General features: G+C 54.3%; 112 protein-coding genes (2 of these 112 cut by a window edge). 77 read left to right on the top strand and 35 right to left on the bottom strand.

Translation table 11 applies throughout. From position 1 onward, the window contains the following. The 11 genes from ftsY to ffh all read left to right on the top strand — a co-directional run. Positions 1–1,305, top strand: the 3' portion of a protein-coding gene (gene ftsY / locus ACG98I_RS01855; protein ID WP_394717849.1) for a signal recognition particle-docking protein FtsY. The gene continues 519 nt to the left of window position 1, outside the view; only the last 1,305 of its 1,824 coding nucleotides appear in the window; its start codon lies beyond the left edge, outside the window; it ends in the stop codon at positions 1,303–1,305. 231 nt (positions 1,306–1,536) lie between these two features. Next, positions 1,537–4,434 (top strand): DUF4040 family protein, encoded by a 2,898-nt coding sequence (locus ACG98I_RS01850; RefSeq protein WP_394717847.1) that lies wholly within the window; start codon positions 1,537–1,539, stop codon positions 4,432–4,434. Then, positions 4,435–4,782 carry a sodium:proton antiporter gene (locus ACG98I_RS01845; protein ID WP_394717845.1) on the top strand — a complete coding sequence of 116 codons (348 nt, stop codon included), beginning with the start codon at positions 4,435–4,437 and terminating at the stop codon, positions 4,780–4,782. Beyond that, positions 4,782–6,419 (top strand): monovalent cation/H+ antiporter subunit D family protein, encoded by a 1,638-nt coding sequence (locus tag ACG98I_RS01840; protein WP_394717843.1) that lies wholly within the window; start codon positions 4,782–4,784, stop codon positions 6,417–6,419. Before ACG98I_RS01845 ends, ACG98I_RS01840 begins: the two co-directional genes overlap by 1 nt. Continuing rightward, positions 6,419–6,802: a Na+/H+ antiporter subunit E gene (locus tag ACG98I_RS01835; protein WP_394717841.1), complete on the top strand. Its 384-nt coding sequence runs from the start codon at positions 6,419–6,421 to the stop codon at positions 6,800–6,802. Before ACG98I_RS01840 ends, ACG98I_RS01835 begins: the two co-directional genes overlap by 1 nt. 3 nt (positions 6,803–6,805) lie before the next feature. Next, positions 6,806–7,060: a monovalent cation/H+ antiporter complex subunit F gene (locus tag ACG98I_RS01830; RefSeq protein WP_394717840.1), complete on the top strand. Its 255-nt coding sequence runs from the start codon at positions 6,806–6,808 to the stop codon at positions 7,058–7,060. Next, the gene (locus ACG98I_RS01825; protein ID WP_394717838.1) at positions 7,060–7,449 is read left to right on the top strand and encodes a cation:proton antiporter; all 390 of its coding nucleotides are present in this window, start codon (positions 7,060–7,062) and stop codon (positions 7,447–7,449) included. Before ACG98I_RS01830 ends, ACG98I_RS01825 begins: the two co-directional genes overlap by 1 nt. A 147-nt stretch (positions 7,450–7,596) precedes the next feature. Continuing rightward, the gene (locus tag ACG98I_RS01820) at positions 7,597–8,985 is read left to right on the top strand and encodes an ammonium transporter (protein ID WP_394717837.1); all 1,389 of its coding nucleotides are present in this window, start codon (positions 7,597–7,599) and stop codon (positions 8,983–8,985) included. A 6-nt stretch (positions 8,986–8,991) separates the two neighbouring features. Beyond that, positions 8,992–9,330 carry a P-II family nitrogen regulator gene (locus ACG98I_RS01815; RefSeq protein ID WP_394717835.1) on the top strand — a complete coding sequence of 113 codons (339 nt, stop codon included), beginning with the start codon at positions 8,992–8,994 and terminating at the stop codon, positions 9,328–9,330. Further along, a complete protein-coding gene (locus ACG98I_RS01810; RefSeq protein ID WP_394717833.1) occupies positions 9,293–11,422 on the top strand; it encodes a [protein-PII] uridylyltransferase in 2,130 nt (709 codons plus the stop codon). The genes ACG98I_RS01815 and ACG98I_RS01810 overlap by 38 nt, the downstream gene beginning before the upstream one ends. Positions 11,423–11,465: 43 nt before the next feature. After that, positions 11,466–13,100 (top strand): signal recognition particle protein, encoded by a 1,635-nt coding sequence (gene ffh, locus ACG98I_RS01805; RefSeq protein WP_394717831.1) that lies wholly within the window; start codon positions 11,466–11,468, stop codon positions 13,098–13,100. Positions 13,101–13,186: 86 nt separating this feature from the next. Here ffh and ACG98I_RS01800 read toward each other — a convergent pair whose 3' ends face one another. After that, complete coding sequence (locus ACG98I_RS01800) at positions 13,187–15,604, bottom strand: acyltransferase family protein (protein WP_394717829.1); 2,418 nt, start codon at positions 15,602–15,604, stop codon at positions 13,187–13,189. A 312-nt stretch (positions 15,605–15,916) separates the two neighbouring features. Here ACG98I_RS01800 and rpsP point away from each other — a divergent pair, with 312 nt between their 5' ends. From rpsP to ACG98I_RS01780, 4 genes are all read left to right on the top strand, one after another. Beyond that, a complete protein-coding gene (gene rpsP / locus ACG98I_RS01795; protein WP_394717827.1) occupies positions 15,917–16,396 on the top strand; it encodes a 30S ribosomal protein S16 in 480 nt (159 codons plus the stop codon). A 77-nt stretch (positions 16,397–16,473) separates the two neighbouring features. After that, positions 16,474–16,974, top strand: a complete 501-nt coding sequence (gene rimM / locus ACG98I_RS01790) for a ribosome maturation factor RimM (protein WP_394717825.1) — start codon at positions 16,474–16,476, stop codon at positions 16,972–16,974. Next, complete coding sequence (trmD, locus tag ACG98I_RS01785) at positions 16,971–17,822, top strand: tRNA (guanosine(37)-N1)-methyltransferase TrmD (RefSeq protein ID WP_394717823.1); 852 nt, start codon at positions 16,971–16,973, stop codon at positions 17,820–17,822. The genes rimM and trmD overlap by 4 nt, the downstream gene beginning before the upstream one ends. Next, the gene (locus ACG98I_RS01780; protein ID WP_394717821.1) at positions 17,807–18,166 is read left to right on the top strand and encodes a hypothetical protein; all 360 of its coding nucleotides are present in this window, start codon (positions 17,807–17,809) and stop codon (positions 18,164–18,166) included. The genes trmD and ACG98I_RS01780 overlap by 16 nt, the downstream gene beginning before the upstream one ends. Here the strand turns inward: ACG98I_RS01780 and ACG98I_RS01775 are convergent. Further along, positions 18,153–19,358, bottom strand: a complete 1,206-nt coding sequence (locus ACG98I_RS01775) for an RtcB family protein (RefSeq protein WP_394717819.1) — start codon at positions 19,356–19,358, stop codon at positions 18,153–18,155. The two genes, ACG98I_RS01780 and ACG98I_RS01775, sit on opposite strands and share 14 nt — an antisense overlap. A gap of 254 nt (positions 19,359–19,612) precedes the next feature. Here ACG98I_RS01775 and ACG98I_RS01770 point away from each other — a divergent pair, with 254 nt between their 5' ends. Continuing rightward, entirely contained in the window at positions 19,613–21,853 is a 2,241-nt protein-coding gene (locus ACG98I_RS01770) for a Tex family protein (protein ID WP_394717817.1), read from the top strand. Positions 21,854–21,972: 119 nt separating this feature from the next. Further along, positions 21,973–22,317: a 50S ribosomal protein L19 gene (gene rplS / locus ACG98I_RS01765; RefSeq protein ID WP_394717815.1), complete on the top strand. Its 345-nt coding sequence runs from the start codon at positions 21,973–21,975 to the stop codon at positions 22,315–22,317. A gap of 46 nt (positions 22,318–22,363) precedes the next feature. Here rplS and ACG98I_RS01760 read toward each other — a convergent pair whose 3' ends face one another. Next, positions 22,364–24,058 (bottom strand): ABC transporter ATP-binding protein, encoded by a 1,695-nt coding sequence (locus ACG98I_RS01760; RefSeq protein WP_394717814.1) that lies wholly within the window; start codon positions 24,056–24,058, stop codon positions 22,364–22,366. A gap of 52 nt (positions 24,059–24,110) precedes the next feature. On the opposite strand from ACG98I_RS01760, the gene lepB (ACG98I_RS01755) reads away from it, so the two are divergent. The 8 genes from lepB (ACG98I_RS01755) to ACG98I_RS01720 all read left to right on the top strand — a co-directional run bounded on the left by lepB (ACG98I_RS01755) (position 24,111) and on the right by ACG98I_RS01720 (position 30,473). Then, a complete protein-coding gene (gene lepB / locus ACG98I_RS01755) occupies positions 24,111–24,836 on the top strand; it encodes a signal peptidase I (RefSeq protein ID WP_394717812.1) in 726 nt (241 codons plus the stop codon). After that, positions 24,814–25,515, top strand: a complete 702-nt coding sequence (lepB, locus tag ACG98I_RS01750) for a signal peptidase I (RefSeq protein WP_394717810.1) — start codon at positions 24,814–24,816, stop codon at positions 25,513–25,515. Before lepB (ACG98I_RS01755) ends, lepB (ACG98I_RS01750) begins: the two co-directional genes overlap by 23 nt. Beyond that, complete coding sequence (locus ACG98I_RS01745) at positions 25,516–26,196, top strand: ribonuclease HII (RefSeq protein WP_394717808.1); 681 nt, start codon at positions 25,516–25,518, stop codon at positions 26,194–26,196. It abuts the gene before it with no gap. After that, the gene (locus ACG98I_RS01740; protein WP_003845360.1) at positions 26,186–26,491 is read left to right on the top strand and encodes a DUF2469 domain-containing protein; all 306 of its coding nucleotides are present in this window, start codon (positions 26,186–26,188) and stop codon (positions 26,489–26,491) included. Before ACG98I_RS01745 ends, ACG98I_RS01740 begins: the two co-directional genes overlap by 11 nt. A gap of 143 nt (positions 26,492–26,634) precedes the next feature. Next, positions 26,635–26,979, top strand: coding sequence for a YraN family protein (locus ACG98I_RS01735; protein ID WP_394717807.1), 345 nt, complete (start codon positions 26,635–26,637; stop codon positions 26,977–26,979). Next, positions 26,980–28,473, top strand: coding sequence for a YifB family Mg chelatase-like AAA ATPase (locus tag ACG98I_RS01730; protein ID WP_394717806.1), 1,494 nt, complete (start codon positions 26,980–26,982; stop codon positions 28,471–28,473). It begins immediately after the preceding gene. Next, the gene (gene dprA, locus ACG98I_RS01725; protein ID WP_394717805.1) at positions 28,460–29,623 is read left to right on the top strand and encodes a DNA-processing protein DprA; all 1,164 of its coding nucleotides are present in this window, start codon (positions 28,460–28,462) and stop codon (positions 29,621–29,623) included. Before ACG98I_RS01730 ends, dprA begins: the two co-directional genes overlap by 14 nt. Further along, positions 29,616–30,473, top strand: coding sequence for a tyrosine recombinase XerC (locus ACG98I_RS01720; protein WP_394717804.1), 858 nt, complete (start codon positions 29,616–29,618; stop codon positions 30,471–30,473). The genes dprA and ACG98I_RS01720 overlap by 8 nt, the downstream gene beginning before the upstream one ends. Here the strand turns inward: ACG98I_RS01720 and ACG98I_RS01715 are convergent. Beyond that, positions 30,448–30,900, bottom strand: coding sequence for a M23 family metallopeptidase (locus ACG98I_RS01715; protein WP_394717803.1), 453 nt, complete (start codon positions 30,898–30,900; stop codon positions 30,448–30,450). The two genes, ACG98I_RS01720 and ACG98I_RS01715, sit on opposite strands and share 26 nt — an antisense overlap. A 313-nt stretch (positions 30,901–31,213) precedes the next feature. Here ACG98I_RS01715 and rpsB point away from each other — a divergent pair, with 313 nt between their 5' ends. The 5 genes from rpsB to ACG98I_RS01690 all read left to right on the top strand — a co-directional run bounded on the left by rpsB (position 31,214) and on the right by ACG98I_RS01690 (position 35,273). Next, entirely contained in the window at positions 31,214–32,011 is a 798-nt protein-coding gene (rpsB, locus tag ACG98I_RS01710) for a 30S ribosomal protein S2 (RefSeq protein WP_394717802.1), read from the top strand. A 125-nt stretch (positions 32,012–32,136) separates the two neighbouring features. Beyond that, the gene (tsf, locus tag ACG98I_RS01705; RefSeq protein WP_394717801.1) at positions 32,137–32,949 is read left to right on the top strand and encodes a translation elongation factor Ts; all 813 of its coding nucleotides are present in this window, start codon (positions 32,137–32,139) and stop codon (positions 32,947–32,949) included. A 136-nt stretch (positions 32,950–33,085) separates the two neighbouring features. Then, positions 33,086–33,772, top strand: a complete 687-nt coding sequence (pyrH, locus tag ACG98I_RS01700) for a UMP kinase (RefSeq protein WP_394718061.1) — start codon at positions 33,086–33,088, stop codon at positions 33,770–33,772. 40 nt (positions 33,773–33,812) lie between these two features. Then, on the top strand, positions 33,813–34,370 hold the full coding sequence (gene frr / locus ACG98I_RS01695; RefSeq protein ID WP_394717800.1) for a ribosome recycling factor: 558 nt from the start codon (positions 33,813–33,815) through the stop codon (positions 34,368–34,370). Between the two features lie 60 nt (positions 34,371–34,430). Next, positions 34,431–35,273 carry a phosphatidate cytidylyltransferase gene (locus ACG98I_RS01690; RefSeq protein WP_394717799.1) on the top strand — a complete coding sequence of 281 codons (843 nt, stop codon included), beginning with the start codon at positions 34,431–34,433 and terminating at the stop codon, positions 35,271–35,273. Here the strand turns inward: ACG98I_RS01690 and ACG98I_RS01685 are convergent. Further along, positions 35,251–35,616: a lipopolysaccharide assembly LapA domain-containing protein gene (locus tag ACG98I_RS01685; RefSeq protein WP_394717798.1), complete on the bottom strand. Its 366-nt coding sequence runs from the start codon at positions 35,614–35,616 to the stop codon at positions 35,251–35,253. The genes ACG98I_RS01690 and ACG98I_RS01685 overlap by 23 nt on opposite strands. 91 nt (positions 35,617–35,707) lie before the next feature. Between ACG98I_RS01685 and rlmN the strand changes: the two genes are divergently transcribed. Genes rlmN through ACG98I_RS01670 form a run of 3 tightly spaced genes read left to right on the top strand, consistent with a single transcriptional unit; the run spans position 35,708 to position 39,005 of the window. Further along, positions 35,708–36,802 (top strand): 23S rRNA (adenine(2503)-C(2))-methyltransferase RlmN, encoded by a 1,095-nt coding sequence (gene rlmN, locus ACG98I_RS01680; protein ID WP_394717797.1) that lies wholly within the window; start codon positions 35,708–35,710, stop codon positions 36,800–36,802. Further along, positions 36,802–37,551, top strand: a complete 750-nt coding sequence (locus tag ACG98I_RS01675; RefSeq protein ID WP_394717796.1) for an ABC transporter ATP-binding protein — start codon at positions 36,802–36,804, stop codon at positions 37,549–37,551. Before rlmN ends, ACG98I_RS01675 begins: the two co-directional genes overlap by 1 nt. Then, on the top strand, positions 37,551–39,005 hold the full coding sequence (locus ACG98I_RS01670; RefSeq protein WP_394717795.1) for an ABC transporter permease: 1,455 nt from the start codon (positions 37,551–37,553) through the stop codon (positions 39,003–39,005). Before ACG98I_RS01675 ends, ACG98I_RS01670 begins: the two co-directional genes overlap by 1 nt. Here the strand turns inward: ACG98I_RS01670 and ACG98I_RS01665 are convergent. Both ACG98I_RS01665 and ACG98I_RS01660 read right to left on the bottom strand, forming a co-directional pair. Then, positions 39,002–40,300 carry an HNH endonuclease signature motif containing protein gene (locus ACG98I_RS01665; protein WP_394717794.1) on the bottom strand — a complete coding sequence of 433 codons (1,299 nt, stop codon included), beginning with the start codon at positions 40,298–40,300 and terminating at the stop codon, positions 39,002–39,004. The genes ACG98I_RS01670 and ACG98I_RS01665 overlap by 4 nt on opposite strands. A 154-nt stretch (positions 40,301–40,454) precedes the next feature. After that, positions 40,455–40,886: a DUF2631 domain-containing protein gene (locus ACG98I_RS01660; RefSeq protein ID WP_394717793.1), complete on the bottom strand. Its 432-nt coding sequence runs from the start codon at positions 40,884–40,886 to the stop codon at positions 40,455–40,457. A gap of 94 nt (positions 40,887–40,980) precedes the next feature. On the opposite strand from ACG98I_RS01660, the gene dxr reads away from it, so the two are divergent. Genes dxr through map form a run of 5 tightly spaced genes read left to right on the top strand, consistent with a single transcriptional unit; the run spans position 40,981 to position 47,312 of the window. Continuing rightward, complete coding sequence (gene dxr, locus ACG98I_RS01655; RefSeq protein WP_394717792.1) at positions 40,981–42,144, top strand: 1-deoxy-D-xylulose-5-phosphate reductoisomerase; 1,164 nt, start codon at positions 40,981–40,983, stop codon at positions 42,142–42,144. A 21-nt stretch (positions 42,145–42,165) separates the two neighbouring features. After that, positions 42,166–43,371: a M50 family metallopeptidase gene (locus ACG98I_RS01650; protein WP_394717791.1), complete on the top strand. Its 1,206-nt coding sequence runs from the start codon at positions 42,166–42,168 to the stop codon at positions 43,369–43,371. Positions 43,372–43,423: 52 nt separating this feature from the next. Continuing rightward, a complete protein-coding gene (gene ispG / locus ACG98I_RS01645) occupies positions 43,424–44,581 on the top strand; it encodes a flavodoxin-dependent (E)-4-hydroxy-3-methylbut-2-enyl-diphosphate synthase (protein ID WP_394717790.1) in 1,158 nt (385 codons plus the stop codon). Positions 44,582–44,613: 32 nt separating this feature from the next. Then, positions 44,614–46,416, top strand: a complete 1,803-nt coding sequence (locus tag ACG98I_RS01640; protein ID WP_394717789.1) for a penicillin-binding transpeptidase domain-containing protein — start codon at positions 44,614–44,616, stop codon at positions 46,414–46,416. A gap of 32 nt (positions 46,417–46,448) precedes the next feature. Further along, positions 46,449–47,312, top strand: coding sequence for a type I methionyl aminopeptidase (gene map, locus ACG98I_RS01635; RefSeq protein WP_394717788.1), 864 nt, complete (start codon positions 46,449–46,451; stop codon positions 47,310–47,312). A gap of 86 nt (positions 47,313–47,398) precedes the next feature. Here map and ACG98I_RS01630 read toward each other — a convergent pair whose 3' ends face one another. The 4 genes from ACG98I_RS01630 to ACG98I_RS01615 form a co-directional block, all read right to left on the bottom strand. Then, positions 47,399–47,827: a hypothetical protein gene (locus tag ACG98I_RS01630; RefSeq protein WP_394717787.1), complete on the bottom strand. Its 429-nt coding sequence runs from the start codon at positions 47,825–47,827 to the stop codon at positions 47,399–47,401. Between the two features lie 40 nt (positions 47,828–47,867). Continuing rightward, positions 47,868–48,260 carry a hypothetical protein gene (locus ACG98I_RS01625; protein WP_394717786.1) on the bottom strand — a complete coding sequence of 131 codons (393 nt, stop codon included), beginning with the start codon at positions 48,258–48,260 and terminating at the stop codon, positions 47,868–47,870. Positions 48,261–48,582: 322 nt separating this feature from the next. Then, positions 48,583–49,944: a mycothione reductase gene (mtr, locus tag ACG98I_RS01620; protein ID WP_394717785.1), complete on the bottom strand. Its 1,362-nt coding sequence runs from the start codon at positions 49,942–49,944 to the stop codon at positions 48,583–48,585. Between the two features lie 3 nt (positions 49,945–49,947). Then, positions 49,948–50,877 (bottom strand): alpha/beta hydrolase, encoded by a 930-nt coding sequence (locus ACG98I_RS01615; RefSeq protein WP_394717784.1) that lies wholly within the window; start codon positions 50,875–50,877, stop codon positions 49,948–49,950. Between the two features lie 157 nt (positions 50,878–51,034). Here ACG98I_RS01615 and mqo point away from each other — a divergent pair, with 157 nt between their 5' ends. After that, the gene (gene mqo / locus ACG98I_RS01610) at positions 51,035–52,543 is read left to right on the top strand and encodes a malate dehydrogenase (quinone) (protein ID WP_394717783.1); all 1,509 of its coding nucleotides are present in this window, start codon (positions 51,035–51,037) and stop codon (positions 52,541–52,543) included. On the opposite strand, the gene ACG98I_RS01605 is transcribed toward mqo, so the two are convergent. Then, positions 52,540–53,706: a protein adenylyltransferase SelO family protein gene (locus ACG98I_RS01605; protein ID WP_394717782.1), complete on the bottom strand. Its 1,167-nt coding sequence runs from the start codon at positions 53,704–53,706 to the stop codon at positions 52,540–52,542. The two genes, mqo and ACG98I_RS01605, sit on opposite strands and share 4 nt — an antisense overlap. Beyond that, positions 53,703–54,554, bottom strand: coding sequence for a PhzF family phenazine biosynthesis protein (locus ACG98I_RS01600; protein WP_394717781.1), 852 nt, complete (start codon positions 54,552–54,554; stop codon positions 53,703–53,705). Before ACG98I_RS01600 ends, ACG98I_RS01605 begins: the two co-directional genes overlap by 4 nt. A gap of 48 nt (positions 54,555–54,602) precedes the next feature. Here ACG98I_RS01600 and ACG98I_RS01595 point away from each other — a divergent pair, with 48 nt between their 5' ends. Continuing rightward, positions 54,603–55,712 carry a DUF4921 family protein gene (locus tag ACG98I_RS01595; protein ID WP_394718060.1) on the top strand — a complete coding sequence of 370 codons (1,110 nt, stop codon included), beginning with the start codon at positions 54,603–54,605 and terminating at the stop codon, positions 55,710–55,712. On the opposite strand, the gene yaaA is transcribed toward ACG98I_RS01595, so the two are convergent. After that, the gene (yaaA, locus tag ACG98I_RS01590; protein WP_394717780.1) at positions 55,696–56,385 is read right to left on the bottom strand and encodes a peroxide stress protein YaaA; all 690 of its coding nucleotides are present in this window, start codon (positions 56,383–56,385) and stop codon (positions 55,696–55,698) included. The genes ACG98I_RS01595 and yaaA overlap by 17 nt on opposite strands. Positions 56,386–56,415: 30 nt before the next feature. Here yaaA and ACG98I_RS01585 point away from each other — a divergent pair, with 30 nt between their 5' ends. Further along, a complete protein-coding gene (locus ACG98I_RS01585; protein ID WP_394717779.1) occupies positions 56,416–58,167 on the top strand; it encodes a proline--tRNA ligase in 1,752 nt (583 codons plus the stop codon). Here the strand turns inward: ACG98I_RS01585 and ACG98I_RS01580 are convergent. After that, positions 58,164–58,886 carry a hypothetical protein gene (locus ACG98I_RS01580; protein WP_394717778.1) on the bottom strand — a complete coding sequence of 241 codons (723 nt, stop codon included), beginning with the start codon at positions 58,884–58,886 and terminating at the stop codon, positions 58,164–58,166. The genes ACG98I_RS01585 and ACG98I_RS01580 overlap by 4 nt on opposite strands. Positions 58,887–58,924: 38 nt before the next feature. On the opposite strand from ACG98I_RS01580, the gene rimP reads away from it, so the two are divergent. The 9 genes from rimP (at position 58,925) to ACG98I_RS01535 (ending at position 68,222) form a co-directional block, all read left to right on the top strand. Beyond that, entirely contained in the window at positions 58,925–59,446 is a 522-nt protein-coding gene (gene rimP / locus ACG98I_RS01575) for a ribosome maturation factor RimP (RefSeq protein WP_394717777.1), read from the top strand. A gap of 42 nt (positions 59,447–59,488) precedes the next feature. Beyond that, positions 59,489–60,511 (top strand): transcription termination factor NusA, encoded by a 1,023-nt coding sequence (gene nusA, locus ACG98I_RS01570; RefSeq protein WP_394717776.1) that lies wholly within the window; start codon positions 59,489–59,491, stop codon positions 60,509–60,511. An 86-nt stretch (positions 60,512–60,597) separates the two neighbouring features. Further along, entirely contained in the window at positions 60,598–60,876 is a 279-nt protein-coding gene (locus ACG98I_RS01565) for a YlxR family protein (protein WP_394717775.1), read from the top strand. 90 nt (positions 60,877–60,966) lie between these two features. Beyond that, on the top strand, positions 60,967–63,771 hold the full coding sequence (infB, locus tag ACG98I_RS01560) for a translation initiation factor IF-2 (protein ID WP_394717774.1): 2,805 nt from the start codon (positions 60,967–60,969) through the stop codon (positions 63,769–63,771). 153 nt (positions 63,772–63,924) lie between these two features. Next, entirely contained in the window at positions 63,925–64,359 is a 435-nt protein-coding gene (gene rbfA / locus ACG98I_RS01555) for a 30S ribosome-binding factor RbfA (RefSeq protein WP_394717773.1), read from the top strand. A 9-nt stretch (positions 64,360–64,368) separates the two neighbouring features. Beyond that, positions 64,369–65,331 (top strand): bifunctional oligoribonuclease/PAP phosphatase NrnA, encoded by a 963-nt coding sequence (locus ACG98I_RS01550; RefSeq protein WP_394717772.1) that lies wholly within the window; start codon positions 64,369–64,371, stop codon positions 65,329–65,331. Further along, the gene (locus ACG98I_RS01545) at positions 65,312–66,616 is read left to right on the top strand and encodes an MATE family efflux transporter (RefSeq protein WP_394718059.1); all 1,305 of its coding nucleotides are present in this window, start codon (positions 65,312–65,314) and stop codon (positions 66,614–66,616) included. Before ACG98I_RS01550 ends, ACG98I_RS01545 begins: the two co-directional genes overlap by 20 nt. Positions 66,617–66,711: 95 nt before the next feature. Then, complete coding sequence (locus ACG98I_RS01540) at positions 66,712–67,533, top strand: metallophosphoesterase family protein (protein WP_394717771.1); 822 nt, start codon at positions 66,712–66,714, stop codon at positions 67,531–67,533. Positions 67,534–67,535: 2 nt separating this feature from the next. Beyond that, positions 67,536–68,222: a 4'-phosphopantetheinyl transferase gene (locus tag ACG98I_RS01535; RefSeq protein WP_394717770.1), complete on the top strand. Its 687-nt coding sequence runs from the start codon at positions 67,536–67,538 to the stop codon at positions 68,220–68,222. On the opposite strand, the gene truB is transcribed toward ACG98I_RS01535, so the two are convergent. Further along, positions 68,219–69,082: a tRNA pseudouridine(55) synthase TruB gene (gene truB / locus ACG98I_RS01530; protein ID WP_394717769.1), complete on the bottom strand. Its 864-nt coding sequence runs from the start codon at positions 69,080–69,082 to the stop codon at positions 68,219–68,221. The two genes, ACG98I_RS01535 and truB, sit on opposite strands and share 4 nt — an antisense overlap. 45 nt (positions 69,083–69,127) lie before the next feature. Here truB and ACG98I_RS01525 point away from each other — a divergent pair, with 45 nt between their 5' ends. The 4 genes from ACG98I_RS01525 to ACG98I_RS01510 all read left to right on the top strand — a co-directional run bounded on the left by ACG98I_RS01525 (position 69,128) and on the right by ACG98I_RS01510 (position 73,894). Continuing rightward, positions 69,128–70,138 carry a bifunctional riboflavin kinase/FAD synthetase gene (locus ACG98I_RS01525; protein WP_394717768.1) on the top strand — a complete coding sequence of 337 codons (1,011 nt, stop codon included), beginning with the start codon at positions 69,128–69,130 and terminating at the stop codon, positions 70,136–70,138. A 6-nt stretch (positions 70,139–70,144) separates the two neighbouring features. Next, positions 70,145–71,065 carry a nucleoside hydrolase gene (locus tag ACG98I_RS01520; RefSeq protein ID WP_394717767.1) on the top strand — a complete coding sequence of 307 codons (921 nt, stop codon included), beginning with the start codon at positions 70,145–70,147 and terminating at the stop codon, positions 71,063–71,065. 110 nt (positions 71,066–71,175) lie between these two features. Continuing rightward, complete coding sequence (gene rpsO / locus ACG98I_RS01515; RefSeq protein WP_394717766.1) at positions 71,176–71,445, top strand: 30S ribosomal protein S15; 270 nt, start codon at positions 71,176–71,178, stop codon at positions 71,443–71,445. A 184-nt stretch (positions 71,446–71,629) separates the two neighbouring features. After that, on the top strand, positions 71,630–73,894 hold the full coding sequence (locus ACG98I_RS01510) for a polyribonucleotide nucleotidyltransferase (protein WP_394717765.1): 2,265 nt from the start codon (positions 71,630–71,632) through the stop codon (positions 73,892–73,894). On the opposite strand, the gene ACG98I_RS01505 is transcribed toward ACG98I_RS01510, so the two are convergent. Both ACG98I_RS01505 and ACG98I_RS01500 read right to left on the bottom strand, forming a co-directional pair. Continuing rightward, the gene (locus ACG98I_RS01505; RefSeq protein WP_394717764.1) at positions 73,891–74,544 is read right to left on the bottom strand and encodes a hypothetical protein; all 654 of its coding nucleotides are present in this window, start codon (positions 74,542–74,544) and stop codon (positions 73,891–73,893) included. The genes ACG98I_RS01510 and ACG98I_RS01505 overlap by 4 nt on opposite strands. Positions 74,545–74,601: 57 nt before the next feature. Then, on the bottom strand, positions 74,602–74,985 hold the full coding sequence (locus ACG98I_RS01500) for a VOC family protein (RefSeq protein ID WP_394717763.1): 384 nt from the start codon (positions 74,983–74,985) through the stop codon (positions 74,602–74,604). A gap of 78 nt (positions 74,986–75,063) precedes the next feature. Between ACG98I_RS01500 and dapB the strand changes: the two genes are divergently transcribed. The 7 genes from dapB to ACG98I_RS01465 all read left to right on the top strand — a co-directional run bounded on the left by dapB (position 75,064) and on the right by ACG98I_RS01465 (position 84,828). Next, positions 75,064–75,810 carry a 4-hydroxy-tetrahydrodipicolinate reductase gene (dapB, locus tag ACG98I_RS01495; protein ID WP_394717762.1) on the top strand — a complete coding sequence of 249 codons (747 nt, stop codon included), beginning with the start codon at positions 75,064–75,066 and terminating at the stop codon, positions 75,808–75,810. Between the two features lies 1 nt (position 75,811). Beyond that, positions 75,812–76,561: an FAD-dependent thymidylate synthase gene (thyX, locus tag ACG98I_RS01490; protein WP_394717761.1), complete on the top strand. Its 750-nt coding sequence runs from the start codon at positions 75,812–75,814 to the stop codon at positions 76,559–76,561. A 63-nt stretch (positions 76,562–76,624) separates the two neighbouring features. Then, a complete protein-coding gene (gene dapA / locus ACG98I_RS01485) occupies positions 76,625–77,536 on the top strand; it encodes a 4-hydroxy-tetrahydrodipicolinate synthase (RefSeq protein WP_394717760.1) in 912 nt (303 codons plus the stop codon). Further along, positions 77,537–79,639, top strand: a complete 2,103-nt coding sequence (locus ACG98I_RS01480; protein ID WP_394717759.1) for a ribonuclease J — start codon at positions 77,537–77,539, stop codon at positions 79,637–79,639. Between the two features lie 59 nt (positions 79,640–79,698). After that, the gene (locus ACG98I_RS01475) at positions 79,699–80,310 is read left to right on the top strand and encodes a TIGR03085 family metal-binding protein (protein ID WP_394717758.1); all 612 of its coding nucleotides are present in this window, start codon (positions 79,699–79,701) and stop codon (positions 80,308–80,310) included. A 64-nt stretch (positions 80,311–80,374) separates the two neighbouring features. Continuing rightward, positions 80,375–83,473: a DNA translocase FtsK 4TM domain-containing protein gene (locus ACG98I_RS01470; RefSeq protein WP_394717757.1), complete on the top strand. Its 3,099-nt coding sequence runs from the start codon at positions 80,375–80,377 to the stop codon at positions 83,471–83,473. 230 nt (positions 83,474–83,703) lie between these two features. Beyond that, a complete protein-coding gene (locus ACG98I_RS01465; RefSeq protein WP_394717756.1) occupies positions 83,704–84,828 on the top strand; it encodes a TerC/Alx family metal homeostasis membrane protein in 1,125 nt (374 codons plus the stop codon). Between the two features lie 110 nt (positions 84,829–84,938). Here ACG98I_RS01465 and ACG98I_RS01460 read toward each other — a convergent pair whose 3' ends face one another. Beyond that, positions 84,939–85,232: a YciI family protein gene (locus ACG98I_RS01460; protein WP_394717755.1), complete on the bottom strand. Its 294-nt coding sequence runs from the start codon at positions 85,230–85,232 to the stop codon at positions 84,939–84,941. A 56-nt stretch (positions 85,233–85,288) separates the two neighbouring features. Between ACG98I_RS01460 and pgsA the strand changes: the two genes are divergently transcribed. From pgsA to ACG98I_RS01440, 4 genes are all read left to right on the top strand, one after another. Beyond that, complete coding sequence (gene pgsA, locus ACG98I_RS01455) at positions 85,289–85,867, top strand: CDP-diacylglycerol--glycerol-3-phosphate 3-phosphatidyltransferase (protein ID WP_394717754.1); 579 nt, start codon at positions 85,289–85,291, stop codon at positions 85,865–85,867. Next, entirely contained in the window at positions 85,868–86,356 is a 489-nt protein-coding gene (locus ACG98I_RS01450) for a CinA family protein (RefSeq protein WP_394717753.1), read from the top strand. 66 nt (positions 86,357–86,422) lie between these two features. Continuing rightward, positions 86,423–86,788: a helix-turn-helix domain-containing protein gene (locus ACG98I_RS01445; RefSeq protein ID WP_394717752.1), complete on the top strand. Its 366-nt coding sequence runs from the start codon at positions 86,423–86,425 to the stop codon at positions 86,786–86,788. Positions 86,789–86,961: 173 nt separating this feature from the next. Further along, a complete protein-coding gene (locus ACG98I_RS01440; protein ID WP_394717751.1) occupies positions 86,962–87,804 on the top strand; it encodes a PspA/IM30 family protein in 843 nt (280 codons plus the stop codon). 90 nt (positions 87,805–87,894) lie between these two features. Here the strand turns inward: ACG98I_RS01440 and ACG98I_RS01435 are convergent, their stop codons facing one another. From ACG98I_RS01435 to ACG98I_RS01420, 4 genes are read right to left on the bottom strand one after another with little or no spacing between them, the layout of a single operon-like run. Next, a complete protein-coding gene (locus tag ACG98I_RS01435; RefSeq protein ID WP_394717750.1) occupies positions 87,895–88,479 on the bottom strand; it encodes a biotin transporter BioY in 585 nt (194 codons plus the stop codon). Positions 88,480–88,492: 13 nt separating this feature from the next. Next, positions 88,493–89,050, bottom strand: coding sequence for an energy-coupling factor transporter transmembrane component T family protein (locus tag ACG98I_RS01430; RefSeq protein WP_394718057.1), 558 nt, complete (start codon positions 89,048–89,050; stop codon positions 88,493–88,495). Between the two features lie 56 nt (positions 89,051–89,106). Continuing rightward, entirely contained in the window at positions 89,107–89,802 is a 696-nt protein-coding gene (locus ACG98I_RS01425; protein WP_394717749.1) for an energy-coupling factor ABC transporter ATP-binding protein, read from the bottom strand. After that, positions 89,789–90,376 carry a biotin transporter BioY gene (locus tag ACG98I_RS01420; RefSeq protein WP_394717748.1) on the bottom strand — a complete coding sequence of 196 codons (588 nt, stop codon included), beginning with the start codon at positions 90,374–90,376 and terminating at the stop codon, positions 89,789–89,791. The genes ACG98I_RS01425 and ACG98I_RS01420 overlap by 14 nt, the downstream gene beginning before the upstream one ends. Positions 90,377–90,474: 98 nt before the next feature. Between ACG98I_RS01420 and ACG98I_RS01415 the strand changes: the two genes are divergently transcribed. From ACG98I_RS01415 to recX, 3 genes are all read left to right on the top strand, one after another. Then, positions 90,475–90,702 carry a DUF3046 domain-containing protein gene (locus tag ACG98I_RS01415; protein WP_394717747.1) on the top strand — a complete coding sequence of 76 codons (228 nt, stop codon included), beginning with the start codon at positions 90,475–90,477 and terminating at the stop codon, positions 90,700–90,702. Between the two features lie 196 nt (positions 90,703–90,898). After that, on the top strand, positions 90,899–92,041 hold the full coding sequence (recA, locus tag ACG98I_RS01410) for a recombinase RecA (RefSeq protein WP_394717746.1): 1,143 nt from the start codon (positions 90,899–90,901) through the stop codon (positions 92,039–92,041). Between the two features lie 70 nt (positions 92,042–92,111). Beyond that, entirely contained in the window at positions 92,112–92,723 is a 612-nt protein-coding gene (recX, locus tag ACG98I_RS01405) for a recombination regulator RecX (protein ID WP_394717745.1), read from the top strand. Positions 92,724–92,732: 9 nt separating this feature from the next. Here recX and ACG98I_RS01400 read toward each other — a convergent pair whose 3' ends face one another. The 4 genes from ACG98I_RS01400 to gluA form a co-directional block, all read right to left on the bottom strand. Continuing rightward, positions 92,733–93,671, bottom strand: a complete 939-nt coding sequence (locus ACG98I_RS01400; RefSeq protein ID WP_394717744.1) for an amino acid ABC transporter permease — start codon at positions 93,669–93,671, stop codon at positions 92,733–92,735. Next, on the bottom strand, positions 93,671–94,357 hold the full coding sequence (gluC, locus tag ACG98I_RS01395) for a glutamate ABC transporter permease GluC (protein WP_394717743.1): 687 nt from the start codon (positions 94,355–94,357) through the stop codon (positions 93,671–93,673). Before gluC ends, ACG98I_RS01400 begins: the two co-directional genes overlap by 1 nt. 107 nt (positions 94,358–94,464) lie before the next feature. Then, positions 94,465–95,340 (bottom strand): glutamate ABC transporter substrate-binding protein, encoded by an 876-nt coding sequence (locus ACG98I_RS01390; protein ID WP_394717742.1) that lies wholly within the window; start codon positions 95,338–95,340, stop codon positions 94,465–94,467. Between the two features lie 45 nt (positions 95,341–95,385). After that, positions 95,386–96,114 (bottom strand): glutamate ABC transporter ATP-binding protein GluA, encoded by a 729-nt coding sequence (gluA, locus tag ACG98I_RS01385; RefSeq protein WP_394718055.1) that lies wholly within the window; start codon positions 96,112–96,114, stop codon positions 95,386–95,388. Between the two features lie 354 nt (positions 96,115–96,468). Here gluA and miaB point away from each other — a divergent pair, with 354 nt between their 5' ends. Beyond that, complete coding sequence (gene miaB, locus ACG98I_RS01380; protein ID WP_394718053.1) at positions 96,469–97,998, top strand: tRNA (N6-isopentenyl adenosine(37)-C2)-methylthiotransferase MiaB; 1,530 nt, start codon at positions 96,469–96,471, stop codon at positions 97,996–97,998. A 32-nt stretch (positions 97,999–98,030) separates the two neighbouring features. Continuing rightward, positions 98,031–98,654 (top strand): hypothetical protein, encoded by a 624-nt coding sequence (locus ACG98I_RS01375; protein WP_394717741.1) that lies wholly within the window; start codon positions 98,031–98,033, stop codon positions 98,652–98,654. On the opposite strand, the gene ACG98I_RS01370 is transcribed toward ACG98I_RS01375, so the two are convergent. Continuing rightward, entirely contained in the window at positions 98,651–99,676 is a 1,026-nt protein-coding gene (locus ACG98I_RS01370; protein WP_394717740.1) for a GNAT family acetyltransferase, read from the bottom strand. The two genes, ACG98I_RS01375 and ACG98I_RS01370, sit on opposite strands and share 4 nt — an antisense overlap. 134 nt (positions 99,677–99,810) lie before the next feature. After that, positions 99,811–101,145 (bottom strand): DUF349 domain-containing protein, encoded by a 1,335-nt coding sequence (locus ACG98I_RS01365; protein WP_394717739.1) that lies wholly within the window; start codon positions 101,143–101,145, stop codon positions 99,811–99,813. Positions 101,146–101,326: 181 nt separating this feature from the next. Here ACG98I_RS01365 and ACG98I_RS01360 point away from each other — a divergent pair, with 181 nt between their 5' ends. Genes ACG98I_RS01360 through dapF form a run of 3 tightly spaced genes read left to right on the top strand, consistent with a single transcriptional unit; the run spans position 101,327 to position 103,762 of the window. Continuing rightward, on the top strand, positions 101,327–101,920 hold the full coding sequence (locus ACG98I_RS01360) for a hypothetical protein (RefSeq protein WP_394717738.1): 594 nt from the start codon (positions 101,327–101,329) through the stop codon (positions 101,918–101,920). Then, on the top strand, positions 101,921–102,832 hold the full coding sequence (gene miaA, locus ACG98I_RS01355; protein ID WP_394717737.1) for a tRNA (adenosine(37)-N6)-dimethylallyltransferase MiaA: 912 nt from the start codon (positions 101,921–101,923) through the stop codon (positions 102,830–102,832). Between the two features lie 42 nt (positions 102,833–102,874). Continuing rightward, entirely contained in the window at positions 102,875–103,762 is an 888-nt protein-coding gene (dapF, locus tag ACG98I_RS01350) for a diaminopimelate epimerase (protein ID WP_394717736.1), read from the top strand. On the opposite strand, the gene ACG98I_RS01345 is transcribed toward dapF, so the two are convergent. Together ACG98I_RS01345 and ACG98I_RS01340 are read right to left on the bottom strand one after the other, a co-directional pair. After that, the gene (locus ACG98I_RS01345; RefSeq protein WP_394717735.1) at positions 103,759–104,313 is read right to left on the bottom strand and encodes a hypothetical protein; all 555 of its coding nucleotides are present in this window, start codon (positions 104,311–104,313) and stop codon (positions 103,759–103,761) included. The two genes, dapF and ACG98I_RS01345, sit on opposite strands and share 4 nt — an antisense overlap. A gap of 2 nt (positions 104,314–104,315) precedes the next feature. After that, positions 104,316–105,089 (bottom strand): hypothetical protein, encoded by a 774-nt coding sequence (locus ACG98I_RS01340; RefSeq protein WP_394717734.1) that lies wholly within the window; start codon positions 105,087–105,089, stop codon positions 104,316–104,318. A gap of 104 nt (positions 105,090–105,193) precedes the next feature. Here ACG98I_RS01340 and hflX point away from each other — a divergent pair, with 104 nt between their 5' ends. The 3 genes from hflX (at position 105,194) to ACG98I_RS01325 (ending at position 108,691) form a co-directional block, all read left to right on the top strand. Further along, a complete protein-coding gene (gene hflX, locus ACG98I_RS01335) occupies positions 105,194–106,765 on the top strand; it encodes a GTPase HflX (RefSeq protein WP_394717733.1) in 1,572 nt (523 codons plus the stop codon). 84 nt (positions 106,766–106,849) lie between these two features. Beyond that, positions 106,850–108,133 (top strand): uracil-xanthine permease family protein, encoded by a 1,284-nt coding sequence (locus tag ACG98I_RS01330; protein WP_394717732.1) that lies wholly within the window; start codon positions 106,850–106,852, stop codon positions 108,131–108,133. Positions 108,134–108,193: 60 nt separating this feature from the next. After that, entirely contained in the window at positions 108,194–108,691 is a 498-nt protein-coding gene (locus tag ACG98I_RS01325) for a GyrI-like domain-containing protein (RefSeq protein WP_394717731.1), read from the top strand. A gap of 122 nt (positions 108,692–108,813) precedes the next feature. On the opposite strand, the gene ACG98I_RS01320 is transcribed toward ACG98I_RS01325, so the two are convergent. From ACG98I_RS01320 to ACG98I_RS01310, 3 genes are all read right to left on the bottom strand, one after another. Continuing rightward, positions 108,814–109,080, bottom strand: coding sequence for an HPr family phosphocarrier protein (locus ACG98I_RS01320; protein ID WP_394717730.1), 267 nt, complete (start codon positions 109,078–109,080; stop codon positions 108,814–108,816). Positions 109,081–109,191: 111 nt separating this feature from the next. Continuing rightward, complete coding sequence (locus ACG98I_RS01315; protein ID WP_394717729.1) at positions 109,192–111,351, bottom strand: fructose-specific PTS transporter subunit EIIC; 2,160 nt, start codon at positions 111,349–111,351, stop codon at positions 109,192–109,194. Between the two features lie 29 nt (positions 111,352–111,380). Then, positions 111,381–112,346, bottom strand: a complete 966-nt coding sequence (locus ACG98I_RS01310; protein WP_394717728.1) for a 1-phosphofructokinase family hexose kinase — start codon at positions 112,344–112,346, stop codon at positions 111,381–111,383. Between the two features lie 236 nt (positions 112,347–112,582). Between ACG98I_RS01310 and ptsP the strand changes: the two genes are divergently transcribed. Next, a complete protein-coding gene (ptsP, locus tag ACG98I_RS01305; protein WP_394717727.1) occupies positions 112,583–114,262 on the top strand; it encodes a phosphoenolpyruvate--protein phosphotransferase in 1,680 nt (559 codons plus the stop codon). On the opposite strand, the gene ACG98I_RS01300 is transcribed toward ptsP, so the two are convergent. Then, positions 114,259–114,864, bottom strand: partial view of a DeoR/GlpR family DNA-binding transcription regulator gene (locus ACG98I_RS01300; RefSeq protein WP_394717726.1) — the 3' portion only. It continues 198 nt past the right edge of the window; only the last 606 of its 804 coding nucleotides appear in the window; the start codon falls outside the window, past its right edge; its stop codon occupies positions 114,259–114,261. The genes ptsP and ACG98I_RS01300 overlap by 4 nt on opposite strands.

The following is a 114,864-nucleotide window of genomic DNA, read 5'->3' as shown; positions in this document are numbered from 1 at the left end:
GTCGCTGGTGCCGCAGTCGCAGGCACTGCTGCTGCAGGCGCAGCTGCAGCATCTGCGCAATCGGACGAAGATGCCGAAGCGGAGCAACCAGAAGAAGAAAAGGTTGAAGAGCCTCAAACAGAAGAGTTACCTGTAGTCGAAGAGGCTCCGGCGGCAGCGCCTTCAGTTGAAGAGGAAGAATCGCCAATCTTTGATGAAGTGGCGGAGGACCTGGATGCTGAAGATGTTGCAGATGATGTAGCAGAGCGTGAGAAGGCACAGGAAGCTGCTGATGCAGCGGATGCGCAGGCTGACTCGGCAGCGCAAGCGCTGGAAGAAACCCCAGTGCCAGAAGATCCTGCCACCCCGCCGGAGCCAACTGAACCTCTTGATGAAATTGCGCCAGCTGGCGGCCGTTTAGGTCGTCTGCGTGGACGTTTGTCTCGGTCCCAGAATGCTATCGGACAAGGCTTGATGGGCATTTTGTCCGCAGGTGACCTGGATGAAGATGCCTGGGAAGAGATTGAAGACACCCTCATCATGGCGGACTTGGGCACCACAGTGACCATGAAGGTGACTGACTCATTGCGCGACAAGATCGCTGAGCGTGGTGTCGCGAATGAGGCTGAGGCACGCGCGATGTTGCGTGAAACCCTGATTGAGGTTGGGCATCCAGAAATGGATCGCTCAATCAAAGCGATTCCACACGAGGGCAAGCCAGCAGTCATCATGGTTGTTGGCGTTAACGGCACGGGTAAGACGACTACGACAGGCAAGCTGGCACGCGTTCTGGTGTCCATGGGTCACTCGGTTCTGCTGGGTGCAGCGGATACATTCCGTGCGGCAGCGGCAGACCAGCTCGAAACTTGGGGCCGCCGCGTTGGTGCCTCCACTGTTCGCGGCAAGGAAGGGGCGGATCCAGCATCGGTTGCATTCGATGCCGTCGCTACTGGCGTAGAACAGCAGGTAGACGTCGTTCTGGTTGATACCGCGGGCCGTCTGCACACCTCTAATGACCTGATGGACCAATTAGGCAAGGTCAAGCGTGTGGTTGAGAAGAAGACCGCAGTTGATGAGGTCCTGCTGGTTATTGACGCCACCGTCGGTCAGAACGGCCTGATGCAAGCACGTGTATTCCGTGAAGTAGTGGATATCACAGGTGTTGTCTTGACCAAACTGGATGGTACTGCCAAGGGCGGAATTGTCTTCCAGGTTCAGGAAGAGTTGGGTGTACCAGTCAAGCTTGTGGGCTTGGGTGAAGGTGCAGACCACCTTGCGCCATTTGAGGTTGAAGGATTCGTGGACGCATTGCTCGGTGAGCAGTAACCTGTTGTTCAACCGAAAGGCACGCCCCTGGCTCCGTTGTGTAGCTGAGGGCGTGCTAATCTTTCTGTGATGACGAATACAAATGCCTCAAAACCCGCTGTGCGTATCCGGCACAACGGCACCAACGGCTATATCAATTCGTGGGGTCCCCATCTGTCTGGCTTTATTCCTTGAAATCAGGCTTAGTTACCCGTTTCTTATTGTCCATATAAATAGGGATATCGAATTGCGATGCTTTTTTACGTTTTAGCCCTTCTCGGGCTCACGGTTGCGGTCGCCCCGCTGGCTTCGCGTCTGATGGGACGTAATGCCGGTTGGCTTCTGGCGTTGCCTTTGCTGGCTGGCGCCGGCATGGTGGCCTCAACCTATAGTACGGATGAAGTACACACTGAATCTGTTGCTTGGATGCCTACCATTGACGTGGAATTTTCATTCCGCCTTGATGGTTTATCTTTAGTTTTCTTGATGCTGGTGCTGCTGATCGGCGCCGGTGTTTTGGCCTACTCAACCAGGTACCTTCACCATAAGGACACGGCCTTTTACTTCTACATCTGTGGCTTCGCTGCGGCAATGGCCATGGTCGTCACCACAGATGACCTTATGGTGTTTTACCTAGGCTGGGAATTGACCACGCTTTGTTCTTACTTCCTGATTGCTAATTCGGGACAAAAAGGACACCAACCGGCCATCCGTACCTTGCTGGTCACGGTGCTCGGTGGTCTATTCCTGCTTGCAGCCACGGTCATTATGGCCATCAGCGCGGACACGATGTCCATCTCTGAGGTCATTGCTTCACCAATATGGTCGCAGAATAAGGGCCTGACCGCTATTGTCGCGGCACTGATTGCTATCGCTGCATTTACAAAGTCAGCACAGTTCCCATTCCAGGCATGGTTGCCGGACTCCATGGTTGCTATCGCACCAGTTTCGGCTTATCTGCACGCCGCGGCAATGGTGAAGGCAGGTATTTACCTGCTGCTTCGCTACTCGCCACTATTTAATGATGTTCAGCTGTGGAATATTATGCTCGTAGTCGCTGGTGGATTTACCGCACTCTTCGGCGCGATGACAGCAGTCAAGTGTGATGACCTGAAAGAACTGCTCGCGTATTCCACTATGTCCCAGCTTGGTTTGCTGGTGATGGTCATCGGTATTGGAACTGACCAGGCTATTACAGCCGCTATTGTTCATACGATTGCGCACGCGTGCTTCAAGGCAGCGCTATTTATGTCTGTGGGCATTATTGAGCATGAAACTGGCACGCGTTCTTACCGCGAATTGCGACACACGCGTATCGTAAACATGCCAATCACCAAGGGCATCGTCTTGATCGTTGGTATGTCGATGGCGGGCATTCCGCTGCTGTTGGGCTTCATCTCTAAGGAAAGCCTCATTACCGCGGCGGTTGAGTCTGGTTTTATTCAGCCAATCGTCACCCTGATTACTGCGGTCATCGTGGTTACTTCCATGTTCACCTTCGCATACTCCTTCCGCTACATCATCGGCTCCCGTGGTGCGACCAAGCACTCTATTGCTGAAGCAGAAATGGAAGCAGAAGAGGGCATTCGTGAGCTGGAGGAAGTTAAGACCATTTCTGAAGCAAAGCCGACCGTGTGGATTGTTCCGGCAATCTTGGCGGTTGTTACCGTTGTCTTGGGTCTGATTCCAGGGCTATTGGATTGGGCAGTGGGCCAAGCAGCGCTGGCAGCGACGGGCAGTGAGCAAGAAGTTCACTTGGCTATCTGGCATGGCTTCAACATCCCGTTGGCACTGACCGCACTCATTATCGTCTTCGGTATTGCGCTGGTGCACTTCAACCGCGAGCTTGCCCGCGCTATGACCAACTTCGGTGCTCCAGTCTCCGGTCTGGATGTCGTGGAGAAGCTGCGCCTAGGTGTGATCGATTTCGGTTCGAAGTTTGCAACCAAGCCATCTGGTACCACGTCGATGCGTCGCCACTTGGTGGCACCGCTGCTCATGCTGGTGCTGATTGCAGTTGTCGGTATCTTTACCCTGCGCGATATTCCAGAGCTCTACCGCGACACGTCATCTGCCATTGACTGGGTATTTACCCTCATCATCGCAGTCGGTGTCATCGCCGCAGTGATGGCCAAGTCACGTCTGACCGTGGTCGTGGTGGTCTCCATCGCTGGCTATGGCGTTACCCTGTGGTTCTACGGTTTGGGTGCCGCAGACGTGGCAACCACGCAGTTGACGGTGGAAGTACTTACAGTCTGTGTTCTGGTCTTGGTTCTGCACCGTCTGCCAGACCACTTCACCCCAGAATCTCGCCGTTTCCACTGGTGGTCCATCGTGCTTGCCGTTGTTGTTGGTATCGCAGCAATGCTGGCCACCTGGGGACTGACCGGCCGTCGCGATAAGTCCGATGCAGCACGCTTCTTCCTGGAACAGGCCGAATCAGACACCGGTGGTACCAATATCGTTAACACCATCTTGGTTGATTACCGTGCATTCGATACGTTCGGCGAGCTCACCGTCTTGGGCATGGCGGGTATTTCCATTGCCGTGCTTTTGACCAAGTTCCGCTTGTCACCAGTGCGCGAGACCCTGCTGGACCGTAAGTCGCCAATGTTTGACGCTGGCGATAACACCATCTTCCTGCGATCTACCACCAAGCTCATCGGCCCAATCATCATTGCTTTGTCCGTCCTGCTATTCTTCCGCGGACACTATGAGACCGGTGGCGGCTTCGTCGCGGCACTGGTTGGTTCCGGCGGCATCGCGCTGCTGTACCTGTCTGCGCCAAGCAATGACAAGGCCAAGGTTCGTTGGCCATACTTCGTGCTGATTGGTTCAGGTGTTTCGATTGCCTCCTTGACTGGACTTTTGGGCTTTTTCGAAGGTTCCTTCCTGACTTCCTTGCACGTTGAAATCTTCGGCACGCACCAGACCTCAGCGATGATCTTCGATCTCGGTGTGTACCTGGCCGTTATCGGCGTGGTGATTGCATCCTTCAACATCGTGGGCATGCCACGAAAGGGCGATAAGGAATTTAAGGTCCTGCTTGACCTAGAGAAGGAAACTTTTTTGGAAAAGCGAGGCGAAAATGCTGATAAGAAGGCTCTCGCTGCCATAGGGGAGCAAGATACGGAAGAAGGGAGCAAATAAATGACCCTGGCTATTTCTGTAGGCCTGCTCATTGGCGGCGCTGTGTATCTCATGCTTCGTCGTGACATGTTGCGTATTGCCCTAGGCTTTACGTTGTTATCGCACGGCGTGAACCTCATCCTGATTTCTACGGGTGGTACCTATGCCCGTAATGAGCCCTTTGGTACGCACACTCATGCGCAGATGGAATTCGCGGCAGACCCCTTGCCACAGGCATTCGTTTTGACTGCCATCGTGATTGCTTTTTCCATCTCGGTGCTCATGTTCGTTACCGCTGCTGTTGGCGATGGTGATGACTCCACGCGTCCAGAACTCGATCTGGATAAGCACAAGGATGTGGTCCTCTAATGTCTTATAACCCTGAACTAGTGGCGTCACTTCTTCCACTTTTTGCGGCCATCCCACTTTTGGCCGCAGGTATCTTGATCATTTTCCCGCGCGTGCGCATACTGCATGAGGTGATGCTCTACACCGTGCTGGGAGCCGGCCTGCTGGGCTCAGCAGCGTTGATTGCCATTACTTCCGATGGCACCGCACTTGCACACCGCGTGGGTAATTGGGATGCACTCGTGGCTATCCCATTTGCTGTAGATATGTTCGGTGCCCTCATGGTGCTGACCGTGTCGATTTTGGCTATCACCTGTGCATGGTTTGCCACCGCGAGTGGATTTTCTAAAGAACCATTCTTTGCACCCCTGACTCTGGTTTTGATGACCGGTGTCTACGGTGCGTTGCTGACTGCTGATATTTTCAACTTCTTCGTGTTCATTGAGGTTATGCTTGTTCCAAGCTATGGCCTGTATGCGATTACCATTTACCGTCGCGGCGGTACGCTGCAGATTTCCGGTCTGCGTCTATTCATCGCAGCGAACCTGTTGGCATCCACCATGCTGCTCACCGGCGTGGGTCTGGTCTACGGCACATATGGTGCGGTGAACCTGGCACAACTTCAGGGCGCAGCGAAGGAAGACCCAGCTGTTGCGATTGCGATGGCTGTGGCCATGTTGGCGATGTTGACTAAGGCATCTGTGGTGCCTATTCACTCGTGGCTAGCGCGTACGTATCCGTACACCTCACCAGCTGTTACGGCACTATTTTCCGGTCTGCACACCAAGGTGGCGGTCTACGCTATCTACCGTTGGTACTCCGTCATCTACGACGGTGATGCGCGCTGGCTGTGGATCCTGGTTCTGCTCTTCACCCTCACCATGGTGCTGGGCGTGCTGGGCGCAGTGGGAGAGAAGACCACACGCGAAATCCTGGCCTTCCACATGGTCTCCCAGCTGGGCTACATCCTCATGGGTGTCGCACTCTTTACTCAGCTAGGTATGACAGCTGGCATCTTCTACCTCATCCACCACATGATTGTGAAGGCATCACTGTTCATGTCCACCGGTGCGGTCGAGGTTGCTTATGGCACTGGTGAGCTGGACAAGATCACCAATATCTCCAAGCGTGAACCAATCATCGCTGTGGCATTTTTCGCTGCGGCTCTCTCGCTGGCCGGTATCCCGCCATTTTCTGGCTTCGTTGCCAAGTTCACCCTACTCATGGGCACGTGGGAAGCAGGCGAAATCTACGCACTCATTGCCATGCTGGCGGTCTCCCTAATTACCTTGTTGTCCATGCTCAAGATTTGGAAGGGCATGTTCTGGGGCGATAGGAAGCTACCTGCTCCACGTCCCCGCGCGGACCAAGACCCAGATGGTCCAGACGCCACCATCGGAGGTGGCGTTGCACAGTACCCAGAGGCACCTGAAGAAGGTGCGTCTGTCGCAGTAAAAGCTGAGTCTGAGGCATATCTGATTGAAGATACGAAGGACTCCCGCCCACGTATCTCTGGCTGGTTGGCAGCACCAGCGGTGATTACCGCGCTTCTGACTTTGGCTATTGGCCTGGGTGGCGAAGTTCTGCTGGGCTGGGCTGATACCGCAGCAACCGGTTTGATTGATACTTCCACCTACGTTGAGGCGGTGCTCGGATAATGGATTTTCTTACTTTCCCATTTCGCTTTATCGGGTTTTGGCTTTGGTACATCAAAGAATTCACAGTGGCCAATATCGCCGTGTTGAAAGACATCATCTCCCGCGGGCACGATTCCACGCCTGGCGTTGCGCGTTATGAATGCCAGTCTGAATCGGAAGCGTGCTACACGCTCATTGCTGCACTGATTACTGTTACCCCAGGTACGTTGGTAGTGGGTGCAGGTTCCAGCACAGAAGAAGGTCAGCGCGTGATGTATGTGCATGGCATGTACAACTCAGATGCTGATGAGCTACGTGATGACTTGCGTGACATGGAAGAGCGCATGCTCCGTGGCGTTATGATTCACCCGCACTTCTTCTCTGACACTAAGAAAGAGGCTTAGGTCATGGTTTTAGATATTGCAATCGTGGTGGTGGTGTTGTCCATCATCCCTGCCGCATACCGAATGCTGATTGGTCCGACTCGTGCTGACCGCGTTTCAGCTGCCGATGCACTCCTTTTCGTCCTCGTTGCACTCGTCGCCCTGGTGGGTATGAGGAAAGAATCCGGATTCACCTTTGACTTGGTGCTGGTGGCATCCGTCGTAGGCTTCCTCGGTGCAGTCTCACTGTCCCGTGCACTTATGCGAGGTGAGCGCTAATGGGAATCCTGGAAATCATCTCAGATATTTTCCTCGTTCTGGGCGCTTTTAACTTCGCGGTCTGTGCCGCTGGCATGTTGAGCTTCCGTGACGCTTATGCGCGTATCTCGGTGCTGTCGACTGCCTCCGGTTTCGGCGTGACCTTCATCCTGATTGGTGCTTTCATGCGTGATCCAAGCTGGTGGAATGTGCTGGTTGGCATCGCCGCAATTATTTTGCTGCTGGGTACTTCCGCGATTGGTTCCATTCTGATCTCGCGTGCTGCAATGCTGCGCCGCGTGGAAATTGTCGACTGTAAATTCAATGAGGCAGACCCATATTATGGGGATCCAGAAGCTTTGGCGCGTGAGCAATTTATGCGCGATGACCAGATGGATAGGCTTTCTTAGAAGTCCTCCTCTTCCATACAAACAACATAAAAAGCCAGTGCCGTGCGCACTGGCTTTTTGTGTTGTTTAGGTCACAAAGGCTACCTATTCTATAGTGTGATAGATATTCTAAAACGGTACCTATCAAACTATAGAAAGTGGACTATTATGACCCCCGATGACCTCATGTCCACCTCGGGTAATGCCGCCTGGATGCTTATTGCCGCATCGCTGGTATTGCTCATGACCCCGGCCCTTGCATTGTTCTATGGCGGAATGTCCTCACGCCGCAGCGTCATGAACATCATGATGATGAGCTTTGGCACCTTAGGCGTGGTGTCCGTGACCTACATTTTGTGGGGCTGGTCCATGTCCTACGGCACCCACAGCCTCTTCGGTATCGTGGCCAATCCCTTTGAATTCTTCGGACTAAACGGCCAAATTGTGGATGAGGCCGGCAACTACGTGGCTGGCGCTTCCGGTTATGCCAATGTCATTGACATCGGGTTCCAGCTCACCTTCGCGGTCATTTCCACCGCACTGATTTCCGGCGCTTTGGCTGAGCGTGTGAAGTTCTCCACCTGGCTCGTCTTTTCCGGAGCCTGGGCAACCCTGGTCTACTTTCCGTTGGCACACATGGTCTGGGGTGGAGGATTGCTCTCACACGCTGAGCAGTCCATCTCTTCCTGGCTTTTTGGCACTGAAGGTGGGGAAGCGGTAGTCGCTCCGATTGACTTCGCCGGCGGTGTAGTCGTGCACATCTCCGCGGGTACTGCGGCGCTGGTGCTCTCGCTGGTCATTGGCAAGCGCGCAAGCTTTCCTAAAAGTCCGGCGCGCCCTCATAACCTGCCATTCACCATGCTCGGTGCAGCCCTGCTCTGGTTCGGCTGGTTTGGTTTCAACGGTGGCTCCGCATTCGCTGCCGATGGTCTCGCGGGCCTAGCATGGTTGAACACCACCGCGGCGACTGCCGCAGCGATGCTCGGCTGGATGCTCATTGAAACCATTCGCGACAAGGCAGCAACCTCCCTGGGCGCCGCCTCAGGTGTGGTGGCAGGCCTGGTGACAATTACCCCGGCTGCCGGCGCGCTGAATCCTCTGACCTCGCTCATCTTAGGATTTATTGGCGGCATCCTGGCTTGCTACGGCGTTGGCTTGAAGTACAAGTTCGGCTTCGATGATTCTTTGGATGTCGTGGGCGTCCACCTAGTGGCAGGCCTGTGGGGCACCGTGGGCGTTGCACTTTTTGCCACCGAAGGCGGAATGCTGACGGACAACTTCACCTATGGTCTGCAATTGCTCATCGTTCAAATTGTTATTGCGGTTGTCGCGATGCTCTTCGCCGGTGTCCTGACCTATCTCATTGCACTTGTCCTGGCTAAGACCATGGGGTGGCGCGTGGATAAAGAGGATGAAGTCAATGGCATCGACTTTGCCCAACACCGCGAAACCGCATATGACCTACCCGGGGGCAATACTTTTGCAACTTCAGGCGCTACTATAGACAGAAGTGGTCAAGCGCCGACACTTCCATCCCGCACAGATATCAAGGAGTAAAACACCATGAAACTGATTACTGCAGTTCTCAAACCCTTCACGTTGCCGGATGTGCGCCAAGCTCTGGAACAAATCAACGTCCACGGTCTGACCGTGACGGAAGTTCAGGGCTATGGCCAGCAGCGCGGACACAACGAGGTCTACCGCGGCGCAGAATACGCCACGGACTTTGTACCTAAGATCAAGCTCGAGATTCTTATCGCCGATGACCGCGTGGATGAGGTAGCCAACGCGATCATCGAGGCGGCCTACACCGGCAAGATCGGTGATGGCAAGCTGTGGATTTCCCCTATTGAAGAGGTCGTTCGTGTCCGCACCGGAGAACGTGGCGAAGACGCTGTCTAACGTGATTTTAGACCCGCACGCAATTCGCGCTGAGGCTTATTCCTCAGCGCGATTGTTGATCGACGACCTCACGATCCCGCCACATACGGCACTAGCGGCCACCGGTTCTTTGGCGCGGCGTGAGATGACTTCCTATTCGGACATGGACTTGGTGTTAATCCATGCCCCTGGTGAGAAACTCACTGATGAAGCGATTAGTGCGTTGTGGTATCCCATCTGGGATGCGAAGTACCACCTGGATTATGCGGTGCGCACCCCTGATGAGTGTGCCTCGATTACTGACACCACTGCGGCATTGAGCCAATTGGACCTGACCTTTCTGGCGGGCAATAAGCAGCTGGTTGATGAAGCACGGGCCAAGCTTTATGCCACTTGGCGGGTGTCTTTGCAGAAGAACTTTGATAAATTCCTCGACTCTTCTATTGAGCGTTGGCGCATGGCGGGACCGATTGCGTCCATGACGCGGCCAGAGATCAAAAATGGCCGCGGGGGATTGCGTGATATTCAGCTGTTGCGGGCACTGGCGCTTGGTTATCTCTGCGATGCTCCGGACCTCACCGCCGAACGCAATCTCTTATTGGATATTCGCACCCTCTTGCATGCGCATTCGCGCCGGCACCGCGATACTTTGGAGCCGGAATTCGCAGCAGAGATTGCTGATGACCTAGGTTTCAAAGACCGCTATGAGCTCTCAGCCGAACTCGCGCAGGCTGCGACCACAATCAGTACCGCGGTTGAGCGAGGGCTGTCCACCGCACGCGGGCTGGTATCCAGGCGCACCAAGCACTCCGTGCGCAAACCGCTGGATGTCGATGTGGTGGATGAAAGCGGATATATCACCCTCGCGCGCAATGCGAACCTTGATGACCCAGGCTTGGTTCTGCGCGTGGCGGCTGCCACCGCGCGCACGGGCAACCCGGTCAAAAGTGGCGTGTGGAATCTCCTCAAGTCCACCCCAGCGTTGCCGCCGCGGTGGCCGCGAGCGAGCGTGGATGACTTCTTCACGCTGTTAACCAGCCCCGAGGTCATTATTGAGATGGACCAGCATGGCCTCTGGGAAAGGTTCGTTCCGGAGTGGAACCACATTCGTGGCGTCCTCCCACGTGAGCGCACACATTCGCACACTATTGACTTTCACTCCGTGGAAACCGTATCGCGCTGTTCAGCGGTACGCACCACCGTGGCTCGTCCAGATTTGCTCCTGCTTGGCGCACTCTTCCATGACATCGGGAAAGGCTATGGCCGGCCCCATGAACAGGTGGGCGCGGAGATGGTCGCGCGCATGGCGCAAAAGATGGGGCTCAACCTTGCTGACCGGATGCGTGTGCAAACACTCGTGGCTGAGCACACCACGCTCTCACGCCTGGCTGCGCGCATGGATCCAGCTTCCGATGAAGCGCGTAACTTGGTGCTCGATGCCGTGCATTATGACCCGCTGACACTTTCGATGCTGACGGTGTTGACTGAGGCGGACTCGAAGGCGACTGGTCCGGGGGTATGGAATCATCGGATAGCAGCGGCTGTGCACCAGCTTTCCGGCCGCAGCCTGGACATGCTGGATACCTTTGTCCCAGCCAAACCGCGGGTTTATGCACCTGATGAGATTGGCATGCGTACCGACTGGGAGAACCAGATTCTTACCATTACCTGGCATGGTTCTTATCAGCGCGAGGTGGTGCGTGTGCTTGCTGTCGTGGCAGCGCTGGGGTGGATCATTACTTCGGCAGCCATGGTGCGCGAAGAAAATGGCACTTATTCTGCCGAATTCAAGATTCGTGCCCTGCATGAACGCTTAGAGCGTGCCGCTAATGAAGAGCGATTCGTTCAAGCCTATAAATCGGGTGTGTACTCAGTACTACCCAATATTGAAAAGGTGCCATCGACTGCGAATTGGCAAGTCGGTGGAGTATTTGAGGTGCGCACGGTCGATCAACGTGCGGCTTTAGGGCATGTGATTGGTAAATTACCTGATGTAAAATGGTTGACGATGACCTCTCCTGGCGCCACGATGGTGGTCCAAGCGGCGATGAATGAAACAATTTCTCGTGCCGGACTAGCGAGGAATGTGACCGAAGCACTATCTGGCGGCTAAGCTAGGGGAGTTAAACAGTTCCCGAACGAAAAGATGTGCTTAAGTGTTCGAGTCACTATCAGATCGCTTACAAACGACGCTGAAAGGTCTGCGCGCCAAAGGCAAGCTGACCGAGGCGGACATCAACGCCACTGCGCGTGAAATTCGTCTTGCGCTCCTTGAAGCCGACGTGTCTTTGTCCGTCGTGCGCGGGTTCATCAAGCGTATTAAAGAACGCGCTGTTGGCGCAGAGGTCTCCGAAGCGCTGAACCCTGCTCAGCAAGTTATCAAGATTGTCAATGAAGAGCTGGTCACCATCCTCGGTGGTGAAACCCGCCGACTGCAGATGGCGAAGAACCCGCCAACGGTTATTATGCTGGCCGGTCTGCAGGGTGCTGGTAAGACCACCCTGGCGGGTAAATTGGCTAAGCATCTCGCTGGCCAAGGCCACACGCCAATGTTGGTGGCCTGTGACTTGCAGCGCCCAGGCGCAGTTCAGCAGCTGCAGATTGTTGGTGAGCGCGCCGGCGTGAAGACTTTCGCGCCTGATGCCGGTACCTCCGTGGATGCGCATGACCATGAGATGGGTACCTCTACTGGTGACCCGGTTCAGGTTGCGCAGTCCGGTATTGAGGAAGCAAAGCGCTCCCAGCATGACGTGGTCATCATCGATACCGCGGGTCGTTTGGGTATTGATGAAACCCTGATGACTCAGGCGCGCAATATTCGTGATGCCGTCAACCCAGATGAAGTCCTTTTCGTCATTGACTCGATGATTGGTCAAGACGCTGTCTCCACAGCCGAAGCTTTCCGTGATGGCGTGGACTTCACCGGTGTTGTATTGACCAAGCTGGATGGTGACGCCCGCGGTGGTGCAGCACTATCTATCCGTGAAGTCACCGGCAAGCCCATCATGTTCGCGTCTACGGGTGAGAAGCTGGAGAACTTCGATGTCTTCCACCCAGAACGCATGGCCAGCCGAATCCTCGGTATGGGCGATATGCTCAGCCTCATTGAGCAGGCTGAAGCCACCATGGACCACGAGAAGGCAGAGGATGCGGCGCGCAAGCTCGGCTCCGGTGAGCTCACCTTGGATGACTTCCTTGATCAGCTATTGATGGTCCGCAAGATGGGCCCAATCGGTAACTTGCTCAAGATGATGCCGGGTGGCAAGCAGATGAGCGAGATGGCCGATATGGTCGATGAGAAGCAGATCGACCGCATCCAGGCCATCATCCGCGGTATGACCCCGCAGGAGCGTGAGAACCCTAAGATCCTCAATGCTTCCCGCCGCAAGCGTATTGCGCTTGGTTCTGGTGTTGAAGTCGCTGACGTTAATCAGCTTATTGAGCGCTTCAATGAAGCGAAGAAGATGATGTCTAAGATGGCGGGCCAATTCGGCATGGGCGGCGGTGGACGTTCTGCCACCAAGAAGAAGCCAAAGGGCCGTAAGGGCAAAAATGGCAAGCGCAAGAAGGCTAAAGGCCCTTCACGCGGTGGCGGAATGCCAGGTGGTATGCCAGGAATGCCAGGCGGCATGCCGGGTATGCCTGGCGGCGGCGGAATGCCTTCCATGGAGGAGCTACAGAAGCTGCAAGATCAGATGGGCGGCCAAGGCGGCGGTTTCCCAGGAATGGGCAATAAGCTGCCCAAGGGCATGGAAAATATCGACTTGAATAACCTCAAGTTCGATAAGTAAATACCCTGCTGCTTAAGCACAAAGCTCGAGCCCCTGACAATCATTGGTCAGGGGCTCGAGCTTTAACTATTTGAAGGCTTCCTGCTTTATGGAGCCGGAACGAACTCGCCCGGAGCAGGCTCATAGGGAACTGCGCCTTCTGGAGAACCCACTGCAGGTGGAGCTTCAGCGGGCGGAACCTCAGCTGGTGATACCTCGGCGGGTGGAGCTTGTTCTACAGGCGGGGCTTCTTCGGCAGGAGGCGCGTCCTGGTAGACCGGCGGTACCTCTTCGCCCGGCAGCATCTCTACGGGAGCTTGCTCGCCACCTGGATACTCATTTCCCGGCAAGCCGGGTTCAGGATTCGGTGCGGGGTCGAAGCTGGGCTCGCGTGGCTCAGGCATTGGCTCACCGGCCATGAAAGCGCCGATGTAGTCAGCAAAGAGCGGCATCGCTGAATCAGCAAAGGCATTGGAGATATGGTGCATGTCGCGATAGACCATGGTGTTGCCAATAACAACCGGGCACCAGGTGGCGTCACAGAACCAATTCGACGTATCTACTGAGACCATATTCGGAAGATTCGACAGAATCTCTTCAGCTGGGTCAAAAGGCGTGTAGACGCGTTCACGCGCCATGCCACAGCCAATCGGGTCTTCAGTAGCAACAAAGCACTCATCGAATTCACGCGCCATGCCTTCTTCATCGAAGCTCCAAGGATTATCGCGCAGACCCATGAATGGGATGCCGGCTGCGGCTAGTCCTTCCCAGAAACCGGCGTATCCGGCCGGAACCATATCGGGGCCGTGACCATATTCGCCCTGTGGGCGAGTGGTATTGGAGATGACCAAGTCTGGGTCGGCCTCCAGGATTTTATCCATCGCCAATTCGCCCCATTCGGCACATACCGGGGTGACACCGGAGGTATCGCCCAGTTCGATCGGGCAGTCCTGGCGCAGAAGCGGCACCAATTTGAAGCCCATTTGCTTGCCGAGCTTATCCAAGCCCGAAGACCACTGCTCAGCGTGGGAGCCGCCCACCAGATAGACCGTGTAGTCCGCGTCAGCGTCACCGAAGATACATGGCTGACCATTAACGTCGGTGTCGAGGAAGAAGTCAGCCGGGGCATCCTTAGCGATGAAACAATGCACGGTGGAGACCGGTGGCATGATGCCACCGACCAAAATTGGGTCTGGCTCCAAGGACTGAACTTCGGGAACATCAGCACCAAAGTGTGCCATCACGCCTGGATATGTAGCCGGATCGAGGGTTTCTCCTTCAGCGCCCTGAATAGTGCGCAGCCACATGGGTTGCACCATGAGCAAAGCGACCATGGATGCAGCCACCACCGCACCGCCGACCGCGCGTAACTGTCCAGGACGTTGCTGGAGTGAAGAACGCGCGTGATTGACTGGCATATCATCTGCCATTGGACGCTTGGTGCGCTGACGCAGGGGCTTTTCGATGAAGCGGTGCGTGAGGTCTGCTAGCAGCAGGGAGACCGCGATGATAATAACGCCCAGCCACCATGGTGGGGTAGCAAGCCCGAGTGCGGAGGTAGACAGAATCAACAGCGGCCAGTGCCAGAGGTACAGAGAGTACGCAATGTCGCCGAACCAGCGGGCAGTCTTGGATGCCATGATGCCGGACATCTTGCCGCCGGCACCACCACCGATAATGATGAGTACCGCGCCGCCAAGCGGCAGCAACGAAAGTGGTCCAGGATATGCGGTGGAATCCGCGATGATTGCGCCCGTGAAAAACAGAGCCAGAAGGCCCACGACGCACATAATGTTGCCCAGAAGTACTGAGACCCGAATCTTTGAGCCATAGATGGCTAATACCGCACCTAAGGTGAGCTCCCATGCGCGGGACCAGGTGGAGTAGTAGTTTTCACCGGTGCCAAAAAGACCATGGCGGGATGCATAAGCAAAAGACACAATCGTGATGATGATCAGGATTGGGCCGGCAATCTGGTTGACGGTGGGGAAGCGCTGTGGGCGCAGCCCACCAGTTGGCTTAAAGCGCATGATTGATGCCAGCAGCAGGGCAAAAATAATGCCCATGAGATAGAACTGGCCTTGAACCGCCATGGACCACATGTGCTGCAGTGGGGAAGTATCAGCAGAAGCTGCCGCATAATCAGCATCTTGACGTGCTAGTTCCCAGTTCTGGTAGTAGAACAGCGTTGCCGTGATCTGCTGGGTAAACTCCGTGCGCATCAGCTGCGGAGTCACAAAATAGACCAAGAGCGTGGTCACGCCAATAACCAAGATGAGTGCCGGCAGCAGCCTACGCAGGGTGCGCCAAATCGGCCACCAGGGATTCAAAGAGGCATTTGGTTTACCGGCATAACGCAGTTGCGAGCCCAGGAAGAAATACCCAGAGAGGAGCAAAAACACGTCAACGCCGCCAGATACGCGGCCGACGAAGACGTGATAGAAGACCACTAGGGCAATGGCAATACCGCGAAGTCCGTCCAAGTCATAACGGTAACGGAAGTTACGTGCTGCATCAGTGCTCATTTTAAGATCATATGGTCCGAATCTATTCGCGTGGTACAGCAGAAAATCTGATGTCCATTCAGTGGCAGGAATTCGTGGACTAGACTACTCGGTCAATGTCGCGAACTCATATTCCTCCACGCCGGTTTTGGGAATTAGTATCACAGGCTGTAATATGTTCCAGGTTGTGTGTATTCACACGACTGCGTTATGCCGCCACCGACTACGGTCGACCGGCAGTCACACGCAGAATAAACCATCAAGGGTTGAACCGGCTTAAAGAAAATTTTAAGTGTCTGAACTGCCCAGTGACTTATATAGAAGGAGCCAACCATGGCTGCAAAGATTAAGCTTCAGCGTATCGGTAAGATCCGTAACGCACAGTACCGCGTCATCGTCGCTGACGCTCGCACCCGCCGTTCCGGCCGCGCAATCGAGAACATCGGCATCTACCACCCGAAGGAAGAGCCATCCCTCATCCAGATCGACTCCGAGCGTGCTCAGTACTGGATCGGCGTTGGCGCACAGCCAACCGAGCCAGTTCTTGCTCTGCTGAAGATCACCGGTGACTGGCAGAAGGCCAAGGGCCTGCCAGGCGCAGAGGGCACCCTGAAGGTTGCAGAAGAGAAGCAGTCCAAGCTGGACATCTTCAACGCTGCACTGGCTGAGGCTAACAACGGTCCTTCCGTTGAGGCTGTCACCGCAAAGCGTGCTAAGGCAAAGGAAGAGGCAGAGGCTAAGGCTGCTGCTGAACTCGCTGCCGCAGAAGCTGCTAAGGCCGAAGAGTCTTCCGAGGAAGAGTCCGCAGAGTAATTTAATTACTTCGCAAAACCTTTAAGCGCCGTTTCCCAATTGGGAGACGGCGCTTTTACTCTATTATGCTTGGACACATGGAATTAATGATTGGTCGTGTCATTAAGTCACACGGTATTAAAGGTGAAGTTTCCGTGGACGTGACAACCGACAGCCCCGAGCACCGCTTTTACCCAGGCGCGCAACTTCGCGGCAAGCAGGGAAATAAAGAACATGAGTTCACCATCAAAACGGTGCGCGCACACAAAGGCCGCCTATTGTTGACTTTCGAGGAAGTTAAAGATCGCACGATGGCTGATTCTTTGCGCGGGGTGCAATTCTTTGCCGAACCAATCGAAGAAGACGATGATGAAGGCTTCTACGATCATGAACTCGAAGGCCTTGACGTAGTGCTGGATGGAAAAGCCATCGGCAAGGTCACCGGCGTTACCCACGGTCCCACCCAGTCCCTGCTGGAAGTCACGCTCGAAGGTGGAAAGGAAGCGCTGATCCCATTCGTGGAAGAAATCGTTCCTGAGGTGGACCTCGATGAGGGAATCTGCACCATTACGCCACCGGAGGGGCTGTTAGACCTGTGAGGATAGATGTTGTCACGATCTTCCCCGAGTACCTGGATCCTTTGCGCCATGCTCTTTTAGGCAAAGCCATTGAACAGGGCCGCCTGCAGGTGGGTGTGCATGACCTGCGTTCTTGGGCAACGGGCGTGCATAAAACGGTAGATGCTTCCCCAGCTGGTGGTGGACCGGGCATGGTCATGAAACCAGAAGTCTGGGGTCCCGCCTTAGACGAGGTTGCTGCAGGCACCGTTGCGGGCACAGAACTTGATTCTGCCGAACCGCACTTAAACCGCCCGCGCCATGATGAGCTGGCGGGAGAATCCGGCCACTCCTATGAAAAGAGTGGTGATGATTCCCACCTGCCCTTGCTGATTGTTCCGACCCCGACGGGTAAGCCTTTTACGCAGCAAGACGCCCGCGACTTCTCCCATGAAGAGCACATCGTTTTTGCATGTGGTCGCTATGAAGGCATTGATCAGCGCGTTATCGATGACGCGTATAATCGTTACCGCGTGCGTGAAGTATCCATCGGTGACTACGTGCTCATCGGTGGGGAAGTAGCGGTGCTTGTCATCGCCGAAGCCGTGGTACGCCTGATTCCAGGAGTGCTGGGTAATAAGCGTTCCCATGAAGAAGATTCTTTCTCCGATGGATTATTAGAAGGGCCCAGCTACACCAAGCCGCGCGTGTGGCGCGATTTGGAAATCCCCGAAGTACTCACTTCCGGCAATCATGGCCTGGTGGACCGGTGGCGTCGCGAGCAGTCTTTGAAAAAGACCTTTGAGCGCCGCCCTGAATTACTTGAAGGTGCCGAGCTCGATAAGGCTGATAAGAAATACTTGGAAGGACTTGGATGGACATCAGCGTAGATCTCTCAGTCTTGCTCTTCTCATCACAATGGGACGATATTCTTCAGAAGATTCCCGCAAATGAGAACATCGACGTTGATAATATCGCCGTGGAATCGCTCTATAATGCGTGCGAGACCGACAATATTTTAGTCAACGAATATTGGCAGCGCCACGGAAAAGCCCCAGCTGGTATGGACGTGTACCGCATCATCGTTAACGGCAAATCAGCACTGCCATTAAACCGATGCGCCACCGCTATTGCTGAAGCTTTCCCACCAGAAGTCATCTGGTACGGCACCGCTGAAATCGGACATACCGAATTCGGCCTGGGCACAACGCTGGCGTGGACTAAGTCCCTTTAACGTTTAAGACCTGGCGCAACTCGTGCTTAATCTCCACTAGCTGCGTAGCATCTTCCATGACCTGGTCGATGTCCTTGTAGGCATCGGGAATTTCATCAATCCATTCCTTGCCTGAGCGGTACACAATGCCGTCCATGCGTGATTCCAAATCTTCCACGGTAAACCGCTTGCGCGCCTCAGTGCGGGAGAACCTGCGGCCCGCGCCATGCGGTGCCGAGCGCAGCGCCGGTGCAAAACCTTTGCCCTGAACCACGTAGGAACGCGTACCCATGGAGCCAGGAATAAGGGCCTTGACGCCGGCATCGGCAAGCACGGCGCCTTTACGCGTCAACCACACTACCTTGCCATAGTGTTCTTCTTTGACTGTGTAATTGTGGTGGCAATTGATGCGCTCTTCCTCCACAACGTCACGGCCAATGAACTCAGCCAAGCAATCAGAGAAGCGGTCCATCATCTCTTCACGGTTGAGGTAGGCAAAGTGCTGCGCCCACGCCAATTCCTTCAGGTAAGAATCAAACTCATCTGTGCCTTCGGTTAAGTAGGCCAAGTCCCTATCTGGCAGGCGCACCCAGTGCTTATCGCACTGTGCTTGCGCGGCCGCAATGTGCTTCTGCGCAATCTTATTGCCCACACCGCGTGAACCTGAGTGCAAGAACATCCACACTCGGTCTTGTTCATCCAAGCAAAGTTCAACGAAGTGATTGCCGCCGCCCAAAGAGCCCAGCTGCTGGCGCCATTTCGGGGAATGCGAAAGATCGATTCCGTCCTCATCCGCCATCTGGGCAAGCTCACGCACTCGGCGGTCAGCGCTTCCCTCAAGATGCCACTGGTTGTAATTGCCAGGAGACAGCGGAATGGCTTCTTCGATCTCATCGCGCAGCGGAATCAAGTCCTTTGGCAGATCGTCTGCGGTAAATCCAGTGCGCACACCGATCATGCCACAACCAATATCCACGCCCACTGCTGCGGGAATGACGGCGCCGATGGTGCCAAAGACCGTGCCTACCGATGACCCCATGCCCACGTGGGCATCCGGCATCAGGGCAACGTGTGGATAAATAAAGGGCATGGATGCGAGTTGCTCAGCCTGGGTCATGACGGCTGGCTCAAGCACGGAAGCAAAAGCTTCAACGTGGATCTTGTCATTGAATTTGCGTGGTGCGGTCCGCTTGGAACCGCGTGAACGAGACATGTGTCTTGCTCCTTAAAAGTAAGTGGAAAACGAAAAATCCGGCGTCAGCTTGCTCGCTGCGCCGGGGGAGAAATACAGGTGTATCTATCTAAAGACACACCTTGTGCGCGCATGCGAAAAGAACCCTAGTTGCTGCTGATGCAGATACATGGCGGTTTCCTTTCTTGTTGATGTCACGCACTAGCTAACACTAGAGATGCGCGGGAATTAAAGCAATAGGTGGGCCAAATTTTATCGCTGCTAGACTGATCCGAATGATTGCAGCGACTATCGCAGAAGAAATTGGGGTTCTTCAGAACCAGGTTGAAACGGCTTTAAAGCTCCTCGCGGAAGGCAATACGGTTCCTTTTATTGCCCGCTACCGTAAGGAAGTCACCGGTGGTTTGGATGATACGCAACTGCGCACCATTGAAACCCGCGCGAGCTATCTCAAAGAGCTTGAGGATAGGAAACAAGCAATCCTCGAAGCCATTGAAGAGCAGGGCAAGCTTACCGATGACCTGCGTCAAGACATCCTTTCCTGCGACACCAAGGCGCGGTTGGAAGACTTATACCTGCCGTATAAGAAGCGCCGCAAGACCAAGGCAGATATTGCTCGTGAAGCAGGACTCGAACCATTGCTTGAGCGCCTGATTGCTGATCCGAGAGCTGACCCTAACGGCCTGGCGAAGGACTATCTGTGTGAGGGCTTTGAGGATGAGAAGAAGGCACTCGAGGGCGCGCGTGCCATTATGGTGGACCGCTGCGCACTGGATGCGGAGCTTGTGGGCAAGGTCCGCGAAGAGATGTTCAGTTCTGGATCCATGCAGGCCTCCGTTGTGGCAGGCAAGGAAGCTGAGGGCGAAAAGTTCAAGGACTACTTTGAGTTCTCTGAAGACTTCACGTCTTTGCCATCGCATCGCATCCTGGCTCTTTTGCGTGGTGAATCCGAAGGCATTTTGCAGCTCAACCTCGATGCGGGCGATGATGACCTCTATGAGCACATGATTGCCGAGCGCTTTGATCTGGACCGCAGCTCTGACTGGTTGGCCCAGGCTGTGCGCTGGGGCTGGCGCACGAAGCTCTATATCTCTGCGGGTTTGGACGTGCGTATGCGCCTGAAGGAAATCGCTGAAGAAGGCGCGCTGAAGGTCTTTGCCACCAACCTACGCGATGTACTCTTGGCGGCTCCTGCTGGTCAGCGCGCGACGTTGGGCATTGATCCGGGCTACCGCAATGGCGTTAAGTGCGCGGTTGTTGATGCCACCGGCAAGGTATTAGATACCACCATTGTGTATCCGCACCAGCCGCAGAACCAGTGGTCACAGGCAGTGAAAACTCTCTCAACCCTGTGCGCTACGCACTCGGTGGATTTGCTGGCAGTGGGCAATGGCACCGCATCACGCGAATCAGAAAAGCTCGCTGGGGAAGTAGCAGACCTCATCGCGCAGGCCGGCGGCAAGCGCCCAATGCCAGTCGTGGTGTCCGAGTCCGGCGCATCCGTCTATTCGGCATCCCAGCTGGCTGCCGATGAATTCCCCGACATGGACGTCTCCCTGCGCGGTGCGGTCTCGATTGCGCGCCGCCTGCAGGATCCTTTGGCAGAGCTGGTCAAGATTGACCCGAAGGCCATTGGCGTGGGCCAATACCAGCATGACGTGAACCAGGTTTCCCTTGCACGTACTTTGGATGGCGTGGTCGAAGATGCCGTTAACGGTGTCGGCGTAGATTTGAACACCGCTTCCGCGCCACTTTTGGAGCGCGTTGCCGGCATTAACACCACCATTGCGGACAATATCGTGGCTTTCCGCAATGACAATGGCACCTTTACAACTCGTAAGGAATTGAAGAAGGTCCCACGTCTGGGACCCAAGGCCTATGAACAGGCTGCCGGATTCTTGCGGATCACCGGCGGCAAAGACCCACTGGATGCGTCCGCCGTGCACCCGGAGGCCTACCCAGTGGTGGAAAAGATCGCGAAAGCAACCGGCCTTTCTACTCCCGATCTCGTCGGCAATACCCGAGCGCTGCAGAAATTGAACCCGGCTGACTTTGCCGATGACACCTTCGGTATCCCAACGGTGACCGACATTATCGCGGAGCTGGACAAACCAGGCCGCGACCCACGTCCAGAATTCAAGACCGCAACCTTCAAAGAAGGCGTGGAGAAGATCTCTGACCTCACCCCGGGCATGATTTTGGAAGGCACGGTCACTAACGTGGCTGCCTTTGGTGCCTTCGTGGATGTCGGAGTTCACCAAGATGGACTGGTGCATATTTCGGCCATGAGCAATTCCTATGTCTCCGACCCGCACGAGGTTGTGCGCTCTGGCGAAGTCGTCAAAGTCAAGGTCGTGGAAGTGGACGTCCAACGCAAACGCATCGGTCTGACGCTGCGCTTGAATGATGAAAAGCCACAAAAGAGTGCGCAGAAGAGCGCGCCGAAAAAGAAGAAGGCACAAAAGAAGGCACCAGGCGGTTCGATGGCAGATGCCTTGAAGAACGCGGGCTTCTAGAAAGATTTGGAATAAGTGCGCAGCCTGTGACAAAATTACAGACTGTTCTATGTAGATGGATATGAACCGGTTAGTTATTTTACGCTTGGGTCCTCTATCCCAAATTGAAAAGGATTGCTATGAGCAACATTCTAGACAAGGTTGATGCAGCCTCCCTGCGCGACGATATCCCAGCTTTCCGCCCAGGTGACACCCTGGACGTTGAGGTGAAGGTTATCGAGGGTAACAACCAGCGTACCCAGCTCTTCAAGGGCGTTTGCATCCGTCGTCAGGGTTCCGGGGTTCGTGAGACCTTCACCGTTCGTAAGGTTTCCTTCGGCATCGGTGTAGAGCGTACTTTCCCAGTACACTCTCCAAACCTGGAGTCCATCACCGTTTCCCGTCGCGGCCGCGTTCGCCGTGCGAAGCTGTACTACCTGCGCGATCTGCGCGGCAAGAAGGCTCGCATCAAGGAGCGTCGCTAGTCGATGTAAAAATTCCCTGCACACTATCTCGTGTGCAGGGAATTTTTTATGCCATCAGCTGTCTCGATGCCAGCTCACGATAGAGCTCAGAAGATTTCATCAGCTCCTGGTGCGTGCCGCGGGCTTGGATCTGGGCATCATCGATGACCAGAATCTGATCGGCATCCGTCACCGTGGATAAGCGGTGGGCAACGATGATGACGGTCTTATCTTCGCCGGCTGCCTCAATCGCGTCCAGAATGAGCTGCTCATTGTGTGAGTCCACCGCAGAGGTGGGTTCATCCAACACCAGGATCGGGGAGTCCATAAGCAGCATGCGCGCCAGCGCCAAACGCTGGCGCTGACCACCTGATAAGGACACGCCGCGATCGCCTAAGACCGTGTCCAGGCCTTCAGCGTTTTCAAAGCGATCACGGAGGTTCACCTGGTCTAGTGCCGTCCAGCATTGCTCATCAGTAACAGCCGCATTCGCCAGTTTCAGGTTTTCGCGCACAGTGCCGGCCAGGATGGCAGCTTCTTGCTCAACGTAGCCCACCTGCGCGCGCACGGATTCTCGTGAGAGCTCCGCGACGTCTTGATCGCCCAGATAAATGGTTCCTGAAGTGGGATCATAGAAGCGTTCCATCAATGCCAACGTCGTGGACTTACCGCCACCAGAGGGGCCCACCAACGCGGTCTTGGTGCCCGGGGCTACTTCAAAGGAGATATCAGTAAGCACTGGGCTCTTTTCGTCATAGCTGAAAGACACCGAATCAAATGTAATAGCTGAGCTGGGGCGAGCATCCCCGCCGGAAGAATCTTCGAGTGGTTCATCCAGCACGTTGTTAATGCGATCTATTGCACCCATTGCTTGGCGCACGGTGGTAATCGCGCTGAAAATCATGCCCAGCGGCATTGATGCCATGAACATATACAGCACGAAAGAGACCAGATCGCCTACAGAAATAGTTCCTGCAGCCACGCGCGCACCGCCAATGCCTAACACAATGAGAAAAGAACCCTGCAGCGCGAGCCCAGAGACGGGGTTGAGCAATGCACCCACCGTAGCCATCTTCACGCCCTCGCGGTAGGCAGATTCTGCTGAGCAATGCAACTCTTTTTCCACGCGCTCTTCTGCACGTGATGCACGCAGGGTACGAACCGCCACCAAGGACTTATCCATACCAGCGCCCAATTCACCGACAGCTTCCTGCGCGGCCTTGGTGTATTTCTGCATCAGCCGGGAGGTGAAAATCACCGCCACCATTGTCAGAGCGATAACGCCCAGCACCACTAAGAGCATGGTCACATCGATTAACGCCATTAGAAAAATCGAACCACCAATGGTAAGTACCGAAGACACAGCCTGAACCAGACCACCCGTAAATGCGGTGCGCACCAGCGTGGTGTCTGAACCAACACGGGTGACTAAGTCGCCAGTGCGGTGCTTGTCATAAGTGTGAATCGGCAAGCGCAAAAGATGCGTCACCAGATCCTGGCGGGTGGAAAATACTGCGGCCTCAGCCGTGCGAGTTAGCAAGAACCACTCCAAGCCATTGGCCAGCGTTGATAACACCAGCAAACCTACCAAGATGGAAATCAGTCCGCCCATGGGCTGCCCAATATTTTCAATAATCTGATTAATCAGCATGGGCTGGGCAAGGCCCATCAAAGAACCAACGAGGGAGAGGATAATAGCACCGGTGAGCGCTACCTTATGGTGTCCCAGCATGGAGATCAGAGTTTTAAAAGAAGAAGACACAAGGTACCAGTCTAGAGTCTGAATTGAATTAAAGGCTGCTACGATCGTCTGGGTGAATGACAATAACGCTAAAGATAAAAAGCAGTTGCCGTGGTTCGTTGAAACCGTGCTGATCGTGGCAGTGGTTTTGGCTGTAGTGGGCTTGCTGCAAGCGTTCGTTGGCCGCCAGTATGTCATCCCATCCTCCTCGATGGAACCTACTTTGCACGGCTGTGCTGGCTGCACCAATGACCGGATCATGACGGAGAAGTTTAGCTACTACGGCTCGGATCCGGAACCTGGTGATGTCATTGTTTTTGAAGGCACCGAATCCTGGAATACTGGCTGGGAATCCCCACGTTCTGATAATTCCTTCATCGCTGCCATTCAAGAGGGCTTAAGCTATGTTTCATTGGCACCGCCTAATGAAAATAACCTGGTTAAGCGCGTCATCGCTACTGGCGGACAAACCGTTGAGTGCCAGGCAGGGGACCCAGCAGTCATGGTTGATGGTGAACCTATTGATCAGTCTTATGTGCTGGATCCGCCAACCTACCCAGTCGACCCGGCCACGGGTTCTGAAGAATGCGGTGGTGATTACTTCGGTCCGATTACCGTCCCAGAAGACAACCTGTTCGTGATGGGCGATAACCGCACCAATTCCGCTGATTCCCGCGCGCACTCCTTTGATGAGCACCAGGGCACCATCCCGTTGGAGAATGTTCGCGGCAAGGTTGCGTTTGTCTTCTTCCCGTTTAGCCGCATTGGTGGAGTAGATGACCCAGAGATCCAAGGCTAGTAGTGGCATCTGGTCAATGGTGTGGGAAGGATTCCTCATCGTTGGCCTGGCATTTGTGCTGCTCATTGGTTTCCAGGCTTTCGTGGGGCGTCCCTATGTCATTCCATCGGCATCCATGGAACCAACCTTGCATGGCTGCGAAGGATGCAATAATGACCGTATATTTGTTGAGAAAGTCAGCCAATATTTCTCTGATCCCGAACCTGGTGATGTCGTGGTCTTTGAAGGACCGCCAGCCTGGAATGTTGGTTTTACGGTTGAGCGTTCCAATAATGTATTCGTGCGTGGCGGGCAAAACCTGATGGCGGCTGCGGGTTTGCGTCCCAATACCCAAAATATTTTAGTCAAGCGAGTGATTGCCACCGGCGGTGACACAGTGCAGTGCCTGGAGGGCGATCCGGGCGTGATGGTCAATGGCAAGAAAACCGATGACTCTTTCATCCAGTCACCGCCGGATATTGAAGTGAACCCGCAGGGCGGTTCTGCCGAATGTGGAGGGCAATACTTTGGTCCTGTGACTGTTCCCGAAGGCAACATTTACATGATGGGGGATAACCGCACGAATTCCTTGGACTCGCGCTATCACATGGGCGATATGCTCCAAGGCACCATCCCCGTGGATAACGTCAAAGGCCGCGTCCGGGCCGTGTTCTATCCAACTTTTCGTTGGGTCGAGTAAATGCGCACGCTGGTTCAAAAGCGCACCTATGAAGTTGCGCTTTCAAAGGCAGGTCTAGGTCCAGTCGCTGGCGTTGACGAAGCTGGCCGTGGCGCATGTGCAGGCCCCATCACGATTGCCGCGTGCGTTCTTCCCGATAAAATCATCCGCGATTTGGACACGCTGACGGATAGTAAGAAGCTCAGCGCCAAGCAGCGCGAAAAGCTCTTTCCCATCATTAAACGCACCGCTATTTCTTATTCCATCATTCACATCGGGCCCGAAGACATTGATCACCGCGGTATTCAGCATGCGAATGTCTCGGGCATGCGCCGTGCGGTGGCGGGCCTGAATATCCGCCCTGAATATATTCTTACCGATGCCCTCAAAGTCCCCGGGTTTACCGCGCCCTCACTGCCGGTTGTCGGGGGCGATTTAGCTTGCCGATGCATCGCTGCCGCCTCCGTGCTTGCCAAAGTATCCAGGGATCACATCATGGAAGAACTTGATGAAGAATATCCCGGCTATGGTTTAGCGCAGCATAAAGGCTATGGCACCAAAATCCACAGCGATGCCATCAAAGCATTGGGCGCCACCCCAATTCATCGCATGAGCTATTCCAACGTGGCGGAAGCACATTTGGAATATGAAACTACTAAAGTAAACCGAAGTTACGTCGAAGGAGAAAATAGTGAGCGCTGAAGAGCTGGAAAACTATGAGGCAGAAGTAGAGCTGTCCCTCTACCGCGAGTACCGCGATGTGGTTAGCCAGTTTTCCTATGTCGTGGAAACAGAACGCCGCTTCTACCTGGCTAATGCGGTAAAACTTATCCCGCACACCAATGGCCCAGACGTGTACTACGAGGTGCGCATGTCAGATGCATGGGTCTGGGACATGTACCGTTCCGCACGGTTTGTACGCTATGTCCGCGTGATTACGTACAAGGACGTCAATATCGAAGAACTCGATAAACCGGAGTACATCCTGCCCGAATAGCACGTCACTGTGGATAACTTTTCTTGAGAGAGCGGTTATCCACAGTTTTGCGTTTTCACAGCGCATCCACCATTGCTCTTTCTGCTTCTACTGCCTGAAACTGGACTGTGACCAGTACATATGGCTAAAGCAGAAAGAATGCAATGAATCGAAATAAAACTTTAGGCACACGCGGTGAGCGCATCGCCGCCGATTTTTACCGCGCCCGCGGCGCTAGTGTCATCGCCGCTAATGTTCATTACGCAGTTGGCGAATTAGACCTGATCGTGCGCGAAAATAACACCTTCGTCTTCGTTGAAGTCAAGACGCGCAGCACGCCAGCTTATGGGGTCGCCGAAGCCGTTACCCGCCGCAAACTGCAACGCATGCGCAAAGCCGCAGTGCAGTGGCTAAACGGCAAACCATTATCCGAAGTCCGCTTCGATGTTATCACCATCCTCGCCCAAGGTGGAACCCATTCCCTTGAGCACTTTGAGGGGGTGAGCTAGATGGCCCTCGGAACGTGTTCCACGGTGGCCTTAGAAGGCGTAATTGCCCATATTGTCACCATTGAGGCCAACATCGGCGCAGGGCTGCCTGGTATCCAGGTGGTGGGGCGAACTGATACGGCGATTAATGAGTCACGCCAGCGCATTAAAACCGCGATGATCAACTCGGGGCTTTCCTGGCCAAAGACCAAGATTGTGGTCTCCATGTCACCGGCGTCTTTACCGAAGTCAGGCTCGCACTTCGACTTACCACTTGCCATCGCAATCCTGGCAGCGGATATGGATCATCTCCCCAAAGGCGTTCTCTTCCTTGGTGAGCTCGGCCTCGATGGCAGTCTGCGCCCAGTACCCGGCATCTTGCCTGCGATAGTCGCGGCAAAGAAGCATGGCTTTCACACGCTCGTCATACCACCAGGAAATTCTTCGGAAGCCTCATTGGTTTCTGATACCCGTGTGCTGCTCGCCCGAAACCTCCGCGAAGTCCTCGAATGGCTCTATGGAAACCGCGACTTGCCCACGGCAACGCCGCGCACGCAGTCATCCCCACGGATGCTCGATTTCGCTGATATCGCAGGACAACATGAAGCAAAATTTGCAGCGGAAGTCGCCGCTGCCGGCGGGCATCACCTCATGATGATTGGGCCACCAGGCTCCGGCAAGTCCATGCTGGCCGCGCGGATCCCTTCAATTCTTCCCGCGCTTACTCATAGCCAAGCAATAGAATCCACCGCGATTCATTCCATCGCAGGCACCTTGGGCAAGACGATTACGCATGCACCGTTTATTGCCCCGCATGCGTCAGTATCGCGGCCCGCACTACTAGGTGGTGGTAGTGGCAATCCACGCCCCGGTGCGGTGAGCCTGGCGCATAATGGAATCCTTTTCCTCGACGAGGTCAGTGAGATAGGGGCAGCAGTGCTCGATAGCTTGCGCGCACCACTCGAAGACGGCGAAGTCCATCTCGCCCGCGCGCGCCGGGATGTCACCTATCCCGCACGTTTCCAGCTGATTATGGCGGCTAATCCCTGCCGCTGCGCGGCCGAGGAGCCCAGTGCGTGTGTCTGCCGCTCCCAAGTCCGGCAGCAATACCTACGCAATATCTCAGGACCATTGCGTGACCGCCTCGACATAGTTATGGAACTCAGTGGGCAAGCAGCGGTCATCCACGTGGAGAATGAAGAGGCATCGGCAAGCATTGCCCAACGCGTTGCCGCTGCTCGTGAGCGCGCGGCCCACCGCTGGTTCAACCACGGCCTTGATGTCGTGCACAACGCTGCCATGTCATCAACCTACCTGCGCCGGCACTGCCCAGCAGATGAATCCGGAATGGCGCTACTGGGTGCCTACCTCGCCGAAGGCCAACTCACTCAACGCGGCGTCGACCGCTGTCTAAAACTCGCCTGGACCTTAAGCGACTTAGACGGAGATGCCCAACCGGGCCTTGACCACATTGCTCGCGCACTAGAGCTGCGAGGTGACAATGTTTCTGTGTGACACACCCGAACAAGCCTGGGTCTATCTCAACCGCGTCATCGAACCACCATCACGCACCCTGGCAACCCTGTTGCAAGAATACGAAGTAGAACGCATCGCCTATGGCGTCTACCACCAACAATCATGGGTCGGAAACCTGCTCGGCGAGTCCCAAGCGCGCCGGGATTGGCTACGTCAAGAAGAAGACCTAGCCACTATGGAGCGGATGGGCGCGCGTCTGATTACACGCGATAGCCCCGAATGGCCTGAGATGGCCCAAGCCTTTAGCTTCTACGGCAATGCGGAAGCACCTACCAACTTCGATAGGGAAGCTATCCCACCGAATTGCCTATGGGTGCGTGGGCAACCTTTGAAACCCAATGTCGCGCAATCTGTTGCGATGGTGGGGACGCGCGCGATTACCGCCTATGGCACACAAGCCACACGGGCACTCGTCGCGGACCTCGCCAAGCACCAGTGGAGCATTGTCTCTGGCGGCGCGCTCGGCGTGGACACAGTCGCCCATAGTGCCGCAATTGAGATGCAAACCCCAACGGTTGCGGTCGCAGCCTGTGGCATTGACTATGACTACCCGGCCCGCAACGCAAGCCTTTTCCATCGCATCGCGCAGACCGGAACCATCGTGAGCGAATACGCGCCGGGCACCACGCCACAAAGGCACCGTTTCCTTTCACGTAATCGGCTGGTTGCGGCCATGACTGCGGGGACCGTGGTGGTGGAAGCAGCGTATCGCTCTGGTGCACTCAACACCTTGAACTGGGCAGAAGCATTGGGCAAAGTCGCGATGGCCGTGCCTGGTCCCATCACCACGCATGGTTCTTTGGGGTGCCACCAGCGCATTCAGGAAGGCCGCGCGCAATTGGTAGCCAGTGGGGAAGAGATTCGCGAGCTCGTTGGCAAAGTTGGTGAGGCAGATGCCGGTGCGCAATATGAACTCGATTTTGCTAAGTCACCAGTCCAGCAGCTTTCGCGCAATGAGCTCAAAGTCTATGATGCCGTGCCGCTTTACGATGGCTCCCTAGCCGAAGACATCGCCCGAGACTCGGGCATGCGCCTGCCGCTGGTGGTGCACCTGCTGCTCGTCCTGGATAAGAAAGGCCTCATCCGGAGGGAAGGAAAGAATTGGACTAAACTTTCCTCGTATGAGTAATGCCCAGATGGTTGAAGCTATTGAAGACTTTGCCGAACATCAGCGATTGGTGCTCGGCAGGTCTGAAGCCACCATTAAGGGCTATAAGTCAGACTTGCTGGATTTGGCAAGCACCATTTCATTGGCAGAATTTAACCTCAAGCACTTGCGCAGCTGGTTAGCGGCAGCGATGCAGGCAGGCAAATCCCGCTCCACGCTCGCACGTCGTACGGCTAGTGCTAAAGCCTTCTCCAAATGGGCAGTCAAGCATGGACTCCTGACAAAAGATGAGGCCGCGAAACTCTCCACGCCAAAGGTGCCCAAGCATCTGCCGAAGATCTTGGATGAAGATGACGCTCAGTCAGCTATGGAATCACAAACGGCCAAAGATGAGCTGCATCAGCTACGCGATACGGCGATGTTAGAGCTGCTCTATGCCACCGGCATGCGTGTCTCTGAATTAGTGGGAATCGATCTCAATGACATCGATTCTTCCCGCCAAACCGTCCGGGTATTGGGCAAAGGCAATAAAGAGCGCGTGGTGCCTTTCGGCACTGCCGCCCAGAAGGCATTGGAGAACTGGCTTGCAAGCAGGAACCAGATGGCAAAGGATACCTCGGCGCTTTTTGTCGGCACGCGTGGTAATCGCATTGATCAGCGTCAGGTGCGCAGGGTAGTAGAGGCCGCCGGCCAGGTTTCCCCGCACGCGCTGCGGCACTCGACGGCGACGCACATGCTGGAAGGCGGGGCAGACTTGCGTATCGTGCAAGAGCTGCTCGGACACTCCTCGCTGCAGACCACGCAGGTGTACACGCATGTGACCTCAGAGCGGCTGAAGAAAGTCTTTAACCAAGCTCATCCACGGGCTTAAGGCGGATAGCCGGGGAGAGCAGGTCCAGGGGATTCATGTATTGGTCTTCGCCGGTGCGCGCACCCCAATGCAGCCCCGGATAGCCATCAAAGGGATGGCCCAATATTCCAATTGCTTGGCCCTCTGCAACGACATCACCTTGAGACACCCACGCGTGCACGGGTTGATACGTCGTGCGTATGCCATGGTGCTGAATGGAGATGGTCGGAGTCCCCGCCACAACGCCAGCAAAAGCGACCGTGCCATCACCAGCCGCAAGGACGGAATCGCCAATCCCCGCGCCTAGATCCACGCCGCGGTGTCCTGGAAGCCAATTCTTAGGCGGCGGATTATAAGGACGCAATACGGATGTGGCATAAGAATGACCAGTGGTCGGATCAACCCAGGCCATGGTGAATGGAACCAGTAAAAGCCATAGAAATCTCATATACTCATCTTCTAAGGGGCAGTGTGTGAATGCCCAGGGGAGCATCGGCAAGCAAAGCAAATCTGTGGATAACGTGGATGGTTGGTATACATGTCAACAAAAACCTGTGGACAAACCGTGTCTCGGTTTGATATGAGCCCAGAATCTGTCTATTATCGATACCGCAGTGTGTCTACACGCTGACTTCGCGCGGCGAAGACAACTCATCGACGAGGTCCCATACGTGGGTGTTAATGAGATAGCTTCGCAGCCAGGGTGCGGCAAAACCGCACAATATTCATTTTAAAAACCGAAACTGAAAGCGAGCGAAACCATGGCAGTTGTAACCATGCGCGAGCTCCTCGACGCTGGTGTGCACTTTGGCCACCAGACCCGTCGCTGGAACCCAAAAATGCGTCGTCACATCTTCACCGATCGTAACGGCATCTACATCATTGACTTGCAGCAGACCCTGACCTACATCGATGAAGCATTCGAGTTCGTCAAGGAAACCGTTGCTCACGGCGGCACCATCATGTTCGTCGGCACCAAGAAGCAGGCTCAGGAAGCTGTTGCTGAAGAAGCAACCCGCGTTGGTATGCCTTACGTCAACCACCGCTGGTTGGGCGGCATGCTCACCAACTTCCAGACCGTTTCCAAGCGTCTGAAGCGCATGAAGGAACTTCAGGCGATGGATCAGGCTGAGGACGGCTACAAGGGTCGCACCAAGAAGGAAGTTCTCATGCTGACCCGTGAGCGCACCAAGCTGGAGCGCATTCTGGGCGGTATCTCAGAGATGTCCAAGGCTCCATCCGCCCTGTGGATTGTTGACACCAACAAGGAGCACATCGCGGTTGCTGAGGCTCACAAGCTGAACATCCCGATTGTTGCTATCCTGGACACCAACTGTGACCCAGATGACGTGGACTTCCCAATCCCAGGCAACGATGACGCTATCCGTGCAACCAAGTTGCTGACCGGCATCATCGCGACCGCTATTGAAGAGGGCAAGAAGTCCCGCGAAGAGCGTCAGTTGGCTGCAGCTAAGGAAGCTGCTGGCGACTCCGCTGAGAAGGATGAGCGCGATGCAGCTGAGGCTGCGGCGGCGTCCGACCCAGCTTCCGCTGAATAAGCTTTAAGGACATGCCCCCGTGCCAAGCACGGGGGCATGTTGTTCGCATAGCCGACGAAACTATTGAAATTCGGCTACGCTATTTTCTGAACATTGTTGATTAAACGAGGAGGATCGCCCCGACTATGGCGAACTACACTGCTGCTGACGTAAAGGCTCTGCGCGAAGCTACCGGCTCCGGCATGCTGGACTGCAAGAAGGCTCTGGAAGAGTCCAACGGTGACTACGACAAGGCTGTTGAGATTCTGCGCATCAAGGGCGCAAAGTCTGTTTCCAAGCGTGCTGACCGCGAAGCAACCGAGGGCCTGATTGCTGTTTCCGGCAACACCATGGTTGAGATCAACTGTGAGACCGACTTCGTTGCTAAGAACGCTGACTTCCGTGCATTCGCAGACAAGATTGTTGAAGCAGCAGGCGCAGCTAAGGCTAACTCCGCTGAAGAGCTCAACGCTGTTGAGATCGACGGCAAGGCAGTTTCCGTCCTGATCGACGAAGAGTCCGCAAAGATCGGTGAGAAGCTGCAGGCACGTCGCGCTGTCACCGTTGAGGGCGACAACGTTGCTGTTTACCTGCACCAGCGTTCCGCTGACCTGCCACCAGCAGTTGGCGTTCTGGTTACCTACGAGGGTGACGCAGAGGCAGCTCGCGCAGTTGCAATGCAGGTTGCTGCAATGAAGGCAGAGTACCTGACCCGCGACGAGGTTCCAGCGGACATCGTTGAGAAGGAGCGCGAGATCGCTGAAGCTACCACTCGTGAAGAGGGCAAGCCAGAAGCAGCGCTTCCAAAGATTGTTGAAGGCCGCCTGAATGGCTTTTTCAAGTCCATCGTTCTTCTGGAGCAGGCTTCCCTGTCTGACTCCAAGAAGACCGTGAAGCAGGTTGCTGAAGAGGCTGGTGCAACCATCACCGGTTTCCAGCGCTTTGAGGTTGGCGCTTAAGCTAGTTTCTTAAACCCGGTCAGATGTCTGGCCGGGTTTTTGTGTGCCTAATGTAAGATAGAACAGACTCGAAATCATCTTCAAGGAGAATTATCCCGTGACTACCGAAAGCCGTCGTACAGCCTATAAGCGCGTGATGTTGAAGCTAGGCGGTGAGATGTTCGGCGGCGGCCAAGTCGGCATTGATCCGGACGTTGTGGAAAACGTGGCGCGACAGATCGCAGAAATCGCCCGTTCCGGTACCGAGGTGGCTGTAGTTATCGGCGGCGGCAACTTCTTCCGCGGCGCAGAACTCTCGCAGCGCGGCATGGACCGTGCGCGCTCGGACTACATGGGCATGCTCGGCACCGTCATGAATTGCTTGGCTCTACAGGACTTCCTCGGCCAGCTGGATGTTGACTGCCGTGTGCAGACGTCCATCAACATGGCGCAGATCGCTGAGCCATACCTGCCGCTGCGCGCGGAGCGCCACCTGGAGAAGGGCCGCGTGGTCATCTTCGGTGCTGGTATGGGTATGCCATATTTCTCCACCGACACCACCGCCGCACAGCGCGCGCTAGAAATCGGCTGCGAAGTGCTCTTCCTTGCCAAGGGCGTGGATGGTGTGTACTCCGATGACCCACGTTCCAACCCGGATGCTGAACTCTATGATGAAATCACCCCACGTGAAGTTATTGAACGCGGCTTGAAGGTTGCAGATGCCACCGCATTCAGCCTGTGCATGGACAACAACATGCCAATTTTGGTGTTCAACCTGCTGACTGAGGGCAATATTGCGCGCGCCATCAATGGTGAGCGTATTGGTACCTTGGTTCAGTCTTAATCTGCTACATTGAATTCGAATTAATAAGGAGTACGAAGAAATGATTGATGACATTCAGCTCGAGTCTGAAGAGCGCATGACCAACTCGGTTGAGCACACCCGTGATGAACTGATTACCATTCGCACTGGCCGCGCCAACCCAGCCATGTTTAATGGTGTTATTGCGGAGTACTACGGTGTACCGACCCCGATTACTCAGATGTCGTCCATCAGCGTGCCTGAGCCACGCATGCTGCTGATCAAGCCTTATGAGCAGGCCATGATGGGTGAGATCGAAAACGCTATCCGTAACTCCGATTTGGGCGTGAACCCAACTAATGATGGCCAGGTTCTGCGCGTGACCATTCCGCAGCTGACCGAAGAGCGTCGTCGTGATCTGGTCAAGGTTGCTAAGTCCAAGGGCGAGGATGGCAAGATTGCTATCCGCAACGTTCGTCGTAAAGCAATGGAACAGCTGAAGAAGCTGCAGAAGGATGGCGACGCAGGCGAGGATGAAGTCGCTGCCGCTGAAAAGGAAATGGAGAAGGTTACCGCCGGCTACATTGACCAGATCGACAAGCTTGTTGCTAATAAGGAAGCAGAGTTGATGGAGGTCTAAGATCTCAAGCTGGGTGCCGCCGATAATCGGCGGCACTTTCTATTGTGACGAAAGGCGACGATGAAGACTGTGCCAAAGCCAAAAAATAGCGCTGGAAGAAATCTCCCAGTAGCTATTGGCGTCGGTGTAGGTTTGGGCGCACTGGTAATTTTTGCAGTCTGGGCCGGACCGCTGATTTGGTATCTCGTCGTCGCTGGTGCCGTTGGCGTTGCCATGTGGGAAGTGTTGACGCGCCTGCGTGAGCATTCTTATCACCTTCCGCGCACGCTGATGATCATCGGCGGGCAAGCAATGGTGTGGAGCACCTGGCCGCTGGAGACTGGCGGGCTCATCGCAGTCTATGTCATCTCCGTGCTGGCATTGATGTTTGGCCGGCTTTTCCATAATGGTCGGCACCGTCCGCCAATTAATTACCTGCGGGATATGTCCGTTGGAGTCTTCGTGCTCACGTGGATTCCGATGTTCGGCTCATTCGCAGCAATGCTATCAACCACCTCGCAGGGTGGGGCCTCGATCATCGTCTTCATGTTGTGCGTTGTGGCCTCTGATACCGGGGGCTATATCGCTGGCGTAATGTTCGGCAAGCGCCCAATGGCGCCGGCTGTGAGCCCCAAGAAGTCCTGGGAAGGCTTCATCGGATCGATTATCTTTGGCATGATTACTGGCGCCTTGAGCATTCACTTCCTCCTGGAGCGCGAAGCTTGGGCGGGCGCCATAATGGGCCTAGGACTAGTGGTGTGTGCAACCCTTGGTGACTTGGTTGAGTCCCAATTCAAGCGGGAGCTGGGCATCAAAGATATGTCTCAGATTTTGCCCGGCCATGGTGGCCTCATGGACCGCCTCGATGGCATGCTGCCGGCGGCCATGGTCACCTGGGTCGCTATTTCTTTCCTAGGTGTTTAATCTGGCGGCGCAATTCCAGCATCCGCCATCCACCAATCAGCGCCATAAAGAGTGCGCCACCAATCGCAAAGAGTAAGAACGCGATACCCGCTGGGAACTCACCAGACCATGCGAAGACATTAAGCTCCACTGACTGCTGATTCTGCAAAATAAAGATGATCAGCAGGATGAGCAAGATTGCGCCAATGATCAACGCGATCCAGGTGGACGCAGCGAACGAGCCCTTTACTGATGGCTTTTCGGCTGGGGTCTCAGGAATCTCTATTTCGGTTGAGGCAGGCTCCTGGGAGACATCCGTGGTTGGTTCTTCATCGAAAGATTCTGTTGGGTTTGGTGTAGTCATACTCCTCATTAAATATGCTTTCAAGGGTTTTGCCCACTCTGGCGCGCCTAGGATTGTGAAAAATAGGCTAAATCATGGGAAGATGACGCATATGGCGCAACCAATTGAATTGAATTTTACTAAGCCTCGCCGCGGGCTTCCCCCAAAGCACTTCGCGGACTATACCGAAGCAGAAAGAATCGACATCCTAGCTGAGCTTGGTCTGCCCAAATTCCGAGCTAAGCAGCTGGCAAAGCACTACTACGTTCACCACACGGTAGACGTTAGTGAGATGACAGACATTCCGGAGTCAGCGCGTGAAGCGATTCAGGAAAAGCTTTTTCCGCCGTTGATGACCCAAATTCGTGATTTCTCCACCGATGATGGTGAAACCACCAAGTCCCTGTGGCGCCTGTATGACGGCACCCTTCTAGAGTCTGTGCTGATGCGTTACCCAGGCCGTGCGACTTTGTGCATTTCTTCCCAGGCCGGTTGCGGCATGGCATGTCCTTTCTGCGCGACTGGACAGGGCGGTCTGGACCGCAACCTGTCCGCCGCCGAAATCGTGGAGCAGTTGCGCAATGCTAGCAAGACCATGGCAGCAGAGGGCGGCCGCCTGACCAACGTTGTGTTCATGGGCATGGGCGAGCCATTGGCTAACTACAAGCGCGTGGTGCATGCCGTGAAGCAATTCACCGACCCAGATGGCTTTGGCATGTCCATGCGCAACGTCACTATCTCCACCGTTGGTTTGGCGCCGGCTGTGCGCAAGCTTGCCGATGAAGGCCTATCCTGCACCCTCGCCATTTCCCTGCACACCCCGGATGATGAGTTCCGTAATGAACTCGTTCCCGTTAACCAGCGTTGGGATGTCGATGAAATTTTGGATGCTGCTGCGTACTACGCTGATAAGACTTCACGCCGTGTATCCATTGAGTATGCACTGATTCGTGATAAGAACGATCAGGACTTCCGCGCGGACATGCTCGGCGAGAAGTTGCATAAAAAGCTAGGATCGAAAGTCCATGTGAATCTGATTCCGCTGAACCCAACCCCGGGTTCGGAGTGGGACGCTTCACCTAAAGACCGACAGGAAGAGTTTGTGCGCCGCGTCATCGCGCAGGGAGTTCCTTGCACTGTTCGCGATACTAAGGGACAGGAGATTGCCGCGGCTTGTGGACAGCTCGCCGCTGAAGAAAGGCAATAATGGACGCACTTCGGATCGAAGGCCTCACGAAAACCTATGGTGAGAAAACCGCTGTTAATAATTTGAGTTTGAGTATTCCCTTTGGCTCAATTTATGGCATAGTCGGTCCGAATGGTGCAGGCAAGACCACAACCTTGACAATGGTCACTGGCATCACCAAACCTGATGCCGGTAGGTCCTGGATCGCCGGTCATGAAACCGGAACTTTGGAGTCCAAAGAGGCAATGGGGCTTCTCATGGATGGTGCGCCTGTCTTTGAGAAGCTTTCCGGCGCTGAATACTTGCAGTACTTGGGTGCATTGCGCTCTATGCCCGAGCAAGAAATAGAGCAGCGCAGTCACGAACTGCTTACAGCGCTCGGGCTCGCCGATGCTGGCACCAAATACATCGGCGATTACTCCGCCGGTATGACCAAGAAAATCCTGCTCGCGGGTTCCATCCTGCACAATCCAGAGGTGCTCATCCTGGACGAGCCATTAGAGGCCGTTGACCCAGTGTCTTCCCGCATGGTGCAGCAGTTGTTGCGCAGCTATGCCTCGCGCGGCGGCACGGTAGTTCTGTCCTCGCACGTGATGGAGCTGGTAGAGGGCCTGTGCGACCATGTTGCGCTCATCAATAATGGCGAGGTCGCTATTTCTGGCCCCATCGATGAGGTACGCCAGGGCCGTTCGCTTACCGATGTCTTCGTCGATCACGCCGGCGGCGCCGACTTCGATGACACCACATTTACCTGGCTGCGAGGCGAATAATGACCTTCACGCTGTTTAAACTTCACCGCACCCTCTGGTGGCGCACGGTCAAGTCGAATGCGTCCATCATCATCGCCTCGGCCATGATCTTCCTTTATGGGCTGCTCTCCGTGCTGTCTATGTTTTTTGAGATCACGGACCCGGAAGCACTTCACGCACCCGTTGGTCTGGGCATGATCGCGATGCTGGTGCTGGCAATGTCTATGCCTGCCAATGAACGACAGATCACGGAAGAAGCCTTCCGCACCCTGCCGATCGAGAACCTGAAACCAGCGATGGCGTTATCCACCGTCTGGACCTCCCGCGCCATGCTGTGTATCTTCTTCTCCGTACTCTGGGCCATCGTGGGCTTTCTCAACCTGAGCACGGGCCGAGCTATCCTCTTTGCCATTGGTATGGTCTTCGCTGCCGCCACGACCATTATTTATATGGATGTCATCGCCAAAGTCGGCCAGGCGCGCAAGGGCTTGCTCGGCATCATCGGCGGCATTGGCATCATCGTCATGATTTTCTATGTTGCCAGCATGAGCAATCCAGAGATGATGGACATTCCGCTAGAAGAAGTGGGCGCTTTCCTCGCCTGGACCCCTTTTGCGGCGGCAACTGGTTGGGCCACTGGGGGCATCGTTAAGCTGCTTATTGCTCTGGCAACCATTGCGCTCGGTGTGTGGCTATGGTGGCGCGATATCGAGCAAGCGCCCGTGCAGACCAAAGATCGCCAAAAGAAGGACCTGCGCATTGCAGGGTTGAAGTCGCCGGCAGGAATCGAATTCTCACGTAGTTTCCGCTACATCTTCCGCGACAATCGTCTGCTTCTGTCAATCTTGGTTTTGCCCACCGTCGTCATCATTCTAGTCGTGCAGTCGATCACCCAAGATGTGCCCGAGATCGGCTTTATGGCGATTGCCGTGTGTGCGCTTTTGTCCGGCATGATGGCGGTCAACGACTTTGGTTATGATGGCCCAGCGCTGTGGACGAAGATTGTTGCACCCGTGCCAATGTATAAGTTGGTCCTAGCCCGGCACTTTGCACACATGGCCATTCCCACAGCATTCTTCGTGGTATTTGCAGTGGTCATGATTGCGATGGGAGGTGGGCTAGCCATCGTGGTTGCACTGGTCAGCGTGGGCATCCTGCTGACATCGGCTGCGCTGTCATTATTCCTTTCTACTTTTAATCCTTATCCAGTCGCGGCACCTGGAACGAGCCCGTGGGCCGATAAGTCTGGCTATTCCTCCGCTGCCTTCATTGCTGTATTTGCCCTGATGATCCTGGGCTGGCTCCCGGTAGCTCCGGGAATCGTATTGATAGTCTTTGGACAGCTCGTTGCCGGTGTCATTGTTGCACTCCTGATCCCAGCCGCAATTTATGCCGGGGTCATCTTTGCCGTGAAGAAGACCACTGATGCGCGTATGCCGAAGGTTTACAAGAAGGTCGGCGCCTGGGTGCGTTAGAACGGTGGCTCCTCATCGTCATAGTTATCGGTGTCTTCGAAGTCGACCGGTGGCAGCACTACTGCATCAATTCGTGCGAAGTCCTGCGCCCGCTTTCGCCGGGCCGCGTTAGCCTGCGCGTAGGTTTGTACCCAGCGCTTATTGCCTTCTGACATCGGGCCGGTTGCGACCGTGGACTCCCAGGTTCCATCTGGGAAGAGCCAGTAGACATCGCGTGTGACTGGGTCCATGATGTAGAAGGCTCTGCGGTCAGTCTTGACGTTGTGGTGATGCTGGCACAAGCTCGCCAGATTCCAGGGTGCGGTTGGACCACCTTCTGAGTGGTTGTGGCGGTGGTCGGTTTGGCTGCGGTGAGCAGACTTCTCACATCCTGGCCAGCGGCAGGTTCCGTCCATCCCGACGACCGCGCTGCGGATGGCGTCAGTAGGAGAGTAGGACTGCGTTTCTGCCGTTGCGGCCTGGTCCATGTCGCGGGTGGTGGAGACACGCTCCAGAAGGTCCTTGCCCTCTAGCCAGCCGATGCCCGGTATAAACACCGGGGTATTCTCCACGTCTTTTGCGCTGTAGAGATTCAAGATGAGCTTGGCCTGAGGATTCTCTTCTCCCGTCAGGAGCTGGATGGCAGCCTGAGCTAAAGAAACGCCGGTGCGTTCAGCGAGTTCCCGAATACAGGAATCGATGACAGCACCGGCCTCAGAGCCAATCTCCAACTCAATGAAGGCTCGCTCTCCGGAATAGTTGATGACGTATCGCAGGCGATTGGATTTACCCTCTAGATTGAGCGTGGAATCCTCGACCGCAAGCATCTCATTAAGAAACTTAACTATCGAACGGCGTGAAGGCATCCGCTGATTCTTCTTGGTTGGGGTTATGTACTCAGCTAATTCAAGGTCAATGCGGTGGAGCGAGCCGGGGTCCGGACTGGGACCTAGCTTGTCTAGGGTGTTGTTGATTCCGATGAGTCGGTCAATGTCTAAGTGATATAAGCGTCTAAAGATTGCATTCGTTGCCGGAAGCTCTTTCAAGCGGAGCAGGGCAAAAGCTGCGGAAGCGCAGTAGGACATCGATACTCCAAAAGCTGCGGACATGGTGCGTCCATAAAGTTCGAAGTCTTCTTCGTCCTCGGGTAGGTTGCTCATCCATGCTTGCAGGTCCATGCAGCGGCGTAGGACTCCTTGCGCTGTGAGCGGGTCATTGACATTGCTAATGGTGTAGTAGGCGGATTCATCTAAAGGCTCGGGGCGGATGGAACAACCTATGGAGTCCCACATGACTGATGCTAATTGCGTGTCCATAATTCCTCGATTATTCGAACAAATTATCTAACACTGATTCTAGCGAGTTTCCCGGCTAGCGCAAGGGAAATTTGGTAACAATTTGGAACGGGTGTTCTATTGACTAGACCAAAAAGAATGCCGCCCACGAGGGGCGGCATTCAAGGTGTTGAGATTAGTCGTTCAAAGCCTTTGGCTTGACGCGCAGGTGCTCAACTCGAGCTGGCTCAATGTTCAGGGAGCGCAGTTCGGCATCGGAAAGCTCTGCGTACTGACCGCTCAAAGTCTTCTGCTCGTAGATCCAGTCTGGCTCTACGTGACCTTCTGGTTTGTTGCGGCCGGTGACGGTGCGAACCTGGGAGAGCTTTGGCTGGAAAGCGTGAATCAGCAGGCCAATAGCAATCAGTGCTGCGAAGACGAAAAGGAACACGGTCTCAACATGGCCCTGGTGGTTGCCGAAGTTGTACGCCATCAAAATGAAGACGACTACCCAGCCGGCGATCTGGGTGCCAGTGCGTGGGGTGCGGGACCAGCCGAAACCAGCTGAAGGAACGTCACTGGTGGACACGCCGTCGTATACCTCAGGCGCCTTGTTGTGAGAAGACACGTGCTCTCCTTATTTCTGTCAAAGCCACAATTCTTCCCATTACTTTAGCCCATTTACTGCACACTCGCGTAAACCCACCCCCGAATATTCTGTGATGTTGACTAAGGTGGGATGGGTGAAACGTATTTTGATTCTTGGTTCGACGGGGTCCATCGGTACGCAGGCTTTGGAAGTTGTTGCCTCAAACCGCGATAAGTTCGAAGTGGTCGGCATTGCGGCTGGTGGCTCGAACCCGCAATTGGTGATTGAGCAGGCGCAAGCTTTCAATCTTTCGGCTAACCACGTCGCGGTGGCAAATGCTGAGGCGGCCAGGCAGGTATCTGAAGCTTTAGGCGGCACCGTCGTGGACTCCGCTGCGCAGCTGGTGCGCGATGTGGAGGCAGATACTGTCTTGAATGCACTGGTCGGCTCCATGGGGTTGGAGGCAACGCTGGCAACGATTGATGCCGGCGAAATCCTGGCGTTGGCGAATAAGGAGTCCTTGGTTGCCGGCGGATCGATAGTGATGGATCGAGTAAAGCCGGGGCAGTTGGTGCCAGTCGATTCCGAGCATTCAGCGATGGCGCAGTGTTTGCGCTCGGGCGAGCGTGGGGAGCTGGCCAGGCTGGTGTTGACGGCTTCAGGCGGGCCTTTTCGCGGCTGGACTAGGGAGCAGATGTGGGAAGTGACACCTGAGCAAGCTGCGGCGCACCCGACGTGGTCGATGGGGCAGATGAATACGCTCAATTCGGCGACCTTAGTAAATAAGGGGTTGGAGCTGATTGAGGCTACGTTGCTTTTTGATATTGATGCCGAGCTTATCGATGTCACTGTGCACCCACAGTCCATCATTCACTCCATGGCAACGTTTGTGGATGGATCGACGATTGCACAGGCTTCACCGCCTTCGATGAAGCTGCCAATTTCATTGGCACTTGACTGGCCTCATCGCGTGCCTGATGCGCAGCCGGCATTGGACTTTAGCCAAGCGATGGACTGGCACTTTGAGCCGGTGGGTGAGGCTTTCACCGCGGTGCAGTTAGCTGCCGACGTCGCCGGCAAGGGGACATTTCCCGCTGTCTATAACGCGGTCAATGAAGAAGCAGCGGCGGCATTCTTAGCCGGAAGGATCAAGTTTCCGCAGATTGTTGATTGCATTACTGAGGTCCTGGATTCTGCTTCTCAGTTTGCTGGTGTACCCTCAAGCGTCGATGATGTACTCGCGGTTGAGAAAGAAGCCCGCGAGCGCGCGGGTGTTGTCTTAGACTCCTGGGCTTAATTTCTTAAAGAGAGGTCCCACATGGCGAATCTGCTGGGCATTGTGCTTTTTGCCCTCGGCATTTGCATTACCGTTGCGCTGCATGAAGCAGGGCACATGCTCACAGCACGGGCCTTTGGCATGCGGGTGCGCAGATTCTTTATTGGGTTTGGCCCTAAACTGTGGAGCTTCAGAAAAGGCCACACTGAATATGGCGTAGCGGCATTGCCGCTGGGTGGCTTCTGCGACATCGCAGGTATGACTTCTCAGGATGACTACCTGACTGAAGAAGAGCGCCCCTATGCCATGTATAAGAAGCCATGGTGGCAGAGGGTCATTGTGCTTTCGGGTGGTGTAGCGGTCAATATCCTGCTGGGATTTTTGATTCTTTTTGTCATCGCGCAGACCGCCGGGCTGCCAAACCCAAATGCAGATACCCGCCCGGTGGTGAGTGAAGTGACGTGCTCCGCGAACCAGCTGGCCAATGGTGAAGTCGAGGAGTGTATTGGCGTCGGCGCTGGTGGCCGTGCCGGTATCGAACCAGGGGATAGAATTCTTGTGCTCAATGGTGAAGAGTTGGACAGCTTCCAACAGCTGCGCGAGGAAGTGTTGGTGCGTCCAGGCGAGACCATCGTCTTAGATGTTGAACGCGCGGGTGAGGTTCGTGAAATCTCGGTTGAATTAGATAGCGTTCAGCGTTTGAACAATGGTGAACTGGTTGAAGCTGGCTCTATTGGGTTAGCGCAGGAACCGCTGGATATCGTCGAAAAGCATGGCTTTATCGGCGCAATTCCTGCGACCTGGAACTATTCCATGTACATGTTGGATGCGACGGTACAGGGAATTATGCAATTTCCTGCGAAGATTCCGGGCGTCGTGGCATCAATTTTCGGTGCCGAACGTGACGTGGAAGGACCGATGTCGGTGGTCGGTGCTTCGCGTGTCGGCGGCGAATTGGTAGAAGCTAACCTGTGGGCAGCATTCTTCACGATGCTCGCTTCGCTGAACTACTTCCTCGCTCTGTTCAATCTCATACCTCTGCCGCCATTTGATGGAGGTCATATTGCGGTAGTGCTCTATGAGCGGATGCGCGATTTCTTCCGCAAGCTATCAGGCAAGGCTGCAGGCGGTCCGGCGGACTATACCAAACTCATGCCGGTGACGTACGTTATAGCGGCCGCGCTGATGTCGGTGGCGGCCATTATTATCGTGGCTGACTTCGTTAATCCGATCAGATTGCTCGGCTAAGAACGGGTGCTAAAGTAGGGGAATAATACCCCCATGACTATAAGGAGAATAAATGTCAATTGGTCTAGGTATCCCAGAGGGTCCTCCACCGACTCTTTCGGAGCGCCGTAAGACACGCCAATTATTCGTTGGTCCCGTTGGCGTGGGTTCAGACCATCCGATCTCCGTGCAGTCGATGACTACCACCAAGACGCATGATGTGAATTCGACCCTGCAGCAGATTGCTCAGCTGGCTACCGCTGGCTGTGACATTGTGCGAGTGGCGTGCCCACAGACTGCTGACGCAGAGGCTCTGCCAGCTATTGCGAAGAAATCACCAATTCCAGTTATTGCTGATATTCACTTCCAGCCGAAGTACATTTTCTCTGCCATTGATGCAGGCTGTGCCGCGGTTCGCGTGAACCCGGGCAATATTAAGGAATTTGATGGCCGCGTCAAGGAAGTCGCGAAGGCGGCCGGGGATGCAGGCGTCCCTATCCGTATTGGTGTTAACGGCGGTTCTTTGGACAAGCGCCTTCTGGAGAAGTATGGCAGGGCTACCCCAGAGGCTCTGGTGGAGTCTGCGATTTGGGAAGCTGGCCTCTTTGAGGAGCACGGCTTTGGTGATATCGCGATTTCCGTGAAGCACTCTGACCCTGTGCTGATGGTTGAGGCTTATCGTCAGCTGGCTGCACAGACCGATTACCCATTGCACCTAGGCGTGACGGAAGCGGGCCCGAAGTTCATGGGCACCATCAAGTCTTCCGTAGCGTTTGGCGCTTTGCTTTCCGAGGGTATTGGTGACACCATCCGCGTGTCCCTGTCAGCGGATCCAGTGGAAGAAATCAAGGTTGGTGACCAGATTCTGCAGTCGCTGAACCTGCGCCCACGCAAGCTGGAGATTGTTTCTTGCCCATCCTGTGGTCGTGCACAGGTTGACGTGTACAAGCTGGCTGAGGAAGTTACCGCCGGCCTGGACGGCATGGAGTTCCCACTTCGTGTTGCCGTGATGGGCTGTGTTGTTAACGGACCTGGTGAAGCACGTGACGCTGACTTGGGTGTGGCATCCGGTAATGGCAAGGGCCAGATCTTCGTTAAGGGTGAAGTCATTAAGACCGTGCCAGAGACGAAGATTGTGGAAACCCTCATCGAAGAGGCCATGCGCATTGCTGATGAGCAGGGCTTGGAAGCTGTTGAAGGTGCGAAGGCGGAAGTGCGCGTTACTCGCTAGATTCGTAGCATGAGCTGCTAAGCTGCTAACTCATGAAACGGACGGTATCTCTGCTGTGTGCGGTAACAATGGCTGCTGGTGCAGTCGTTGCCTGCACGCCCAAACCGGTCTCGGCGGACCCAACCGTGGACTCGATTATTTCCGCGATGGAGTCTGGCGAGACCTTCGGTGAGTACTTTGATGAGCCGTCCATTGCAGATGAGGTTTTCACCTCGACCTATGAGAGTCTGCAGGCAGAAAGTCTTGATGTTGAATTACTTGGCATTGAGCAAAATGATTCGCGGGCTACCGCAAATTACTCCGTCACGTGGGATTTGCCGCGTGATAGGGAATTATCTTATGAAACCTCGATGGTGCTGACCAAGGCCAATGATGAATGGACTGGTCGATGGCAACCATCGATGGTGCATCCTGCACTTGGTGCGAATCAGCACCTAGAGTTGCGCTCCATCCCCGCAGAGCGCGCCAGCGTGGTCAGCTCTGATGGCGTGGAATTAATGCGCCCGGGGCTGCAGTACCGTGTCATTGCGGATATGCGCGAAGTTGAGAATATCCCAGCACTTGCGCGGGAAGTATCCATGGCAGTTGAACGCGCCGGTGGCAGCACCCCTGATGATTTAACTGAGCAAATGGCTGAAATCGACGGAAATTTTTCGGTGGGGGTGTATAACGAGGACATCGGCAAGCAATTGCAATCTCGTTTCGCCGATCACGAACATGTTCGCATTAATGAAGAGCCCGCGCTGGTGGTCAGGGATCCTGGCTTTGCCCGTGATTTGATGTCACGTGTCTCCACCTTGGTATCGGACCAGGTTGATGGAGTCAATGGCTGGGCGGTGTCCGTAGTCAATGATGAAGGCGCGGCCTTCTCAAATGTGGAAGAGCATGCGCCGGATCCTTCACCGGCTGTTCGTGTCAGCATTGACTATGATGTGCAGCGCGCCGCCGAAGAAGCAGTGAATCTGCGTGCGGATTCGCAGACAATGCTGGTGGCCATCAGGCCGTCGACGGGTGAAATTCTCGCTGTTGCGCAAACTGAAGAGGCTGACCGTGATGGTGATGTGGCTCTGAGTGGCCAATACCCACCTGGTTCTGTTTTCAAGATTATTACGGCTGCGGCAGGCGTGGATCAACAAGGTTTGAACCGTGACACGATTGTGCCATGTCCAGGCACGATGGACATCTATGGACGTGTGGTCACGAACTATAATGGCTTTGCGTTGGGCAATGTGCCACTAGGTGAGGCCTTTGCGCAATCGTGCAACACTACGTTCGCGGACATGTCCACCAAGCTGGCGCCAGGTGAGTTGGCTGATGAAGGCAAGCAGTTCGGACTCGGCCTGGATTATGATATTCCAGGTTTGACCACCATGACGGGCAGCATTCCAGAAGGTGAAACGCCCCTGGAGCGTACTGAGGCCGGCTATGGTCAGGGCTATGACTTGGCTTCACCATTTGGCATGGCGCTGGTCTCTGCAACGGTTGCTAATGGCAGCACACCGATCCCGTCATTGGTGTCCACTGAAGAGACGAAGGTCTCCGAAGAGGTGGAACCACCAAGTGAACATGTCATTAATCAGCTGCGCTCAATGATGCGGCAAACCGTGACCTCCGGTACGGCTGCGGGCATGCAAGCTTCCGGTGAAATCTTTGGTAAGACTGGTGAGGCCGAGATTAATGATGGCTCGCACGCGTGGTTTACCGGCTATCGTGCTGATGATGACATTGCTTTCGCGACCCTCGTGGTTCTTGGTGGCGGCTCTGAGACTTCCGTATCAATAACTGACTCTTTCTTCCAAAACCTGGATGAACATCGAGCCGAACCCCAAAGCTAGCAAGGCGGTTAGGCAGGACTACCATGGGGGACATGAGTAGTCGTGAAAAACTAAAGCCTGGAAAACCAACCCCTGTTCGCAAGGTCCCGGAAAGCATTGAGCGTCCAGAATATGTCTGGAAAGACACCGTTCAGGAAGCCATTGGTGAGCCTTTCGTTCAAACCCCTGAAACCATTGAAGCGATGCGAGAGGCATCAAAGATTGCGGCGAATGCGCTGAAGGAAGCTGGCGCGGCCGTTGCACCTGGCGTTACTACCGATGAAGTTGACCGTGTCGCGCATGAGTACATGTGCGACCATGGCGCTTATCCTTCAACCTTGGGCTACCTGGGCTTCACCAAATCCTCATGCGTGTCTTTGAATGAGATTATTTGCCACGGCATCCCTGATAGCACCGTCATCCAGGACGGCGATATTGTCAACATTGACGTCACGGCATATAAGAATGGCGTGCACGGCGATACCAATGCAACCTTTCTAGCCGGTGAAGTTTCTGAGGAGCACCGCCTGCTGGTGGAGCGCACCAAGGAATCCATGATGCGCGGAATCAAGGCTGCTAAGCCTGGCCGTGAGGTTAACGTAATCGGCCGTGTCATTGAGGCTTATGCTAACCGATTTGGATACAACGTCGTGCGCGACTTCACCGGCCACGGCGTGGGCCCAACCTTCCACAATGGGTTGATTGTCTTGCATTATGATTCCACGGCATACCGCAACGTACTGGAGCCGGGCATGACGTTGACCATTGAGCCAATGTTGAACCTCGGCTCATTGGAATACGATATTTGGCCAGATGACTGGACTGTTCAAAACCGTGACGGCAAGTTCACCGCGCAATTTGAGCACACCATTGTTATCACCGAAGACGGTAATGAGATTCTCACGCTTGCGGATTAGCAGATAGCTAACTTAAGACGAGATTAAGACATAAAAAATCGCAGCCAACCGAAAGGTTGACTGCGATTTTTAGCTTCTAAGAAGAATTACTTCTGGATGAAGTGTGGGAAGAAGCCGTTGTAAACGCCGTAGTTGTAAGCAGCGATAGCGCCGCCAACGATGGTGCCGATTACAGCAACAACGTTGCCATCGCGCCACAGACGAGCCCAACCTGGGTTGGTGATGTCGCCATTGTCGCCGTCGTTGCCCTTTTCTTTGCCGAAGATTTCGGAGCCGGAAGCGTCCTCGCCAGCGTTCATCAGCTCGCCGAACTTAGAAGACAGGGTAGGGTACTGTTCGGAGTCATCGGAGGAGAGGGTTTCCTTTGCCCTGTCCGAAGACAATACGGAGGAGCTCTCAACTGCGGTGGACTCGGAGTCCTCGTGGGTCTCTGCAGCGGAAGCAGCGGTGATGCCGGTGAATGAAACTGCGAATGCGGTTGCGGCAGCAACTGCAGCGGTGCGGAAATTACGCATTATATTAAAGCCTTTCGGGGGGAATTAAATTGGCTGTAGATTACTGGCCGAACTGGATGTAGTTAGCTGCTGGGCCAACAACCAGACCGACGAGGGAGCCGAGGGATGCAACGATGGTCAGAGCGTAGAAAGCCTTAGCCCAAGAAGGAACCTCGTCGAAGTTCTTGGAAGAGCCGAACACGTCTTCACCGGTGAACTGGGTGTTCTTGTTGTCATCTTCGCCCTTGTTGACCAAGCCGGAGTCACCGATCTTGGAAGACAGGGAAGCGCCGCCCTCGGTGGACTCGTCCCCAGAAGCGGATTCCTCGGAAGAAACGCCCTCTGCGGAAGCGTTGGTGTCGTTGTTTGCCTCTTCAGCAGAAGCAATGGTGGTGCCGCCGAAAGCGACTGCGATTGCGGTTGCGCCGGCGATGGCTGCATTGCGGATACGCATGTGATATGTCCTTAAATGTCGTACTGGCAAGGCTTCCAGATGGAAACCTAAGTGTTATTGGAAACTCAGGGTATTTCCAGAAACACGCGGTTGCCGGTTTACGGCTTTAGCCGGTGTCACATAGCGACTCTAACGAAACAATTACACTTTCGCACGCTAGACACCTTAAATGTTGCAACTTTTAACCCCCGAAAAGTTAATAGGCACCTGAACCTATTTCAGTAAAAGTTAAGGTTGTTGCAATTTTTCCCAGTTAGGAGCTCGCAAAAGTGGGGGTGTGTGATTGTTGTCACGTAACGCGATCGGGAATTGATTATGCGGCTTAAAACTCGAGACCGAGGAGCGCATTCTCAGTAACTTCGGCCAGAGCAGGGTGAATCCAGTACTGGTTCTGTGCGAAATCTCTCACGTCGATGTCATATGCCATGACGGTAATCATCTGCTGAATCAGGGTGGATGCCTGAGGGCCGTAGAAGTGCGCGCCCAGCAAACGGCCAGAATTCTTATCTGCAATGAGTTTACAGATTCCATCCTGGTCTTCCATTGCCCATCCATAGGCCACATCGCCGTAATTTTGTACCTTCACGGTGATGTCGTGGTTCTTGCTTGCCTCTTCTTCGGTCATGCCGACATAGGCAATCTGCGGATGGGTAAAGATAGCGGCTGGGACATGCTTGTGCGGCATTGGCTTCATGTCTTCTGGGTGCAGCATGTTGTGGCGAACTGCCTTGGTCTCTGCATTGGCAACGTGCTTGAGCATGTATGGGGAAGAGACATCTCCGAGCGCCCAGACGCCATCGGCGGTGGTGCGGCCAAATTCATCAACCTTGATGCGGCCATCGTCATGCATGTCAATGCCGGCGGAGGCAAGGTTCATGAGATCGCCATTCGGGATACGGCCGGTGGCTACCAGGATGGCATCAGCTTCCTTTGTACTGCCGTCATCGAAAGTTGCCTTGATTCCATGAGCGGTATCTTCAAGTCCGGCCACGTTAATGCCAGTCTTCACGGTGAAGCGTTCGCGTGCTTGCACGTTGAATCGATCGGAGATGTCCTTGTCCGTAAAGCGCAGCAAGGTTTCAGAGCGGTTGACGATGGTGACATCGGTGCCCAGGCCATCAAAGACATGCGCGAATTCCATAGCGATAAATCCGCCACCGACGATAATGAGAGACTTTGGTTGCTCAGGTACACGCATGATGGTCTCATTGGTATGGAAGGTCGCACCTGAATTGGCGATGGCCTCGGGGATCTGTGGACGGGAACCAGTAGCAATCACGATTTCGTCGCCGGTAATGATGTCATCGCCAACCTTGATGGTCTTTTCGGCAATGAACTCTGCATGTTGGTCATACACGGTGATATTTGGGGTTTCATCACCACGGCGGTAGGCCTCACCGCCTTCAGCAATCTTGTCAATGCGGTTGGTGAATACGCGGTCAACGATTGATTGCCAGTCGACGTTAGTGATTTCACCCTCTAGGCCTAGCTTCTGTGAATGCGTGGCTTGGTAGGCAACGTCGGCGGCGTAAACGTACATCTTTGTCGGGATGCATCCGACGTTCATGCAGGTACCGCCGAACTTGCCCTTCTCAATAATCGCAATCGATATATCGTCATGTTCTGGGGTGGGGATGGAGTTTCCCGAACCTGCGCCAATGATGATCAGATCATAATGAGTCATTTTCTAAAACTTCCTTAAGAATTCTTCGGTAATGGCAAATGCCTCTGCGCGTGCTGGAGGTAGTGATAGGAACACATCATGCCGTGCTCCCAGGATAGTGTGTATGTCAACATCTTTCCCCAGGTGTGGTGCCCACCTGCGGGTTTGCTCAGCGTCAATGACGGCGTCAGCAGTATCTGTCTCAGCTGAATACGGGTGGCCAAGATGTGAACGGTGCGATGTGAGTACCAGCGTGGGCGCCTTCACATCTACTTGGTCAGTGTGGATACGGTGTTGGTTATTGAGTACCGTGCGCAGCCACCCTAGGTATTTTCGGTGGCCTCCGAGGGGCTTGAGCTGGAGATCGTAGTTCCACTCACCGTGGTAATCCTTGTGAATGGACTCGCCGAACGCCGTTAGGCCGCCACCAGGAAAAGGGAAGACCGGGAAAATCTTTCCCACGATATTGATAATGGGGCGAATGAGGTTGATTTGGGTTTGCGTAAAGCCCATCAAATCTAGCCACGGGCTATCAAGTACCAGCGCTGGAACCTCGAGGTCTCTTTCACCTAGCCACATCGGCACAATCATGCCGGCGGTGGAGTGGGCGATAGGCACCATGCTTGGATGCCTACCGATGATCACCTCATACGCAGCATCTAGGTCCTCAAAATAGTCCGTGAGATCCGTAACATAGTGCCAGAGTTCACCTTCGCGGCGGGAGCGACCGCATTTGCGGAGATCGATGGCATAGAACGCGTAGCCCTTCTCATGGAAATATTCGGCCACATGGGTCTGGAAGAAATAGTCCGTCATGCCATGGACCCACAATAAGGCAGGGCGTTCGGTGATATCTTCTGGCACGTAGCGCACCAGGGTGGCCTGGTTTTCTCCCAAATCTAGAGTGAGTGATTGATACGGTTCGCCCAAGATATCGGGCTGCCATTTATTCATGGATTTAAATATTATCTCATTGTATTGAATCGCTGGAGTTTGTTTGGGGCGAAATGAGCTTTAATAAACCTTAAGGCGTATGGTTGTAACCAATGCGTGATGTGTGCGCGACTTATTAAACGATCATTTTTATTCGATAATGAAGAGGTAATGTCTGGTGTCCCCCGCAAAGAATGCAGGCCAAGCAGTTGATACCGTCGATGTCGCACTTGTTGGTGCTGGCGTCATGAGCGCGACCCTGGGCGCAATGCTCAGGGAACTGGAGCCAAGTTGGACGCAAATGATTTTCGAGCGCCTGGATGGCCCAGCTCTGGAATCATCCTCACCTTGGAACAATGCTGGTACCGGCCACTCGGCTCTGTGTGAGTTGAATTATACGCCAGAAAAGGGCGGCAAGATTGACGTTTCCAAGGCTATGGGCGTCAACGAGAAGTTCCAGGTGGCACGTCAGTTCTGGACCCACCAGATCAACAATGGCATCTTGGTTGAGCCACGCGACTTCATTAACCCAGTGCCGCACGTTTCTTTCGCGCAGGGTGAGATCCAGGTTGACTACCTCAAGCGCCGCTATGAGCTGCTCAAGGACAATCACCTTTTCCCAGATATGCAGTTCTCTGATGACCGTGATGAGTTTGCGAACCACTTGCCATTGATGGCGAAAGACCGCGATGAGGATTCCAAGGTTGCTATTTCTTGGACCAATGTTGGTACTGACGTTAACTTCGGTGCGTTGACCAAGCAGTTCCTGACCGCAGCTAAGGCAGCCGGTACTGAGATTCGTTACGGCAATGAAGTCACCAACATCAAGCGTGATGGTGATGGCTGGAAGGTCTACACCAAGAACGTACACACCGGCGATACCCAGGTTGTAAAGGCGAAGTTCGTCTTCGTTGGCGCTGGCGGCAATGCATTGGACCTGCTGCGCAAGGCTGGCGTTCGTGAGGTTGCTGGCTACGCAGGCTTCCCAGTTTCTGGACTCTGGCTGCGTTCCAAGAACCCAGAGCTCATTGAGCAGCACAACGCTAAGGTTTATGGCAAGGCAGCGGTTGGGGCTCCACCGATGTCCGTTCCTCACCTGGATACCCGCGTTATTGACGGCGAAAAGGGTCTACTCTTTGGCCCATATGGTGGCTGGAGCCCGAAGTTCCTCAAGAGCGGTTCCTACTTGGACCTGTTTAAGTCCATTCGCCCAAATAACATCACTTCTTACCTCGGCGTTGCTGTACAGGAATTCGGCCTGACCAAGTACCTCATCCAGGAAGTGCTCAAGGACTTCGATGACCGCGTTGAAGCACTGCGTGAGTATGTTCCATCCGCTGATGGTGATGACTGGGAGACCGTCGTTGCTGGCCAGCGTGTTCAGGTGATTAAGCCAGCTGGCGCGCCACGCTTTGGCTCACTCGAGTTTGGTACCACCTTGATCAATAACCCAGAAGGCAACATTGCGGGTCTGCTTGGTGCCTCCCCAGGTGCTTCCATCGCACCGGCCGTCATGCTGGAATTGCTGGAGCGCTGCTTCGGTGAGCACATGATCGGATGGTCCGAGAAGCTCTATGAAATGATTCCGTCTTATGGCGAGAAGCTGGGCAAGAACCCTAAGCTCTTTGAAGAGATTTGGGAGATCACCCAGAAGACCCTGCAGCTGGATGACGCTCCAGAACTTTAAGTTCCGCAGAAGGTCATAAACCCCTCGAGGTCACCCGGATGTGATAAATCCGGGTGATATTCGTGGGGCTTTTTTACTGCCTCCAGCAGCTCAAAGTAGTACGTCAAGTCCCCATCGGTTGCTTGCTTCAGAGCGCTATCTAATGGAATATTTCTGGGGATAGTGACCGGGGAGTTCGGATCCCGCTTGTGGTTTTCTTCCGTGACATCTCCATCCAGCTCGATGGCATCCTCTGCTTCGAGGGCATCGTTCATGATGTCGGTGAACTCCGCCATGGTGTTATTAGCAATGTCGATGGCGGTATTGGGATCATCATCGAATAGCGGCACAAGGGTCTCAGCGAGGCGCGCCAAGTTCCAACCCAAGATATTGGGCTGATTGCCAAAACGGTAGCGCCCCTGGGTATCGATGGAAGAGAAGAACGTGTTTGGGTCGAAGTTTTCCATGAACGCGCACGGACCATAGTCAATGGTCTCACCACTCAACGTGGTGTTATCGGTATTCATCACGCCGTGGATAAATCCCAGACGCTGCCACTTGGCCACGGTCCTAGCTTGGACTTGCATTACCGCGCGGAAGAGGTCCTCATAAGTTGAACCTGGGTAGTGGCGTTCGATGGCGTAATCGGCAAGCTGCTTAACTTGGTCCGTCATCGCGGCGTATTGCATGGTGCCGACGCGAATGTGGCTCGAAGCGACCCGCACCATGATCGCAGCGGGGACAACGCGGTCGCGCTGAATTTTGCGGCCCGTGGAGATGACCGCCAGCCCGCGCGTGGTGGGTACACCGAGCGCGTGCATAGCTTCGGACATGAGGTATTCGCGCAACATCGGGCCAATCGCACCGCGGCCATCAGAACCAGGCCGTGAAAATGGCGTGGGGCCAATGCCTTTGGCGTGGATATCAAAGCCCTTGACCTCGCCGAGCAACAGCGCGCGGCCATCACCTAAGACAGGGGAGAGCTGCCCGAATTGGTGGCCAGAATAGGCCATTGCGTGTGCATTGCCGGCATGACCAAGAAGAAAGTCCAGATCGGGCTCAATACCGAGCTCAGAAGCGAGGTCTTCATTGAAGACAAGCAATTTGGGATCGGGTTGTTGTTCACCGGCGGCTTCTTTGACCATATCCGGCAGGGCTTGGGCATAAGTGTGTTCTAAAATCATAGAGACTTTCCAGACGATAACGTGCCAGAAACCCGAATGTGGACGCTACCGCCCACCCAGATTTCCTTAGCGTCATCAAAGATATGGACCACACCAGCGCGGCCAAGATTGCCGCCCTGGGTGGCGGTATAGGATTCAGGAACCAGTTTTCGAGAACGCATAAATTGCGCGACAGAGCCATTGAGAGAGCCAGTTACTGGGTCTTCCAATCCATACATGAAAGCGCGCACTTCATAAGCTGGGCCCTCGGCATATGTGCCAACGACACCAACTTTTTCATCGTGAGTGGCCTTCGGCTGAATCGCCTTGACGGAGTCGGCATCTTTGAGCTGCAGAATTTTCCAGCCGGGGCCATTATCTCCCCAGCCATGGTCAATGACTTGCTCTGGATCAATGTTGAGGGCAGCGCAAGCACTGGCGACTTCAGCTTCTGTCAACGGTCCGGACTTGATTAAATCCGGGGTAGCGAAAGAGAAGATCTTTTGTTTCTTGCCTTCTTCATTGCGGATTTTCTCTTCCTGGACGGTAACCAATCCAATGGCGCATTCTTGGATGATCTGGCCACTCTTGATGGGATCAATACCCAATGAGCGCCACGCGCGGGCGCTGCCGAGGGTTGGGTGACCAGCGAAAGGGAGCTCTTCAAAAGGAGTGAAGATTCGCACACGATAATCAGCGTCGGACTGAGTTGGGGGAAGGAGAAATGAGGTTTCGGAGAAGTTTATCCAGCGCGCGATGGCTTGCATCTGCTCGGTATCCAAATCACCTGCATTGGCGATGACTGCTAGCGGATTTCCAGAAAAAGGCGTGGTGGCAAAAACGTCTACTTCGAAATACTCGTGTTCCATACCCCACAGTCTAGGTCACAATCAGGATGCGGATTACCATTAATTTCCATGTCTCCTTTCGAATTCATGGCTGATGGAACAATCAAGCAAATAAACCCATTTTCAGGCACCGAAGTGTGGACGGTGCCGGGCCGTGGAAAAAGACCATTGGAGGCCCCAAAAGTCGAGGTTGGGGAGTGCCCGTGTGCGTTTTGTTGGGAGCGCAAGCGTGATACGCCACCGGAGAAAGCACGCATGCTTGCTGATGGTTCTGTTCATCGCGGCGTGCTGGCATCCGAGCTTGATTTAACGGAGCCTGATTTTCGCCGGATTCCCAATCTCTATGAGATTGTCACGTTCGATTATTGGAAAGAAAATTACGGATTTGAATTAAACGCGACTCAACGCGCGCATATGGAAGCTTATGCCAGCGAAGCAGCAGGACGTGAGCATCTCGCACAATTTGAGAATCCCGAAAGATTCTTTGGCGGCGGACATGACCTGATTGTGGCCCGCAGGCATCACGACGAGCATGGGTTGGTATCAGCTGGGAGACTTTCACCTGATGAGCACTTCCGCTTTATCAAATTCACCGCGGATTCGATGCGAGAGCTCTATGAAAATATGCCACACGCCAACTATGTGGTGGCATTTCAGAATTGGCTAAAACCCGCGGGTGCTTCTTTTGACCATCTGCATAAGCAATTGGTGGCCATTGATGGTCGCGGGCGAAGCCTGCGGGAGTTAGAGCAGCGAGTGCTGGAGAACCCGAATCTATTCCAAGAGCAAGGCGTGGATGTTGCCAGAGCACATGAGCTCATCATTTCCGAAAATGAGCACGCGGTGCTCTTTGCGGGGTTCGGCCACCGGTATCCGACCTTAGAGATTCATTCAAAGGTGACAGGTCTGCCGTGGGAACACAGTGATGCGCAAGTGCGGGGATTTAGTGATCTTGTGCAACTGGCACACCGAGCGATTGGGGCGGGCGTGCCATGTAATGAGGAATGGCACCACCAGCCAAGGGACGTGGATCGTGCGATGCCATGGCGGGTGAACCTGAAATTGCGTAACTCGACGTTGGCCGGGTTTGAAGGCGGCACGCATATCTACATCAATACGATTTCGCCGTGGGAGTTACGCGATGAGGTCTTGGAAAATTTGGCTAAACAACCATCGTGATTTCATTGCCTTGAACGCCCTTGAAATTGAAGCCTGGCGTATCGAGGATGTCCTCGATGGAGGAGGCATCGGTGCCGGCGATTTCGCGCGCTAGCTGGCCCTTGTAGAACTTATTGAAGTGGGAGATGACTTTGCCCTCGATATTTTCCACACGAACGGTGATGGCATCTTTGACCTTGCCGAGTGTTTGGTAGGTGCCGGAGCGCAAATCGATAATGAACTCATTTTCGGCATTGAGGGCATCAGTGATGGCTGTACCCCAGCGAGATTTCATGGTGGCGCCGTGCAGTTTTGTGCCGCCGGAGAGACGGTAGAAGGGAATCATGTCGCGTGCACGGATGACACCAAAGAGCGCTGAGCCAATGGCAAGCTGATCCCATGCTTTATCGCTGAGAGTTTGTGCATCAAGTGCGTCATAAAGAACACCGGTGTAGCGCAGCAGGGCTGGCGCGGTGGGGCCAGTAAAAAGCTTAGTATTTTCCTCGGCCTCGGGGCGTAGCTTTTCAGAGATCTTCAAAGCAGCAATTGCTTCATCGACGTCAAGTTCTTGCAGTACAGTGGCTATTTCTCGACGATTGGGATTGAGTGAAGGGAAAGATAGCCTCTCAAAATCGAGTGGGGCGCTGTCGCCGCCGAAGGCTTTAGTTTCGCTAGGAGGGAGGATAATGAGCATGCAAATAGAGTACCCGTGTATTTTGGGATCATGATTACTCGTCTTTCTGATCTGTTTTTGCGAACCCTGCGTGAGGATCCCGCAGAGGCCGAAGTTCCAAGTCACAAGCTTCTAGTTCGCGCAGGCTATCTGCGCCGCGCCGCACCCGGCGTGTATTCGTGGTTGCCACTGGGATTAAGAACGCTACGCAAGATTGAAGACGTTGTTCGTCAGGAGATGAATGCGATTGGCGCGCAGGAACTTTTGTTCCCAGCTTTGCTTCCACGCGAGGCCTATGAGGCAACGGGCAGATGGACCGAATACGGCGATAATCTCTTCCGTCTGAAGGACCGCAAGGGCGCAGACATGTTGCTGGGTCCAACGCATGAGGAAATGTTTACTCAGACGGTGAAAGACTTGTACTCCTCCTACAAGGACTTCCCGGTCACCTTGTACCAGATCCAGACCAAGTACCGCGATGAGGAGCGCCCACGCGCAGGTATCTTGCGTGGTCGTGAATTCATCATGAAAGACTCCTACTCCTTCGATATGTCCGATGAAGGATTGGAAGAGTCTTACCAGCGCCACCGCAAGGCGTACCAGAACATCTTCAACCGCTTGGGCATTGACTATGCCATCTGCCAGGCGACCTCCGGTGCGATGGGCGGCTCTGCATCAGAGGAATTCTTGGCGGTTTCACCTTCCGGTGAAGACACCTTCGTGCGTGCAACTGAGGGAGACTATGCGGCAAACGTTGAGGCCGTGGAGACCCCGGTTCCAGCAGAGATTGACCACACGGGTCTTCCAGATGCGGTGGATTATGAGACCCCGGACTCTGAGACCATCGATACGCTCGTGGAGTGGGCCAATAACGAGGGGCTGACCATTGATGGCCGCGCTGTAGAAGCGAATGACACGCTCAAGTGCATGATGGTGAAAATCACCCAGCCAGGTGAAGAACCAGAGTTGGCTGGCGTGCTTATCCCAGGTGGTCGTGCATTGGCGCCAAAGCGTCTTGAGGCGTCCATTGAGCCTGCAACATTTGAGCTGGCGACTGAGGAAGATTTTGCGCAGAACCCATTCTTGGTCAAGGGCTACGTGGGACCACGTGGGCTGAATGCTAATGGCGTGAAGGTCTATGCCGACCCACGCGTGGTCTCTGGCAGCTCCTGGATCACCGGTGCTGATGCGAAGAATCGCCACGTGGCTGGTTTGGTTGCTGGCCGCGACTTCCAGGTGGATGAATTCGTCGAAGCAGCAGAGATTCACGAAGGTGACCCAGCGCCTGGTGGACAGGGTGTGCTGACGCTGCAGCGCGGTATCGAGCTGGGCCACATCTTCCAGTTGGGTCGCAAGTACACCAAGGCATTTGATGTTCAGATCCTGGATGAAAATGGCAAGCGTGCGGTTCCAACCATGGGCTCCTACGGCATTGGCGTATCTCGCATGATGGCAGTTTTGGCCGAACAGCGACATGATGAAAAGGGCCTGAACTGGCCATTGGATGTTGCGCCTTACCAGGTGCACGTTGCGGTAGCCAATAAAGATGAGGACGCAATCAAGGCTGGTAATGAACTGGTCGAGGCACTCGATAAGGCCGGCGTTGAGGTGCTCTTCGATGACCGCCCAAAGGTCTCACCAGGTGTGAAATTTAAGGATGCTGAACTGCTCGGCATGCCTTTCTGTGCCATCTTGGGGCGCTCCTTCAAGGATGGCATCATCGAACTTCGCATCCGTGGTGGCGAGACCCTAGAGGTACCAGCAGAGTCCATCGTGGATGAGCTACTGGCTCGCGTTCGCTAAATTTCTGCAGCTGTGTGAATCAGCCAGGCACGCCACTGCGAATCCTCAGTGGCTACGGCCTCGGCTTCAAAGCGGTCGCGGCTTGATTGCACTAGATCATCAGCGAACTCTTGAGCGTTTCCTTCTGGCCAGTCGGCTTCATAGCCAGCTTGCGCCAGGGGAGCGCCCTCGCCGATAAACCCTGCGAGTTCTAGGGCGATATTCTCGTGAACCTCGGTGTCCACGGTCGCGCCCTGGCTTTCAGCGACATCGAGCGCATAGATGGTTGCGTGCTCGGATTCTAATAGTGATGTTGCGGATGCGATGAGATCTTCATCAGCTTCCGGTAGCTGGGTGGTGCCATCGGCAAGCGCAATAGCCTGATCGACGATAAGGGGAAGAGATTCTTCGGGGGCGTCATCGGCAAGCTCAATAAGCTGCGCAACCGGGTCATCGGTGGGAGCATAAGAATCTTGGCTATCAATGGTGCAGGTAGTTGGCACCGTGCCATCTTGTTCTACACCACAGACGCGATTAATCTCGGCAAAGAGCTGCTCCGATTGGCTACGGCGTAGCTGTGCATAAGCCTCATCATCGGCTTCTTCTGCGTCTGCTTGGGCGGTTTGTGCAAGCTCTACGAGGGCTGCATTGGGGCGTGGACCAAAAAATTCCACGACAGAGCAAGAAGCAAGCACGGGTACGCACGCAACAATGGCTGCTAGAGAAAGTCGGCGATTCACGTGGAAGACCTTACCCTTATCGCATTAAGGTGTGAGTCATGGCTTTCCCAAGTGAACAAAAACTAGAGCAATTCTTGCAACCCCTCGTCGCCGAAAAGGGATTGGATGTTGAACACATTAAAACCACCAAGGCGGGCAAGAAATCCCAGGTGGCTATCCGTCTCGATGGCGATAAGCGGCCATCGTCGGATGTGCTGGAGGAGATGTCGCGCATCATCGGAGATGCTTTTGATGCGGCGGAGGAATCCGGGGAGCTGAACTTTGGAGCGGGATATACGCTCGAGATTTCCACGCCAGGCGTGGACTTGCCGTTGACCGAACCTCGGCATTTTCGTCGCAATAGGGGACGCTTGCTCAAGCAGGGGCGAATTGGTGCGCTCAGCGACGATGAGAAAGAAGTGATTGTCGTAACAAGCACCAAGGATATTGCCAAGGTAGAGGTGCAGCGATTGGAAAACCTTGCGGGTTCAGTGGTAGAAATTGAATTCGCGCCTGCTCCCGTCGTGGAACAGGATATTGTCGAGCTAAGCTTCGAAGCGGCCAAGGAATTGGTTTCCTAGCTCGAGACGAACATTTGATGAAAAACGTTGAAGGAAGAACAAGTGAATATTGATATCAACGCGTTGCGCGCTATCGAATCCGAGCGCGGTGTTGAGCTAAGTGACCTTTTGACCTCTGTCGCAAATGGTTTGCTGTACGCATACACCGAATACCGTGATGGCGACATTGATGAAAAGCAGAAGTCCCGCGTAGATATTGATGCAGACACTGGCGAAGTATCCGTCATCGTCACCGAATTTGATGATGAAGGCGAAGTGGTCACCGAATACGATGACACCCCAACCGGATTTAGCCGCGTAGCGGCGCCAGCTGTCCGCGACGCCATTTTCAAGCGCCTGCGCGAAGTTGAAGCTGACCGCGCATATGATTCCTATGCAGAACTGCAGGGCACTGTCGTGTCCGGTGTGGTTCAGCAGGATTCCTTTGTTAATTCTCGTGGTATCGTCAGCGTTCAGTTGGGCACCGAGATTGATATCAAGGAAGGCCGCGCGCAGGATGGTATTTTGCTCCCTGCCGAACAAATCCCTGGTGAGCGACTGACCCACGGCACTCGCGTTCGCGCTTATGTTGTTGGCGTGCAGAAGGAAGCGACCCGCGTGCAGGTACTGTTGTCTCGCACCCACCCAGAATTGGTGCGCGGTCTCTTTGAGCTGGAAGTTCCAGAGATTTCTGAAGAAGCAGTAGAGATCGTGGCAATTGCACGTGAAGCCGGACACCGCTCGAAGGTAGCTGTGGCAGGCAAGGTCAAGGGCTTGAACGCAAAGGGCGCATGCATTGGTCCACGCGGTCAGCGTGTCACCAACGTGATGAAGGCACTGGGTGGCGAGAAGATCGACATCATTGACTACAACGAGGAACCAGGTGTGTACGTGGGTAACTCACTTGCACCATCCAAGGTGGTTCGCGTGGAAGTCATTGATCATGAGGCTCAACTTGCGAAGGTCACGGTTCCGGACTATCAGCTGTCTTTGGCAATTGGTAAAGAAGGTCAGAATGCACGCCTTGCGGCCCGTTTGACCGGCTGGAAGATTGATATTCACTCCGACGCCGAAAAGGCTGAATAGCACGGGCGAGATGTCGCAAGTTCAATTTTGGCGTCTTTTCAAGTAGGATTAGCAACGGCCCAAGTGCAGCAGGAAAGGAGTTGGGTATGACCCGACTTCGGACGTGCATAGCAACACGAAAGCGCCTGCCGGACACGGAGTTATTGCGTGTAGTGGCTGATAAACAAGGACGTATCATCCCAGACCCCGGCAGACGGCTTCCCGGAAGGGGAGCCTGGATTACACCAGATTTAGCTGCATACGAGCTTGCGGAGAAGCGTCGAGCATTCGCTCGTGCACTCCGACTGTCCGCACCCGTGGATACAGGTCAGGTACGCGAGTACATATCAAAGACCGTCGAGATTGTAAGGAAGACCGAACACTGATGAGCACACAACGATGAAGCATCAGCGATGAAAGTCAGTAACTGATCCTAGGGGCGCCTTGTCGCCTCTAGGGAAACCAAGAGGAGACAAGTGGCAGGTAAGCTACGCGTTCATGAGCTGGCGAAACAGCTCGGAATTACCAGTAAAGAACTACTCGCTTCGCTCAAAGAGCAGGGTGAGTTTGTAAAGACCGCATCATCCACCATCGAACCACCGGTGGTGAAGAAGATGCGTGCGCACTATGAGGCGCAGGGCATCGGTGCATCCGATGCCCCAGCTAAGGAAGCGCCGAAGAAGCCGGCGGCTCCTAAGCCGGGTGCGCCTAAACCAGGTGCACCAAAGCCAAAGCCGGAGGCAGCTAAGACTGCCGCGGCTAAGTCAGCAGCACCAAAGCCTGTGGCTGCTCCGAAGCCAGAAGCAACAAAACCTGCTGCTCCGAAACCTTCTAATGCGCCGAAGCCAGCTGCAGCAAAGCCGGGCGCTCCAAAGCCTGGCGCGGCGAAGCCTGGTGCTGCAAAACCAGGTGCTCCGAAGCCGGGTGCGCCAAAGCCTGGGTCTGAGGCAGCAGGCGGCGACAAGCGCGCAATGCCAAAGCCTGGCGGTTCCCGTCGGGTTGCGAATAACCCATTTTCTTCCGGTGGTGGCGCAGGAGAACGTCCTGGCCCACGCCCAGGTGGAGCAAAGGGTCCACGCCAGAAGCCACAGGGCGGAAAGCGTGAAGGTGGTCGCGAGCAGCGCATCGATAACCGTGAGAATAAGCCACAGTCTGCTGGACAGGGTGGCGGTCGCCGTCCATCTCCAGCGATGATGCCATCTCATCCAAACCCAGCAGCGATGCCACAGAAGGCACCTTCTGGCGGCGGACGTGGCCGTGGTGGACGCTCCGGCGGCGGCGCTCAGGGCGGACCAGGTGCTGGCAACCAAGGCGGCGGTTTCCGCAGTGGTCCAGGTGGACGCGGCGGACGTCGCGGTGGTACCGCTGGTGCATTCGGCCGTCCAGGTGGCGCACCACGTCGTGGTAAGAAGTCGAAGCGTCAGAAGCGTAATGAGTACGAGGAGCTACGCGCACCAAACGTAGTGGGTGGCGTGCGCTTGCCAGATGGCAAGGGTCAGTCCATTCGCTTGCGTCGCGGCGCATCCTTGTCCGACTTCGCTGAGAAGATCGGTGCGGATCCAGCAGCATTGGTTCAGGCACTGTTCAACCTCGGTGAAATGGTGACCGCAACCGCATCTGTTTCGGAAGAAACCTTGCAGCTGCTCGGCGCTGAGATCAACTACGATGTCAAGGTCGTGTCCCCTGAGGACGAAGACCGCGAGCTGCTCGAGTCCTTCGACCTGCAATTTGGTGATGATGAAGGCGATGAGGAAGATCTGGCTAAGCGTCCTCCAGTCGTTACCGTCATGGGTCACGTTGACCACGGTAAGACCCGTCTTTTGGACACCATCCGTAAGACGAATGAGGGCGCAGGCGAGGCCGGCGGCATCACCCAGGGCATTGGTGCATACCAGACCCAGGTTGATGTTGACGGCGGCGAGCGCACCGTAACCTTCCTGGATACCCCAGGTCACGAGGCCTTTACCGCAATGCGTGCTCGTGGTGCGAAGTCCACCGACTTGGCCATCCTGGTTGTCGCTGCAGACGACGGCGTGATGCCTCAGACCATTGAGGCAATCAACCACGCTAAGGCTGCGGACATCCCAGTTGTGGTTGCAGTCAACAAGATCGATAAGCCTGAGGCAGCTCCGGAAAAGATCCGTGGCCAGCTGACGGAATACGGTTTGGTTCCTGAAGAATACGGTGGCGACACCATGTTCGTGGACATCTCCGCTAAGGCAGGCACCAATATTGATGCGCTGCTGGAAGCAGTTGTTCTGACCGCTGATGCGGCTCTGGAGCTGACTGCTAACCCAGACATGGACGCGCAGGGTGTTTCTATTGAGGCTCACCTTGACCGTGGACGTGGTCCAGTGGCTACCGTCATCGTTCAGCGTGGTACTTTGCGCGTTGGTGACTCGATTGTGGTTGGTGACTCCTTCGGCCGTGTTCGTCGTATGCTCGATGAATTTGGCCAGGACGTGGAAGAGGCTGGCCCATCCCGCCCAGTCCAGGTTCAGGGTCTCAACGGTGTCCCAGGCGCTGGCGATAACTTGCTGGTGGTTGAAGATGACCGAGTGGCTCGTCAGATTGCTGCACAGCGAGATGCTCGACGTCGTTCCGCACTGCAGGCTAAGTCCCGCAAGCGCGTATCTCTTGAGGATCTGGATGCAGTTCTCAAGGAGACCTCGACTCTTAACCTCATCCTCAAGGGCGATAACGCCGGTTCTGTTGAAGCACTGGAAGATGCCCTGCTTGAGATTGAGATCGATGACGAGGTACAGCTGAACATCATCGACCGTGGTGTGGGTGCTGTTACCCAGACCAACGTCTCCCTGGCTGCTGCTTCTGATGCTGTCATCATTGCGTTCAATGTTCGCGCTGAAGGCAAGGCTACGGAAGAAGCTAACGCTGAGGGCGTGGATGTTCGCTACTACACCGTCATTTACCGCGCTATTGAAGAAGTTGAGCAGGCACTCAAGGGCATGCTCAAGCCAATCTACGAAGAGCGCGACACCGGTGAGGCTGAGATCCGTGCACTGTTCAAGTCCTCCGCTATCGGTACCATCGCTGGTTGTATGGTCACCGAGGGCAAGGTCAAGCGCAACGGCAAGGTTCGCATTGTCCGCGACGGCAACGTTATCGTTAACGATGCCAAGATTGAGTCCCTGCGTCATGAGAAGGACGACGCAAACGAAATCAACGCTGGTTATGAGTGCGGTATGGTTCTGTCCTACCCAGACATCCAGGTGGGCGACTTCATTCAGGCATATGAAGAAGTTGAGGTTCCACGTACCTAGTCCGATGACGGAACGTGAAATCAAAGTAAGCTAGTCAGAAGCCGGGCCCGGAATCGGGTCCGGCTTCTTCTAGCCTTAAGCAAGTGTTTTCGATCTTTAGTGCATGCACTAGGATTGAGCAGAGTTTCCAGAACAAAAGAAGAGGCGAATACCATGGCTGATCATGCACGCGCGGCCCGAATGGCAAAGCGCATTCAAACAATTGTGGCAACAGCAATCGAGCGCGAGATTAAAGACCGCAGGCTTGAATTAGTGACTGTTACCGATGCTCGTGTGACAGGCGATCTGCATGATGCGACCGTTTTTTACACGGTTCGTGGCGTGGATATTGATTCCGAGCCAGATTTGGACCAGGCTGCGGAGGCGCTCAATCGAGCTAAGGGCCAGCTACGCAAGATTATGGGTGACCAACTTCAGGTGCGTTTCACTCCAACCTTGTCTTTCGAGTTCGATGCTGTGCCTGAGGCTTCTGCACACATGGAAGAGCTTTTGGCACGCGCCCGCGCACGTGACGAGGAACTGGCTAAGTTGAAGCAAAACGCAAAGCCAGCAGGCGATGCGAATCCATATAAGACGGAGTCAGAGTAGAACATTCTTATGACTGCGATTTCCGAGGTGGTGTCAGCACTTCTCAAAGCTAACTCTGTGTGCATCGTGGCACACTTGCGCCCAGATGCTGATGCATTGGGGTCCATGGCTGCTTTGCGTTTGGCGCTAGAGCAGTTAGGAAAAGACACTCGCTGCGTCATCGGTCAGGATCGGCCGATCTCAGAGAATCTTTTTACGATCCCGGGTACGGACACGGTGGATGTCGTGACCGACCTGCCGCAGGATTATGACCTATATGTGACAGTCGATTGCGGATCTTTGGATCGGACTGGGTTCTTGGCCTCGGGAATCGCGAATCTGCTGCGCCACGGCAAGGTAGTGTGCATTGACCACCATGCGTCGAACCAGGGGTTTGGCAATATCAACTTGGTTCTGCCGGAATGTGAATCGACGACAACGGTGCTCAAGCCGGTGCTAAAGGAATTGGGTGCTGAGCTCAACCACGATATTGCGCATGCGCTTTATGCAGGTTTGGTGACCGACACCGGAAGTTTTAGGTGGGGAAGTCCGAATATGCATATCTTTGCATCTGAGTTGATGGCATTTGGGCTGGATACCAAGCAGATTTCTACTGACTTATTGGATTCCACCACAGCTGGGGATCTGCAGATGATTGGCCGTGTGGCCGCGGATGTGCAGATTGTTGAAGCGGGGGAGATTAACCTTGCGATTTTGGTGGGACGCTATGAAGTGATTTCGGGGCATTCCGATTCGGCCGTGGAATCATTGGTTGACTTTGTGCGGGCATTGGATGGCACGGACATGGGCGTGGTCTTTAAAGAACAGGTGCCGGGCTATTGGGCGGTGTCCTTGCGTTCCAATGACATCAATTGCGCGAAGTTAGCCGCGCGCTTGGGTGGCGGTGGACATACTCCAGCCGCGGGCTATTCCACTCGTGGGGAACCAGAAGAGATTATTGCGGAACTAGTGAATATCATTGAGCAGTACTAACACTGATACGGTCTCGGCACGTCAAGTCTTTGGGCTTGCTTTACCCGCTTTGGGCGTGCTGGCGGCCATGCCTTTGTACTTGCTGCTGGACACTGCCGTTGTGGGCCGTTTGGGGGCAGAGCAGCTGGCGGCGCTCGGTGCTGCCGCAGCAGTTCAGTCAGTTGTCACCACGCAGCTGACATTCTTGTCCTATGGCACAACTGCCCGGTCCTCGCGGCTTTTCGGCGCAGGTAAGAAGGATGAAGCCGTCGCTGAAGGTGTGCAGGCAACGTATGTGGCCTTGATCGTTGGTGTCTTCCTGGCTTGCATCATGTGGATTTTTGGTGGGCGGATCGCGCTGTGGATGACGGGCAATCCGGAAACCGCGGAACAAACGGCGACTTGGCTGCACGTGGCCGCGCTTGCCATACCCATCACGCTGGTGGAGATGGCCGGTAATGGCTGGCTGCGAGGAATTCAAGACACACGCAAGCCCTTGTACTTCACATTGTCCGGGCTGATTCCAGGCGCGATTGCCGTGCCGCTGTTCGTGCATTGGTGGGGCCTGGTCGGTTCGGCGTGGGCCAATGTCTTGGGCATGGGCATTATCGCGTTGCTATTTATGTGGGAGCTGAAGAAACAACACGTCGGCTCGTGGCGGTTGCGCCCAGCCGTGATCAAGCGCCAATTGGTGCTGGGGCGTGACTTGATTATTCGCTCAGCCAGTTTCCAGGTCGCATTCCTATCAGCTGCAGCTGTTGCTGGGCGCTTTGGTACTGCTCCATTGGCCGCGCATCAGGTGATGCTGCAGATCTGGAATTTCCTGACGCTGGTTTTGGATTCTTTGGCGATTGCCGCGCAAACTCTCATTGGTTCGGCACTCGGTGCGGGCACAGTTGCGAAGGCACGGCATACTGGTACGAAGATCATGCACTATTCGGCGATTTTCTCTCTTGCGCTCGCAGCGGTCTTTGCCGTGGGGGCTGGGGTAATTCCGCAGATTTTTACTTCCGATGTACACGTACTCGAAGCAATGCGGGTTCCATGGTGGATCATGATTGCCATGGTCATTGCCGGCGGCGTGCTCTTTGCCTTCGATGGTGTGCTGCTGGGCGCGGGTGATGCGGCCTTCCTGCGCACCATCACGGTGGGCTCAGTACTCATTGGCTTCTTGCCTGGCATCTGGATTTCTTATTCCTTCGATTTGGGGCTGTCCGGAATTTGGGCTGGATTGGCCATATTTATCGGGCTGCGCACCATCGCTGTGGTGTATCGCTTCTATTCCATGCGTTGGGCTAAAAGCTAACGCTTTGGCAGCAGTGCGCGATAATTAGGGAAGAATTAAACGGCTGCTAAAGTCTCAGTAGTTAGAACATGGACGGAGCAGTAGGGTAGGGACACATGGCTGGAAAGGCATCGCACACGACATTGTGGGCGGTCGCTGACCTGCATGCTGCAGTCAAAGCGAACAATAGCCGCATTGATGAAATCCAACCAACGCATCCATCGGATTGGTTGATTGTTGCAGGGGATGTCGCAGAGCGCACCGAATTGGTGCTGCAGGTCTTAAAGAAATTGCGGTCCAGGTTTTCCAAAGTGATTTGGGCTCCCGGAAATCATGAATTGTTCTCACGGTCGAATGATCGCTACCGCGGGCGTGATAAATATGATGAGTTGGTCGAAGGCTGCCGCGAGATCGACGTGCTGACACCTGAAGACCCGTATCCGGTATTTGATGGTGTGACCATCGTGCCTTTGTTTACGCTTTATGATTATTCCTTCCGGGCACCAGGTACCACCGTGGAGCAAGCGATTGCGGCTGCAGCGGAACGCCAGATTATGATGACCGATGAGATTGCGATTGCGCCTTTTGTTGACGTGCGTGCCTGGTGTTGGGATAGGTTGGCCTATTCAATCAAGCGGCTCTCACGTATTTCTGGCCCAACCGTGTTGATTAATCACTGGCCGCTGGTGCAAGAGCCGACGCTCAAGATGCGCTGGGCAGAGATTGGTTTGTGGTGCGGTTCGCGGCACACTAGGCAGTGGCCAACCCGCTATAACGCACAGTCAGTCATCTATGGGCACCTGCACATGCCCTCGGTAGAAAAGATTGATGGAGTAGACCACATAGAGGTCTCGCTCGGCTATCCACGTGAGTGGATGTCACATGAAGGAACACAGCTGTGGCCATATCCAGTTATGACAATGGGGGAGGAGTATTAGACATGTTAGAGCCCTCCCTATTCCCAGCGATTGCCCGTTTTTGTTATGTCAAAACCGGCACGGAAACAACTGATTTATTTAACTATCAGAACCTGCATCCCCTAGAGCAGTCTTTAGTTTCGCACTCTGTTGAGGTGCGTAAAGCAGAGTTTGGTGATGCCCGCTGGTGCGCACATGAAGCCCTACGTGAGCTGGGTTTTGTTGGGGAAGAGCCAATACTGCGTGGTGAGCGTGGTATGCCGTTATGGCCAGAAGGATATACAGGATCGCTGACGCATACCACGGGGTTTCGTGCAGCAGTCGTCGCACCAACCACGAAGGTGATGTCATTGGGCTTGGACGCGGAAAAAGCGGAACCTCTCCCAGAAGGTGTGCTTTCCATGATTGCGCGTTCTGGTGAGATGCCGCAGATCAACCGCCTGCGTGAGGCCGGCATTCCATATGCGGATCGCTTGCTCTTCTGCGCCAAAGAGGCCACCTATAAAGCATGGTTCCCCATGACACACCGCTGGTTGGGGTTTGACCAGGCAGAGATTGATATCCGTGAAGACGGAACGCTGATTTCTTATCTCTTGGTACGCCCAACCCCAGTGCCATTTATTTGCGGGCGCTGGATGGTGCGCGATGGCTACGTGGTTGTGGCCACCACCGTTGAGGCAGGCGTTGGCCACGAGCGTCTCGCGTATTAAAGCGTAGAAGGGTGAGCGACGAAGACAGTAGACAGTCGCTTGCCTTGTTCCTTGATTAGAGCTATCGAACGGCCATCAGGTGCCACAGCCGCATGCGTGCCCTTGAGACCGCGGGGCTCGAGCCACTGACCCATGGCGAGCTTCTTCGCTTCTTCTTCAGTGACGTCCAGACGGGGATAGCAGCGGGTGAGTGCTTCGTCCAAGGTGAGGGAAAGTTGCATTGAATCGATGGGGTGGGCATCGGCAAGCAAAAATGGCCCAACCGCAGTGCGCCGCAGGGCGGTGAGATGCCCGCCGACGCCCAATGCATCACCCAAATCCCGTGCCAGCGAACGAATATAGGTTCCTGAGGAGCATTCCACGGTGACATCCAATTCGCGCGGATCGGTGCGGCTTGCAAGCACATCAAAGCGGCTCACGGTAACCGGACGCGCGGGGATATCAATCTCTTCACCATCGCGAACACGCTGGTAGGCGCGCTTGCCGTCAATCTTAATGGCGCTGACTTTCGCTGGCTTTTGCATGATATCGCCGGTGAGCTTCGCAATTTCTTCTGTAGCTGCGCTGTCCGTGATGTGGTCGGCGGGGGCAGTGGAAATGACCTCGCCCTCAAAATCATCGGTGGTCGTGGCAGCACCCAGGCGAATTGTTGCATCATAAGCCTTGGTTGCGGCCACCATGTGCGCTAGAAACTTGGTGCCACGTTCAATACCCAGGATTAAAACCCCAGTCGCCATGGGATCCAGCGTGCCAGCATGCCCGACTTTCCGGGTACCAAACTCCCGGCGAACGCGGGATACCACATCATGTGATGTCATCCCGGCGGGTTTATCCACAACAACAAGTCCTGAGTCAGTCATGAGGCCATAGTCTAATCTGCAACCAAATGATCTAGCATGTAAGGCGTGGATATTTGGTACGGAACAGCAGAAGTCCCTGAGGACTTACACAGCGCAGTCACCATCGGCGTTTTTGATGGAGTGCACCGCGGTCACCAGAAATTAATCAATGCGACGGTCGACAAAGCACGTGAGAAAGACCTCACTGCCGTGATGGTGACTTTTGATCCGCACCCGGTGTCAGTATTTCTCCCGAAGCGTGCGCCGCTGGGTATTACTACCTTGTCTGAGCGCTTTGCTCTGGCTGAAGAGTATGGCATCGATGCCGTCCTCGTTATTGACTTCACCAAGGAACTTTTCGGGCTATCGCCTGAGCAGTACGTGGAGTTTTTGCTGGAAACAACCCTGAATGCATCACACGTGGTGGTGGGGGCAAACTTTACTTTCGGTGAGAATGCTGCCGGTACCTCAGAAAGCCTGATGTCGATCTGCCAGCAGCGCATGACCGTTGATGTCATTGATCTATTGGATGATGAAGGCATCCGTATTTCTTCGACTACCGTGCGCGAATTCTTGTCCAAAGGTGAAGTCAGTCGAGCGAACTGGGCGTTGGGTCGGCATTTTTCGGTTTCTGGGCCTGTTGTGCGCGGCGCGGGCCGTGGTGGCAAGGAATTAGGATTTCCAACCGCTAATCAGTACTTCCATGACACCGTTGCACTGCCTGCCGATGGCGTCTATGCCGGCTGGTTAACCATTCTGCCCACGGGTGCGCCGGTATCCGGGAACATGGAGCCAGACATTGCTTATGCAGCGGCTATTTCAGTGGGTACCAATCCTACTTTCGGGGATGAACAACGCTCGGTAGAGTCTTTCGTGCTCGACCGTGAGGCTGACCTTTATGGGCATGATGTCCGCGTGGAATTCGTTGAGCATGTGCGTGACATGGTGAAATTTTCCTCGGTGGATGAGCTGCTTCATGTCATGCACCAGGATGTGGCCACCACGCGTGAGGTTCTAGCGAAGGATATCGTGGCACATAAAGCAACCGCTGAGACTTATTTCCTGAAAGAAGGATAAATGCGCATGAAGATGATTCTGGACCTAGACACTGGCATTGATGATGCTTTCGCGCTGGCCTATGCCATCGCGCACCCAGATATTGAACTCATTGGTGTGACGGGAACCTATGGCAATGTCACGATCGAGCAAGGCTTGGCAAGTACTCGGGCGTTGCTGAAGCTCTTGGGTGCTGCCGATGTGCCGGTCTTTGCTGGTGTGCAGCCAGAAGACTGGGAAGTCTCTGCTGCATCTGCGCGTATTCACGGCAGCAATGGCGTGGGTGAGGTAGCACTCGATGAAGTGCCCGCGGATACTCCTGGCTCTGCTGTGGATTTCATGATTGAATCTGCGCGGAAATTTGGTGAAGAATTAGTCATTGTTCCGACCGGTGCACAGACGACGCTCGCGGTGGCATTGGAAAAGGCTGAGGCTGTGCGCGGGGTGCGCATGGTCACCATGGGCGGCGCTTTGACGGTGCCAGGCAATGTGACTCCGGCGGCTGAGGCGAATATCTCACAAGACCCAGTGTCTTCCAATAAGGTCTATCAGCTGGCAGAAGAGATGACTATGGTGGGGTTGGACGTCACCATGCAGACTCAGCTGACCCGCGATGAAGCAAATTCTTGGCGCGGAAGTGCTGCTGGTGATGCATTTGCAGACATGGCTGGTTACTACATTGATGCATATCAGGAAAATAATCCGCATATGGATGGCTGTGCGCTGCACGATCCACTCGCGGTGGCGGTGGCTGTGGATCCGGACTTGGTTGACTGCCTAATCATGCCGCTGCAGGTGGATACAGAAGGGCCGACTGCCGGGCGCACCATTGGTCGTTGGGACGGTCCAGATGTAGAAACCCGTGTTGCCGTGGGTGTGGACGTGGAGAAATTCGTTCCAGAGTTCATTGACTTGCTCTCTGGCCTATTTGCCCGCGTGGGTAAATAAAGGGTAGAGTAAGCATTCGCTTTGTGACTGCGGTTCGCAGCAGTTGCTGAGTAACAAGCCTTGAGCTCGTTTGAATTTTATGCGGACTGAAATAATTACAGGAGAAACTCATGTCTTTGACCACTGAGAAGAAGTCTGAAATCCTCAAGGAATACGGCCTGCACGAGACCGACACCGGTTCTCCAGAGGCACAGGTTGCACTGTTGACCTACCGTATCAACTCCTTGACCGAGCACCTGAAGTTCCACAAGCACGATCACCACTCCCGCCGTGGTCTTCTGCTTCTGGTTGGTCGTCGTCGTGGCCTGCTGAAGTACCTGGCAGCGAACAACGTTGACCGTTACCGTGACCTGATTTCCCGTCTGGGTCTGCGTCGCTAAGACTTCCCTTTTAATCGCCGCTGTTGGTCTATGACCGACAGCGGCGATTTCGCGTCTTTACCCGCTATGTTCATACTTTGGTAGACTGTCGGATGTCGTACGTCAAAAAGCACGTAAAGAAACTTTAAATTCATATGGTGACATCGATGATCACCAGATACTCTACGAAGGAGATCTCCTCTTAATGAGCCCACGCAATAGCGGGAAAGCACAAACCCCAAATAACAAGGTGAGCTTCGCGCTCGAAGAAGATTACGGTATCCACCAGGCTATCGCAGAATTGGACAATGGTGATTTTGGTACCCGCACCATCACTTTTGAGACCGGTCAGCTGGCACGCCAGGCTGATGGTTCTGTTTCTACCTTCTTCGATGATGACACCATGTTGCTGACCACCGTGACTGCATCCAACCAGCCACGTGAAGGCTTTGACTTCTTCCCACTGACCGTGGATGTTGAAGAGCGCATGTACGCGGCTGGCAAGATCCCGGGTTCTTTCTTCCGCCGTGAAGGCCGCCCATCCACCGAGGCTATCCTCGCGTGTCGTCTCATTGACCGCCCGCTGCGCCCAACCTTTGTGAAGGGTTTGCGCAATGAAGTTCAGGTCATCAACACCGTGATGAGCCTGGACCCAAATGAATACTATGACGTCATTGCAATCAATGGCTCTTCCGCAGCAACCCAGCTTTCTGGTTTGCCAGTTTCTGGCCCAGTTGGCGGCGTGCGCATGGCATTGCTTGCCGATGATAAGCACCCACAAGGTCAGTGGGTAGCGTTCCCGAATGCTGAGCAGCACGAGCGTGCACTCTTTGAAATGGTCGTGGCCGGCCGTATCGTCACCCGCAATGGCCAAGAAGACGTTGCCATCATGATGGTGGAAGCCGGTGCTGGCGTGCACGTGCACGAGCGCGTGGCGGAAGGTGCACCTGCACCACAGGAATCCACCGTTGCAGCGGGCCTTGAAGCTGCAAAGCCATTCATTAAGACCCTGTGCGAGGCACAGGCTGGTCTGGCTGAGCGTGCAGCGAAGGAAACCAAGGAATTCCCACTCTTCCCGCCATTCGCTGATGAGGTCTATGACGCAGTAGCACGTAAGGCAGAGAAGAAGCTGGGTTCACTGCTGACCATCGCAGCCAAGCAGGAACGCGATGACGCAACGAATGCGCACATGGAAGAAATCGAAGCGCAGCTGCTCGAGGTATTCACGGAAGAGGACGCATCCAAGCAGATCCGTGCGGCGTATAACCAGCTGATGAAGGAAATCGTGCGTGAGAAGATCCTCACCGAGGGTTACCGCATTGATGGCCGCGCAGCTGAGGACATCCGTGACCTTGGCGTGGAGATTGGACCAATACCACGTACCCACGGCTCGGCGCTCTTTGAGCGCGGTGAGACCCAGATCTTGGGTGTGACTACCTTGGACATGCTCAAGATGGAGCAGACCATTGACTCTTTGACCCCAGCTGAGTCCAAGCGCTACATCCACCACTACAACTTCCCGCCATACTCCACCGGTGAAACCGGTCGAGTGGGTTCACCAAAGCGCCGCGAAATTGGTCACGGTGCGCTGGCTGAACGCGCACTTTTGCCAGTGATTCCTTCTCGCGAGGAATTCCCATATACCATCCGTCAGGTCTCTGAGGCGCTGGGTTCGAATGGTTCAACCTCCATGGGTTCTGTCTGTGCGTCCACCCTGTCCTTGTACAACGCAGGCGTGCCACTGAAGGCACCTGTTGCGGGTATCGCCATGGGCCTCGTGTCCGGTGAGGTCAAAGGTGAAGAGCGCTTCGTTGCACTGACTGACATCTTGGGTGCAGAAGACGCATTCGGCGATATGGACTTCAAGGTTGCTGGTACTAGCGAGTACATCACTGCACTGCAGCTGGATACCAAGCTGGATGGTATTCCTTCTGAGGTCCTGGCGCAGGCACTGTCCCAGGCGCGCAATGCTCGTGAGGAAATCCTGGACATCATGCAGGAAGGCATTGATGGACCAGATGAGATGTCCTCACTGGCACCAAAGATTACCTCCATCAAGATCCCAGTATCCAAGATTGGTGAATTGATCGGACCTAAGGGTAAGACGATCAACACCATCACTGAAGAGACCGGCGCAGACGTATCCATCGAAGATGATGGCACCGTCTACGTCTCAGCAACCTCCGGTGAGGCAGCTGATGCAGCAATTGAGAAGGTTAACGCAATTGCGAACCCACAGTTGCCAAAGGTTGGCGAGCGCTTCTTGGGCACCGTGGTCAAGACCGTTGCTTTCGGCGCGTTTGTCTCAATCACCCCAGGCCGTGATGGTCTCATCCACATCTCCAACCTGGGTGGCGATGAGCGCATTGAAAAGGTCGAGGACGTCGTCAACGTTGGCGACAAGGTCCAGGTAGAAATTGCCGATATTGATAATCGTGGCAAGATCTCCCTGGTTCCAGTTGAAGGTTAATTCACAACATCAATAACAACGCGTGGTGGGCCCTCGAGGAAAGTGACTGAATAAGCCGCTTCTTCCTCGAGGCCTATTACGTATTGGGACTGTGCTTCAAAAGTGGATACGAACTCCACTCCAGTGACCACGCCGGCACCATCAGTGGTGCCATAGTCCATGAATGCTTCTTCCCGCTCAGGCGTGGAAGGCCATGGCGTGGATTCAATCCCAACATTGATGGCGGTAGTACCTTCATAATCCACAGGGAAACCTGAGCCCTGCTGGGCAGGTTCATCGGTCAAAGAGGTAAACCAGCCGGCTTCGCCTGGTCCCTCAAAATCTAAGACCACGCGCGTGAAGCTGCCGTGGTCTGCTACACGCACGCCTTTCGGGATTAAATCTGTACCTGAAGCAGGCGTGCTTTGCTTATCTTCTAGGTTGGGGGAGCCGAGCGGAGAAAGTCCTTGCGCATCTTCGGTTGTAGCTTCCACCGTCGTGGGCTCCGCGGTGCCTTCTTCAGCCTCAACTGTAGAAGTCTCAGTAGTTACTACGGGGGACTCAGGAAAAGAAGTTGCTGCACTATTGTCAGCCGGCGTGGAACACGCGGCTAGTAGCGCGGTGGTGGTGATTAAACCAAGGGCGGAGAGGGAAACGCGGCGAATAGACATAACACCAGTTTACCTGGTTCTGGTGTTATGAAAGAGACAATCAGATAACAGTGTGGCTTAGTTCTTGAGCTGCACTAGCTGGATGAGATTGCCGCAGGTGTCATTGAATACCGAGATGATGGAAGGCCCAACATCGGTGGGCTCCATGGTAAATTCGACGCCCTTGTTCTTTAGCGCAGCAGTTTCTGCCTCGACATCATCGGAGAGAAATTGCGTTGCAGGGATGCCATCCTGGGCAATTGCTTTGGTGAAAGCTTGGGCTGCTGGGTGACCATTGGGTTCGAGCAGTAATTCCATGCCACCGTCTGGGTTGGTGACCGTCAGCCACCAGAAGTGTTCATTCTTAACGCTGTCTTTGACCGTGAAGCCCAGCTTATTGACGTAAAAGTCATAGGCTTTGTCCATGTCGTCGACGAATACGGAAGCAATGTAAATACGCATGGTTAAAACCTTATCAGCTCAGATGGCTACACTTGAGCCTGAAGAATTTACTCACGTGCCAACAAGGAGAAGATGTAGATGGCTATTAAAGTCGGTGTACTCGGTGCAAAGGGACGCGTAGGACAAGCGATTGTTCAGGGCGTTGAGGCTGCTGAAGATATGGAATTGGTAGCAACTTTGGGCCGTGATGACTCCCTTGAGCTGCTTACCGTCAATGGTGCGGAGGTCGTTGTTGACTTCACCCAACCAGACTCGGTGATGGGCAACCTTGAGTACTGCATCGCTCAAGGAATTCACTGCGTGGTCGGTACCACCGGTTTTGATGCTCAGCGTCTTGAACAGGTTGAGAAATGGGCGGCGCAAGAAGGCGCGGGCAGCGTATTGATCGCACCGAACTTTGCTATCTCTGCGGTGTTGACCATGGTTTTCGCGCGCCAAGCGGCGAAGTACTTCGAGACCGCAGAGGTGGTGGAATTCCACCACCCAACCAAGCTTGATGCGCCTTCTGGCACCGCAGTCCACACCGCGCAGGGCATTGCCCAAGCACGTGCTGAGGCTGGCTTAGGTGCTATGCCAGATGCCACGGAAAAAGCCTTGGAAGGCGCTCGCGGTGCGCTGGTGGATGGTATTCCTGTGCATGCGGTGCGCACCCGTGGCATGGTTGCGCACGAAGAGGTCATCTTCGGTGCAGAAGGTCAGTCTTTGACCATCCGTCAGGACTCTTATGACCGTAATTCCTTTACTCCAGGCGTTTTGCTGGGCGTGCGTGAGATTGAAAAGTTCCCTGGCTTTACCTACGGTCTGGAAAAGTTCCTGGGGCTTTAATATGGCAGAGCAAGTACACCTTGATGTGCAACTGATTGCGGCGACGCAATTTCATAAGCCGCCACAACCACAGTGGGAGCGTGATGAGTCTGCGACCGATGCTGAGGCATTGGTCGAGTTCGCTGGACGTGCCTGTTATGATTCTTTCGATAAGCCCAATCCACGGACTCAATCGAATGAATCCTACTTGCGCCATCTTCTGGAAGTAGGGCATGAGGCACTGCTGGAACATGCCACCGCGACCTTATACATTCAGGGTATTTCGCGCTCTGCCTGCCATGAACTGGTGCGGCATCGGCATTTTTCTTTCTCTCAGCTCTCGCAGCGTTTTGTGCACCCAGAAGATGCTGAAGTGGTGATTCCTAAAGCAATTGCAGAAGATGAGCAGCTCAGTCGTCTGCTTTTAGAAGCAGTCAATGACACGCGGTTCGTTTATGAGGAACTGCTGCGTTCCTTGGAAGAAAAGCTTGCCGATGAACCGAATGCGATCCTGCGCATGAAGCAGGCTCGGCAGGCTGCACGTGCGATTTTGCCGAATGCAACGGAATCACGAATCGTGGTCACAGGCAACTACCGCGCATGGCGCCACTTCATCGGCGCGCGTGCAACAGAGTTTGCGGATGTGGAGATTCGCAGCGTGGCCATTGCATGCTTGCGGCTGTTGAAAGAACAAGCACCAGTGCTTTTCGATGACTTCCATATCTCCAGGTTGTCTGATGGTACGGAGATGGCTTCCTCGCCTTATGCCTAATTTTGGGCATACACGCCCGCCCGATATGTCGATTTCCCATCCAAGCGGGTAATCTTGTAACACATGAGCACAGGTATGACAGCAAGGACAGGTGTCGAGCACTTCGGCCGCGTTGGTGTTGCAATGGTTACGCCATTTAAGGCTGACGGCGCATTGGACGTGGATAAGGCCCGACATCTAGCCGCACACCTGGTGGACAATGGCATAGATTCATTGATCTTGTCTGGCACCACCGGTGAATCACCCACCACTACCGTGGATGAGAAGCTGGAATTGCTCAAAGCTGTAAAGAGCGAAGTAGGGGACCGCGCGAAGATCACGGCTGGTGCCGGCACGAATAACACTGCGAGCTCCGTTGAGCTGGCAGTGAAAAGCGCCGAAGCCGGCGCGGATGGCCTTTTGGTTGTGACACCGTACTACTCAAAGCCGTCACAAGAAGGCGTCTTCGCGCACTTTACAGCGATTGCGAATGCCACAGACTTACCTATCTGTGTCTATGACATCCCAGGCCGCTCTGGTATCCCAGTTGAAACTGAAACCATGCTGCGTTTGGCTGAACTGCCCACCGTGAAGGCAGTGAAAGATGCCAAGGGTGACCTCAATGCTGCTGCGCAGATGATCGCAAATACGGATCTGGCGTGGTACTCCGGTGATGATCCATTGAACCTTCCATGGTTGTCTTTGGGCGCATCCGGTTTTATCTCTGTTGTTGGTCACGCGGCACCACAAGCCCTCGCGGAGTTGTGGGACAGCTTTGATCGCGGTGATATTGAGCGCGCACGGGAGATTAACGCACAAATTTTGCTTCCTCTAGCGGAGCAACAAGCACGCCTTGGTGGCGTGACACTTGCAAAGGAAGCTCTGCGATTGCAGGGTATTGAAGTTGGAGACCCACGCTTACCAGTTCTTGGCGCTGACGCCGATGAGCTAGCAGGTCTCCGCGACACAATGACGAAGGCTGGAGTCCTTAAATAAATGACTGAATCCCGTAACCGCCCCCGTAAGGTAACCCGAAAAGCGGGTCCACCTTCGGAGGCACAGGACACCGCTTCCAATGAAGCGGCTTCGCCTGTTTTCCAGGCGCCACAGTCTTCCGCTCCTGCGGAGCAGAAGACCGATAAAGCCCAGTCCGAGAACTCGGACAATGGAAATAACAATAACAACAACAATAATCGCCGTTCCCGCTCCCGTGGTTCTCGTGGCCGCGGTCGCGGTGGCAACAATAATGGCCAGAATAATGGTGGTCAGAACAATAATCGCGGTGGTAACAACAACCGTCGCGGTGGCGGCAATAACAACAACCGCCGCAACGTTCCGAAGTCCATGCAGGGCGCGGATCTGACCAAGCGCCTACCTAAGCCACCAAAGCAGGCGAATGGCTCCCTGCGTATTTACGCATTGGGTGGCATTTCTGAAATCGGCCGCAACATGACCGTCTTTGAATATGACGGCAAGCTGCTGATCATTGACTGTGGTGTGCTCTTCCCATCTTCTGGTGAGCCAGGCGTTGACCTGATTTTGCCTGATTTTGGCCCAATCGAGAACAAGATCGACAAGATTGAGGCCTTGATTGTTACTCACGCCCACGAGGACCACATTGGCGCTATCCCGTGGCTGCTGAAGCTGCGCTCCGATATTCCAATCGTCGCATCTCGCTTCACTATCGCGCTGATTGCTGCGAAGTGTAAGGAACACCGTCAGCGTCCGAAGTTCATTGAAGTCAATGAGAAGTCTGACGTAAGTTATGGTCCATTCCGTGCACGCTTCTGGGCAGTAAACCACTCTGTTCCTGATGCTCTCGGCGTCATGCTGGGCACCCCAGCAGGCAATGTCATCCACACCGGTGACATCAAGCTGGATCAGACTCCACTTGATGGTCGCCCAACTGACTTGCCAGCACTGTCCCGCTTCGGTGATGAGGGTGTCGACTTGATGCTCTGCGACTCCACCAACGCAAATATCCCTGGTGTGTCCGCATCTGAGGGTGATATTCCAGCAACATTTAACCGCTTGGTTGCTAATGCTCGTCAGCGCGTTATCATCGCGTCTTTCGCTTCCAACGTCTACCGCGTGCAGGCAGCTATTGATGCCGCTGTTAACGCTGGTCGTAAGGTTGCGTTCAACGGTCGTTCCATGATGCGCAACATGGAAATTGCGGAGAAGATGGGCTTTTTGAAGGTTCCTCGCGGAACCATCGTCTCCATCGAAGATGCCGCGAAGATGGCACCGCACAAGGTGGTTCTGATTACCACCGGTACTCAGGGTGAGCCGATGGCTGCACTCTCGCGCATGGCGCGTCGTGAGCACCGCCAGATCACCGTTCGTGATGGCGACATGATCATCTTCTCTTCCTCCCTGATTCCAGGTAATGAGGAGGCCGTGTATGGCGTCATGAATATGTTGTCCCAGATTGGTGCGGAAGTTATCACCAATAAGGAAGCAAAGGTTCACGCATCCGGTCACGGTTATGGCGGCGAGCTGCTCTTCCTCTACAACGCTGCGCGTCCGAAGAATGCTATGCCGGTTCACGGCGAGTGGCGCCACCTGCGTGCGAATAAGGAATTGGCAATCTCCACTGGTGTCGACCGCGACCGCGTGGTCTTGGCACAAAATGGCGTGGTAGTAGACCTGCAGAATGGCCGTGCGCAGGTTGTTGGCCAGCTGACTGTAGGTCACCTCTATGTTGATGGTGTCAACATGGGCGATGTGGATGCCGATACCTTGGCAGACCGCACCAACCTGGGCTCTGGTGGCGTCGTGTCGATCACCTGTGTGATCGACAACCGCACCTCTCGTCTGCTTGAGCACCCAACGGTATCTACCACTGGTTTCAGCGATGATGACCGTGGCGTGATTCCAGAGGTTGCTGAGCTGGTTGAAAACACCATGAATGACCTTGCAGCGGAAGGCGAGAACGATACTTACCGTATGGTTCAGCGTCTGCGCCGTAAGGTATCCAAGCTTATGGATTCCCAGTACAAGCGCGAGCCAGTTATCTTGCCAACCATTATTGCCACCTCCGGCGAGGTTTTGGTTGCAGAAGATGAAGATGTGAAGGCAACGCGTCCTTCCCAGTAGTTTGCTGTCAATAGTGAACTAAGCGCCTCATGGCCCCCAGCATGACTATGCTGGGGGCCATGACTTTTGCAACCGCGCAACGAAACCAATTAGCAGATCTACTTCTTGAACTCGGCCCTGAGGCTCCCACCTTGTGCGAAGGATGGGAGACCAAAGATATGGCTGCGCATTTATGGATTCGGGAAAACCGCGTTGATGCAGCGGGCGGCATGTTTATCGAGAAACTCGAAGACCGCTTAGAAGACGTCACCGAAGAGACCTTAGACAGGGACTATGAGGAAGTGGTTGAGGCATGGCGTCAAGGTCCGCCGAAGCTGTTGAAGCCTTTTGATACCAAGATGAATACGGCGGAAAACTTTATCCACCACGAAGATGTTCGTCGCGCGAATGGGAAGACTACGCCTCAGCCGCTTTCTCAGGCTGCTGAGAAGCAACTTTTTGGTGCGTTGAAGATGATGGCTCCGATGCTTTTGAAGAAGTCAGAAGCGCCGGTGGTTTTGCACCCTCGCGGTTTCGATCGTGTCATCGCGGCAGACCGCAAGGGTGTTGCTAAGAATGGTGGCGATGTCGTTCGCGTGAGTGGGGCAGTGGGGGAGTTGCTGCTGTGGGCCTATGGTCGTGACGTAGTAGACGTCACAATTAACGGTGATGCAGAAAAGGTTTCTCGTTAAAATATCGCTGTAGCCCCGTGTGGCTAATGTGACGAGAGGGGTAAGTGCGGCTAAAGTTACAAGCATGTCTGTCAAGAATGCTTCTCGCCCTTCACGTCGACCTCGCTCTGGTACTAAGAGTGCGAATCGGTCGCGTCCTGCTGGCGCACGGAGCGGATCTGCTACAGAAACCAAATTGCAGGTAACCCAAAGCGCTGCTGGTTCACATCAAAGAACTGGAAGCGCCTTTGGCGCTGTCGGTCGTGGACTTTCCAAGGCTGTTGGTGCAACTGCACGGGGGGTCGGCAGCGCAACGCGTGCTGTCGGCAGTGGAATTGCAAGCTTGAAGCCCTCGAGCGATTATGACGAGCATGACAATGTAGACGAACAAGAAGTAAGGGAGTACGAAGACATTTCGGACAAGCCCGCACCGCGTAAGCGCCGTAAATCTAGCGTGACCTCCAAGGCGCGTCGTGAAGAAGACATTGATGAGCTATCCCTGGATGATTTTGGGGATGAAGAAGCCGTCGACGAGATGCAAGAAGACAGCGATGAGGGGCCAGGGTGGCGCGTAAGCAATCCTGATGCAGTTGGTTTGATTCTGCTTGGTCTGGCAGCAATCGTTGGCGCCTCGGTGTGGCTGGATATTGCCGGGCCTATTGGTGCTGCGATCGCGCATGCTATTCACCTCGTAATCGGTGCTGGTGCACTCGTGCTGCCAGTGGCGCTTATCGCCTTAGCTCTAGCCCTCATGCTTGACATTAGTGCGCCAGAGACGGGTATCCCGGTTCGTGTCGTCATTGGCACCACGATGATTGTCGTGGCAATGCTCGGACTGATCCACATCTTTGCTGGCAATCCATCCGGCTGGGAAGATCGCATTGCCGCCGGTGGTGCTATCGGCGCTTGGACGGGCGGACTGCTGGCTGCAGGTTTTTCTTCCTATGTGGCCGCACCTTTGTTGATTCTGGTCATTATCTATGGAGCGCTGCGCGTTACGGGTATCACCGTGCGTGAAGCCATTGATTATGTATCCGACCTTATTAAGTCCGCGACCTCACCAGCAGACGCTGCTGATCACGAAGACTATGAAGATGATGATCTCTATGGCTCCGTTAGCAATGAGATCGACCAGATTGAAACTGGCCGCACGCGCACCCCACGGACTTCTCCTCGCCCAACTCCACGCGTGACCCCGAAGTCTCCAATGGAGGCATACCCAGCTCCAGCTCCTGAGCCTGGCCGTTACCCAGTTGATGAGGGACCGTCTGAAAACGATACGCAGGTGCTTCCTGCAATGAAGGCTCCAACCACGCCTGCAAAGCCAACTACGCCGAAGCCGGCTGCGCCGAAGTCTGCTCCGGAACCAACTCGTGTGATCGAGAAGCCGGAACCAGTAGAAACACCGGAGGAAGCACCTGCTTCCTCGAATGACGTTGTCTCTTCATCCCAAGATGCCATGCGTCAAGCAATCTTGGCACGCTCCGGTGTAGATCCAGCCACCGGAAAGCCAGCGGCAGATCCTTCGTCCGATGCAGATGAAGAGTCATTTGGTTCGGAAGACGCAGCATTCGAGGCTCCAGATTATGAGATTCCGGAAACCTCGCTATTGGCTCCAGGCGCACCATCGAAAGAACGCACTGAAGTTAATGACCGGACTATTGACGCGATCACGGAGGTCTTTGAAGAATTCAAGATCAATGCCGCAGTCACTGGCTTTAGCCGTGGCCCAACAGTGACGCGCTATGAAATCGAGCTTGGCCCTGGCGTTAAGGTCTCAAAGATTACGAACCTGCAGTCCAACTTGGCGTATGCAGTGGCTACCGAGAATGTTCGCCTGCTTACTCCGATTCCTGGTAAGTCGGCGGTGGGTATTGAGGTTCCAAATCCTGACCGCGAGATGGTTCGTTTGCGTGAGGTGCTGGAGGCGCCGGCAACTGTTGCTGACCATGACCCGATGCTGATTGGCTTGGGTAAGGATATTGAAGGTGAATTCATCTCTGCATCAGTACAGAAGATGCCGCACCTTCTTGTTGCTGGTGCAACTGGTTCCGGTAAGTCAGCATTCGTGAACTCCTTGCTGGTTTCTTTGCTGACGCGAGCAACACCAGAGGATGTGCGTTTGATTCTGGTTGACCCAAAGATGGTGGAATTGACGCCGTACGAAGGTATTCCACACCTGATAACGCCGATCATTACTCAGCCGAAGAAGGCTGCTGCAGCACTGCAGTGGCTGGTTGAGGAAATGGAACAGCGATACATGGACATGAAGTCTGCGCGCGTTCGTCACATCAAGGACTTCAACCGAAAGGTTCGCTCCGGTGAACTCACTGCTCCTCCAGGTTCGCAGCGTGAGATGCGTCCTTATCCATTCATCATCTGCGTGGTCGACGAGCTGGCCGACTTGATGATGACTGCGCCAAAGGAGATTGAGGACTCGATCGTGCGCATTACTCAGAAGGCACGTGCTGCCGGTATCCACTTGGTTCTTGCTACTCAGCGTCCATCCGTGGACGTAGTTACCGGTCTGATTAAGACCAACGTGCCTTCACGTCTGGCATTCGCGACTTCCTCCTTGACTGACTCACGAGTTATTTTGGACCAGCCTGGTGCAGAAAAGCTCATTGGTATGGGTGACGCCTTGTTTATTCCACAGGGCGGGCGACCAGTTCGTGTCCAGGGTGCTTTCGTTTCTGATGAAGAGGTACAAGCTGTCGTTGAAGCAGCTAAGGATCAGGCACAGCCTAACTACACCGAAGGTGTGACCGAAGAAAAGGCTAGTGAGAAGAAGGTCATCGATGATGACATCGGCAAGGACATGGATGACCTGCTTGAAGCCGTTGACCTCGTTGTCACCTCACAGCTGGGTTCGACCTCCATGTTGCAGCGTAAGCTGCGCATCGGTTTCGCGAAGGCCGGCCGACTCATGGACTTGATGGAATCGCGCGGCGTAGTGGGGCCTTCCGAAGGCTCTAAGGCACGTGAAGTCCTGGTAAAGCCAGAAGAGCTGGAAACCATCGTGTGGATGATTAAGGGCGCTGACCCAGCGGATGCTCCGAAGGAAGTCCAAGAAGAAATGGCAGCGGAACAAAGCTCAGATTCCGATGCAACACCAGAGCCCGACTCGGGGGAAGACACGCAAACTGTCCAGGCAACTTATAACCCCACCAACGGCGCGTTCTAGAAAAATCGCCCCACCTACTTCAGACGTTGATCAGGTGGGGCGTTCGTGTACACTATGACAAGTATTGGAGGGGAGTACCCCATCTTTCGGCACTGATCGTCAACACGGCAGAGTTACGCGGAATTACCAATAATTCCAGCGCAGATTCTCCCGGTCGTGTCGGCCTAATTTTTTAGGCGGGGGAGACCTCCGGTCAATTTAAGCTTTCACTACGACCGGAGGATATGCCAATGGGTGTGCCACTTTGGATCTGGATATTGACGCTTGCTGTCATTGCCGGATTTTTCATTTTTGACTTTTACTCCCACGTTCGAACTCCACATGAGCCAACGCTCAAGGAATCGGGTACGTGGACCATTTTCTACGTTGCTATTGCATTGCTCTTCGGCCTGCTGGTGTGGGGTCTATGGGACCAAGAACATGCAGTGCAGTACTACACGGGTTACGTGACCGAGAAAGCACTTTCGGTAGACAACCTCTTCGTCTTCGCCCTGATTATGGGCGCGTTCAAGATTCCACGTAAGTACCAGCAAAAAGTACTGCTCATTGGTATTGTCCTGGCGCTGCTATTCCGCTTGATCTTCATTTTGCTGGGTGCAGCACTGATTGCTGCTTGGTCGGATATCTTCTACCTCTTCGCAATCTTCCTTATCGCAACCGCTGTCAAGCTTGTTATTGATGAGGTCCGTGATGCTCCAGAAACCGATCCGAATGACATGCTGGTCATCAAGTGGCTGCGCAAGGTTGTTCACGTTACCCCGCGCTATCACAGCGATAAGCTGACCCACCGTGTGGAAGAGGGTCCAAAGAAGGGCAAGCTGGCTCTTACCCCGCTCTTCGTTGCGCTGATTGCTATCGGCTTGGTCGACATCATGTTCGCGTTCGACTCCATTCCAGCTATCTACGGTATTACTTCTGAGCCATTCTTGGTGTTTACCACCAACGCATTCTCCCTGATGGGTCTGCGTCAGATGTACTTCTTGCTTGATGGTCTGCTGGATCGTCTGGTGTACCTGTCCTATGGACTGGGCGTTATCTTGGGCTTCATTGGCGTCAAACTGCTGCTGCACGCCCTCCACGAGAACAACTTGTTCTTCATCAATGGTGGTGAGAACGTTGGCGTTCCAGAAATTCCAACCCTGACATCGCTTGTGGTGATCGTTGGTGTGCTTGTTGTGACGGTCATTGCGTCTGTCATCAAGGACAAGCGTGATGAAGCCCAAGGCGGTATTCACATCTCCCACAACCACTATGACTGGGATGATGAGGGCAATAAGATTGTCCGCGACCGTAAGGGTGAGTACGTCGGCCTTGCATCCGAACTCCCTGAAAGCGAGTTGCCTTCAACGAAGTAGGCAATTAACTATAGCGAGTCAGCCTGAAGCGCTCGTGCTGAGAGAATAAAGAAGGTCGGTGTCCATCTGCAGATGGGCACCGACCTTTGATGTTTTATTGGTAGATGAGATTAGAAGTCGAACACCGCAGACTTGGGGCTCCACTCGCGAATTTCACGCTTGGTGACAAGTTCTTCAATCCAATAAGGATCTCCGTCCATGATGGTGATGACGTCTTCCATCGTGGTTTCTTCATTGAGCTGCAAGATAATGAGTGCACCCCCTTTGGAATCGGTGAAAGGCCCTGAGCCCACAATCTGGTCTTGGTTGAAAAGGGTGCCGATGAATTCGCGGTGCTTTGGACGGACGTCATCAAGGCGAGGGTGGTTAGGGTTATATTCGTACATAACTGCGTAGAACTTCATGGTGTAATTCTACGCATAATGACGGGGTGGATCATGAATACTTCAGGCACGGTAATATGTCTGGTGTGACCACTCCAAAAGATAGCGTAAATCCAGATTCCGGTGCGGCGAAGCCCTCTAACTGGAACCTTCCAAACGTCCTGACCAGTTTGCGCATCTTATTCATCCCTGTATTCGTTTGGCTTGTACTAGCTAATCACGAGTGGTGGGCTTTTGGTCTGTTCGTGGTCTTGATGATTACGGACAAACTTGACGGTGATATTGCGCGTGCACGCGGACTGGTGACGGACTTCGGCAAGATTGCTGACCCAATCGCTGACAAGGCCTTGATGACGGCTGCTTTGGTGAGCCTCAACATCATTGGTGTTCTCCCCGTATGGATTACCGTGGTTATACTAGTACGCGAGTTTGGTATTACATTCTGGCGGATGTGGATGCTGCGCAACGGCAAGGTTGTTCCTGCATCAAAGGGCGGCAAGCTTAAAACTGTCCTGCAAGCATTCGCAGTAGCGCTGTATTTGTGCCCATTGCCTGCCTGGATGGATATACCAAGCTTCATCGTCATGCTGCTGGCCGTAGCGGTGACCGTTGTGACCGGTGCCCAGTATCTAATTGATGCGAGAAAGCATAATTAAGTGAGTGCTAAAGAAGTCGTGCTTCGGCTAACCGAGCGAGGGGAGACCCTCGCTTTTTGCGAATCTTTGTCGGCAGGACTTGCGAGCGCGACCATTGCTACAGTCCCAGGAGCTTCAGCTGTGCTGCGCGGCGGAATCATTACGTATGCAACCGAACTCAAAGTTGCACTCGCGCATGTTCCGCAGGAGCTGGTGGATGAATACAGCGTCATCTCACCGGAGGTTGCTGAAGCAATGGCGGTTGGAGCACGCCAAGCATGTGGTTCAACGTGGGCCTTGTCCCTAACTGGTGTCGCTGGACCTGACCCCCAGGACGGACATCCGGTGGGTGAGGTCTATATCGCGTGCGCTGGTCCGAATGGTGTCACGAGTATTCGAGCGATGAGTGCGGACTCAGTAGGTGGCATGTTGAGCGGGGATCGCAATAGTATCCGGCTGCAAGCAGTGGAACATTCACTGCAGTTACTTCTTCAGCAATTAACACAATGAACTGGGATAATAAACAATTTTAGGGAGCTGGGAACAAACTAATCCCGTCCTTCGTTGTAATTAGTAATGAACACTACAACCGCACTCCTCGAAAAGTCCCAAGACTCTCACGCAATCAAGGAAGCGCACAGTGCTCGTGTTCTACATCCCGAGCCACTGTTGCGAGAAGCACTTGGTCTGACCTTGCGTGCCTTCCGCGCTGATAAAGGCGTTACTTTGCGTGAACTCGCTGCAAACGCTCACGTTTCCCCCGGATACTTGTCTGAACTGGAACGTGGACGTAAGGAAGTCTCGTCTGAAATGTTGGCTGCCGTCTGCCATGCGCTGGATGCTTCAGTTTCTGATGTTCTCATTGAAGCAGCAGGAAACATGGCGCTGCCAAGCGTTAATGAAGAATTGGCTTCCACTACTCCTGCTGCCTCTGAGGCCTAAACGTTCAGAATCGGATTCCCGGTTCTTGACGTAAAAGTATGAGCTATATTTAGTCTCATACAGCACTTCGGTGCCGTTTTCGCTACCATTGTGGCTGTAGAATTCTAAGGTAGTTTTAAACTTAGTAAAAAGACAATCTAAATCGAAAAGATTTGAATGAAAGGCCTGGGACTATGGCTAACCCTTTTGTGAAGGCTTGGAAGTACTTGATGGCTTTGTTCGACTCCAAGATCGAGGAGAACGCAGACCCTAAGGTACAGATCGAGCAGGCAATTCAGGACGCACAGCGTCAGCACCAGGAATTGTCCCAGCAGGCTGCCGCAGTCATTGGTAACCAGCGTCAGCTGGAAATGCAGCTCAACCGCCGTCTCGGTGAGATTGAGAAGCTACAGGGTAATACCCGTCAGGCGCTGGAGCTGGCTGATAAAGCTCGCGCTCAGGGCGATGAAGCTAAGGCAGTTGAGTACGAGAATGCGGCTGAGGCTTTCGCAGCACAGCTGGTTACTGCTGAGCAGGCAGTAGAAGATTCTAAGCGTCTGCACGATCAGGCTCTGCAGCAGGCAGACCAGGCGAAGAAGGCTGTTGAACGTAACGCTGGCACCTTGCGTGAGAAGGTTGCTGAGCGTTCCAAGCTGCTGAGCCAGCTGGAGCAGGCGAAGATGCAGGAGAAGGTCTCTGATTCTCTCTCCAGCATGAACGAACTGACCAGCAACGGCGGTCCTTCTCTGGACTCCGTTCGCGACAAGATTGAGCGTCGTTACTCTAAGGCACTGGGCCAGGCTGAGTTGGCAGCTGACTCTGTGGAAGGCCGTATGGCTGAGGTCCAGCAAGCTGGCATCCAGATGGCTGGTCACTCCCGCTTGGAGCAGATTCGTGCTGAGATGAATAGCAATAAGGCTGTTGAGTCCGGTTCTTCTAATGGAAACAGCGCAATCGAGTCCGGCTCCACGAATGCACAACCATCTGCTTCTGATGATGCGGTTCAGGCTCGTCTGCGCGAGCTGCGTGGTGAGTAGTTTCTAGCAATACCGCTAGTACAAAAGTGTGTGGGACTTCCCGAGGGAAGCCCCACACACTTTTTATTTACATATTTTTACTCTGCCGGTTTATGCAGTCGGTGCAGGTTCCAGATTCTTCTTCTTTTGTGAAATCAGGTCGGGGAACGCTGTGTGGACACCGAGCGCGATGATGATCACGACGGTCATTTCGATGCTTGCGGCTGGGATGAACGCAAGCTGAGCAGCAACTGCTTCAACGACTCCCAGGCCAGAACGAATCATCAGACCAATGGCGCCAAAGATGTACTGGGTGAAAAGAGCAGCAAATGCAGCTGCAATGAATATGAGTACGCGCGTGATCTTCTTGCGGGGTGCGCGGTAGGCGATGAGTCCTGCGATAGCAGGGGAGAAGACATAGCCAATAATATAGCCAGCTGTAGGGCCCGCCAGGGCGCGTAACGTGGTGCCGCCGCCAGCGAGTACTGGGAATGCTAAACCAATGGTGAGGAAGAGCAGTCCAACATAAAGGCCGCGGCGACCGCCCACAATGAGGCCGGTGAGAATCAACGCTGAGTTTTGCACCACGATTGGGACACCGGCGGTGCCCACTGGGATGGCCACGAAGGCTAGGACAATAATGAGAGTGGTAAAGACCGCGACATATGCGAGGTCGGTTGCGGTGTTCTTCTTCATGGAAGTCTTTCTTTTAGTCGCCGACACCTCGGGCTTGGAGGGCCTCACCAATAGAGCGGGCGCGGCGGATTGAACGAATTAATACTGGGGTGCCAAAAGCCGCAATAGAAAAGCCCGCACCACGGGCTTTTCGGGCATCAAGTACCTCACCTACGGTGGCGAACATGAGCGGGATGAGCCGGATAGTGAGCGACATGGCCAGGGTGACAGTGTCAACGGGGAAACCGAAACGCTCCAGTGGTGCGAGCGAGGACTCCACGGATTCCATGATTTCATCAATTGTCGAGGTCAGAGTCAGCAAGAACGCAACTAAAATAGAGGCGAAGATTGATAAGAACATGGCCACTGCATAATCGAGGTCTTTCGACCACCACTGGAAGGCTGCCAACGGCACCAGAATGATGAGCGGGGGCCACAGCTGGGACAAAGCAATCTTGGCCGGAATTCTAGCCACGAAATAAAGCGACGCCCCGAGGAGGCAAGCAATGACTCCGCGCATCGGGCTGGTCGCCACTATTGATGTGGTGAGAATGAAGAGGATGATAAAAAGCAGTTTCCAACTCGCGCGCATCCGATGGATTGGAGTGTCTTTATCAACGTAGACGGCTAGTGGAATGTTCTTCGTTTTCACTGCAGTGCTCGCTGTTCCATTAAATCGGTATAGAAGTCAATGGCCTCACCGGGGGCGCCGTCGTATGCGACCGCATGGTTATCAATGCAGATAACGCGGTCAAAGTCAGATAAAAACTCCAGGTCATGCGTAACCACAACGACCTGCTGCTCTAGGGCAGCAAACTCGCGGCGAATGCGATTGCGGTTGATTAAATCCAGCAGCGTGGTTGGCTCATCTGCCAGAATGAGTATTGGGTCGGTGACCAAAACCGCGGCCATCGCAAGCATTTGTTTCTGCCCACCAGAGAGCGTATGAGGCGAGTTGTCCGCTAGTTCTGTGAGCTGAAAGCGGGCGAGCGCGGCATCGACCAGCGCATTGCGCTCAGCTTTCGGAAGCTTGAAACGGCGCAGTGAGAAAGCCACGTCATCACGTACATTCGGCATCACGATCTGATTTTCTGCATCAGAAAAGATGAACCCAATCTTGCGGCGCAATTCCTTGCCATTTTCAGAAACATCCATGCCATCGACTGAAACTGTGCCGGAAGTAGGCTCTCCCAGTCCATTAATCAGCCTGGTCATGGTTGACTTACCGGAACCATTTGCGCCAATGATGCCAATGCGGTGTTCTGTGAGATCCAGATTGATACCGCTCAGCACTGGGGTTTCATCAAAGGAGACACTGACATTGTCGAACTTAATGTGAGGCACTAACGAGTTCTTTCTTCTTTTTCTTTGCGAGCAAGTCAGGGAAAGCTGCATGCACGCCGACGGCGATGATGATTGCTACAACAATCTTTGCACTATCTGGTGCCAGGAAAGGAATCTGTGCAGCGAAAGCGGCCGAGGCATCCAGGCCGGAACGGAACATCAGGCCAATTGAACCACAGACGTACTGGACAGCCAGACCAGCGAAAGCAGCAATCGCCAAAGTGATGACCATGCCCGCCTTCTTGCGTGGGGCACGGTAAGCAATGAGACCGGCAACGGCAGGGGAGATGACATAGCCAATGATGTAGCCTGCAGTTGGACCCGCCAGTGCACGTAGTGTGGTGCCACCGCCGGCGAGTACTGGCAATGCAAGGCCGAGAATCAAAAAGAGTAGACCGACATAAAGGCCGCGGCGACCGCCGAGGACCAAACCAGCGAGAATGATGGCAGCATTCTGCATGACGATGGGAACGCCAGCACCACCAACTGGAATGGATACGAATGCAAGGACAACCACAAGTGCGGTAAAGACCGCCACGTAAGCCAGGTCTGTGGCTAGGGAATTCTTTTTCATAAAAAGGTACTGTATTACACCTTTGTTATTGCTGGCAAACGTATATTTTGAACAGTGTACTGAACGGTGTTTAAGCAGGGGGTTTGGAAGGCTGCGCTATGATAGCCTCCATGCGACTAACGGAGTTTGAGCAATTGCTGCAAGACGTTTTCGGCACCCCGCAGGGGCGGTGGATTTCCCACTCTCATGTGGTGTCCACGCTTGGTGATACTCCGGATGCTTTAATCGAACGCGGTTACGATTTGACTAAAGTGTGGAACGGGCTCTGTGATGATTTTTCAGTACCGGAAGGTGAACGCCTAGGTATTGACCGGCCTGGAAAATGATATAGGGACACTCCGTATTCGAATATGCAATCGAAAAGATGTGCGTGTAATATTCGATGTGTCTGATGCGGGCATTATTGTGAGCCGCGTATAAAAGTTCAGCGTGGGAACTAATCACCTCATGACTGAGTCTAGGAAATATAGTGGGCATTACACCACGTGCCCAGAAACCGTGAATTAAATTCGAAGGAAGATAATGGCTGCGAAAAAGAAGACCACAGCGACGAAGCCAGGTGAGGATCGTAAGAAGGCCCTCGATGCCGCAATGTCCATGATTGAAAAGGACTTCGGTAAAGGCGCCATCATGCGCTTGGGCGAAGAAAACCGCCCACCAATTCAGGCTATCTCGTCCGGTAATACCGCGATTGACATTGCACTTGGTATCGGTGGCTTCCCACGCGGCCGCGTCATCGAAGTTTATGGCCCTGAGTCTTCTGGTAAAACCACTGTGGCCCTGCATGCCATTGCGGAAGCGCAGAAGGATGGCGGCATCGCAGCATTCATCGACGCTGAGCATGCTCTTGACCCAGAATACGCTCGCCTGCTGGGTGTTGATACTGATAACCTGCTCGTTTCCCAGCCTGATACAGGTGAGCAAGCACTTGAGATCGCTGACATGTTGGTGCGTTCAGGCGCGATTGACATTATCGTCATTGACTCGGTTGCGGCACTGACTCCAAAGGCTGAAATTGAAGGTGAGATGGGTGACTCTCACGTTGGTCTGCAGGCGCGTTTGATGTCGCAGGCGCTGCGTAAGATGACTGGTGCTCTCTATAACTCGGGCACCACCGCAATCTTTATTAACCAGCTGCGTGAAAAGATTGGCGTGATGTTCGGTTCGCCTGAAACCACGACAGGTGGTAAGGCTCTGAAGTTCTATGCTTCAGTCCGTTGTGACATCCGTCGTATCCAGACACTTAAGGATGGGCAAGATGCGATTGGTAACCGTACCCGCTTGAAGATTGTGAAGAACAAGGTTTCTCCACCATTCAAGATTGCGGAATTCGACATCATGTACGGCGAAGGTATCTCTCGTGAGTCTTCCATTATTGACCTGGGTGTTGAGCACGGATTTATTAAGAAGTCCGGTTCTTGGTTTACCTATGAGGGCGATCAGCTAGGCCAGGGCAAGGAAAAGTCTCGTATGTTCTTGAAGCAGAACAAGGACTTGGCCGATGAGATTGAAAAGAAGATCTTCCAGAAGCTCGGTGTTGGTGAATTTGCCAAGACCGCGGGTGAGGAAGAGACACCGATGGATGTTCCAGGTTCGGAGGATCCGTTGACTGATGATCCGGCGGGCTTTGTTCCAAACGTCGATTTTGATGATGACGAAGAGTAAATAGTTAGATTGCACGCGGCACTTGGTTTTCAGGTGCCGCGTCTTTTGTGTGTGAACCCAAGGAATAATAGTGAGTGCATATCAACCGGATCCTGAGAAAGTAGCAAAGCTACGCCAAGCGCTGGAGGACTATTCTGAAGGCCAAGTGGAGAACCAGCTTTTCGACCACGAAGCCGAAGAGGCCAAGGCTGATGTGCGTGCTCGTGCGCTGCGTTTGTTGGACGAGCGTGCACGGTCGCGTCAGGAACTTCATGACCGTTTGGTGAAGCTCGAATTCGAGGTGCCAGTTATTGAAGCGGTGCTTGATGATCTCACTCAGGTGGGATTGATTAATGATGAACATTTCGCATCTGAATGGGTACGTCAACGCCACGCTCGGCGTGGAAAGTCAGCGCGGGCGCTCAATCAGGAACTTATTCGCAAAGGCATAAGCTCATCGGTCCGTGCACAAGCGTTAGAGCAGATTGATGACTCCGATGAAGAAGAAATGGCTTGGAGCCTGGCAGTAAAGAAGGCGCGGTCTATTAAGAAAGCGCCGGAAGACTATGCCGAGCGCGAAAAAGCACTCCGCCGGATTGTTGGAGTGCTGTCACGTCGAGGCTTTAATGAAGGAATGTCCCTATCTCTTGCCAGGAAGGCTCTAGATGAGCGCCTAGAAGAAATAGGGACAGACGAGGATTAAGCAGGTTGCTTACTCGGATGGGTTGCGGATTTCTTTGTATCCCGGCGCGTGCCAGTCAACATTGACGTTGTCCTTGGTGTCCAAACCCTGATCGGGTGCCTCTGGGACCTTGGCAACAATGTTCTTGCGGGCTCGGCCAGCGCGTAGCTGGCGTTCGATTCGCTGAGCCAGGGAAGTCAGACCCCAATTGATGAGAACCATAATGATTCCGACAATGACCAAGGAAGCCAAGAAGTTCTGGTTATAGGACGCAGACTGAATACCGGAGCGAACAATCTCGACGTAACCAATCTGGTAGCCCAAAGCGGAGTCCTTCAAAGCGATGACCATCTGTGCGATCAACGCAGGCAACATGGCGGCGATAGCTTGCGGCAACAGGACTTTGTACATGGTCAGACGGTGTGAGAGGCCAAGCGCCTTGGCGGCTTCGGTTTGACCTTTCGGAAGCGACCGAATGCCGGAGCGAAGAATCTCAGCGATGACTGAGCCGTTGTACAGTGTCAAAGCGGTGACCACAGCAGAAAACGCGAGCTGCCGTGAGGGGACCACGTTGTACACTGCAAAGAGCTGGTAGGCGAAGATCATCAGCAGCAGAACTGGGATGGCACGGAAAAACTCAACAATAACGCCGCAGACCAGGCGGACGAACCCGTTTTCAGAAAGACGTCCAAGTCCCAGGACTACGCCGAATATGCAGGCCAGCAAAATGGATGCGAAAGCAGAGAAAAGCGTGCCACGTAGGCCAGGTAGCAGGTAGGTGGTCCAGGTTTGCGCCTGCAGGAATGGTGCCCAAAGTTGGCTTTCGAATTGACCATTATTATTTAGGGTCCATCCAATCCATCCAATGATGGCGAGGAATACTAGTAGGGCAATTCCGGAGTAGATGCGGTTATTGCGGCGGCCCTTGGGGCCGGGTGCGTCATAGAGGACGGTAGCGCGTACAGACATTACTTCTTCACCGCCAAACGCTCAGAAAGTTTGCCCAGACCAAGACCCATGGGGAGGGTGAGGATGATGAATCCGAGTGCGAAGATGAAGAAGATGATGAAGAGCTGATTAGCGTGGTTTTCAATCGTTGATTTCATCAGCAGCGAAGCTTCCGCCACGCCGATGGTTGATGCAATCGTGGTGTTCTTCGTCAGAGCGATAAGAGTATTGCCCAGTGGGACGATCGCCGCGCGTACGGCTTGCGGGAATACAATGGTCCTAAAGGTATCGCTGAAGCTCAAACCTAGCGAGCGGGCTGCTTCCGCCTGGCCAAAGTCAACCGTGTTAATACCGGAACGCAAAGACTCCGCGACAAACGCTGAGGTGTAGAGAATGAAGCCTAAGATTGCGAGTCGGAAGTTATTGTCCGATAAGAAGGTCTGTGATTCGCGGCTCGCTAAGGCCAATCCTAGATTCTGATAAAGGCCGAAGGAACAGAAAAGGACAATCAGCGTCAGCGGCGTATTACGTACCACGGAGATGTAGAACGTCGACGTGGAACGCAAGATTGCAACAGGGGAGACCCTCATGGTGGTGAGGATGGTTCCTAAAATTAGCGAACCCAGAGCTGACCAGAATGTCAGTTGAATGGTGATCCAAAACGCAGGCCATAGGCCTGGTAGGAGCTGATCCCACATGGCGTTCATAATTCTCCTTGCTGATATGAAAACGCGAATGGTGGTTTAAGTCAGTTGAGCCCCGGCTGTTTATTACTGGCTGGGGCTCATCAAGGGTTTATCTCGACGCTGCTGGATTATTCATCCAAGAAGGAGAGGTCACCTGGGGTGCCCTGGGTGATGCCTTCTCCCTCGCCCATGTTGTTGGAGATGAATTCGTCATAGGAACCGTCTTCAAACATTGCCTCCAGGGCAGCGTTGATGGCGTCAGTGCCCTCAGTGTCATCCTTGGTGAGACCAATGCCGTAGTACTCATTGGTGAATGGTTCGCCGTCCTTCTCCAGCTCGACCACGCGGAAGTTGCCTGGTGCCTGGGTAGAGTAGCCGTGCAGGATGGTCGCATCTGTGGTCATTGCATCAACATTGCCCTGACGCAGTGCTTCGGTACAGCTGGAGTAGGTGTCATATTCCTGCAGCTGAACGGAAGGAAGCGCGTCCTTCACGGTCTGCGCTGGGGTGGAGCCAGTAACGGAGCACAGAATCTTGCCATCCAAGTCATCCAGACCATTGATGTCAGAGTTGGACTCTTGCACCAGCAATGCCTGGTGGGTAAGCAGGTATGGGCCGCCGAAATTGACGGACTCGGAGCGTCCAGTGTTGATGGAATAGGTTGCTGCAATCATGTCCACCTCACCATTTTGGATGAGGGTTTCACGCTGCGCGGAAGGGGATTCACGCCACTCAATGGTCGGTTCCTCCCAGCCATTTTCAGCAGCGATTGAGTTGACCACATAGGTGGCTATATCAACATCCAGACCAGTCATGGTTCCGTCGGGCTCACGGAGACCAAGGCCCGGCTGGTCATACTTGGTGCCGAGGGTGACATTGCCAGCCTCAATGGAGGCAAGCAGGCCGTCGCCTTCGCCGGAGGAGTCGCCACAGGCGGCGAGCAGGCTTCCGGAGATGGCAACGGTACCAATGATTGCGGCGATACGAGTAGTGGAACGGGACATGATGTTAACTCCTTGAGTTGAGTAATAGGGATGATGCTGTCAGAACTAGTGGGAAAGAATCTTGCCCAAGAAATCTTTGGCGCGATCGGACTGTGGATTATCGAAGAAAGAAGTGGGGTCGGTATCTTCGACGATTTCACCATCAGCCATAAATAGAATTCGGTCGGCGGCACGGCGGGCGAAGCCCATCTCATGGGTGACGACGACCATGGTCATTCCTTCTTTGGCCAACGTTGCCATAACGTCCAAGACCTCATTCACCATTTCTGGATCCAGCGCTGAGGTTGGCTCATCGAAGAGCATGACTTTGGGTTCCATCGCCAGCGCTCGTGCAATCGCAACACGCTGCTGCTGTCCACCGGAAAGCTGAGCTGGGTATTTCTTGGCCTGATTGCCGATGCCGACGCGGTCGAGCAGCTGCATAGCGCGGTCTTCCGCAGCAGACTTCTTCAGCTTTCGCACCTTGATTGGTCCCAGCGTGACATTGTCTAAAATGGTCAGGTGAGGAAAGAGGTTGAACTGCTGGAATACCATGCCGACATCGGCACGCAGCTTCGCAAGCTTTGTACCTTCCTCCGGCAAAGTTGTGCCATCAATTTCGATGGTGCCTTCCTCAATTGTTTCAAGTCGATTGATGGTTCGGCAGAGCGTTGACTTGCCTGAGCCTGATGGCCCAAGCACAACAACGACCTGGCCATGTGGAATTTCAAGCTCAATATCTTTTAGTGCCTGGAAGTCATCGAAGAACTTCTGCACGCCGCTCATGCGAATCATCGGAGTGTCGGTCACTTCACTTTCTCCCTTCGCGTGTGTGTTGCAACATACTCCGAATGTTAGAGCCTGGAGGCGGCTCAGCTGTAATGGTTTAAATAACAACTTGGTAACCTTCGCAAAATTTGTGAAGATCTCGACGGGCAAATTCGGAGTAATGGGCAGTTGACCATGTGTTTAGGCAATGTTCGCGAAGCGTTCGAATTATTTTCGCCTACTACTTATTGTTGGCAAAGTATCCCCCGATGTTGCCCCCGTCACGCCCTGTTCTCAATACGAACAGCTCGTTTTGTTTGTCTCCTGCGCATGGTTAGGTGCTTATGCGCGTGGCCACTACAATATCCACACGTGGAAACCATGCGCGAAACCCCAATGACAGACTCCCAACGCACTTATGAAGTGCGCACTTTTGGCTGCCAGATGAACGTTCATGACTCCGAACGAATCTCGGGCCTTTTGGAAGAAGCGGGCTATGTTGCGGCCCCGGCTGAAGCTGAACCCGACCTGGTGGTATTTAACACCTGTGCGGTCCGTGAGAATGCTGATAAGCGCCTCTACGGCTCACTCGGTGCTCTGAAGAAGACGAAAGAAAATCACCCGGGAATGCAGATTGCCGTTGGTGGTTGTTTGGCGCAAAAAGATAAAGACACGGTCATTTCCAATGCGCCGTGGGTGGATGCTGTCTTTGGTACTCACAACATGGCAGCGCTGCCAGCTTTGTTGGAGCGTGCGCGCCACAATGAAGAAGCCCAGATTGAAATCGTGGACTCCCTCGAGGCATTCCCATCGGTGTTGCCCGCGAGACGTGAATCTGCGTATGCCGGCTGGGTGTCCATCTCAGTGGGCTGCAATAACACGTGTACGTTCTGTATTGTTCCTTCGCTGCGTGGCAAGGAAGAAGACCGCCGTCCTGGCGATATTTTGGCTGAGGTCAAAGCGCTGGTGGACCAAGGCGTTACTGAAGTAACCCTGCTGGGACAAAACGTGAACTCTTATGGCGTGAATTTCGCTGACCCAGATATGCCGCGCGATAAGTTTGCATTCTCCAAGCTCTTGCGTGCGGTCGGAGAAATTGAAGGCTTAGAGCGACTCCGCTTTACTTCACCGCATCCAGCGGAATTTACTTCTGATGTGATTGAGGCGATGGCGGAAACCCCCGCAGTTTGCCCGCAATTGCATATGCCGCTGCAGTCCGGCTCGGATAAGGTGCTCAAAGATATGCGCCGCTCTTACCGTACGAAGAAGTTCATGGCGATCTTGGATGAAGTGCGTGAAAAGATGCCGTATGCGGCTATCACCACCGATGTCATCGTTGGGTTCCCAGGTGAGACCGAAGAGGATTTCCAGGGCACCATGGATATCGTGCGTCGAGCACGCTTTACCGCGGCTTATACCTTCCAATACTCACCACGTCCTGGAACCCCGGCTGCCACCATGGATAACCAAGTGCCAAAGGACGTGGTGCAGGATCGCTTTGAGCGCCTCGTTGCCCTCCAAGATCAGATTGCGGCAGAAGATAACGCACAACTGGTCGGTACCGATGTGGAATTGCTCGTGCAAGAAGCAGGCCGCAAGAGCGATAAGACGCACCGCATGACCGGCCGTGCCCGAGATGGCCGCTTGGTGCATTTCGATCCACAGAAGGGTGGCCAGGACATCTCATCTGAGATTCGTCCGGGTGATGTTGTGCACACCACCATTACAGACGGTGGTTCCTTCTTCCTGATTGCTGATGCCGGTGTCACCGAGCACCGCCGCACCAAGGCAGGCGACATGTCCGCTGCTGGTCAAACCCCAACGACTGCACCCATTGGTGTTGGATTGGGATTGCCGCAAATCGGCAAGCCTGCTCAAGCGGAAGCCCCAGCGCCGAGCTGCGGACTCTAAGTACAACGAAAACGCGAGTAGGGTAGTTAACTGTGTCTGAACAGCCAATAAATCCCATTCAAGCTGAGCGTAAGATTGCTCAGAAAATGGACTTGAGAAATCAAGTCATCCCACTCGCACTGGCGGTGGTGTTGTATGTGGCATGGCTAATCCTGCCGCATTCAGCGGGGATCCGTGGTTATGAAATCATCACTTTCTCCGCGACCGCACGTGAGTCGATGTCGATTGCGGAATTCGTCTTCGCCATTTTGATAACTTTGGGTGTGGGCGTATTTACCACGTTGGTACTGATTACCCGCAAGGCTGTATTTGGCCTGATTGGCTGGATGCTCGTCACGGTTGGATTTGCATACTCGCTCTTTATGATTTGGATGCGCGGTGCGCGTGCCGATGGCGCAGAGGTCGGCATGTGGCTGGGAATTGCCGCGGTAACGATTGCGACATTTTCTTTTGCGCTTGTTGCACTGCGCCGCAGCCCAGAGCAGATGGCGGCCGAAAAGCAGGCGCGCCAAGAAGCCTCCAAGCTCGATACCATTGGCCAAGCACAAATGGATATCCGCCAGGAATCTGCGCCAGAGGTGAATCCGCTGCTGGTTGATGACCGCCGCGCACGCGCTGCACAGCGGCATCGGGATACTCAGCAGGGCAAGGACTAAAGCTTGAGCTCCCAGGCCTCTGACTGGGAGATTCCGCGGGCCCCGAGGGAGCCATAGATTCGGTTCATGGCTTCATCAGCGACGCCGATGGAGGTATAGGTTCTGTCCACCTCAGGCCAGTGCTCACGCAGTGAAGTCAACGCTAGGAGCTTGATTTTAGACGCTAAGTGCTGCCTTCTTTTATCCCGTGCGGTGACGGTCATGGTCCACTCGGCGACTTCCGGGTCAGATCCAGCATGCCGGCCCAGCTCAGTCAAAGAGACCACGCGTCTGGCTTCGACAAAGGCGATGATTAACGTGTGCGCACCCCGCGACCGCAGCCTTCCATGAGCCTGCGCTAGGCGCTCACGGTTCCACAGGATCGGCTCTACTGACAGATCGCCGGTTATTGAATCCTCAGAAGCGATCGTCAAAAGGTCTAGAACGTCATCGATGTACTCATCGGGGATGTCATAGTCAGGCCAGACATGCGCGCTCATTCCAGCTGGAACCAATAATGTTGCGGGTTCCTGCGGGACCTCAACTAAGATTTGACGCTCCGCATGCCGGATTTCAAAATCCACCTGGGCATAAGAAGCAGAGAAAGGGTCGGAAAAAGCATCGGTCTCATCTGAGTGCAATGAGCCTGTTTGCACAGTACTTCGCCCCAACTTGCGGGCAATGTCGAGTCCGTGTTGAACCAGCTGGTCAGCAATAAAACGGGCATCTGTCTCCAGTGGCTCGCCGGGCAGTGGCAAGAAGTTTACGTCCAGCACGAAATCAACATCTGCCGTCTGCTTTTCCTCCAGCAGCGGGATACTGATGTGGATAAAGCCCACATAATCCAAATCGGGGCAATCACCGGTAGACGGAACCTGCGGTAAGCCCAATGAAGAAGCCTCGCCCAAAGGTGCTGTGCCTTGAATGAGTGCGAAGATATAGGTCTCTGACTCATTGGAGCCGCGTAGGCGATGAACCACGCGCTCCGGTGATGCTGATGCAGCCGGGTCACCACTGGCCTCCTGTGCATAAAGATTAGCCATGAACACAAAAGTGCGCACGGCATCAGAGGGCGCAGGAACTAAACCCTCCCTCGCGTCTGAGTGTTGCTCAGAGGCGAGGGAGGGAAAGCGTGGTGGCGCAAACTGCACGAGGTGCAGATTATCCAATGTGAAAACTACTTATCTTCGATAGCGGCTTCGGCGGTCTGTGCCCACTCAGCCCACTGAGCTGCCTGTGCACGCAGCTCCTCAGCCTTCTTGGTCTTGCCCTTTGCTTCAGCTGCATCTGCCTGAGCATTGAAGTCATCGACCTTGACCTTGAACTGGTTAACGCGGTCTTGGGCTGCAGGATCATTGCGGCGCCAGCTCGATTCTTCTGCATCAGCAACGCGCTTTTCCAACGCGCCGATCTTTTCTTCATACTGACGGACCTGGTCGCGGGGAACAAAGCCAATCTCTTCCCACTTATCTTGGAGCTCTCGGAGCTTCGCTTTTGCGCCATCAATGTTCTTGGAAGGATCGATGACTGAGTCATACTCAGCAATCAATGCATCTTTAGCCTTTGCATTAGCGGCAAACTCTTGGTCCCGTTCACTATTGACCGCATCACGCGCAGCAAAGAAGTGATCCTGGGCAGCACGGAACGCGGCCCACAGCTTATCGTCCACCTCGCGTGGAGCGCGGCCCGCTGCCTTCCACTCGGTCATCAAATCTCGGTAGGCACGTGCTGTCTCACCCCAATCAGTGGAGTCCTGCAACGCCTCTGCGCGTTCAACGAGCTCTTCCTTCTTCTTACGCGCAGCTGCACGGCCACGGTCGAGCTCAGCAAAGTGAGCGCCACGGCGGCGGTTGAAAGCATCACGGGCGCGGGAGTAGCGCTTCCACAGACCATCATCGGTCTTGCGGTCAATGCCCTTAATCTGCTTCCACTCATTCAAGATTTCACGAATGCGGTCGCCGGCATTCTTCCAATCGGTGGAGTTCTCAGCCAGGTCTTCGGCTTCCGCAGCCAGCTTTTCCTTGGCAGCGATGGCTTCCTCCCGCCGGCGCGCCTTATCAGCAGCGGCCTGTTCACCAGCCTTCACAGAGTGTTCGGCGATGGCATCCAGGCGCTTATCCAGAGCATCCAGGTCACCCACCACGGCGGCAGTGGGAAGGGTGGCTTTGAGCTCTGCAGCGGACTTCTTGATGGACTCAGCTTCTTCAGGATGTGCCTTCAGGCGTGCTTCCAAAAGCTCCACCTCAGTTGCCAAGTCATCAAAGCGCGCACCAAAGTGCGCCAAGCCTTCCTCGGGAGTCCCTGCCTGCCAGCTTCCGACCTCACGTTCACCATCGGCGGTGGTGACAAAGACCGTGCCATTTTCATCAACACGACCCCACTTCTTGGGATCAGATTGCGGTGGCTTATTCATCACAACCACTGCCGGCTTTGCTGCATTCGCATTGGGCTTTGCGCCTGGACGTGGGCCTGGCTTTGGCATGTTGGCAGGGGATGGGGTGGAGGTTGCCATGAGTAAATTCCGTCCTTAAGTTTAAGGGCTGTGCCGCGCGACACGGCTGCCGAGAAGATATAAAGAACCCGCATACCGGTTGCAGGTACGCGTGTACTTGATACACATTACCGTTATCACAGCGTGTATGTCAGGGTTAAAGGCACTAATATCATCGCGCCAGCTTAGGATGGAGGACATAATGAACAATATTGTCTTTATCCCCGGCTCACCCGCCCTCGTCGAAGAACTTGCTGCAGCAGATGATGCATCACAGCAGCTGCTTGTGGCATCCAGAGGAGTCATCGCTGACGCATTGGCAGAAAAACCGCGGCCAATTCATATTGTGTCCTCACGTGATAAGCGGTGGTATACAGCGCACGAGGGCTCTTTCAAAGCTTGGGGTGCTGGCCACGTCAATGTTGGGCAAGGGCATTATCTACCGGAGTTGATTGCGCGATATGTCATTGATGGCAAGGCGGAAGTAACGCAGTGTCGCGATGAGATTCGGAATCTTGATCCAGAAGCGCTGACCGTGGTGGTCTTGGATGGCACAGCGGGTTTGACAGCCCGTGCGCCGTTGGCATTGGTTGATGGGGCAACGTTAGCTCATCAGTGGTGTGAGCAGGTATTGCGAGGAGAAGAAGGCGATATGCCTGTGCTTGCCGATGCCGGGGTGATCGAGCCCGACTTGTGGCTGCAAATAGCGCAGCTGGCACCGAAACGCGCCACGCTGATTGCTTCAGATTCCGCTCTCGGAGTCGGACGTTACGTGGCAACGTGGGAGGTAGAGTAGATGGAAGACATCAGGCCAATCGTGGTGGTGGGACCTACCGCCTCCGGAAAATCTGCGCTGTCCTTGGAATTAGCTCATCACTTCGGCGGGGAAGTGGTGAATGTGGACTCCATGCAGCTCTATCGGGGAATGGATATTGGCACAGCCAAGCTCAGCGTGGAAGAACGCCAGGGCATTGTGCACCACCAATTAGATGTCTGGGATATTACGGAGACGGCATCGGTCGCGCGTTATCAAGAAGATGCGGTAGCAGACGTGGAAGAAATCATGTCTCGTGGCATACGCCCCATCATCGTGGGCGGTTCCATGCTTTATGTTCAATCCCTCGTGGATGCCTGGTCATTTCCTCCTACCGATCCGCAGGTTCGCGCGCGCTATGAGGTGCAACTGCGGGAGATCGGGGTGGACGCGATGCATGACAAGTTGGCTGACATTGATCCGCAAGCAGCGGCGATCATTGAGGATAGAGATCCTCGCCGGACCGTTCGGGCACTCGAGGTAATCGAATTGACCGGCAAACCATTCCAGGCATCCCAACCGCCTAAAGACGCACCACCCCGGTGGAATGCCATTTTGCTGGGGTTGGAAACCAACCCAGAGTGGCTGAACCCGCGCATCGAAAAGCGTACTCAGCTCATGTTTGAACAAGGATTCATCGAAGAGGTTGAAGACCTCGTTAGTCAAGGCCTGGTGCGTGACTCAACGGCTGGACGAGCAATCGGGTATGCCCAGGTGCTGCAAGCCATGGACGGTGAACTTGCGTGGGATGAGGTAGAGGAGCGGACCGTCATCGGCACGCGCCGGTATGTACGCCGCCAACGTTCCTGGTTCCACCGTGATAAACGCATCCACTGGATTGACGCCACACAGCCGACCCTGCCGCAGGCACTAGACGTGATTGCTTTACAGTGATCTAATCTGGGGATCTAATCAAGGTGATCTAAGATAAAAAGCATGTCTACTATTTCATCTGGATCACTACCTTTTGCCAAAGGTCATGGCACCGAGAATGATTTCATCATTGTCAATGACTTCGAGGGTCAGCTTGACCTTGACGCCGAGCGCGTTGCGGCCTTGTGCGACCGTCACGCAGGTGTCGGTGCGGATGGACTTCTGCGCGTGATCCGGGCACAAGCGCTGGTGGATAATGGTGAAATTGAGGCCCTAGCTGAAGGGATCGCGCCGACAGACTGGTTCATGGACTACCGCAATGCTGATGGCTCCATCGCAGAGATGTGCGGTAATGGCACACGCGTCTTTGCGCACTGGGTTGCAGCACAAGGATTGGTGCCCTGTCCACAAGATGATGAAGAACTATCTTTCACCGTGGGTACCCGTGCGGGTGCAAAGCCGGTCATTGTGCATTCTTATGATTCCCGCCATGCTGAGGTCAGCGTGGAAATGGGCCAGCCTGAGGTGATGGGTCTTTCCACCGCAAATATGGCAGGTCAGTCCTATGCTGGACTCGGTGTGGACATGGGTAACCCGCACTTGGCAGCAACGATTCCGGGGCTGAGCGCGGAAGGCTTAAACGAGCTGCAACTGGAGTTGCCGGAATATGACCCAGAGTTTTTCCCACACGGTCTGAACCTGGAAGTAGTCACGCCTTTGGCTGATGGTGAGGTTCACATGCGCGTCTTTGAGCGCGGCGTGGGGGAGACCCGTTCCTGTGGCACGGGTACGGTAGCAGCCGCTGTGTCAGCGTTGGCTGATGCAGGTGCAGTTACTGGCTCCGTCAAGGTACATGTGCCGGGTGGTCAAGTAACCGTTGAGGTGCGCGAAGACGGTTCCACTTTGCGTGGTCCATCTGAGATTGTGGCAACGGGACTAGCAGCTCACTAACTAGCTTTGCCCTCATCATTGCGCTTGTAATGAGGTCCCAGCGCAAGTGCTGAACGGCGTGCGCTGAGCCAAGATTCTTTGAGCTCGAGCGCGCGCTGATCAGTAATGACCAAAAGCTTTTCAAATTCGCTGGTCTCCATATTGGAATCCAAACGGGCATCGAGCCGGCGCAGAAAGCGTTTCGCGGTAGAGAGCTGATAGTGAAAATGCTCGATTGCCTCATCCCCGCACTCCGCATCCAATAGAGCTGGGCGGTGCAACGTGCGATCGGCGATATCGGTGGCATCAGAAGAGAGCGCAAATTGCTCAAATTCATCTACGACATCTTGAATATCATCACTGGACAGCGAGATTGATGCTTTCAGGGTTTTCTGCTCGGATGCATCCGGGCGTGAATGGAGCATGAAAACCGCCAGCGGGATAATGATCAAAGAGATCAGCAGTCCGGGGAGCTTGAGAACACTAAGCAGCACAAGTAGCGCAACCACGATGGCGATGGTGCCAAAGATGGTGCGCTGACGATGTGAGAATTTAGCTGGCTCCGGCTGCATGATTAGTGCCCGCCGCAACCGCCGGAACCGCAAGAACAGCCGCCACCGGAGCCGCAGCCGCCCGACATTGGGGTCAAAACATTGGCGGTCATCAGTGCCGTACCAGCCAAGACGGCGTCTTTAGCAGGCAACTCGCCAAAGGTTGCCGGCAAGCACAGGTCGAAGGGGAACGCACCATCGAGAACGATGTGCATGAATTTCTTGCCCGAGAGCTGATTGTGGCGCCACTCAGATTCCAACACGCGTGCGGCAAAGCGCGCGCCTGGTGTTGGGGTAGCTGCACCATTACCGGAGTTAATGACCTCTGCGCCATCAGATTCGAAGAGGGCAGGGTAGGAGCCTTCCTCGGACTCGAATGCCTCAGCGGACTCATAAGCCTTTACAGCCAATCCCATGGCGGTGATGCCGATTTGCTGCCACTGTTGCTCTTCTACCTCTGCCAGCAACGGGCCCTGTGCCAAGTTGGCTGTGATTTCCGCGATGGTGTCACCATTCGGGGTGATGATATTGAGGTAGCTCAAGACATCATTGACCATGGAAACGTGCGCAAAAGCCTGCGTGATGCCATCAAAACCGATGTAGGTAGAAAATGGCTCCACTGCCAAGATATTCAGCTGCGCGCCGGAGGCATCATTGAACTGAATGAGCTGGCCACCGCGGATTTCGCCGGTGACGGTGAGCTGGTTGGTGGCAATTGCTTGTTCCACAACGTCTTGCCAGCGCTCAAAATCAAAACCGAGCGCCTGCATCTCTGAGTGGGTCTGGGCGGTAGTCATGACATCAATTCTAGTCCGTAACCGATGGTTTCGAAAATACTTCTGTGTCTTTTACCTGTGATTTCTAGCCAAGAGCAGGTCACTCGTGCGATACTGGGAAGACAATGACAGATTTTTCTCAAGGATTTAACACTGATAAAGAGCGCGAGGACCTTTTGACGCGTGCTTTTTCTGACAATATTCCGCAGCCCGCTGCCAGCGAGCGCGATGAAGATCTCACACTAGGTGAGCTCGAGCTAGCGGAGCGTAACGCATTTAGGCGCGTTACCCGCTATACCGAAATCCGTGCCGAAGATACGACTGATGGCTATGAGGTTGAGTACCGAAAGCTGCGTCTGGAACAAGTTGTTTTGGTCGGAGTCTGGACTGAAGGCAGCGCTGCCGAGGTCGAAGCCACCATGGGTGAGCTCGCGGCATTAACGGAGACCGCCGGCGCAGAAATCGTGGAAATGCTCTACCAGAAGCGTGATAAGCCGGATTCCGGAACGTTTATTGGCTCGGGCAAAGTCAAAGAACTCAAGCAAATCATTGATGCCACAGGCGCTGATACCGTGATTTGTGATGGTGAGCTGAACCCAGGCCAGTTGTCTGCTCTGGAGCGGGAGCTTAACACCAAGGTAATTGACCGCACCATGCTGATTTTGGATATCTTTGCGCAGCACGCGAAGTCCAAAGAAGGTAAGGCGCAAGTTTCACTCGCGCAGCTGGAATACCTGTACACGCACACTCGTGGTTGGGGTGGCAACCTGTCGCGTCAGGCTGGTGGTCGCGCTGGCTCCAACGGTGGTGTGGGCTTGCGTGGTCCTGGTGAAACCAAGATTGAGTCTGACCGTCGCCGTATTCGTACGGAGATGGCACGTCTGCGCAAGGAATTAAGGGGCATGCGCACAGCGCGCGACGTCAAACGCGCGAGCCGTCAGCGTTCCACTATCCCGCAGATTGCGATTGCTGGTTATACCAACGCTGGTAAGTCTTCGCTGATTAATGCACTGACTGGTGCGGGCGTGCTGGTGGAGGATGCTCTATTCGCCACGTTGGATCCCACCACTCGTAAGGGCTCATTAGCCGATGGTCGCAATGTTGTCTTGACAGATACCGTTGGTTTCGTGCGCCATTTGCCCACCCAGCTGGTTGAAGCGTTTAAGTCCACGCTGGAGGAAGTCTTTAATGCTGATTTAATGCTGCATGTGGTTGATGGTTCGGATCCTTTCCCGCTGAAACAGATTGAGGCGGTTAACAAGGTCATCTATGACATCGCGCAAGAAACCAATGAGACACCACCACCAGAAATCATCGTGATCAATAAGATTGATGCCGCAGATGAGTTGTCGCTGGCAGAGATCCGCCACGTCCTTGACCGTGACAATGTGGTCTACGTGTCCGCGCACACGGGCGAAGGAATCTCCGAGCTAACTGCACGCATTGAGCTCTTTTTGAATTCGCTTGATTCTCGCGTCCAGCTGTTGGTGCCTTTTACCCGCGGTGATGTCATCGCGCGTGTGCATGATTTAGGAACGGTGCTGGAAGAGTCTTATCTTGCCGAGGGCACTTTCGTTGATGTGCGCCTGCCTTCGCAGATTGCGGGTGAACTGGAAGAATTCGCGATTACCGAGGAACAGGTCAAAGAGATTCAGACCAAGGCTTCTTCAGACCCGGATGCTGACCGAAGCGCCTGAAGTTGAGCGCGACTCAGGAATTTTTTAAGTAATTTCTAGCTTATAGTTAGGCGAAAAGCGGGAAATAGACAATAATGAGATTTCGTGAGTTCACTAATTGGCTGGAAGCTGCACGGAGACGGTAAGAAGATTCAACCAGGAGCGGTTGTTGCTCCTGAAGAGCGCTTGAATTGGCCGCGCACCATCGGTATCGGTATGCAGCACGTTGTGGCGATGTTTGGCGCAACGCTGCTCGTGCCAACCCTGACCGGATTTCCGGTCAATACGACGTTGCTATTTTCAGGTATCGGCACAATCCTCTTCCTGCTGATTACCCGAAACCGTCTGCCGTCCTATCTGGGTTCCTCTTTCGCATTCATCGCGCCACTGGCGGCGTCCCAGCAATATGGTATTGCCGCGCAGGCTGGATCCATTCTGGTTACGGGCGTGACCTTGATGCTCATCGGCATGGTGGTCAAGATGGCTGGCAGTAAGGTTGTGGATGCGGTGATGCCACCCGCCGTAACTGGCGCTATTGTGGCGCTGATCGGCCTGAACCTAGCACCCACTGCTGCCGCCAATTTTGAGACGCAGCCGCTCGTTGCTGCTGTAACTCTGCTGGTGATTGCGCTGTGCACCATCGGTGGTCGGGGCATGGTCTCTCGCTTGGGCATCCTCATCGGTGTTATTGTCGGTTGGGCTTTTGCAGCATTGACCGGCAACCTCAGCGAGGGCGCAGCTGAAACCATTGCGGATGCGGCATGGATTGGTCTGCCGCAATTCCATGCACCGGAATTCCAGTTCTCTGCCATTGCTGTCGCGTTGCCGGTCTTGGTTGTCTTAGTGGCAGAAAATATCGGCCACGTAAAGGCAGTTAGTGAAATGACCAAGCGTGATCTTGATGATCTAGCCGGTGATGCGCTGGTGGCAGATGGTTTGGCCACCACGTTGGCCGGTGGCTTCGGTGGTTCTGCAACGACTACTTATGCTGAAAATATTGGCGTGATGGCCGCAACCCGTGTGTATTCAACCGCTGCGTACTGGGTGGCGGCGATTACCGCCATTGCATTGGCATTCATCCCGAAATTTGGCGCGCTGATTTTCACCATCCCTTCAGGTGTCCTGGGCGGTGCAACGCTGGTGCTCTATGGCCTCATTGGCATGCTGGGCATCCGTATCTGGATGGACAATAATGTCAACTTCAATACCCCAGTTAACCTCACCTGTGCTGCGGTGGCCTTGGTCGCCGGTATCGGCAACCTGACCTTGACTATCTTTGGCGTCCAGCTCGAAGGTATCGCCTGGGGCTCAGTCGGCATTATCATTGCATACCCGCTGCTGAAGGCACTGTATAGCAGCATCGGTGAGGGAAAGAACGCTAAGTACTAAAACCAGGCGGTGGTAGGGTGAGCGCTATAGTGCCCATCTTTTATAGGAGTTGCCACAACCATGGCTATTGAAACCACTACCATTCCCGCACACTGTGCACTCGGTATCCGCAAGGAAGTTGCACTCAATGCTGTCTCGGACTTCATCAGGCCATCCTATGGCGTGCTGGAGCAGGTCTTTGACAAGGCGGGCGCCAAAATCGGTGCGTGCCGTTCTTATACCTTCTCCATCTCCCCAGACGAGATTGATATTGCTGCTGCCTTCGTCATCGCTGATGATGAACTAGCAAGTATTCGCACTTCGCTCGAATCCGCAGAGAGCTTAGAACCAGCGGTGTTCGGGGACGTTGATATTTTTGAATTTGAAGAGGGAACCGCCGCGGTATCTATTCACCATGGCAGTTATAACAAGCTCGGTGAATCCTGGGATAGCTTCGGACAAGAACTTGCGATGGCTGGGATGAGAGTTCGCGAACCCACCTTTGAGGAATACGTAGTGATGGGTGACGGTGAATCAACGGCCAATGCCGTGACCGATTTATATTGGTACCTTGCCTGATTCTTACCCGGCTGGCGTTTCGCATGGCAACTGTAAGGAGCTAGGAAGCGAGAGCCATCAAATAAAAAGGGAGGTCGAACCGCTAACGGTTCGACCTCCTAGGCGTTATTAAACGGCCTTAATTATGCGTCCAGGTCCTGTTCAATCAGGCCTGCAATCTTCTCAACGGCATCAGCGTTGTCGGAAGTAACGGTAACTTCATCGCCCTGCTCTGCGCCGAGAGCCATAATCATCAAAGAGGAAGCTGCGTCAGTCTCATCGTCGTCTTCTTCACCAGCTAGAGCCAGGAAGATGTCCTCATCATATTCAGCTGCTGCGTCAGCGATGATGGATGCTGGACGAGCGTGGAGTCCAACGGAAGAGCCGACCTTAACAGTCTTAGAAGCCATAATTAAATAAATCCTTTCCAGAATTAAAATGTCTTATACCAGTGTAAAGATGAAGTTCTTACTGTGCCACGTAAGGCAGAAAGCTTAAGTGTTTTCTCAGGCAACGCTGCGTTAAGCTGCAACCTTTTCTTTCTCATCCTTAGCTGCTGCCTCACGAATGGTCTTATTTGGCCAGAACTGCTTGAAGGCCAGAACCAGCACGGTTGCAACCAAAGTGCCGCCGACGAGTGCTGCGATGTATCCCCACACTGGGTCAATAGCAAAGAGCACGAAGATACCACCGTGCGGCGCACGGGAGCCCACGCCCAGGGCCATAATGATGGCACCGGTGGTAGCGCCGCCAGCCATCATGGCCGGAATGACGCGGAATGGGTCTGCTGCTGCGAATGGAATTGCGCCTTCAGAGACAAAGGCGAGACCCATCAGCCAGGAAGACTTGCCATTTTCTTGCTCCGCTGGAGTGAAGAGGTTCTTGCGGACGAAGGTGGCAATCGATAGTGCGATTGGTGGAACCATGCCGGCTGCCATGACGGCCGCCATGATTTCCATGGAGGCCTGGTCTCCGGTCGATAGCCCCGCGGTACCGAAGAGATAGGCAGCTTTGTTAATAGGACCGCCCAAGTCCGCGCACATCATCAATCCCAGCACGATACCAAGCAGGACTGCGGAAGAACCAGACATTCCGGAGAGCATGTTTTGCAGACCCGTCATTAAGGATGCAAGTGGTGCGCCGAGAACGAAGTACATGGACAGACCGACGATCATGGTGGTTAGCAGAGGAATGATCATCACTGGCATCAGAGATGCCAACCAGCGTGGGACATTCCAAGAACCGATCCACATGGCGATGAGGCCAGCGAGCAAACCAGTTACCAGGCCACCAATGAAGCCAGCACTCAAGGTAACGGCGATAGCGCCACCGGCGAAGCCCGGCGCGATGCCTGGGCGACCACCTAGCGCATAGGCAATGTAGCCGGAGAGCGCGGCAACAATGAAGTTCATGGATGCTTGACCGATAGCGAATAATACTGCGCCGAGGTAAAGCATGAGCCCGGAGCGCTCGAAGGTCATGATGGCACCTTCAACCTCGACTTCATTGCCGGGCAGATTGGTGAGGGAGTATTCGGTGGATAGAACCTGCCACGCATTAGCCATGTCGGCTCCACCGAAGAGGAAACCTAATGCCAGCAGCAAACCGCCGGCTGCTACGAACGGCACCATGTAAGAGACACCGGTCATAATGGCTTGCTGGATGCGCTTGCCCCAGCCGAGAGACTCACCGGATTCTTCCGAGTTGCTGGATGCAGTGGCAGAGCCAGATACCTTTCGGGCATTCGGGTTCTTCGCTGCGGTGAGTGCCTCATCCAGCATGACTGCGGGCTCATTAATCGCACGCTTCACGCCTGATTCGATGACAGGCTTGCCAGCAAAACGCTCGCGGTCACGGACGCCGACGTCGGTAGCAAAGATTACTGCGTCTGCGGAATCAATGATGGTTTGCGCAACCGGGGTGTTATTGGATGAGCCCTGGGTTTCAACGATCAGCTTGAGGTCATCGCGTGCTTCGGCTGCCTGAGATAGTGCATCAGCAGCCATGTAGGTATGCGCAATTCCAGTCGGGCATGCAGTAATAGCAACGATATTGATTGTCTCATCCGGAGAAACCGAAGAAGCCGATGCAGCTGTCGTCGATGCTGCGCTTGCTGTACCTGCTGCACCTACCGCACCTGTCGTGGCTGTAGCGCCTGCAGTGTCTGCAGTAGAAGCAGAATCAACTTTTGCGGTCTCAGCTTCTGGCTTAGCCTTGGGCTTCTTTTCGGCGTTGACTACCTCGAGCACTAAAGAAACGATTTCTTCCGAAGATTGTGCAGTTCGTAGCGCTTCCAGGAAGTCTTTTCGTACAAGTGCGCGCGCTAACTTCGACAGAATCTTAAGGTGTTCCTTGCCGCCACCAGCAGGTGCAGCAATGAGGAAGACTAATTCGGCATCGCCATCTGGTCCAGAAAAGCCCACGCCCTTGCTTAGACGCGCGAACGCAAGGGTTGGCTCAGTCACTGCCTCCGAGCGGCAGTGGGGAATAGCTACCTGGCCTGGAACGCCGGTGCCAGCCTGGCTTTCCCGTTCAATTGCAGGGGCAGCTAGTCCTTGAATGTCGCTGGCACGGCCAGCATTGTGCACCAGTGTGGCAAGCTCAGTAATGACTGAGTCCACCGTTGAACCAAAGTCAGCATCTAAGGCGACAAGGTCTGTGGTGATGAGATCGGAAGCCATGAGAGGTCTCTCCTTGTTATTTCAGTTATTTAATTCAGTTCGCTGACGTCGGTTTGCTCAAGGTTGAGCATATCTGGGGTAGGGATGGTCGTTCCGGGCAGCGAAGTTGCTGCTGAACCATATGCAACAGATTGTTGGAGTGATAGAGGAAGATCCTTGCCATCGGCTTGCGCCAGCAAGAATCCAGCCAGAGAGCTATCACCAGCACCGACGGTTGAAACAACGTCGGTTGGCGGTGGAGTGGCCTTCCAAGCACCTGATTCCGTGACCAAGATGGCGCCTGCGGAGCCTAATGTGACTAGGACGGAGTCCACGCCTTGTGCATTTACTTTGCGAGCCGCGGCAATCACGGCGCTGTAGTCGCCTTCTTCAGCAGCCTTCTCGATGGCAAGACCGTCTTCGCCAATGAGCTGGCCTAACTCCAAACCATTGGGTTTAAGCAGATCTGGCGCTGCCTGTGAGAGGTTTTCTGCGATGGCAACCATCGGTGCATCAGAGGTATCTACGGCAATACGCACATGTGGGGTTGCCTCACGCAACGCCTTAATAGCAGTGACGTAGAAGTCATTCTCAACGCCATGCGGCAACGACCCAGCCATGACCACCCAGGAAGCATCCTGTGCTGCTTCGATGGTGCTGTCAATGAGTGCTTGCTGGGTTTCTTTGTCTACCAGGGGACCTTTGCCATTGAGCTTGGTGGTCCGACCTGAATCTTCGGTCACCGTAGTATTCGTTCTGATGGCTCCTTTAATGGCGACGGAAGTAAAATTCACGTTCAAGTCATTGACTAATGCCACGAAGGGATCGCCATCTGCAGAAGGAAATACCGCGGTAGTCTGCTGGCCAGCAAGGGTGATGGCATTCGCCACATTGATCCCTTTGCCACCGGCAACTTGTGTAATGCTTTGGGCACGGTGAACCGTGCCCGGATTAAGCGGAGAATCCAAGGCGATGGTGGCATCGATGCTTGGATTTGGAGTAAGAGTCACAATCATGAGGTGCGGGAATCTCCAAAAATTAGCTATATTGGGGCAAAACTCAAGCAAAAATCGGAAGCTTGAGGTTATGCTTGGGCAAATACTCGTCAATGTTGATTGTTGCCCGAATATGTCCGATTGTCAATGATATTCTGTGGTATATCTGTGGAATCATGGAGATTTTGCAATAATTCACTTCACACCTTTAATGCGCATTTTCATACGCAAGAAAGACCAGGGAGAAGAACATAACCATGTCAAAGTCCATTAATGGTACTGGCGTTGTCGCAGGCGTCGCTTTCGCCCCAGCTGTTTGGGTCCGTCCGCGACCCGAACTACCGCAGCCAGGCGAAGCAATTTCTGAAGAGGTGCGCGAATCTGAGTTTGAACGTTTCACAGCCGCGGCAGACGTAGTAGCGCAGCGCCTTACTGAACGATCCGAAGCCGCAGAGGGCCATGCACAGGAAGTACTTACTGCAACAGCAGGCATGGTGAAAGATCGTGGGTGGCATAAGGCCGTGAAGAAGAACATCTTCTCTGGCCACAATGCCGAATACTCCGTTGTTGGCGCTACCGATAAGTTCGTTGCAATGTTTGAAGCTGCCGGCGGTGTCATGGCTGAACGAACCACAGACCTTCGCGATGTGCGCGATCGCGTCATTGCTGAACTGCGCGGTGAAGAAGAGCCAGGCCTTCCGCATATCGAGGGCGAAGCAATTTTGTTGGCTGACGATCTCGCGCCAGCAGATACGGCAACGCTGGATACCGCACATGTCAAAGCCCTGGTTACTGAGCTCGGTGGGCCGACCAGCCACACTGCAATTATCGCTCGCCAGCTTGATATCCCATGCATTGTTGCAGTGGGGAAGTCCTTGCGCGATATTGAATCTTCTACCGTGCTCTTCATCGATGGTGCACTGGGCACCATTAGCACTGATGCCAATGAAGAAGAAGCTGCTCAAGCGGTCGAAGAATACAAAGAGCGTGCGGAAAAGATCGCACAGTGGACCGGCCCGGCACAGACGAAGGATGGCCATGCTATCCAGGTCCTAGCGAATGTTGCAGACGGCAACGCGGCCCGCCTCGCAGCACAGTCACAAGCCGAAGGAATTGGTTTGTACCGTACTGAGCTGTCATTCCTCTCTGCGTCTTCGGAGCCTTCAGTCGACGAGCAAGCAAAGATTTATGGCAAGGTTTTCCAGGCATTTCCTGATTCGAAGGTTGTTGTCCGCACCCTCGATGCTGGTTCTGATAAGCCAATTTCTTACGCGACGTTGGATGATGAAGAAAACCCAGCGCTAGGTGTTCGCGGCCTGCGTATCGCACGCGATAATGAATCGCTGCTTACTCGTCAGCTCGATGCGATTGCACAAGCAGCTGCAGAGCGAAGTGATAACGCACAGACTTGGGTAATGGCGCCCATGGTTGCTACCTCGACCGAGGCAAAGTGGTTTGCAGATTTGTGCCGTGAACGTGGGCTCGTCCCCGGAGCGATGGTTGAGGTTCCTGCCGCTGCGTTGATGGCAGATACCATCATGCCACACTTGGACTTTGTCTCCATCGGTACTAATGACCTAACCCAGTACACAATGGCAGCGGACCGCTTGTCACCACAGTTGGCCTATTTGACCGACCCTTGGCAGCCAGCGGTTCTGCGCCTGATTCAGCACACCTGTATCGGCGGTGCTGACAATAACGTACCAGTGGGTGTCTGCGGAGAGGCGGCCGCCGATCCACTCCTGGCATGTGTACTGGTCGGCCTTGGCGTCAATTCCTTGTCTGCAGCGTCCACCGCAATTGCTGGAGTAGGCGCGCAGCTTGCCGAAGTTACTTTAGAGCAGTGCCAAGAGATGGCAGCGGCAGCTATTAACTCCATCGGTGCATCTGAGGCACGTGAAGCCGTCCGTGGCGTCCTGGAGAGCTTCACGGACTAATCATCAGAGTTGTTATCGCGATCCCCTGCGATAACAACCTCAATTTCCCGATCGCGCAGGGAGTCAAGGAAGACTTCTGATGCTCCCGAGTCAGTGATCACTACGTCAATATCGGAAATAGGTGCAAAGCTGACGAGGTAGTCAGTGCCCAATTTCGATGAATCGCACAAGACGACGACCTTGTGGGCATTAGTGACAAAAGCGGACTTAATTGCCGCTTCCTGGGCATCCGCGGTGGATAATCCATGGTCGAGCGTCAATGCATTGGTGCCGATGAAAGCGACATCCGCGCGCAACAGAGCCATGGTGCGCAGCGCGGTATCACCGACGACAGCTTGGGTGATTGCTCGGACAGTGCCACCCAGCAACTGGACATATTGAATGCCGTTATTTGCCAGTGAAAGTGCGATTGGCAAGCTATTAGATACGATCGACAATTGGTGAGCAGTGGGATGCTGACCTATCAGATCAGCAACTGCAGAAGTAGTGGTACCAGCGTCTAAGAAGATGCTGCCATGTCCTTGAGGCAAAAAGTCCATTGCCGCACGAGCAATAGCCATCTTTGCATTCGTTGCTGAGCGAGAGCGAGTATCTAATGTTAA

Origin of the sequence: Corynebacterium sp. L4757 (genome assembly GCF_043673995.1) — a bacterium.
GTDB lineage: Bacteria > Actinomycetota > Actinomycetes > Mycobacteriales > Mycobacteriaceae > Corynebacterium.
This window is presented reverse-complemented; position numbering and strand designations above follow the sequence as displayed.

Bases quoted from the DNA above. Each gene is read 5' to 3' on its own strand.
- ACG98I_RS01600 (WP_394717781.1), bottom strand. From the start codon at position 54,554: ATGGAACACGAGTATTTCGAAGTAGACGTTTTTGCCACCACGCCTTTT.
- ACG98I_RS01550 (WP_394717772.1), top strand. From the start codon at position 64,369: ATGACTGCGATTTCCGAGGTGGTGTCAGCACTTCTCAAAGCTAACTCT.
- ACG98I_RS01830 (WP_394717840.1), top strand. From the start codon at position 6,806: ATGGTTTTAGATATTGCAATCGTGGTGGTGGTGTTGTCCATCATCCCT.
- rpsO (WP_394717766.1), top strand. From the start codon at position 71,176: ATGTCTTTGACCACTGAGAAGAAGTCTGAAATCCTCAAGGAATACGGC.
- ACG98I_RS01340 (WP_394717734.1), bottom strand. From the start codon at position 105,089: ATGACTACCGCCCAGACCCACTCAGAGATGCAGGCGCTCGGTTTTGAT.
- thyX (WP_394717761.1), top strand. From the start codon at position 75,812: ATGGCAGAGCAAGTACACCTTGATGTGCAACTGATTGCGGCGACGCAA.
- ACG98I_RS01520 (WP_394717767.1), top strand. From the start codon at position 70,145: ATGAAGATGATTCTGGACCTAGACACTGGCATTGATGATGCTTTCGCG.
- dprA (WP_394717805.1), top strand. From the start codon at position 28,460: ATGTTTCTGTGTGACACACCCGAACAAGCCTGGGTCTATCTCAACCGC.
- ACG98I_RS01690 (WP_394717799.1), top strand. From the start codon at position 34,431: ATGAAGACTGTGCCAAAGCCAAAAAATAGCGCTGGAAGAAATCTCCCA.
- ACG98I_RS01365 (WP_394717739.1), bottom strand. From the start codon at position 101,145: ATGGCAACCTCCACCCCATCCCCTGCCAACATGCCAAAGCCAGGCCCA.
- ACG98I_RS01715 (WP_394717803.1), bottom strand. From the start codon at position 30,900: ATGAGATTTCTATGGCTTTTACTGGTTCCATTCACCATGGCCTGGGTT.
- ACG98I_RS01845 (WP_394717845.1), top strand. From the start codon at position 4,435: ATGACCCTGGCTATTTCTGTAGGCCTGCTCATTGGCGGCGCTGTGTAT.
- ACG98I_RS01415 (WP_394717747.1), top strand. From the start codon at position 90,475: ATGATAGCCTCCATGCGACTAACGGAGTTTGAGCAATTGCTGCAAGAC.
- ACG98I_RS01720 (WP_394717804.1), top strand. From the start codon at position 29,616: ATGAGTAATGCCCAGATGGTTGAAGCTATTGAAGACTTTGCCGAACAT.
- ACG98I_RS01625 (WP_394717786.1), bottom strand. From the start codon at position 48,260: ATGCGTATCCGCAATGCAGCCATCGCCGGCGCAACCGCAATCGCAGTC.
- ACG98I_RS01735 (WP_394717807.1), top strand. From the start codon at position 26,635: ATGAATCGAAATAAAACTTTAGGCACACGCGGTGAGCGCATCGCCGCC.
- ACG98I_RS01745 (WP_394717808.1), top strand. From the start codon at position 25,516: ATGCGCACGCTGGTTCAAAAGCGCACCTATGAAGTTGCGCTTTCAAAG.
- ACG98I_RS01650 (WP_394717791.1), top strand. From the start codon at position 42,166: ATGGCGAATCTGCTGGGCATTGTGCTTTTTGCCCTCGGCATTTGCATT.
- pgsA (WP_394717754.1), top strand. From the start codon at position 85,289: ATGTCTGGTGTGACCACTCCAAAAGATAGCGTAAATCCAGATTCCGGT.
- ACG98I_RS01465 (WP_394717756.1), top strand. From the start codon at position 83,704: ATGGGTGTGCCACTTTGGATCTGGATATTGACGCTTGCTGTCATTGCC.
- miaB (WP_394718053.1), top strand. From the start codon at position 96,469: ATGCGCGAAACCCCAATGACAGACTCCCAACGCACTTATGAAGTGCGC.
- ACG98I_RS01505 (WP_394717764.1), bottom strand. From the start codon at position 74,544: ATGTCTATTCGCCGCGTTTCCCTCTCCGCCCTTGGTTTAATCACCACC.
- rpsB (WP_394717802.1), top strand. From the start codon at position 31,214: ATGGCAGTTGTAACCATGCGCGAGCTCCTCGACGCTGGTGTGCACTTT.
- ACG98I_RS01835 (WP_394717841.1), top strand. From the start codon at position 6,419: ATGGATTTTCTTACTTTCCCATTTCGCTTTATCGGGTTTTGGCTTTGG.
- ACG98I_RS01730 (WP_394717806.1), top strand. From the start codon at position 26,980: ATGGCCCTCGGAACGTGTTCCACGGTGGCCTTAGAAGGCGTAATTGCC.
- ACG98I_RS01360 (WP_394717738.1), top strand. From the start codon at position 101,327: ATGAACAATATTGTCTTTATCCCCGGCTCACCCGCCCTCGTCGAAGAA.
- ACG98I_RS01615 (WP_394717784.1), bottom strand. From the start codon at position 50,877: ATGAATAAATGGCAGCCCGATATCTTGGGCGAACCGTATCAATCACTC.
- ACG98I_RS01800 (WP_394717829.1), bottom strand. From the start codon at position 15,604: ATGAGCACTGATGCAGCACGTAACTTCCGTTACCGTTATGACTTGGAC.
- ACG98I_RS01665 (WP_394717794.1), bottom strand. From the start codon at position 40,300: ATGGACACGCAATTAGCATCAGTCATGTGGGACTCCATAGGTTGTTCC.
- ACG98I_RS01315 (WP_394717729.1), bottom strand. From the start codon at position 111,351: ATGGCTTCCGATCTCATCACCACAGACCTTGTCGCCTTAGATGCTGAC.
- ACG98I_RS01430 (WP_394718057.1), bottom strand. From the start codon at position 89,050: ATGCGCGCGAGTTGGAAACTGCTTTTTATCATCCTCTTCATTCTCACC.
- ispG (WP_394717790.1), top strand. From the start codon at position 43,424: ATGTCAATTGGTCTAGGTATCCCAGAGGGTCCTCCACCGACTCTTTCG.
- ACG98I_RS01475 (WP_394717758.1), top strand. From the start codon at position 79,699: ATGACTTTTGCAACCGCGCAACGAAACCAATTAGCAGATCTACTTCTT.
- ACG98I_RS01390 (WP_394717742.1), bottom strand. From the start codon at position 95,340: ATGTCCCGTTCCACTACTCGTATCGCCGCAATCATTGGTACCGTTGCC.
- ACG98I_RS01325 (WP_394717731.1), top strand. From the start codon at position 108,194: ATGGCTATTGAAACCACTACCATTCCCGCACACTGTGCACTCGGTATC.
- dxr (WP_394717792.1), top strand. From the start codon at position 40,981: ATGTTGACTAAGGTGGGATGGGTGAAACGTATTTTGATTCTTGGTTCG.
- rimM (WP_394717825.1), top strand. From the start codon at position 16,474: ATGGAATTAATGATTGGTCGTGTCATTAAGTCACACGGTATTAAAGGT.
- hflX (WP_394717733.1), top strand. From the start codon at position 105,194: ATGACAGATTTTTCTCAAGGATTTAACACTGATAAAGAGCGCGAGGAC.
- truB (WP_394717769.1), bottom strand. From the start codon at position 69,082: ATGACTGACTCAGGACTTGTTGTTGTGGATAAACCCGCCGGGATGACA.
- dapB (WP_394717762.1), top strand. From the start codon at position 75,064: ATGGCTATTAAAGTCGGTGTACTCGGTGCAAAGGGACGCGTAGGACAA.
- ACG98I_RS01460 (WP_394717755.1), bottom strand. From the start codon at position 85,232: ATGAAGTTCTACGCAGTTATGTACGAATATAACCCTAACCACCCTCGC.
- rlmN (WP_394717797.1), top strand. From the start codon at position 35,708: ATGGCGCAACCAATTGAATTGAATTTTACTAAGCCTCGCCGCGGGCTT.
- ACG98I_RS01770 (WP_394717817.1), top strand. From the start codon at position 19,613: ATGATTGCAGCGACTATCGCAGAAGAAATTGGGGTTCTTCAGAACCAG.
- rpsP (WP_394717827.1), top strand. From the start codon at position 15,917: ATGGCTGCAAAGATTAAGCTTCAGCGTATCGGTAAGATCCGTAACGCA.
- tsf (WP_394717801.1), top strand. From the start codon at position 32,137: ATGGCGAACTACACTGCTGCTGACGTAAAGGCTCTGCGCGAAGCTACC.
- ACG98I_RS01535 (WP_394717770.1), top strand. From the start codon at position 67,536: ATGTTAGAGCCCTCCCTATTCCCAGCGATTGCCCGTTTTTGTTATGTC.
- gluC (WP_394717743.1), bottom strand. From the start codon at position 94,357: ATGAACGCCATGTGGGATCAGCTCCTACCAGGCCTATGGCCTGCGTTT.
- ACG98I_RS01470 (WP_394717757.1), top strand. From the start codon at position 80,375: ATGTCTGTCAAGAATGCTTCTCGCCCTTCACGTCGACCTCGCTCTGGT.
- ACG98I_RS01840 (WP_394717843.1), top strand. From the start codon at position 4,782: ATGTCTTATAACCCTGAACTAGTGGCGTCACTTCTTCCACTTTTTGCG.
- ACG98I_RS01595 (WP_394718060.1), top strand. From the start codon at position 54,603: ATGTCTCCTTTCGAATTCATGGCTGATGGAACAATCAAGCAAATAAAC.
- rimP (WP_394717777.1), top strand. From the start codon at position 58,925: ATGGCTTTCCCAAGTGAACAAAAACTAGAGCAATTCTTGCAACCCCTC.
- ACG98I_RS01435 (WP_394717750.1), bottom strand. From the start codon at position 88,479: ATGAAGAAGAACACCGCAACCGACCTCGCATATGTCGCGGTCTTTACC.
- miaA (WP_394717737.1), top strand. From the start codon at position 101,921: ATGGAAGACATCAGGCCAATCGTGGTGGTGGGACCTACCGCCTCCGGA.
- ACG98I_RS01640 (WP_394717789.1), top strand. From the start codon at position 44,614: ATGAAACGGACGGTATCTCTGCTGTGTGCGGTAACAATGGCTGCTGGT.
- gluA (WP_394718055.1), bottom strand. From the start codon at position 96,114: ATGATTCGCATGAGCGGCGTGCAGAAGTTCTTCGATGACTTCCAGGCA.
- ACG98I_RS01480 (WP_394717759.1), top strand. From the start codon at position 77,537: ATGACTGAATCCCGTAACCGCCCCCGTAAGGTAACCCGAAAAGCGGGT.
- mtr (WP_394717785.1), bottom strand. From the start codon at position 49,944: ATGACTCATTATGATCTGATCATCATTGGCGCAGGTTCGGGAAACTCC.
- frr (WP_394717800.1), top strand. From the start codon at position 33,813: ATGATTGATGACATTCAGCTCGAGTCTGAAGAGCGCATGACCAACTCG.
- ACG98I_RS01565 (WP_394717775.1), top strand. From the start codon at position 60,598: ATGACCCGACTTCGGACGTGCATAGCAACACGAAAGCGCCTGCCGGAC.
- ACG98I_RS01670 (WP_394717795.1), top strand. From the start codon at position 37,551: ATGACCTTCACGCTGTTTAAACTTCACCGCACCCTCTGGTGGCGCACG.
- ACG98I_RS01775 (WP_394717819.1), bottom strand. From the start codon at position 19,358: ATGTCTCGTTCACGCGGTTCCAAGCGGACCGCACCACGCAAATTCAAT.
- ACG98I_RS01675 (WP_394717796.1), top strand. From the start codon at position 36,802: ATGGACGCACTTCGGATCGAAGGCCTCACGAAAACCTATGGTGAGAAA.
- map (WP_394717788.1), top strand. From the start codon at position 46,449: ATGAGTAGTCGTGAAAAACTAAAGCCTGGAAAACCAACCCCTGTTCGC.
- ACG98I_RS01605 (WP_394717782.1), bottom strand. From the start codon at position 53,706: ATGATTTTAGAACACACTTATGCCCAAGCCCTGCCGGATATGGTCAAA.
- ACG98I_RS01825 (WP_394717838.1), top strand. From the start codon at position 7,060: ATGGGAATCCTGGAAATCATCTCAGATATTTTCCTCGTTCTGGGCGCT.
- ACG98I_RS01370 (WP_394717740.1), bottom strand. From the start codon at position 99,676: ATGGCTAATCTTTATGCACAGGAGGCCAGTGGTGACCCGGCTGCATCA.
- ACG98I_RS01420 (WP_394717748.1), bottom strand. From the start codon at position 90,376: ATGAAAAAGAATTCCCTAGCCACAGACCTGGCTTACGTGGCGGTCTTT.
- ACG98I_RS01685 (WP_394717798.1), bottom strand. From the start codon at position 35,616: ATGACTACACCAAACCCAACAGAATCTTTCGATGAAGAACCAACCACG.
- ACG98I_RS01585 (WP_394717779.1), top strand. From the start codon at position 56,416: ATGATTACTCGTCTTTCTGATCTGTTTTTGCGAACCCTGCGTGAGGAT.
- ACG98I_RS01345 (WP_394717735.1), bottom strand. From the start codon at position 104,313: ATGCAGCCGGAGCCAGCTAAATTCTCACATCGTCAGCGCACCATCTTT.
- dapF (WP_394717736.1), top strand. From the start codon at position 102,875: ATGTCTACTATTTCATCTGGATCACTACCTTTTGCCAAAGGTCATGGC.
- ACG98I_RS01510 (WP_394717765.1), top strand. From the start codon at position 71,630: ATGAGCCCACGCAATAGCGGGAAAGCACAAACCCCAAATAACAAGGTG.
- ACG98I_RS01500 (WP_394717763.1), bottom strand. From the start codon at position 74,985: ATGCGTATTTACATTGCTTCCGTATTCGTCGACGACATGGACAAAGCC.
- dapA (WP_394717760.1), top strand. From the start codon at position 76,625: ATGAGCACAGGTATGACAGCAAGGACAGGTGTCGAGCACTTCGGCCGC.
- ACG98I_RS01445 (WP_394717752.1), top strand. From the start codon at position 86,423: ATGAACACTACAACCGCACTCCTCGAAAAGTCCCAAGACTCTCACGCA.
- ACG98I_RS01320 (WP_394717730.1), bottom strand. From the start codon at position 109,080: ATGGCTTCTAAGACTGTTAAGGTCGGCTCTTCCGTTGGACTCCACGCT.
- ACG98I_RS01400 (WP_394717744.1), bottom strand. From the start codon at position 93,671: ATGTCTGTACGCGCTACCGTCCTCTATGACGCACCCGGCCCCAAGGGC.
- yaaA (WP_394717780.1), bottom strand. From the start codon at position 56,385: ATGCTCATTATCCTCCCTCCTAGCGAAACTAAAGCCTTCGGCGGCGAC.
- ACG98I_RS01310 (WP_394717728.1), bottom strand. From the start codon at position 112,346: ATGATTGTGACTCTTACTCCAAATCCAAGCATCGATGCCACCATCGCC.
- ACG98I_RS01850 (WP_394717847.1), top strand. From the start codon at position 1,537: ATGCTTTTTTACGTTTTAGCCCTTCTCGGGCTCACGGTTGCGGTCGCC.
- ACG98I_RS01540 (WP_394717771.1), top strand. From the start codon at position 66,712: ATGGCTGGAAAGGCATCGCACACGACATTGTGGGCGGTCGCTGACCTG.
- rplS (WP_394717815.1), top strand. From the start codon at position 21,973: ATGAGCAACATTCTAGACAAGGTTGATGCAGCCTCCCTGCGCGACGAT.
- ACG98I_RS01780 (WP_394717821.1), top strand. From the start codon at position 17,807: ATGGACATCAGCGTAGATCTCTCAGTCTTGCTCTTCTCATCACAATGG.
- ACG98I_RS01440 (WP_394717751.1), top strand. From the start codon at position 86,962: ATGGCTAACCCTTTTGTGAAGGCTTGGAAGTACTTGATGGCTTTGTTC.
- ACG98I_RS01630 (WP_394717787.1), bottom strand. From the start codon at position 47,827: ATGCGTAATTTCCGCACCGCTGCAGTTGCTGCCGCAACCGCATTCGCA.
- ACG98I_RS01820 (WP_394717837.1), top strand. From the start codon at position 7,597: ATGACCCCCGATGACCTCATGTCCACCTCGGGTAATGCCGCCTGGATG.
- rbfA (WP_394717773.1), top strand. From the start codon at position 63,925: ATGGCTGATCATGCACGCGCGGCCCGAATGGCAAAGCGCATTCAAACA.
- pyrH (WP_394718061.1), top strand. From the start codon at position 33,086: ATGTTGAAGCTAGGCGGTGAGATGTTCGGCGGCGGCCAAGTCGGCATT.
- recA (WP_394717746.1), top strand. From the start codon at position 90,899: ATGGCTGCGAAAAAGAAGACCACAGCGACGAAGCCAGGTGAGGATCGT.
- lepB (WP_394717810.1), top strand. From the start codon at position 24,814: ATGACCCAGAGATCCAAGGCTAGTAGTGGCATCTGGTCAATGGTGTGG.
- ptsP (WP_394717727.1), top strand. From the start codon at position 112,583: ATGTCAAAGTCCATTAATGGTACTGGCGTTGTCGCAGGCGTCGCTTTC.
- ACG98I_RS01815 (WP_394717835.1), top strand. From the start codon at position 8,992: ATGAAACTGATTACTGCAGTTCTCAAACCCTTCACGTTGCCGGATGTG.